This is a genomic window from Sphingomonas tagetis (assembly GCF_024211275.1).
Taxonomy (GTDB): Bacteria; Pseudomonadota; Alphaproteobacteria; order Sphingomonadales; family Sphingomonadaceae; genus Sphingomonas; species Sphingomonas tagetis.
Map to the genome: position 1 here is coordinate 56,936 of NZ_JAMLDX010000006.1, position 114,566 is coordinate 171,501.

Consider the following 114,566-nt stretch of genomic DNA (forward strand, 5'->3'; position numbering starts at 1 on the left):
GCGCAGCAATTGCTCGATACGGGCGACGACGGCGCGGACGAAGCGGTTTCGGTCGCCAAGGCGATGGCGGGGCTTGCCTCTTCGCTCGCGGTGCAGGAAGGCGTGCAGATGCATGGCGGCATCGGCATGACCGACGAATATGACATCGGCTTCTACATGAAGCGCGAGCGCGTGCTGGCGGAGCTGTTCGGCGACGCCAATTTCCACGCCGACCATCTGGCGCGTGCGAGCGGCTATTGATGCGCGGCGGCGACCAGAGCGACGCGGAGCTGATCGTCGAGCTGCTGACGCTGCTCGATGTCGAGGAACTCGACGCCGATCTCTATCGCGGCCACCGCCAGCCCGGCGGCGTCGGGCGCGTGTTCGGCGGGCAAGTGATCGCGCAGGGACTGCAGGCGGCGCAGCGTTCGGTCGAGGGCAAGATCGCGCATTCGCTCCACGCCTATTTCATGCGGCCGGGCAGCGAGGACCATCCGATCACCTACCGCGTGGTGCGCGACTTCGACGGTGGCAGCTTCGCGACGCGCCGCGTGATCGCGATGCAGCGCGGCACGCCGATCCTGAGCATGAGCGCCTCGTTCCAGCGCGAGGAAGGCGGCTTGCACCATCAGGATGTGATGCCCGAGGTGCCGCCGCCGGAAGACCTGCAGACCGAGCAGGCGCTGCGCCGCGAGGAGATCGAGCAGATTCCCGACCGGCTGCGCCAGCGTCTGCTGAGACGCCGCCCGATCGAACTGCGGCCGTGCAGGCCGCGCGACCGGCTGGCGCCGAGCGCCGAAGCGCCGGTCGCACATTGCTGGTTCCGCGCGATTGCGCCGCTGCCGGACGATCCCGCGCTGCACCGCGCGGTGCTGGCCTATGCGTCGGACATGGCGTTGCTGGGCACGTCGATGCTGCCGCACCCCGTCTCCTGGGCCACGCCGGGCATGCAGACTGCCAGCCTCGATCATGCCCTGTGGCTGCACGAGCCGTTCCGCGCCGACGACTGGCTGCTCTATGCCACCGACAGTCCCTGGGCGGGCCATGCGCGCGGCTTCAACCGCGGCCGCATCTTCACGCGCGATGGTCGGCTGGTCGCCAGCACGGCGCAGGAAGGACTGATCCGGCGACGCGACTAAGTCACTGAAATCACCATGGAACTATTCGCCCCGCCTGCGGTTCTAGCTGGACGGGGCGGCACCAGGCCGCGTCCGCCCAGGAGGGCCGTCGGGCAGCACATATGCCGCTATATTATTTCCATGCCCGCGACGCCGTCCCCTGCCCCGAGGACGTTAAATGCGAACTCGACAGCCTCGATGAAGCGCTCGCCGAGGCGAACCGGATCGCACGGCGCATGATTGCCCGCGCGACCGATCCGGCCGGTCTTGGGCGTGAAGCGCTCGACATCGAGAACGAGTCCCGCCGCATCGTGGCGCGGGTGATGTTCGCCGACGTGCTGCGCTCGACCGCGCTTCGCTAGACCAGGCGTTCAAACGGCGGTCAGTCCGTATTCCTGCCGCGTGACTGGATGGCTCGACGACAGGCCGCCATCGACCGTCAGCGCCTGCCCGTTGACATAGCTGGCATCGTCGGAGGCGAGGAACAGCGCCGCGCGGGCGAGTTCCTCGGGCTGTGCGCCGCGGCGCAGCGGGTTCAACCGGCCGACCTTGCCGATCTTTCCCGCCTCGCGTGCATAGTCGAACACGCCTTGGGTCATGCCGGTTTCGGTCAGCCCCGGGCAAAGCGCGTTGACGCGAACGTTGGAACCCGAAAGCTGCTGCGCGGCGACCGCGGCGAGGTTGATCACGCCGGCCTTCGACGCCGAATAGGCGGGACTGCCCGCGCCCGAGCGGATGCCGGCAACGCTGGCGGTGAGCACGATCGCGCCGCCCCTTCCCGTTTCCCTGGCGTGTTCGGCTATGCGCGGTGCGCCATGCTTGATCGCGAGGAACGGCCCGATCAGGTTGACGCGCAGCACCTCGGCCATCAGCTCGGGCGTGGTGTCGAAGATGTTGGCCATGCCGCCCGAAATGCCGGCATTGGCGAAGACGATGTCGAGGCCGCCATATTCGGCGACGGCCAGATCGACCGCAGCGATCACGTCCGGCTCGCTGCCCGCGTCGATGCGGATCGCCTTGGCCGTGCCGCCCGCCTCCCCGATCAGCCGTGCCGTCTCCTCGGCGCCCTCGGTAAGATCGGCGGCGATCACGTGCCCGCCCTCCGCGGCGAACAGCAGCGCGGCGGCGCGGCCGATGCCGCTGCCTGCGCCGGTGACGATGATCGATTTGCCGGTGAAGCGCGTCATGCCCCCGCCTCCTGTGCGAACCGCCACGCGTTCGCGGCGAGTTCCGGCACGCGCGCGGCATGCTCGGCCGCCTTGGCGTTGCTGGCATTGCCGTCGAGCATGCGCTTCTTGATGCCCTGGACGATGCTCATCAGCCGGAACTGGCCGAAGGCGAAATACCAGTTGAGGTCGGGGATGCCGTCGCGGCCCGTGACAGCGCAATAGCGCTCGACCATCTGTTCGACGGTCGGGATGCCGGACTCGGCGCCCGCCAGCCCCGCAATACCCGCCGTGCCGCTCGCCGGGGTGAACCAGTTCATCAGCAGATAGCTGAAATCCGCCATCGGATCGCCGAGCGTCGACAGCTCCCAGTCGAGCACCGCCTTCACCCGCGGCGTATCGGTGTCGAAGATCATGTTGTCGATGCGATAGTCGCCATGGACGATGCTCGTCCGCGTCTGCGGCGGCAAGGTGCGCGGGAGCCACTCGATCAGCTTCTCGGCTTCGGGCAGATCGTCGGTCTGGGCGAGGCGGTATTGTTTGGTCCATCGCCCGACCTGCCGCTCGAAATAGCTGCCGGGTTTGCCGTAATCGCTCAGCCCGGCGCCTTCGTAATCGGTCTGGTGCAGTTGAGCGAGGCGGTCGCAGATCTCGTGATAGATGGCGGTGCGCTGTGCCGGCGTCTTGTCGGGCAGCGCGCCGTCCCAATAGGTCACGCCCGCCACCAGCTCCATGACGTAGAAGGCCGAGCCGACGACCCCGTCATCCTCGCACAGCCCATAAGGCCGCGGCACGGGAAAGCCCGTGGGATGCAACCCCGCAATCAGCCGGTACTCGCGATCGACCGCATGCGCCGAGGGCAGCAGCGGCCCGAACGGCTTGCGGCGCAGCACATAGGCGCCGCTCGCCGCATCGATGCGGTAGGTCGGGTTGGACTGGCCACCGGGGAATTTGGCGTAAGTCAGCGGGCCTGCGAAGCCCGCGACATTCGCTTCCATCCACGCGGTGAGCTTCGCGGTGTCGAGGTCGCTGACGATCTCCATCACGAAAACTCGATCACCGATCGCACGGCGTCGCCTTTGCGCAGATTGTCGAAGGCGTGGTTGACGTCCTCCAGCCTGATCCGCTCGGCGACCATCGTGTCGAGGTCGAGCACGCCGTCGAGATACATCTGCACCAGCCGCGGCATGTCGATCGGGAATTGCATCGACCCCGCGAGCGAGCCCTGAAGCTTCTTGCCCGAGAGAAAGGTCGGGCCGGGGATGCTCACCGACTGGCCCGGCGCGATCATGCCGAGGATCGTCGCCGTGCCGCCGCGGCGCAGCACGTGCCACGCCATCTCGGCGCTGCTCGGCCGCCCGACCGCCTCGATCGCATAGTTGACGCCCCCATCGGTCAGCTTGAGCACTTGCTTGACGACATCGTCGGCCAGCGCGTCGAAATCATGCGTCGCACCAAGCTTGCGCGCGAGCAGCCGCTTCTCCGGCACCGGGTCGATCGCGACGATCTTGCTCGCGCCGGCGATTTTCGCCGCGTTGATCGCCGCGAGGCCGATCCCGCCACAGCCGATCACCGCCACCGTCTCGCCCGGCGTAACCTTGCTGTCGCGAAAGATCGATCCCGCCCCGGTCATCACCGCGCAGCCGAGCAGAGCGGCGCGGTCGAGCGGCATGTCTTTGCTGATCGCGACACAGGCATTTTCGTGGATCAGCATCTGCTCGGCAAAGGCCGACAGGTTCAGGAACGGCGCGAGCGGCGTGCCGTCCGTCAGGCTGAGGCGGGGCGCGGCATCCCTGGGGCGCCGCGTCGAATTATCGAGGCACAGCGACGGCCGGCCCGACACGCAATATTCGCAACTGCCGCAGAACACGGTGAAGAAGCTGATGACATGGTCGCCGGGCTTGAGCCGCGTGACCTCGCTCCCCACCGCCTCGACCACGCCGGCCGCTTCATGCCCGGGCACGGTCGGCATGACGTGCGGATAGGCGCCGTCGACGAAGTGCAGGTCGGAGCGGCACACGCCGCACGCCGCGGTGCGGATCAGCACCTCGCGCGGGCCGGGCTTCGAGATCACGACATCGTGAATCTCGAGCGGCCGCTTCGCCTCGAACAGAACCGCTGCCTTCACCGCCCGCTCCCTTAACGCGCCGCCGCCAGATCGCCGCTCGACGGGCGGTCGGCCTTATAATCCCCGTACTTGCCGAACTCGGCCCGCGCGATCGCGCGGTTGTGCACCTCGTCCGGCCCGTCGGCAAAGCGCAGCGTGCGCAGGCCCGCCCAGGCGCTGGCGAGGAAGGTGTCGCCCGACACGCCCATCCCGCCATGCGCCTGGATCGCGTCGTCGACGATCTGCAGCGCCATGCGCGGCCCCATCGCCTTGATCATCGCGATCTCGTTCTGCGCGGACTTGTTGCCGGCCTTGTCCATCATGTCGGCGGCCTTGAGGCACAACAGCCGCATCATCTCGAGGTTGGAGCGCGCCTCGGCGACGCGCTGCTCCCAGATCGAATGGTCGGCGATGCGCTTGCCGAACGCGACGCGGCTGACCAGCCGCTTGCACATCGCTTCCAGCGCCGCCTCGGCGGTGCCTATCGTGCGCATGCAATGATGGATGCGCCCCGGCCCCAGCCGCCCCTGCGCGATCTCGAACCCGCGCCCTTCGCCCAGCAGCAGATTGTCTACCGGCACGCGGACATCTTCCAGCACCACCTCGCCATGGCCGTGCGGCGCGTGATCATACCCGTAAACCGAAAGCATCCGCTCGATCCGCACGCCGGGCGTGTCGAGCGGGACCAGGATCTGGCTCTGCTGCGAATGGCGCGCGGCGTCGGGGTTGGTCTTGCCCATCACGATCGCGACCTTGCAGCGCGGATCGCCGACGCCGGACGACCACCATTTGCGGCCGTTGATGACATAGTGATCGCCGTCACGGACCATCGAGGTCTGGATGTTGGTCGCGTCGGACGAGGCCACGTCGGGCTCGGTCATCAGGAACGCCGAGCGGATCTCGCCATCCATCAGCGGCTTGAGCCAGCGCGCCTTGTGTTCGCGCGTGCCGTAGCGGTGCAGCACTTCCATATTGCCGGTGTCGGGCGCCGAGCAGTTGAACACCTCGCTAGCCCAATGGCTGCGCCCCATCTCCTCGGCGCACAGCGCATATTCGAGGTTGGTGAGTTGCGTCCCCTCGAACGCGAAACTGTCGTCGACATGGGCCTGGCCCGAATGCGGCGGCATGAAGAAATTCCACAACCCCTGAGCGCGCGCGACCGGCTTGAGTTCCTCGATCACCGGAACGATCTTCCAGCGCTCGCCTTTTTCCACCTGCTCGTGATATTCGGACGTGCGCGGGACGACATGCCGGTCGATGAACGCCTTCACCCGGTCGCGGAAATAGGTCTCGCGTTCGGTCAGCGTGAAGTCCATGCGCCCTCTCCAGATTCGCCGTTTCGAATTGACTACGCCATACCCGATTTTCGGTAAAGTGGGCGGATCGGCATATTTCACGGCCTGCCCGCCTCCCCAACAGACCTACCCGCTTTAGGACTGTTCCTTCGAATCAAATTTGCTAAGCTGCCGGGATGGAAGTCGACGAAGCGATCCCGGCCGAGGCACGGGGGGAGACGAAACGGTTCCGCGCCAAGCGCGACGCGATCCTCGCAGCGGCGGCGGACGTGATCAACGAACAGAGCGCGAAGGGCATGACCTTCGCCGATGTGGCGCAGCGCGTCGGGCTCAACACCACCAGCGTCACCTATTATTTCAAGCGCAAGGAAGACCTCGCCGCCGCCGCGTTCGAGGTGACCCTCGACCGGCTCGATGCGATGCTCGACGAGGCGCAGCGCGAGGGCACGCCAGAGGCGCGGGTCGCGCGCTATCTCGAGATCAACATGGCGCGGCTCGCCCGCATCCGGCGCGAGGAGGAAAAGGATTTCGCGATCCTCTCCGACCTGCGCGCGATGGAGGGCGAGGTGCGCCAGCGGCTGATGCTGCGCTGGCAGCAGGTGTTCCGCAAGGCGCGTTCGCTGTGGGGCAGCGACGGCAGCCGCGCGCAGACCGACCTGTGCGGCGCGCGCGCGCATGTGTTGCTGGAGAACACCTTCTGGCTGCCGGTGTGGCTGGCCCGCTACGAGCTCGACGAATATACGCGCGTCGGCGCTCGGCTGATGGACGTGTTCCGCAGCGGCATCGCCTCACCCGCCGACCGCTGGGCGCCGCAGCTGCTCGATCTCCAGCATGACGAGTCCGAGCCGGGGCGCGAGGCGTTCCTGCTCGCCGCGACGCGGCTAATCAACGAGCTCGGCTATCGCGGCGCCTCCGTGCAGAAGATCGCGAGCGAACTGAACGTCACCAAGGGCAGCTTCTACCACCATCTCGACGCCAAGGACGAGCTGGTGATCGAATGCTACAAGCGCAGCTTCGACATCATCGCCGACGCGCAGCGTTTGTCGGAGGACCTTTCCGGCAACCAGTGGCAGCGGCTGACGAGCGTGATCGCGACGCTGCTCGACTTCCAGTTCTCCGAAAAGGGGCCGTTGCTGCGCACCACCGCGCTGTCCGGGCTTCCGCCGCGCGTGCGCACGACGATGATCGACCGATCGAACCGCATCGCGCGGCGCTATGCCGGGATGCTCTCGGACGGGATCGCCGAAGGCTCGATCCGCGCGATCGACCCGCTGATCGCCAGCCAGACGATGATGGCGATGCAGAATGCCGCGTTCGACATGCGCAAATGGGCCAGCACGATGCCACGGGAGCGCGCGATCGCGCTGTACGCGTCGACGATCGTGTTCGGGCTGTTCGATGACCGGGTGCTGGAAGGATAGCAACCCGCATCCCCCGCGCGGGGGTTTCGCGCGTCCCGCCGCCGGCTATGCTCAGCGCATCGGGCCTTGGGGGACATGATGCGGCTGCTGCTGGTGCTGATCCTGCTGGCGTTCATCCCGCCCGCGCATGCCGGGTTCGTGCGCAAGGACTACAGGTACGAAGGCGGCGTCGCGCTCGACATCGCCGCACTGCCCAGGACCGGCGGGCGCAAGGCGTATTGGGCAGAGGTCGAGCGCCAGTCGCGCGCCTGCATCGCCGCCAAAAAGGGCAATGCCGTCCCCTGCTCGCTGCTAAGGGCTGACGCACTGCAAGATGACGCCACCAAGTACAGCATGGGACTTGCCGGCCTGCCCGATTTTCGCAAGTCCAAGACCAGCGACGAAATCCTGCCGCAGCATTTCTACGACGATGTCCTGCCCGCGATCCTCGATCATGTGCAGACCGCCTTCTATGCGAGCAATGCCTATCTCGATTCCTCGGCGACGATCACCGCCGTGCTCGTCCGCGCCGCCCGGCTCTGCGACACCGCGGCGCGCTGCCTGAAATATGAGGCGAAGTTGCAGTCCGTGCTGCAAACCATGCCGCCCGAGGCGACCACCTATCATCTCGACTCCCTGGAACTGCGGCAGCTGCTCGTCGCGCTTCAGTCGTGGCGCGCCCCCGACGCCGCGCTCGCGGCGAGCCTGAGCTATCTGCGCAGCCCCTATGCCGGCCGCTGCGACCTGTGCGTCGAGACGGTCGCGAGGGATTTCATCAAGCGCGGGCGCGCGGCGGACGCGCAGCGGCTGCTGCGCTATCGCGACGACATGCGCGTGACGCTGCCCAAGGCGGCCTCGTGGCTGGAGCAGCGGGTGCAGGAGGAAAATCTGCTGGAGGGCGAGCGGCTGTTTCTGCCCGCCAACCATGTGCGAATTTTCGAGCGGTCGCTCAGTCTGCTGGCGGCGCAATATGAGCTGAGCGGAGAACGGGCGCCGCTGACCGGGCGGATCCGCGAGCTCTGTCAGTCGGTCAGCGGCATCTATGCCGTCCCGCGAAGCTATCTCGACGAATTGGATGCCGCGCGAAAGCGATGCTACAAATATCTGGCATTCGCCCTGTACGATCGCGCGACCTATGCCGGCGACATGGCCGCGCGGCGCGAGGCGCATGCCATCGCGGCGACGATCGTCGGCCTGTCCGACGAAGAGCTCGAATCCACGACACTCGACCGCTGGACCTATGACGAGGGGGTCAAGCTGATCTTCATCGACGGCGTCACCTATCGCGATTTCGATCTGGGCTACAGGATCGCGCTTCGCGACACCTATAACTACCAGTTCCAGGCGAACCTTCGCTTTCGCAACGGCCGGATCGATGCCGAGACGCGCCGCCGGTATCTGTTCGACGCGATGTGCACGATGCAGCGCTACGAGTGCTTTTCGACCGGAATCCGCGCGAGGGATAGTTCGGGCGTCGCGGAGCAGGCGCTCCCCGAACCGGTGACGTTCGCGCCCTTCGCGATGGATCCGTCCTACGTCGCGCAGCGGGACCTGACGTTCAAGCGCTGGGTTTCGGTCAACTGGACGCTGGCGCAGCGCGGCGCTTCGGGACGCCGCGCTGCCAATTGAGCTACGCTGCTTGCCGCTTGAGGCACACGCCGGCGCGCCAGTAGTGGAACAGCGCACAGGGCGTCGCCGCGGCGAAGGTCAGCAACGCCCAGCGCAGTGCCTCCGCATCACCCAGCGAGGGTTTGAGCGCATCGCTGATCACACCGATCAGCGTCGGCCCCAGCCCCAGCCCGACGAGGTTGAGGACGAGCAGCGTCACCGCCGCCCACAAAGCGCGCAGCCGCAACGGCGCGAGGCCCTGAATCAGCGCGAATGACGGGCCGAGATACGAGCTGATCAGCACCACCGACAGCCAGTAGAGCGGCACGCCGATCCACGGGTCCGACGAGACGTAGAACAGGAACGACAGCGGCAGCCCGACCGACTTCATCGCCAGCACCAGCCAGCTCTGCGCGTACAGCCCCCAGCGCGCCGCCGCGCGGTTCGCCAGCCACCCGCCGCCCACCGCCGAGATCGTCCCGCATACCGCGCCGACCGGCGCGACGATCGATGCGATCTGCAGTTTGTCGAGCCGAGCGAGCGGATCATGAAGCTGGGTCCGAACGCGGTCTGGCCATAGCCGATCATCGCGGTGATCGTCGTGCCCATCACCAGATGCACCGCCGCGCGATTGGCGAAGAGCGAGCGGAAGCCCTCGCCGAATTTCGGCATGTCGGCCGCCGCCGCGGCGGCCGGGCGCGTGTCCGACAGGCCGCGGCGCGGTTCGACCACCAGCCACTTGATCACCAGCGCGAGCAGGATGCCGGGCACGCCGACCGCGAACATCGCCACGCGCCAGCCGAAGAAGTGCGCGAGGCTCCCGCCGATCATCGCCCCGCCCGCGGTGCCGAGCACCACGCCGAGCGAATAGATGCCCATCGCACCGGCGCGCTTTTCGGGCGGATAGAGATCGGCGATGATCGAATGGCTCGGCGGGCTCGACCCCGCCTCGCCGATGCCGACGCCGATTCGCGCGAGCAGCAACTGCACGAAATTCTGCGCCAGCCCGCACAGCCCGGTCATCGCGCTCCACAGCGCCAGCGCGATCGCGATGATGTTGACGCGGTTGCCGCGGTCGGCGAGCCGCGCCACCGGCAGGCCGAGCGTCGCGTAGAAGATCGCGAAGGCGAAGCCGGCGAGCAGCCCGAGCTGCGTGTCGCTGAGCAGCAGGTCGCGGCGGATATCCTCCTGCAGGATCGCGAGGATCTGCCGGTCCATATAGCTGAAGAAATAGGCCGCGGTGAGCAGCGCCAGCGTCAGCCCACGGCGGCGCATCGCGTGCGCGTCGGCATCGCGCTGGGCCTGGACGAGTTCGGTCATGCCGCTCCCTGCAAAAAAAGGGCGCGAACCACCGGTCCGCGCCCCTCGTTCCTGGTCACCGGCTCAGAATTTGAACCGGCCGGTGATCCCGTAGGTCCGCGGCTCGGCGAGGTAGCTCGAGAAGAGCTGGTTCGCGGTCAGGAAGCTCGGCGCGCCGAAGCCCGGTGCGGTGACCTGCGCGCGGCTGTTTGCGCCCTGAAACGCCGAATTGAACGCCACCTGCTGGTAATTCTGGTTGAGCAGATTCTGCGCCCAGAACTCGATCGCCCATTTCTCGTCGCGGCCGCGGATGCCGACCCGGGCGTTGACCACGGTATAGCCGTCCTGCTGCTTCTCGGGGAACAGGTCGGACCCGGTATTATAGTCGGAGGTGGTGCGCTGATCGACATAGATCAGGCCGCTCAGCCCGCTGCTGCCCAGGCTCGGCGTCCAGGCGAAGGACGTCGTGACGACATGCTCGGGCGCGTTCGACATCAGCTGACCCGGCAGCAGGAACAGTGCCGGATCGAGCGGCGAGCCGGTGTTGCGTCCGGCGAGATCGTCGGCATATTTGGTCTGCGCATAGGTATAGCCGGCCATCACCGCGATGTCGCTGGACGGGTAGAAGCTCGCCTCGAGTTCGAAGCCCTGCGAGCGCACGCCCGGCGAGATGTCGCCGGCCGGGCAGGCGCCGGTGGCGGCCGACGGGTCCTGATCGGTCAGGCCGAGATCGCTGTCGCAGCCGGTGATGTTCTGCACGAGGAAGACCGAGCCGTTGAAGGTGTTCAGCTGAAAATCGCTGAAATCCTGACGGAACGCCGCGACGTTCAGGTTGAAACGGCGGCCGTTGAACTTGAGGCCAAGCTCATAGGCATTGACCTTCTCGGCATCGAACTGGAGGTTCGCGGTGCCGAAGGCAGCGCCGCGGCCGCCGATGTTGCGCGGATCATTCTCGGCATATTGCGGCAGGCCCAATGCCGAACGGTCGAGGTTGAACCCACCCGCCTTGTAGCCCTTCGAATAGCTGGCGTAGATCATCAGCTGCTCGGTCGGCTTGAACGAGAGCACCGCGGTGCCGGTCCATTCGTCCTCGTCGCGCGAATCCGTCAGATTGAGACCGTTGAGGCTGCTCGACGAGTTGCCCTGACAGGTCGCGTTGACCAGTCCCGTGGCCAGCGGGAGGATCGAGGCGGGCAGCGGCGTGGCGCCGCCGGCGAGGAACGGCGAGAAGAAGGCGCGCTGCGTCGGACAGGCCGTGTTGGTGTTGTTGAACGTGGCGCTGAAATCCTTGCTCTCGCTCGTGTAACGCCCGCCCAGCGTCAGGCTGAGCTGATCGGTGAACTTGATGATGTTGTGCGTGAACACCGCGAAGTTCGAGCTGGTCTGGAAATAATTGGCGTTGTTGTCGCCGACATTACTGACCGTGCTCAGGCGGTCGAGCCCTGCGAGGAAGACCGGCGCGGCGGCGCCAAGACCCGCGGCGAACGCCTGCCGCCCGGTCGCCCCGCCGAGCAGCGGGTTCGGCGTCGTGGCGAGGCAGCCCGGGGCGGCCGGATTACGCAGCAGCGCGTTGGGGCTGACCGTTGCCACCAGCCGGCACGACAGAAACGCGCCATATTGCGCGCCGAACTTCAGATTGTCGCGCACGTCCAGCTTCTCTTTGGCGTAATAGCCGCCGATCAGCCAGTCGAGCCGCTCGTCGAAGGCCGCCCCCTGCAGGCGAAGCTCCTGCGTGAAGGTGCGGAACCGACGGAACGAGTTGCCATCCGCCGCGCGGTACAGAATATCGACATTGCCGTAATCGAGGTCGCCGCCGGCCGACGATTTGTAATCGCGATAGGCGGTGATCGAAGTGAGCTTCACGTCGCCGAAGCTGTAATCGAGCTGGCCCGACACGCCCCAGTCGGTGGTTTTGCCGTCATAAGGACGGTCGGCGTTGGTGGCGACGCGGCGGCTATAGGGATCGCCCGCACCGGGATTGCGCCAGCCAAGACTGGTCATCACATCGACGACGCGGTTCGACGCCGCGGTCGAATAGTCGCCGGGCACGCCGGGGGTCGGATCGAACGTCTCGGCAAGGCCGGTATAGACAGCCGCGCAGCAAGTCTCCTCGCGGCTGGTATAGTCGCCGATCAGGCGGACGCTCAGGTCCGAATTGGGTTCGAACAGGAGCTGGCCGCGGATGAAGTAGCGGTTGCGGTCGTTGATCCGGTCGATCACGTTGCCCGCTGCATCGACATTCCTGTAAAAGCCGTCGCGCTTGACATAGACGCCGTCGAGCCGCGCCGCGATCGTCTCGGTCAGCGGGCCGGTGATACCCAGCTGACCGCGCCAGTAATCGTAATTGCCATAGCTCGCCTCGGCCTTGCCGCCGAAGGTGAAGGAGGGCGACTTGCTGACAATGTTGATCAGCCCGGCCGAAGCGTTGCGCCCGAACAGCGTGCCTTGCGGCCCGCGCAGCACCTCGATCCGCTCGATATCGCCCAATTCGTTGAGGCCGATGCCCGAGCGTGAGCGATAGACGCCGTCGACAAAGGTCGCGACCGAGCTTTCGAGGCCGGGATTGTCGCCAACGGTGCCGATGCCGCGGATGCGGGCCGACCCGTTCGCTTCGCTACCGGTCGACGACACGAGCAGCGAGGGCGCCACCTGATTGAGCTGACGAATGTCCGATGCGCCGGTGCGCTCGAGCGCTTCGGCGTTCACCGCGGAGACCGCGATCGGCACGTCCGACAGCACCTCGGCGCGGCCCTGCGCCGTGACAACGATCTCGTCCTGCGCACTCGTATCGTCCTGCGCGAACGCGGGCGATGCCCCAACGATCATCAGTGCCGTGAGTCCGCATGCCCCCAAAAGCTGCTGCTTCATAGATCCACTCCCGTTCGGCCAGAACGTATCGATTGTTCCATACCGTAAACTCGAATAGATCGATATTCGGGCCAATGGTCAAGGGCTGAAAAGCGTTGCGAAACGCTACCTATATCACCGTGGATGCCCCTTGTCGCATTGGCAGCGCGGTTCGCCGATGTGCTGAACGCTTGTTCGAAAGTGCGGACGGACGCGGCTTTGCGATACCGCTGGATATCAAAAAAGGCGCCCCCGCTCGCACGGAGACGCCTTTTCGAAGCCACGTCCACCGGACGCGGCCCAGGGAGGGGTCAGAACCCGGAAAGGCGCGCGAATCGTTCGCGGTGATACGCGGCATTGCCCCACATCTGCTCGAGCACGCGCATGCGCTTGAGGTAGAATCCCGCATCATATTCGTCGGTCATGCCGATGCCGCCGTGCAGCTGGATCAATTCGCGGCTCATCAGATGGCCGACTTCGTTCGCTTTCGCCTTGGCCAGCGAGGCGGCGGCGCGCGTGTCGCCGCCGCGGTCGATCGCGGTGAGGCCGGCCTCGACCGCCGAGCGCATCAGCTCGATCTCGCTGAACAGGGTCGCCATTCGGTGTTGCAGCGCCTGGAACGTCGCCAGCACCTGCCCGAACTGCACGCGCTGCTTGAGATAGGCGAGCGTCGTGTCGAACGACTGCCCCGCCATGCCCAGCATCTCGGCGCTGGCGAGCACCGCCGCGCGGTCGAGCACCGCGTCGAGCAGGCCGGTCCCGCCCTCGGCGAGCTTCGCCGCGCGTGCACCGTCGAACACGATTTCGGCATGGCTGCGGAAGTCCACGGCGTGCCGCCGCGACACGCTGACGCCCTCGCCCGCCTCGACCAGATACAGGCCATCGGTGGCCGCGACCACGAACAGCCCGGCGCTATCGCCTTCGGCGACGAACGCCTTGGTGCCGCTGAGCTTGCCGTCCGACACGCTCGCCGCGGTGTTCGCCGGATCGTGGCGCGGACCTTCGTCGACCGCGAGCGTCGCGACCAGTTCGCCGCTGGCGATGCGCGGCAGATATGCCATCTTCTGTTCGTCACTGCCGCCGAGCAGGATCGCCGAGGCGGCGGCGGCCGACGCCGCCAGCGGGCTCGCGGTCATCGTCTTGCCCAGCTCTTCGATCACAAGGCCGAGGCTCAGCCAGCCGAAGTCGCTGCCGCCTTGCGCTTCGGGAATGATGATCCCGGTCCAGCCCATCTCGGCCATCGTGCCGAACGCCGCGGCATCGAACCCCGCCGCCTCGCCGGCGTCGCGCACCTTGCGCCACGCACCCACCGGGCTCTCATTGCCGGCCCATTCGCGCGCCATGTCGCGCAGCATCGTCTGTTCGTCGGTCAGCACGGCCATTGCCTTGTCCTCAATCCCTTAACCGTCACCCGGCTCACTGATGATCCAGCATCCCCAGGATGCGTTTCGCGATCACGTTGTTCTGCACTTCGGTCGATCCGCCATAGATCGTCGTCGCCTTGCCGAAGAGCCATGCGCGCACGCTGTGTAACTCGTCCTCGCCATAGCCCTCGCCTTCCCAGCCAAGCCCCTGCATGCCGCGGATCTCGATGATCAGCTCGGCGCGTTCCTGCCCCAGTTTCGTGCCCACCGTCTTGAGAATCGACGACACTTCCGACACGCCGCCCACCGCCTTGCTCTCGGCCAGCACGCGCAGCGCGGTCAGCTGGAATACGCGCCAGTCCATCTCCCATTTGGCGATGCGCGCACGCAGCTCGGCATCGGCGATGCGGCCCTCGCCATCCACGCCGGCATAGTGTTTGGCCATGTCGGCCAGTGACGGCCCGGCCATGCGGAACGCAGAACCGCCGCCCGACAAATTGGTGCGCTCGTGCTGGAGCAGCCGCTTGCCGATCGTCCAGCCCTGCCCCTCCTCGCCGACGCGGTTGGTCTTGGGCACCTTCACATCGGTGAAGAAGGTCTCGCAAAAGGGCGACATGCCGCTGATCATGCGGATCGGCTTCACCTCGACCCCGGGCGAGTCCATGTCGATCAGCAGGAAGGTGATCCCGCCCTGCTTCTGGTTCTTGTCGGTGCGGACCAGGCAAAAGCATTTGTCGGCCCATTGCCCGCCGCTGGTCCAAGTCTTTTGCCCGTTGACGACATAATGATCGCCGCGATCCTCGGCGAAGCATTGCAGATTGGCGAGGTCGCTCCCCGCGTTCGGCTCGGAATAGCCCTGGCACCAGCGCACCTCGCCGCGCGCGATCGCGGGGATGTGCTCGAGCTTCTGTTCCTCGCTGCCATATTCCAGCAGCGTCGGGCCGAACATCATCACGCCCATGCCGCCGATCGGGTTCCACGCGCCCGCACGCGCCATTTCCTCGGCGAGTATCTTCGCCTGCTCGCGGCTGAGCCCGCCGCCGCCATAGGCCGAGGGCCAGGTCGGCACGCCCCAGCCTTTCGCGCCCATCGCCTTGCGCCATGCGGCCTGCTCGGGCGTTTCCGCCGTCGGCCCCTCGACCGCCGACATCGCATTGTCCTTGCCCTTGAGCGAGGGCGGGAAGTTGGCGGCGAGGAACGCGCGCACCTCGTCACGGAACGCGTCCACCGCCGTTTCGGCCACCGGGTCTGCCAGAGTCGCCATTGCCGCTCCCATCAGCGCTGCCATGTTCAGATCTGTTTCGAAGATGCGGTATGGCGACACGCCCGTCAAGAGGGGGACGAGATCGCACGAGACGCGGCCGTTTCGGCGCGCTATTCAGGCGTGTGAAGGGGGCCGTCATGACATTCGCACACCGCGCCGTTCCGATCGCGCTGCTCGCGGTCCTGATCGACTCGATCGGCTTCGGCATCGTCCTGCCGGTGCTGCCGACGCTGATCGTCGAGCTGACCGGACAGAACCTCGCAGACGCGACGCGCACCGGCGGGATGCTGCTGATCGTGTTCGCGGTCGCACATTTCTTCGCCGGACCGATCCTCGGCAATCTCGGCGACCGCTATGGGCGGCGGCCGGTGCTGCTGGCGGCGATGCTGATCTTCGCGTGCGACTATGCGCTGATGGCATTCGCGCCGACCATCGCCTGGCTGTTCGCCGGGCGGCTGATCGCGGGCATCGCCGGTGCGGTGTACGGTCCGGCCAACGCCGTGCTCGCCGACGTCACCCCGCCGGAGAAGCGCGGCGCGACCTTCGGCCTGATGGGCGCGGCGTTCGGCATCGGCTTCATCATCGGCCCGGCGATCGGCGGCCTGCTCGGCGATCTCGGCCCGCGCGTGCCGTTCATGGCTGCAGCCGGCCTCGCGGCGTTCAACGCGACCTGGATCTTCTTCGCGCTGCCCGAGAGCCTCAAGCCCGAGAACCGCCGGGCGTTCGAATGGAAGCGTGCCAACCCGCTCGGCGCCTTCGCGCCGCTGTTCGGGCTCAAGGGCGCGCTGCCGCTGCTCGCGGTGGTGTTCATCTGGCAGCTCGCGCATCAGGTCTATCCCGCCACCTGGGCCTTTTACGCCGAGATCGCGCACAACTGGGGGCCGCGCGAGATCGGCTGGTCGCTGGCGGCGTCGGGCGTGACGATGGCGGTGGCGCAGATCTTCATCACCGGCCGCGCGATCGCCGCGCTGGGCGAGGTGCGCACGGTGATGATCGGGCTGTCGGTCGGCGCGCTGGTCTATGCCGGCTATGCCTTCGCCGACAAGGGCTGGCAGGTCTATGCGCTGATCGGGTTCGGTGCGTTGCAGGCGCTGGCCTATCCCTCGCTCAACGCGCTGCTCAGCCGCATGGTCGACGCGTCGAATCAGGGCGCGTTGCAGGGCGGGATGGCGAGCATCGCCAGCATCGCCGCGATCCTCGGGCCACTGAGCCTCACTCAGACGTTGGCGGCGGGCGCGGAGAATGGCTTCCCCGGGGCTGCCTTCCTGCTGGCGTCCGCGCTGACGCTCGTCGCGGTGGTGATCGTCGTCACGTTTCTCGCGCGGCATCATCCGCCCGCGCATGCGCCGGTTGCGGAACGGTCCGGCGATCCCATCTAGCGCGCTCCTGCTCTGGAGATGCGCGACGATGATCGACCTGCACTACTGGCCGACCCCCAATGGCCACAAGATCACGATGTTCCTGGAGGAAGCCGGTCTCCCCTACACCATCCATGCCGTGAACATCGGCCAGGGCGACCAGTTCAAACCCGACTTCCTCAAGATCGCGCCCAACAACCGCATGCCGGCGATTATCGACAATGAACCCGCGGATGGCGGCGAGCCGATCAGCGTGTTCGAGAGCGGCGCGATCCTGCTCTACCTCGCGGGCAAGACCGGCAAATTCTTCGGTCCTTCCGAGCGCGACCAGATCGTGCAGACGGAATGGCTGATGTGGCAGATGGGCGGGCTTGGCCCGATGGCGGGACAGAACCATCATTTCAACCGCTACGCGCCGGAGCAAATCCCCTACGCGCAGAAGCGCTACACCGACGAGACCAACCGGCTCTATGGCGTGCTCGACCGGCAGCTCGCGGGCAAGCCGTTCGTTGCGGGCGAAGCGTATTCGATCGCCGACATGGCGATCTATCCGTGGATCGTGCCGCACGAAGCGCAGGGCCAGAACCTCGCCGACTTTCCGCATGTCCAGCGCTGGTTCGAGGCGGTGAAGGCGCGGCCGGCGACGGTGCGCGCCTATGCCAGGGGCGAGGAAATCCGCCCGAGCAACGCGCAGATGACCGATGCGGACAAGAAGGTGCTGTTCGGGCAGACGGCGGCGAGCAGAGCTACCGGCTGAGACTGCTTTCGCGCACGGGCGGGCCCGATGACGGGTCCTGCCCGACCGCCGCTCCCGCATAGGGCTTGCCATCGACGGTCAGCGGCTGACACATCGACCGCTCCCTGACGTCGGCGACGACTTGTTCGCGCTTCGTCTTGTTGGTCCATGCCACAGAATAATCGTTGGCGATTCCGCTGTGCTGGACGGCTGCGAGGATCTGCGCGACCTTGATCCCGTTGAGCCGCGCGCGGTGGTCGAGCCGCTCGATATCGGTCGCGACCTGAGTCAGCATGTCTTCCGAAATCGGGCCGGGTGAGCGCTGGATCACGCGCAGCGACGCCCACAGCTCCTGCTCGTCGGCGACGCCCGACGTATATTCCTCGATCATCGGATAGGTCATCGTCAGCGTGGTGCGCAGCTTGGGATTGAGGTCGAGCATGACGTCGGTGCTCGACGCCAGCCGCCACGCGGCCAATTCGACCGTGCGGAACGGGGTCTGGCCGATCGCGCCGATCTCCGGCAGCTTGCGCGTGCGGCGCGCCTCGCGGATCAGCCCGGCGAGCGTTGCGATACGGCGCTCGACGCAGGGCTGCATCAGCTGCCGCTCGTCGAACACGCCGGCGTTGCGCGCGAGCTCGGCGTTGATCGCCTCGGTCGTCTCCGCCGCCCACAGCCGGGCGCGAACCCATTCCGCCGCCTCGCCGATGCCCAGCGCGATCAGCACGCCCAGCACGACGCTGCCCGCCTCGCGCACGAACTTGCCGAGGCGAGTCTCGCGGTCGAATTTCTCTTTCAGCCGGCGCGGTGTGCGGGCGGGCGGCGGATCGTTCGGCTCGTTCGGCCCGAAAACCACATCCACGCCGAATCCGCCCCCCGCTTGCATCACTTCGCCTCGAAGACTAAAGGGCCGCGACTTTCCCGCAACATCCAAATACAGGAGCCGCACGGCCATGGCCGCGAACCGGACCTTTTCGATCATCAAGCCCGACGCCACCCGCCGCAACCTGACCGGCGCGGTCACCAAGATGCTGGAGGAGGCCGGCCTGCGCGTCGTCGCTTCGAAGCGCATCCAGATGACCCGCGAGCAGGCCGAGGGCTTCTATGCGGTGCACAAGGAGCGCCCCTTCTTCGGCGAGCTGGTCGAGTTCATGATCTCCGGCCCGGTCGTGGTCCAGGTGCTCGAGGGCGAGAACGCCGTGCAGCGCAACCGTGACATCATGGGCGCGACCAACCCGGCGAACGCCGATGCCGGCACGATCCGCAAGGAACTGGCCGAATCGATCGAGGCGAACTCGGTCCACGGGTCGGACTCGGACGAGAATGCCGCGATCGAGATCGCGTTCTTCTTCAAGCCGGAAGAAATCGTTGGCTGAACTGGCCGCCGCGCCGAGCTGACAAAGGCCTCGCTCCGACCGGAGCGGGGCCTTTTCTTTTGCGGCGGAACTATCCGATGCAGCCAATGTTACAGCTCCGTTACATCAAGGAGCATATCATGGCTGACTATCGCACCACGGACACGGTCGTGGAAAAGAAGCGTGGCGCCGGGACGACCATTGCGATCGTACTGGTCGCGATCGCCGTCATCGTCGGCCTGTTGTTCGCGACCGGCTTCTGGAGCGCCGACGTGAAGGAAGAAGGCGCGTTGCCCGAAGTATCGGTCAAGGGTGGCGAATTGCCGTCGGTCGATCTCGACTCGAAGGAAGTCGTCGTCGGCACCACGAACGCGGAAATCGACGTTCCCAAGGTCAAGACCGAGAAAGAGACGGTCAAGGTCCCGACGGTCGGGGTGAAGGACAATGGCGAAGAATAACCCGGCAGGCTGAGATCACTGGATCCTCGCCTCGGCGGGGGTCCAGTGTGGCAAGCGGCCTACCGCCGCGGCAGCACGATCGTCGCGCTCAGGCCGCCGCCTTCACGGTTGGCTAGGCTGATATCCCCGCCCGCCTCACGCACGATGGCGCGCGCCAATGTCAGCCCCAGCCCGACGCCGCCGGTCGAACGGTTGCGTGAGGCATCGAGCCGCGTGAAGGGATCGAACACCGCGGCGATCTGATCGGGCGCGATGCCGGGGCCGCGGTCGGCGACCTCGATCCGCACGCTCGCACCGTCGGGCTTGAGCGTGACCTCCCCGCCGCCGCCATATTTGACGGCATTCTCGATCAAATTGCGCACAGCCCGCCGCATCAGCGCCGGCCGCAGCCGCATGATCAACCGCTGTCCATCCTCATAATCGACCGCATGGCCAAGCTCGCGAAAATCGTCGACCACCGCGTCGATCAGCGCCGACAGGTCGGTCTCGGTCGGCGGCTCGCTCGGACGGCCGAGCCGCGCCAGCGACAATATGTCGTCGAGCGTGCGGTTCATCTCGTCGATCGTGTCCGCCATGCGCGCGCGGTCCTCGTCATCCTCGACCGACTCGATCCGCACCCGCAACGCGGCGAGCGGCGTGCGCAGGTCGTGCCCGATCGCGCCGAGCATCTGGTCCTTTTCATCCAGCATCGCGGTGACGCGGCTGCTCATGAGGTTATAGGCGGCGATCACCGCGCGCACGTCGCCCGGACCGCGCTCCTCAATCGGCTCGCTCGGGGCGGACGGGTGGAATTCGCGCGCGGCGGTGGCGAGCTTGCGCAGCGGGCGGCCGACGCGGCTGCCGACCCACAGCACCGGGATCAGCACCGCGGCATAGAGGATCAGCGTCTGCGCGATCAGCCGCCAGATCAGGTCGCCATCGCCGCGCGGCCAGCCCGAGGTCATCACCAGCCAGCCGCGCCCGGGAATCTCGACCGCGACCTGTAATTCGGCGCCGAGCCGCTTCATGCGGTCGGCCCGCTGCGGATTCATCCTGGCGAAGCGCGGGTCGGTGGGCGAGATCGGCCTGACGCCGGTGACGATGCGGCCGACCGGCAGGTTCGCCTCGCGCATCGCCTGGCGAATGCCGTCCTCGACATCGACACGGTGCGGCAGACCGGGCGGCACCGGGTTGTTCGCTTCCAGCCGCAGCCGGCCTTTCCAGCGTTCGCGCCCGTCGCGTTCCTCCGGCGGATCGCGGAAGCGGCCGTCGCGCAGCCGCTCGGCACCATCGACGACGCGGGTGATCGCCGGGGCGGTGACCTGGGTGAACTGACCCTGGCGGCGCTCGCGCAAGATCAGCGCGAAGTTGATCGCCTGCGCCACGAACAGCGCCAGCGCCACGAGCAGCGCGATCTGGCCGGTGAGGCTCTTGGGAGCGAAGCGCGGGATCACAGCTTGGTGACGTCGCTCGCGAGCGTGTAGCCGCCGCCCCATACCGTCTTGATCAGCGTCGGATTCCTGGCGTCCGGCTCGATCTTCTTGCGCAGCCGGCTGACCTGGTTGTCGATCGCTCGGTCGAACGCCGCCGCCTCACGGCCCTGCGTCAGGTCGAGCAGTTGGTCGCGCGTCAGCACCGCGCGCGGGCGCATCACCAGCGCGAGCAGGAGGTTGTATTCGCCGGTCGAGAGCGGCACCGACACGCCGTCGCGATCGACCAGCGCGCGCTCGCCGGTCTTGAGCACCCAGCCCGAGAAGGCATAGCTGCCGCTCTCGGGCGCATGCTGGCGCGTGCCGCCGGCCTGCATCCGGCGCAGCACGACCTTGATACGGGCGGCGAGCTCGCGCGGACTGAACGGCTTCACGACATAATCGTCGGCACCCATTTCAAGGCCGATGATGCGGTCGGTCTCCTCGCTGCGCGCGGTGAGCAGGATGACGGGGGTCTCGCTGGTCGCACGGATGTGGCGGCACAGGCTCAGGCCATCCTCGCCCGGCATCATGATGTCGAGCACGATCAGGTCGATGGCATAGGCCGACAGCCGCGCACGCGCCGCCTCGGCATCGCCTACCTGCGTCACGCGGAACCCCTGTTTGGTGAGGTACTGCGCGAGCGGCTCGCGGATCGAGCGCTCGTCATCGACGAGCAGGAGGTGCGGCGTGTCGGTGGTCATGTCCATCGCGGTAGCAGATTCGGTTGAGGCGGAAAGTGCCGGGCGGGCACGGAGGAGGTCGGCCCGCCCGGCGGTTCCGCTTACTTGGCCCCGGGGGCGGGGGCCTGCGCAGGCGGAGCCATGCGCTGGGGACGATCGGCGCGGTCGAGCTTGCCGTCCTTGTTGGCGTCCATGCGAGCGAAGCGCTGCGCGGCGGCGGCGTCATATTCAGCACGGCTGATCGCGCCATCCTTGTTGACGTCGGCCATCATGGCGAGGCGCATGCCCTGCATGCCGCGTCCGCCGCGCATGCCGAAGCGTCCGCCGCCCCGGCCGCGGCCATCGCGAAAGCCACGGCCTTCACCGGCCTCGATCGCGCCGTCGCTGTCGGCATCGATGCGCGCGAAGCGGGCTTCAGCGGCAGCGCGGCTCTCGGCGCGGCTGATCAGGCCATCGCCATTGGTATCCACGCGGGCGAGCATCCGCTCACCCATGCCGGCGCCGCCGCCACGGCCACCGCGGCGGCCTTCGAAGCCGGCGCGCATCTTGTCGCGGCCAGCCTGGCGCTCGGTGGCGCTGAGCTGCCCGTCCTTGTTAGTGTCGGCAGCGTCGAAGCGGGCGTCAGCGCGCGCCAGCATCTCCGCCTTGGTCAGCGGCGCCTTGGGCGGCAATGCGGTTTCGGTCTGCATCGCGACGGCGACGCCTGCGGTCAGCATCGCGCCGATCGCGGTAGCGGTGAGGAATTTCTTCATGACGGGCTCCTGTCAGACAATAAGGTCAGTCGACGGGGGCCGTCGCTGCTGTGTGCCCTTCTGGCGGCCGCCTGTCGCGATGCTATGTCAATTCGCGGGAAAAGTGTCGCAAATTGTCGCGCCGCTTTTCGCGGAGCCGCTCAGCCAAAAATCGCGACGCGTTTTTGCGAGGCTCAGCCAAAAATCGCGACCCGTTTTTGCGAGGCTCAGCCAAAAATGGCGACGCTTTTTTGGAGGCTCAGCCAAAAATGGCGACGCTTTTTGGAGGCTCAGCCAAAAATGGCGACGCCTTGCATCCCCTCCGCCACCAGCACGCCGTCCGCGTCCCACATCCGCATCCGCTGGCTCGAATAGCCGTTCTGCGCCGTCTCGGTCGCGGCGTGGAGCAGCCACCAGCCGTCGCGCGTCACGGGGCGGGGCTTCAGCACGTTGACCTGCCAGGTCAGCGACGAGAGTGGCGTCATCTTCTCGAACAGCTTGAATGCGGCCGGCGGCAAGGCGTCGCCCATCGCCATCAGCTCGATCTCGGGGTCGAGCCCGGCAAGTTCGATCAGCCGCCCCCAGCGCAGCCACTCGCTCGGCCCCGCCGCATCCCTGAGGTCGAGGAAATTGAAGTTGCCGGTGAAAAACTCCGGCGGACCGGTATAGAGATTGGCATCAGCGGCGGGCGGCGCATGGTCCGCACGCGGCGCCGCGTCGAGCGCCACCTTCGACTCGAGCGCAGTCATGAACACGAAGATCGCGCGAAAGCCGAGCCCCGCGTCCGACACGATGTCCGCCTGCACGAACGCGGCATTGCGCCCGCGCCGCAAGCGCGTTGCGGTCACGCTCACCGCACCCGCCAGCGGGCCGATGAACGCGATCTGCGCCGAGCGCAGCGGCGGCAGGTCGGCCTCGACCTGCTTCGCCGCCGCCAGCGCCAGCGCCGAGGACAAGCCGCCATAGGCCGTGCGGCCCTGCAGCCAGTTGAGCGGGATTTGCGTGGTGAAGCCGGTGGCGGTGCGCGATGCCGTCGCCAGCAGGCCGGTCAGCGAGGTCATTCCACCATTCCCACTTCTCGATTCGAAGTGATTGCTAAGCGGATACGACCGGTTTCGCCATACGCAAAATTCTAAAGCGGATCAGGCAGCCTGTGACCAGCGGCCATTCTCGTCCTGCTTCCAGTAGCGCCGCTCGACGCCTTCGCGATCGGCCAGCGCCTTCCATGCCGCGCGCGCGTCGACGATCTTCTCGGCGTCGAAGAAGTGGAAGGCGCGGTCGAAACCCAGCGCCTCCTCGCGCCACACCCCGTCGATCAGCGCGACGAAGCGCGCGCCGTTAGCGGGCTCGACACCCTCGCCGATCAGCACCGGCTGGATCGCATCGTCCCCCGCACCGGCTTGCGCATGCGGCAGGAAGCTGTCGGCCTGCCAGGTCCATAGCGACGCGTCGATCTGGCGGCGCTGGCGCTCCTCGCCCGAGACGACGAGCAGCCGCCCGCCGCCGTCCACCACCTTCACCGCGATGCCGGGCAAGGCGCGCTCGACCGGCGTCACGGTGAGATGGTAGAAATCGACTTGCATTTATCCCCTCCCGCAAGCGGTCGGCGTGGCGACTTAACCTTCGAAATTGTCGCGGACGAAGCGGTCGAGCAGACGCACCCCATAGCCGGTCGCGCCCTTGTCATAGGTGCTGCCGGGCTTGTCCGCCCACACCATGCCGGCAATGTCGAGATGCGCCCAGCGCACGCCGGGCTCGACGAAGCGCTGGATGAACTGCGCCGCGGTGATAGATCCGGCGCCGCGCGGGCCGACATTCTTCATGTCGGCGATCGGGCTGTCGATCAGCTTGTTATAGGCGTCGCCGAGCGGGAAGCGCCACAGCAGGTCGCCGGTCGCGCGGCCCGCCGCAAGCAGCTCCTCGGCGAGGCCATCGTCATTGGCGAACAGCCCGCCATGCTCGCTGCCCAGGCTGATGATCATCGCGCCCGTCAGCGTCGCGAGATCGACGATCGTCTTGGGCGCGAAGGTCTTCTGCGTCCAGGTGATCGCGTCGCACAGCACCAGCCGCCCCTCGGCGTCGGTGTTGATCACCTCGATCGTCTGGCCCGACATCGAGGTGACGACGTCCCCGGGGCGCTGCGCATTGCCGTCGGGCATGTTCTCGACCAGCCCGCACACGCCGACGACATTGGCCTTGGCCTTGCGCGTGGCGAGCGCCTTCATCGCGCCGGCCACCGCGCCCGCGCCGCCCATGTCCCACTTCATGTCTTCCATCCCGGCGGCCGGCTTGATCGAGATGCCGCCGGTGTCGAAGGTCACGCCCTTGCCGACGAAGGCCACGTCGATGTCGCCCGCACCCTTGCCGTTCCAGCGCATCGCGAGGATGCGGCCTTCCTTGACCGAACCCTGCGCAACGCCGAGCAGCGCGCCCATGCCGAGCTTTTCCATCGCCGCGCGGTCGAGCACGGTGATCTCGACGCCGAGCTCGGCGAGGTGCCGGCAGCGCTCGACGAAGCTCTCGGGATAGATGACGTTGGGCGGCTCGCTGACGAGCGTGCGCGTCAGCTCAAGCCCGCCGGTGACCGCAAGCTGCGCGTCCCACGCCGCCTCGCTGCCATTGGGCGTGCTCACCAGAACGATCTCGTCGAGCGTCGGCTTCTGCTTGTCCGAAAGCTTGGTGCGATACTGGTCGAAGCGCCAGCCGCGCTGCGCCGCCGCGGCCGCGAAGCGCGACACCGCGCGGCTGCTGGGCTGGCCGCCGAGCGAGGCGAAATCGACCGCGATGCTGGTGACGCCCGAGGTCAGGAAGCGCGCCGCCAGCGCACCGCCGGCGCGCTCGTAATCGGCCTCGCTGCCCGAACCGACCCCCACCAGCACCAGCCGGTTGGCGTGCTCGCCGCCGGGCAGGAAAATCTCGGCGATCGATGCCGCCTCGCCGTCGAACCGCCCCGCCTTGGCCGCGCCGCGCGCCAGCGCCAGCGTCGCATCGTCGAGCGTGCCCGCGGGGATGCGGCCAATCCCGTCCTTCTCGACCGGCAGCGCGAGAACGGCGGCATCGGCGGGGCGGGCGGCGGCGAATGTTACGTGCATGAAACTTCCTGTTCCTGTGGATCGTTGTCGTTCTGGTTGTCGCCCATCTAGGCGCAAGCATCGCGATCGGCAAAGGGCAGCGATTGCGAAGCCGGGCGCGCGGTGCAATAGGGCGGGTAACGGCGCGTGACGCGCGGGTTGCCGGGTCGGCGTTAAAGGGGTTTGGTTCGGACGTGACGCGCAAGGCTCTGCTGCTCGCCGGGATGCTGTCGCTCGCGCTATGCCTCGCGCCGGGCGCGATTGCCGCCGGCGCCGCGCCGCAGGATCTTCAGGACCGCGCGATCGAACCGCCGCCGCCGTCCGAAACGCCGCTGCCCGACGATCCCGACCAGATCCAGTTCTCCGCCGATACCGCCGAATATGATTCGGACGGCGACGTCGTCACGGTGAAGGGCGATGTCCGCATGTTCCGCGACGGCAACCGCCTGCGCGCCGCCCAGGTGGTGTGGAACCGCAAGACCGGCGCGGTGGTCGCGACCGGCGACATCGCGGTGACCAATCCCGAGGGCGATACCGCCTATGGCGACCGCATCGAGCTGACCGATTCGCTCAAGGACGGCGTGATCGAGAATATGCTCGTAGTGCTGGAGCAGGGCGGCCGCATCGCCGCGCAGCGCGGCACGCGCAACGCCGCGGGGGTGATCAGCGTGGACCGCGCGGCCTACACGCCGTGCGCAGTGGTCGATTCAAACAATTGCCCGAAGGAACCGTCGTGGAAGATCACGGCGGTGCGCGTCGTCTATGACCCGGCCAAGCAACGCATCCGCTACACCGGCGCGCGCGTCTCTTTGTTCGGCTTCGCGACGCTGCCGCTGCCGGTCTTCTCGCACTCGGTCGGCGCCGGCAATGCGAGCGGCCTCCTGGCACCGGACATCCGCTATGACGCGGTCAACGGGTTCGAGGTCGCGCTGCCCTATTTTTTCGCGCTCGGTCCCAATCGCGACCTGACGATCAAGCCGCATATCTTCAGCGACACGCTGCCGATGCTGCAGGGCGAATATCGCCAGCTGCTGGGCAAGGGCGCGTTCCGCGTTACCGGATACGCCACATTCAGCAGCCGGGCCGACGACTTCATCTCGCCGCAGCCGGGCGTGCCGGACCGCAGCGAGTTCCGCGGCTATCTCGACGCGACCGGCCGCTTCCAGTTCGACCCGTATTGGCAGGCGAGCGCGTCGTTCCGCCTCGCCAGCGACCGCACCTTCCTGCGCCGCTACGACATTTCGACCGACGACCGGCTGCGTAACAACATCCGCGTCGAGCGGATCGACCGCGACAGCTATCTCGCGATCAATGGCTGGGCGGTGCAGACGCTGCGCCTGACCGAGAGCCAGGGGCTTCAGCCGATCGCGCTGCCCGAGGTCGATTACCGCCGCCGCTTCGGCCAGAACTTGTTGCCGGGCGGGCGGTTCGAGCTTCAGGTCAACAGCCTCGCGCTGACGCGCACCGCCGGGCAGGACACGCAACGCGCCTTCGCCTCGTTACGCTACGACCTGCGCAAGCTGACGTCCTGGGGGCAGGAGCTGACGCTGACCGCCTATGGCCGCGGCGACCTCTACAACACCAACGACACGCTGGCGACCAGCGTGCCGAGCTATCGCGGGCTCGAAGGGTTCCGCGCGCGGGCGATCGGCGCGGTCGCGCTCGACATCAAATGGCCGCTGATCGGCGAGGCGTTCGGTGGCATCCAGCGCATCACCCCGCGCTTCCAGATCGTCGCCGCGCCGCGCGTCGAGAATCTCGACGTGCCGAACGAGGATGCGCGGTCGGTCGATCTCGAGGATTCGAACCTCTTCGCGCTCAACCGCTTCCCCGGTTACGACCGGTTCGAGGATTCGACGCGCTTCACCTTCGGCCTCGATTATGCGCTGTACCTGCCCGGCTTCTCGGTCGAGGCCAATATCGGCCAGAGCTACCGCCTGTCCTCGCGCCCCTCGCTGCTGCCTGACGGCACCGGCCTCACCGACCGCGTCTCCGACGTGGTCGGGCGAACGGTGGTGCGGTATCGCGACTTCCTGACGTTCAACCACCGTTATCGGGTCGACAAGGACAATCTCGCGATCCGCCGCAACGAGCTCGACGCGACGATCGGCTCGCGCACCACCTATGCGACGATCGGCTATCTGCGGCTCAACCGGAACATCGCCTTCGCGCTGGAGGACCTGCAGGACCGCGAGGAAGCGCGTGTCGGCGGGCGGGTGCAGGTCGCGCGCTTCTGGTCGGTGTTCGGCTCGGCGGTGATCGACCTGACCGATCGCGAGGAGGACCCGGCGTCCCTGAACAGCGGGTTCGAGCCAGTCCGCCACCGCATCGGTGTCGAATATGAGGACGACTGCCTTCGCCTCGGCCTGACCTGGAAGCGCGATTACCAGACCGCGGGCGACGCGCGGCGCGGCAACAGCTATCTGTTGACGCTGGCGCTCAAGAATTTAGGGCGTTAGTTTGATACCGCACCGGTCCGCTCCCTCACCCGGCCACCCATAATATACAGGCGTTGGGTGGCCGGGTGGGGAGCGGGCCGGTGCGGCAACTAAAAACAAGTAAGCCCCAGTTCAGGCACAATTGGCGATTAGACGCCCACATCCCCTTGTCGGGACGAGGACTCAGGTACAGGTGAAGATGACTTCGAAAGTCGCACGTTTCTGCCGTTCGGCAGTCTTGATGATCGGTATTGCAGGCAGCGCCGCGCTCGCGGCACAGACGGTCGAGGATACGGCCGTCCCCGCCGCCGCCAATCTCGACCTGCCGCAGAATCTCCAGATCTTCGGCAAGGCCGATCCGAACGTGCGCAAGCCGACCGCGATCGTGAACGGCTATGTCATCACGCGCACCGATGTCGATCAGCGCTTCAATCTGGTCGTCGGGCTGCAGGGCTTCCAGCTCAACGAGCAGGAAGCCAACCAGCTGCGCTTGCAGATCCTGCGCCAGCTGACCGACGAGACGATCCAGATTCAGGAAGCCAAGTCGAACGACATCACGATCGGCGCCGACCAGATCGACCGCAGCTTCGTCGGCCTGTCGCAGCGCTTCAAGCGCACCCCCGACGACATGCGCAAATGGCTGCGCGAAATCGGCTCGTCGGAGCGCTCGCTGCGCCGCCAGATCGAGGGCGAACTGGCATGGCAGCGCGTGATCCAGCGCAAGGTGTCGGCCTTCACCAATGTCAGCGACGAAGAGGTCAACGGCATCATCGCGCGGCTCAAGGCGGCGCAGGGCACCGAGGAATTCAACCTTCGCGAAATCTACATCTCGGCGACGCCGGAGCGGTCGGGCGAGGTGTATCGCGGCATGCAGCAGATGATCCAGCAGATGCAGCAGGGCCGCCCGTTCGAATATTTCGCGCGCTTCTCCGAAGCGACGACGCGCGCGCAGGGTGGTGACTTGGGCTGGGTGCGTTCGGCGATGCTGCCCGCACCGCTCGCGACCGCGGTCGGCCAGATGCAGGTCGGCCAGGTCGCCGGCCCGATCGAGGTGCCCGGCGGCTTCTCGGTCCTCTATCTGGTCGACAAGCGCCAGGTGCTGACCGCCGACCAGCGCGACGCGCGCCTGAGCCTTCGCCAGATCACCGTCAAGTTCGAGAGCGGCACGACTCAGGCACAGGCACAGGCCAAGGCGGCCGAGTTTGCCAAGGTGCTGCAATCGACCAATGGCTGCGGCGCGGTGGGCAAGGCGGCCGAAGCGCTCGGCGCAGACGTGGTCGATAATGACGCGGTCCGCGTGCGCGACCTGCCGCCGCAGCTTCAGGACATCGTGCTCAACCTCCAGGTCGGTCAGGCGACGCCGCCCTTCGGTTCGCCGACCGATGGCATCCGTGCGCTGGTGCTGTGCGGCCGCGACGATCCCAAGACCGCAGGCCTGCCCTCGGCCGACCAGATCCGCGAGGGCATGGAGGAACAGCGCACCAACCTTCGCGCCCAGCGCCTGCTCCGCGACCTGCGCCGCGACGCGATCGTCGAGTATCGGTAAGATTATGATCGCGCCTATTCGCCCGCTTGCTGTGGCAATGGGCGACCCGGCGGGGATCGGGCCTGAGATCGTCGCGAAGGCGTGGCGCAGCCGCGACCTGCATTCGCTCGCCCCCTTCTTCGCGGTCGGCGATCCGCGCGCGATCGAGGCGGTGTGGGACGGACCGGTCGCGCGGATCAGCGATCCCGGCGCCACCGCGGCCGCCTTTGCCGATGCGCTGCCGGTGCTGACCGTGGCCGACGCCGGGACGATCGTGCCGGGCCAGCCCGATGTCGAAGGTGCGCGCTGTGCGCTCGACAGCATGGAATTCGCGACCGGCCTCACCCGCTCGGCGGCGGCGGGCGCGCTGGTGACGGGTCCGGTGTCGAAATCGCAGCTCTACCAGATCGGTTTCACCCATCCTGGGCAGACCGAGTTCATCGCCGAGCGTTGTGGCATCTCGAAGGAGAATGCGGTGATGATGCTCGCGGGACCGACGCTGCGCGTGGTGCCGGTGACAACGCATATCCCGCTCGCCGCGGTGTGCGACGCGCTGTCGATCGAGCTGATCGTCGCCAAGGCGCGCGTGACGGCGCGCAGCCTGACCCGCAATTTCGGGATCGAATCGCCGCGCCTCGCCTTTGCCGGGCTCAATCCGCACGCCGGCGAGAGCGGCGCGATCGGGCGCGAGGAGATCGAGATCGTCGAGCCAGCCATCCGCCAGCTCCGCGCTGAGGGAATCGACGCAGTCGGCCCGTTCGCCGCCGACACGATGTTCCATCCGCGCGCGCGCGCGCTGTATGACGTGGCGATCTGCCTCTATCACGATCAGGCGCTGGTGCCGCTCAAGACGCTGCATTTCGACGAGGGCGTCAACATGACGCTGGGGCTGCCGATCGTGCGCACCTCGCCCGATCACGGCACCGCCTTCGGCATCGCCGGACAGGACCAGGCCGAGCCGGGCGCGATGATCGCGGCGATCCGAATGGCGGCGCAGGCAGCCGAGCGCCGCGCGCTGGCCGATGCCGAGATGGCCGCGGGAGCCGCGTGAGCACCCTTCCCCCGCCCAGCCTGCCGCCCCTACGCGACGTCATCAACCGGCACGGGCTCTCCGCCAACAAGGCGCTGGGGCAGAATTTCCTGTTCGACCAGCAATTGCTCGACCGTATCGCACGCGTCCCCGGCGATCTCGCGGGACAGGAAGTGTTCGAGGTCGGTCCCGGCCCCGGCGGCCTCACCCGCGCCTTGCTCAGGGCCGGGGCAAAGGTCACCGCGGTCGAGCGCGATCGCCGCTGCATTCCCGCGCTCGCTGAGCTGGCCGAGGCGTTTCCGGGCATGCTGAGCGTGATCGAGGGTGATGCGCTCGAGGTGGACGCGCCCGCGCTGTTCGCGGGCAAGCCGCACATCGCCTCCAACTTGCCCTATAATGTCGGCACCGCACTGACCGTCGGCTGGCTGTCGGCAGCGTGGGAACCGTGGTGGGCCTCGCTCACCCTCATGTTCCAGAAGGAAGTCGCCGAGCGCATCGTCGCCGTCCCCGGCACCGATGCCTATGGCCGGCTCGCCGTGCTGGCGCAGTGGCGCAGCACCGCGCGCATCGCCATGCCGGTGCACCGCAGCGCCTTCACCCCGCCGCCCAAGGTAATGTCGGCGGTGGTGCACATCGTCCCCGCCGACGAGCCTCCAGGCGTGAAGTTCAAGGTTCTGGAAAAGCTCACCGCCGCCGCGTTCGGCCAGCGCCGCAAGATGTTGCGCCAGAGCTTGAAGGCCGTGCCCGGCGCGGTCGAGGCGGCGGAAGCAGTCGGGATCGACCCGACGCGGCGCGCCGAAACGGTCAGCGTCGATGAGTTCATCACGCTCGCCCGCAAACTCTCGGCTTAGTTCTTCTTCTCTTCCGCGGTCGGCGGCGGCACGACCTGCGCGGTCGCCGTCACCGGCGGACCCTTGGCGATCGCGGCGGCAAGCTGGGTCGCGTCGGCACAGCTGTTGCCGCACAGCGTCTTCACCCGCGCGAGATTCTCCTTGGCGCGCTCGATCGCGCCCTTCTGCACCATCGCCTCGCCCTGCCCGCGCAGCGCAGCAATGTCGTTGGGCTCGAGCGTCAGCGCCTCGCGGTAGAAGCGGATCGCCTTGCCCGTCAGCCCCTGCGAACGCGCGATTTCCGCGAGCGCGATATACGCCGCGCGATTGCGCGGATCGACCGCCAGTGCGCTCTCGATCAGCCCGTTGGCGCCGTCGAGGTCGCCCGCCGCCTTCGCCGCCTTGCCGCGTTCGAGCAAGGCGACCGAGCGCGCATCGATCTGGTCGTCCGCCCGCTGGCCGTAGAGCGACGTCGAAACGCTGAGCAATGCCAGCGCAGCAGCGGCGGAAACGAGGGTGAAACGCATGAACCTCTCCAGAGTGGATTTGCGCAGGGCTATCATGCGCGCACCAGCTTCGCGACAAAAAAGCCGTCGGTCGAGTGGGACAGCGGGGTGAGGCGCATCCCCGATCCATGCGGGGTTCCCGCGGGAAGCGCAAGCGGGGCGGCTGCCCAATGCGGATGCCGGGCGAGGAACGCCGCCGCCTGATCGGCCCCTTCGGCGTCGAGTAGCGAGCAGACGATGTGGATCAGCGTGCCGCCCGGCTTGACCAAAGTGGCCGCGACATCGAGCAAGCGGGCCTGCGTCTCCACCAGCTTCGCCAGCCGCGCCGGGGTGAGCCGCCAGCGCGCCTCGGGATTGCGCCGCCAGGTGCCCGTGCCCGAGCACGGCGCATCGACCAGCACGACGTCGGCGCTGTCCGTCCAGTCGGCGAGTGGCTCCAGTTCCCGGCCGGGATTGAGCAGCCGCGTCTCGACGATCGACACTCCGGCGCGTTGGGCGCGGGGCATCAGCCGCGAGAGGCGCGTCCGGTCGGTATCGGTGGCGAGCAGCGTGCCCTGATTGGCCATCGCCGCGGCTAGCGCCAGCGTCTTGCCGCCAGCGCCAGCGCAGAGATCGATCACGCGCATCCCCGGCGCAGCACCCCCCGCGAGCGTGACGATCTGGCTGCCCGCGTCCTGCACCTCTATTCCGCCGACGCCATATGCCTCGGTCGCCTCCACTTGCGTGTCGGCGGGCAGGCGCAGCGCGTCGGGCAGGCCGGGAATGTCAGCGGCTTCGGGCAGTTCGGCACGCACTTGTGCCGGATCGGCCTTGAGCCGATTGACGCGCAGGTCGAGCGGCGCGCGGTCGAGCAAGGCGGCGGCCTGCGCGGCGTCGATGCCCGACGATGCGAGCGCATCCATCAGCCACATCGGCGCAATGCCGGCCTGCGCCACCGGTTCGCCCTCGCGGATCGCCGCGGCGCCATAGCCCGAGCCATCGAACGTCGCCGCCAGCGCAGGATCTCGGGCCGCCAGCGCCAAAAGCGCGGCGCGTCCGCTCTCGGGCCGCTCGCCGCACAGCCGGATCGCGTCATAGATCAGTCCGCGGATCGCGCGGCGGTCCTTCGACCCCGCATAGCGCCGCGCCGCAAAGCCGCGCGCGATCAGCACGTCTGCCGAGGCGCCGCCGTCCCGCGCGGCCCCGATGATCGCATCGAGCAGGTCGATCGCGGCCTGCGTCCGTGCGGCCGGCGTCATGGCTGGACCAGCGGGGGTGTTGCCGTCAGGATTGGACTGGAGATCATCGCCAACCGGCAAAGCAGAAGGGCCGCCACTTTGAAAGCAGAAAGGCCGGAAGACATGCAAAGCACCGGCCCGATCCGCGCCAGCGACTCCGGCGTGCGGCTATGGCAGATCGCGGGGTTCAAATGGGTGCATTGCCCGCGCTGCGACGGGCCGGCGCGTAGCCACGCGGGGCGTCTGGTGTGCAAATCCTGCGCCTATGCCGAAGGCGGCCCCGCGCCGAACCGGCGGCGGTTGCGCGAAGTGGTGCTGGAAAAACATCACCCCAGATGCCCCGCCCGCCAGTGCGGCGCGCCCGTACCCGCCGTCGGCCGCGTCGTGCGCGGCGGTGGATCGGAGCAGCTGATGGCGGTGGTCAGATGTCCGACCTGCGGCCAGACCAGCCAGCATCCCGCGCTCGCGCTGACCCCCGCGGAGGTCGGCCGCGGCAATCGCCGGTTCTGGAACCGCTTCTACCGCCGTGGGCCGAGCCTCTACCTGACCCGCGGCATCGGCGCGCATACGCTGGCCGTGTACAACCGGACGCATCTCGAACTGCTGGCAGCATGGCTCGGCGCGGACTTGCGCGAGCGCGGACCGGAGGCGGGGCTCACGATGATGGCGCGGCTGCCGCGCTGGATGAAGGTGGCCGGCAGTCGCGATCGGGTGATCAAGGCGCTTACCGATATCCGCGAGCAGATGGATCGCGAGGGGCTGGCGGATTAGTCCGCCCGCACGCGCTCCGTTTCGTAGCTGATCCGGATCCGCACCCACTCGCCGACCTGCGGAACGCCGCCCTCGCGCGGCGGGCGGACGCGGAACTGCCATGCCATCGCCAGCACCGCGCGGCCGATATTCGACCCGTCGGGATATTCGTCAAGCAGCGCGCAGTTATCGACGCGGAAATCGGCGACCGTGCGGCACGCGATCATGCCCCAGCCCGGCCCGCGCGCGGTCGAGAGATAACCCCGCATTTCGCTGTCATAGGGTTCGCGATACCATGCGGCGGCATAGAGCGGCTCGCCGCGCGGCCCGCGCCCTTCGACGCGCGGCGTGTCGCCCGCCACGGCGCCGAGATTGGGCGGTCCGGCGGCGCGGCGCGGGGCGGCGGGCGCGGACGGACCGCGCGGCAGCGCGCCGATGTCGGGCATGCGGCCCAGCGGGATGTTGAGAAACGGCGGCGGGGTCGGCTGCGGGTCGCGTGGCAGCGGACGCGGCTGCGGCTCTGCAGAATCAGCCGGCTGCGGCTCGGGCCGCTCGGCGGGACGCGGCGCGGTGGCAGCCGCCTTGGCCTTGGCGGGCGCTTTCTCAGTCGAGTCCGGTTCGTTCTCCGGGCTGACCCCGAACACGGTCATCGGCACCGATTCCTCGGGCGCCAGGATCGCCGGCGCCAGCGTGAGCAGCAGCAACGCCAGCATCGCCTCGACCAGCAGCGCCAGCGCGATCGCGAGCGCACGCGGGCCGAAGCGCGCGCGCAGCCGGTCGGGGAACGACAAGGAAACGGATTGAGGCGGCTCTGCCAACGACGCTGAAAACCCTGATCGGAAAGCCGGACCTCGCCATCCGGGCGAGCGCGCAGATAGGCAGGCATTGCGACGAAAACATGTCCCGCCGCGCGGCCGTGTTCAGGACCGCTCCAGCACGGCCTCCGCCACGGCGCGCTGGAGCGCGGCCTGATTGAACGGCTTGTTGAGCCGCAGCACGCGCGCGGCGTCGTCGGCCGGCGTCTCACCATAGCCTGTGGCGAGGATGATCGGCAGGCCCGGCCGGCGCTCGCGCACCGCCTCGATCAGCTGGCTGCCAGTCATGCCGGGCATCGCCTGGTCGGTGATCAGCATGCCGATCTCGGGGCGCTCATCGAGCTGGGCCAGCGCCTGCACGCCCGATTCCGCCTCGATCACCGTGTGACCCAGATCTTCGAGCAGCGCGGCGGTGTTCATCAGCACCAGCGGATCGTCATCGACCGCCAGGATCAGCAAATAGTCGCCCGTGGCGGGCTCCACATCCTCGGCGGGCAACGTGGGCCATGCCGCCTCGCTGCCCGCGACGGGCAGCCAGATATGCGCGCTGGTGCCCTCGTTCTCGACGCTTTCCAGCTCGAGCGTGCCGCCGATCTGGCGCGCGAAGCCATGAATCATCGACAGGCCGAGTCCGGTGCCTTTGCCGATGCCCTTGGTGGTGAAGAACGGCTCGGTCGCGCGGGTCAGCGTATCGGCGCTCATCCCTGTCCCGTGATCGATCACGCTCAGGCGGACATAGCGCCCCGGCGGCAGCTCGCCCTGCTGTGCAACCACTTCGCATGCCTCGGCGCGGATGCAGACGTCGCCGCCGTCCGGCATGGCGTCGCGCGCATTCACGGCGAGGTTGAGCAACGCCATTTCGAGCTGGTTGACGTCCGCGGACACCTCGGCAAGGCCCGGCGGGAAGTCGATGTCGATCTGCCATTCCGGCCCGATCGCCCGCTGAATCAACTCGCGCATACCGGTGACCAGCTGCGCCACGTCGATCCGCTCGGCCTTCAGCTCCTGCCGCCGCGCAAAGGCGAGCATGCGCTGGGTCAGCGCCGCGCCGCGCTCTGCCGCCTGCACCGAATTGTCGATCAGGCGCATGATTTGCGGGTCGTCCGGCACCCGTTTGCGGAGCAGCGCCAGGCCGCTCATGATCGCCATTAGCAGATTGTTGAAGTCATGCGCGATGCCGCCGGTCAACTGCCCGATCGCCTCGATCTTCTGCGACTGGAACAGCGCCTCGCGCGCCAACTCCAGTTCGCGCTGCGCCTCCTCGCGCTCGGTGACGTCGCGCGTGATCTTGGCGAAGCCGATCAGCTTGCCGTCATCGTCATGGATCGCATCGATCACCACGCTTGCGCGAAAGCGGCTGCCGTCCTTGCGTATGCGCCAGCCTTCGGCGAGGAAGCGGCCATGCTCGCGCGCGGTTTCCAGCGCGCGCACCGGCTCGCCGCGCTCGCGGTCCTCGGGGGCGTAGAAGGCCGAGAAGTGCCGCCCGACGATCTCGTCGGGCGCATAGCCCTTGATCCGCTCGGCACCGGCATTCCAGCTCGATACGATGCCGGTCGGGTCGAGCATGTAGATCGCATAGTCGGTGACGCCCTGCACCAGCAGGCGGAACTGGATCAGGCTCTGCTCCAGCGCGGCGGTGCGCTCGACCGCGCGCGTCTCCAGCGCAACGTTGAGCTCGCGCAGCTGCTCGGCGGTGTGGCGCAGTTCGACCGCGGTCGCGGCGCGCTCGACATGTGCCCAGCTGCGGTCGGTCACCTCGTGGATCAGCGCGATCTCCTCGGGCGTCCAGGCGTGGGGCTGGTCGTGATGCGCGGCCATCAGCGCGGTCAGCCGCCCATCCTTGACCAGCGGCATGCACACCGTCGCGCGGATGCCGATCGCCGCGAACGTCGCGGCCTCGTGCGGCGGCAGCTCGGCTTCGTTGTCGCTGATCACCAGCGGCAGCCCGGCGCTCAACTTGCCAACCGCCAGTTCGCCGAAATCGGCCAGCTGATAGTGGCCGACGATCGACGGTATCCCTTTGCGCGCCCAGTCGCCGCGAATGGTGAAGCCGTCCTGGTCCTCGTCCATATCGGCATAGGCGCAGTTGGACGCGCCAAGCTCGGCCGCGAGCATTTCGGTGGTGGCGGCGAGGATCTCGGCGGGGTCGATGCTCGACGCGGTCGTCTTGCCCAGCGCATCGAGGAAGCGCAGCCGCGCCTCGCTCTGGCGCAGCGCCTGCTCGGCCTTCACCGCGTCTGTGATCTCGAACACGATCGCCAGCACGCCGGCCGGCCGGCCGTCATCACCATAGACCGGCGAGTAATCGAGATTGAGCCACACATCCTCGAACACGCCGGTACCGGTGCGGTCGAGGCTGAGCACATGGTTGCGATAGGCGAGCGTGCCGCCGGCCAGCCCGACCTTCATGACATTGTCGTTGAAATCGGCGACCTCGGGCCATCCCTCGCGCACCTTGCTGCCGAGCAGCTTCGGGTGTCGCTCGCCGGCGAATTCCGAATAGGCGTCGTTGTAGATCATCACGCCGTCCTCGCCCCACAGCATCACCAGCGGGACAGGACAATGGACGACATAGGCAGTGATGGTGCGAAGGCTGTTGGGCCAGTTTTCGATCGGTCCGGCGGAGGTCGCGGCCCAATCGAACGCGGCGATGCGGCCGCCCATTTCGCCGCCATCCGCGAGAAATTCGTAGGACGCGTCCGGCGCCGGACGCAACGATGTTACCACGCGTGATCTTTCTGCCTCGGCGGGACCACCCCTGGCAGAGGCCCCCGCAACCCAACGCAATATGCTACAGAAGGTTGCCGGGTGTCACAAACCTTGATCCGCCTCGCTTCTGGCCATCTCCAATCCGATCAGGAACCAGCCCAGGCTGATCACGAAGCTCGACGCGACGCCATGCCAGCGCCCCAGCGCTTCGACGCCGCTCAGACCCAGTCCGACCGCGATGCCGGCCAGCACCAGTCCGGCGCTCGCCCTGCAATATTGCCCCGCACCGAGCAGCGACAGCGCCAGCAGGATCCAGCCAAGGTAGAAGGCGCCGATCGCCAGCGCCGCCCCGGTGATGAGCGGGCCGAACGGCACCGCCATGATCATGTCGAGCAAGGCGGGCGCATGGAGCGCGACGTCGCGCACCGTGAACACCTGATTATATTCGATCGAGAACAGCCCGACCGCGCCGGTCAGCGCGAGGACGAAGGCGATCGTTCCGAACATGCCGACCCGTCCGAGCCGGCTGACATGGAGGCCGACAATCCCGAACACCAGCAACAACGCGATCACGCTCGCGCAGGACTGGCGCAGCAGATAGACGTCCGACGCCGCGATCGTGGCGAACGAGCCCTTGGGCAGCATCGGCGAGACGATCAGGTTGAGCGCGAACGTCGCCACCCCCGCGACGCACAGCGCCACCCCGCAGCCGCGTGTGAACGAACCGATCATATGCCCTCCTCATGCGGAGGGCGGCCGGTCACCGGGTCGGGTAGTTCGGCGCCTCGCGCGTGATCGTCACATCATGGACGTGGCTCTCGCGCAATCCGGCGTTGGTGATGCGCACAAAGCGGCTGCGTTGCTGCAAATCCTGGATCGTCGCCGAGCCGGTATAGCCCATCGCCGCCTTGATCCCGCCGACCAGCTGGTGGATCACGTCCTTGGCCGGCCCCTTGAACGCGACCTGCCCCTCGATCCCCTCGGGGACGAGCTTCAACTGGTCCTTGATGTCGCCCTGGAAATAGCGGTCGGCCGATCCGCGCCCCATCGCGCCGACGCTGCCCATGCCGCGATAGGATTTGTACGCCCGTCCCTGATAGAGGAAGGTCTCGCCCGGCGCTTCCTCGGTCCCGGCGAGCAGCGAGCCGACCATGCAGGTCGACGCGCCCGCCGCCAGCGCCTTGGCGAGATCGCCCGAGGTGCGCAGCCCGCCATCGGCGATCACCGGCACGCCCGACTTCTGCGCCTCGTTCGCGGCGTCCATCACCGCGGTCAGCTGCGGTACCCCGACGCCCGCGACGACGCGCGTGGTGCAGATCGACCCCGGGCCGATGCCGACCTTCACACCGTCCGCGCCTGCGCCGATCAGCGCCTTGGTCGCCTCGCCCGTCGCGACATTGCCCGCGACGACCTGCACGCGGTTGGACAGCTTCTTCACCCGCTCGACCGCGCGCGCGACATCCTTGTTGTGGCCGTGCGCGGTGTCGATCACGATCAGGTCGACCTCCGCATCGACCAGTGCCTCGGTGCGCGCGAAGCCCTTGTCGCCGACCGTGGTCGCCGCCGCGACGCACAGCCGCCCGGCGCCGTCCTTGGTCGCGTTGGGATAGGTCACCGCCTTTTCGATATCCTTGACCGTGATCAGCCCGACGCAGCGATAGGCGTCGTCGACCACCAGCAATTTCTCGATCCGCCGCGCATGCAGCAGCCGCCGCGCCTCTTCCTGCCCGACGCCGACCGACACCGTCGCCAAATTCTCGCGAGTCATCAGCTCGCTGACCGGCTGGTTCGGATTCTCGGCGAAGCGCACGTCGCGGTTGGTCAGGATGCCGACCAGCTTGTCGCAGTCCTCGGTCACCGGAATGCCGCTGATCTTGTGCCGCGCCATCAGCGCCTGCGCCTCGGCCAGCGTGCCGGTGGCGCGGATCGTGATCGGGTTGACCACCATCCCGCTCTCGAAGCGCTTGACCAGCCGCACCGCTTCGACCTGCTCGTCGATCTCGAGATTGCGGTGGAGCACGCCGATACCGCCCAGCTGCGCCATGACGATCGCCATGTCCGCCTCGGTCACCGTGTCCATCGCCGAGGAGATGATCGGGATGTTGAGCGCGAGCGACTTCGTCACGAAAGTCCGCGTGTCCGCCATGCTCGGCAGCACCTCGGACTCCCCCGGGATCAGCAGGACGTCGTCGAAGGTGAGACCGAGAGGGATATCCATGGGGCGCGCCAAGTCCTGAGTCGAGAGTTGGCGGCCCATGTAACCGCGCATTGTGACGGGCGCTAGTGGGCGGCTCGCGCAAGCAGCGCCTTCGCTTGCGCGACGTGCATGTCCTCGATCATGCGGTCCTTGTACCGCTCGGCCCCACCACTCGCCGCAGCGATCAGCTCGCGCGCTTCTTCCAGTTCCGCCTCGCTCGGATCGAACGCGGCGCGCGCGATGTCGATCTGGTTCGGGTGGATCAGCGTCTTGCCGTCAAAGCCGAGCAGTCGCCCTTCAGTGCACACCGCCGCCAGCCCCTCGGGATCGTCGAGCTTGTTGAACACCCCGTCCAGCGCCCACACCCCGTGCGCCCGCGCCGCCAGCACGATCAGTTGCAAGGCGGTCTGCATCTGCGCCCGGCCCGCCGAGGGCGGCAGCTTCAACGACGCCGCGAGGTCATTCGGGCCGACGATCAGCCCCTGCACATAAGGCAGCGCCGCGATTTCCGCCGCGGCGAGCACGCCGAGCGGCGTCTCGATCATCGCCAGCACCGGCTTCTGCACGATCGAATGGACGTCGGCGGCTTCCTTCGGCGTCTCGACCTTGGGCATCACGACGAAGTCCGCCGCGCTGTCGCGCGCCGCCACCATGTCCGCGCCATAGTCGCCGCTGTCGGCGCCGTTGATGCGGATCGCGGTCAGCTTGCCGCCCATCCCCGCCGCGACGGCCTCGACCGCCATCGCCCGCGCCGCTTCCTTGTCCGCTGCCTTCACCGCATCCTCGAGATCGAGGATGACCATGTCAGCTTTCAACCCTCGCGCCTTTTCGATCGCGCGCGCATTGGAAGCGGGCAGGAACAACGCGGTTCGCGGGGCGGCGTAAATGGCTTTGCTCATCCGCGCGCTATGCTAGGATTGAGCGGGCTTTGCGAGGGGTTATCCAATGGAATTGACGGTCGGCGCCTTCTTCATCGGCATGGTGCTGGTGCTGCTCTACCTGTTCGCCAGCATCAAGATCGTGCGGCAGGGCTATCACTACACGATCGAGCATTTCGGCCGCTTCACCACCGTCGCGCAGCCGGGGTTCAATCTCTACCCCGCCTTTTTCTACCGCGTCGGCCGCCGCGTGAACATGATGGAGCAGGTGATCGACATTCCGGGGCAGGAGATCATCACCAAGGACAACGCCATGATCTCGACCGACGGCGTGGTCTTCTTCCAGGTGCTCGACGCCGCCAAGGCCGCCTATGAGGTCAGCGACCTCTATGTCGCGCTCCTCCAGCTCACCACGACCAATTTGCGCACCGTGATGGGCTCGATGGACCTCGACGAGACGCTGTCGAAGCGCGACGAGATCAACGCGCGGCTGCTCTCGGTGGTCGATCACGCGACCACGCCGTGGGGCGTGAAGATCACCCGCGTCGAGATCAAGGACATCCGCCCGCCCGCCGACATCGTCAATGCGATGGGCCGCCAGATGAAGGCCGAGCGCGAGAAGCGCGCCAACATCCTCGAGGCCGAGGGCAGCCGCGCATCGGAGATCCTGCGCGCCGAGGGCCAGAAGCAGGCGCGCATCCTCGAGGCCGAGGGCCGCAAGGAATCCGCCTTCCGCGATTCCGAGGCCCGCGAGCGCGCCGCCGAGGCCGAGGCCAAGGCGACGCAGGTCGTCAGCCAGGCGATCGAGAATGGCGGCACCCAGTCGCTCAACTATTTCATCGCCCAGAAATATGTCGAGGCGATCGGCAAGTTCGCGACCTCGCCCAATGCCAAGACGATCCTGTTCCCGGTCGAGGCCACGCAGCTGATGGGCACGCTGGGCGGGATCGGCGAGCTGGCGAAAGAGGCGTTCGGCAAGCTCGACGCGCCCGCCCCCGCGCCCAAGGGGCAGAAACCGCGCTCGCTGCCGTTCGAGCAGGTGCAGAAGGCACCCGGGGAAGCCGAATGAACTGGCTGTCGCAGCAGGCCGGCTTCATCTGGCTGATCCTGGCGGCGCTGCTGGCGATCACCGAGCTGATGGTGCCGGGCGTCTATCTGACGTTCGTGGCGCTCGGCGCGGCGGCGACGGGCGTGCTGGCGCTGCTGTTCCCCGAGCTCGGCATGATCGGCCAGCTGATCAGCTTCGCCGCCTGGTCGACCGTCGCGGTGCTGCTCGGCAAGCGCTGGTACAACACCAATCCGATCCCGAGCAGCGACCCGGACTTGAACAACCGCGCCGCGCGGATGATCGGCCAGAGCGTAACGGTGGTCGAGCCGATCAGCGGCGGCTCGGGCCGCGTGCGCGTCGGCGACGGCGAATGGCCGGCGGAGGGACCGGACCTTGCCGCAGGCGAAAAAGCGCGCGTGGTCGAAGTGCGCGGCGGCGTGGTGGTGGTCGAGGCGGTGAAGGCGATCGGATCGGCCTGAACCGCTGTCGTAACGCGGTCTCCGATATGGTAAGCACTGCCGCAGCAATCGAGTTGTTGAGTCGCGTCCCTCGTTCACCGGAGGATCAGCATGACGGCACCGATCGACGAAGCGAAATTCCATGCCTTTATCGGCAAGATGCTCGGCGACCTCGGCGGAGCGATGAGCGTGCCGACCGTGCGTCTCGGCCTCCGGCTGGGACTGTTCGAGGCGCTGGCGCAATCGCCCGCCACTTCAACCGAGCTCGCCGAGCGCGCCGGTGGGCTGCACGAGCGCTATGTGCGCGAATGGGCGCTGGCGCAGGCCGCGAACGGCTATGTCGATTTCGATCCGGCGACGCAGCGCTTCAGCCTCTCGCCCGAACAGGCGATGGTGTTCGTCAACAAGGACAGCCCGGTCTATCTGGCCGGCGCGTTCGAGCTGATCGCCGCGATGGTCGAGGCGGAGCCCAAGGTCGAAGCCTGTTTCCGCCACGGCACCGGCGTGCGCTGGGGCGACCATGCCGGCTGCCTGTTCTGCGCGACCGGCGCGTTTTTCCGGCCCGGCTATGTCAATAATATCGTGCAGGCGTGGATACCGGCGCTCGACGGCGTCGAGGCCAAGCTGCGCGGCGGCGCGAAGGTCGCGGACGTCGGCTGCGGCGTCGGCTTTTCCACGCTGCTGATGGCGCAGGCTTACCCCGAGAGCGAATTCACCGGCTATGATTTTCACGAACCCTCGATCGAGGATGCACGGCGTCACGCGCAGGAACATGGCCTGAGCGACCGGGTGCGGTTCGAGGTCGCGGCGGCGAAGGACGTCGCGGAGAGCGGTTTCGATCTCGTCACCATGTATGACTGCCTGCACGATATGGGCGATCCGCGCGGGTGCGCCGCGCATATGCGGCGAATCCTGGCGCCGGGCGGCACCTGGATGATCGTCGAGCCGATTGCCGGCGACAGCCCCGAGCAGAATTTCAACCCGGTAGGCCGGCTCTATTACAACGCCTCGACGATGATCTGCGTGCCCACTTCGCTCGATCAGGAAGTCGGCGAGGGCCTTGGCGCGCAGGCCGGCGAGGCGCGGCTGTCTGAGATCATGCGGCAGGCCGGGTTCAACCGGGTGCGCCGCGCCACCGAAGGGCCGTTCAACATGGTGCTCGAAGCCGTCTGAATGTCCGCGCCCACTGGCGCTTCCGGCCCGCCCCGCTAAGGTCTCACCGGTAACCACCTCCCCGTTACCGGAGCCGCCATGCGTACCACTCGCCGCCAGTTTCTCGCCTCGACCGCCGCACTCACGGCGCTGCCCGCCCTCCCTGCCTGCGCGCGCGGGCAAGCCGCGGCGCCCGGCGATGCCGCGGCGGAGAAGCTGCTCGCGGCGACGGCGGAGCAATTGCTGGAGGACGACCCCGCCCAGGCGACTTCGCTCGGCATCGACAAGGCCGAGCGCACACATCTGCGCTCGATGCTGCAGGACCGCAGCGCTGCGGGCCTGAAAAAGGCCGCCGACGGCCTGCGCGCCCGCGTCGCGCAGCTCAAGGCGCTCGATCTCAATTCGCTCAGCCCGGTGATGCGCACCAATGTCGAGACGGTGCGTACCTCGCTCGAGATCGCGCTCGACGGCTTCGCCTTTCCCTATGGCGACGTCGCGGTCGGCGGCTGGCGCAACTCGCCCTATGTCGTGGTCCAGAATGTCGGCGCCTATCTCGACACGCCGCGCTTCCTCGACACCGATCACAAGGTGCAGAACGCCGAGGACGCCAGGAGCTGGCTCGCGCGGTTCGAACACTACGCCGCGCAGCTCGACGGCGAGACCGGGCGCTTGCAGACCGCCTATGACAAGGGCGTGATCGCGCCCGACTTCCTGCTCGACAAATGTCTCAAGCAGATCGCGCTGACCCGCGGCGGCGATGTCGCCAAATGGGATCTCGTCTCCGGCTATGCCGGCAAGCCCAACGTCACCGGCGATCAGGCGGCGGCGGCGGCAAAGATCGCAGCCGGCAAGATCGCCCCGGCGCTCGACCGCCAGATCGCGGAATTGAAGCGCCACCGCGCCAAGGCCACCCCGGACGCGGGCGTGTGGAAATTTCCCGATGGCGAGGCCTATTACGCCTGGGCGCTGCGCGCCGCGACCACCACGACGATGACCCCCGACGAGGTGCACCGCACCGGCCGCGAGGAGCTCAAGATGCTCCAGTCGGAAATGGACGGGATCCTGCGCAAGCAGGGCTTCACCAGGGGCACGGTCGGCGCGCGGATGACCGCGCTCGGCAAGGACCAGCGCTTCCTCTATCCCGACAATGACGAAGGCCGTCGCGAGATCCTCGCCTATATGACCAAGACCATTCAGGACATGCGCGCCAAGATGCCGCGCGCCTTCCACACTTTGGTCAAGGGCAATGTTGAGGTGAAGCGCCTGCCGCTCGCCGAGGAGCCCGGCGCACCGGGAGCCTATGGCGGCGCGGGTTCGATCGACGGGACGGTGCCGGGCCGGGTATGGCTCAACCTGCGCACCACGCATCTGCACACCCGCTACAGCCTCGCCACCCTCGCCTATCACGAGGGCATTCCCGGCCATGCCTGGCAGGGCGAATATACGTTCAAGCTGCCGCTGGTGCGCTCGCTGCTCGGCTTCAACGCCTATAGCGAGGGCTGGGCGCTCTACGCCGAACAACTCGGCGCGGAACTCGGCGCCTATGATTCCGACCCGATCGGACGGCTCGGCTATCTCCAGAGCCTCGCCTTCCGCGCCTGCCGCCTCGTCGTCGATACCGGGCTGCACGCCAAGCGCTGGACGCGCGCGCAAGCGATCGAGTGGTTCGCCACCACCAACGGCTCGTCGGTCGACGAGGTCAGCGGCGAGGTCGACCGCTATTGCTCCTGGCCGGGTCAGGCGTGCGGTTACAAGCTCGGTCACACGCACATCAACCAGCTGCGCCGGAAGACGCAAACCGCGCTCGGCAAGCGCTACGATTTCCGCGCGTTCAACGACGCGGTCGTGCTCGGCGGCAACGTCCCGTTGACCGTGCTCGACAGCGTGATCGACCGTCACATCGCGTCGCGGCGGGCCTAGGGCGTGACGACCAGCACCAGCACGAAAACGGCGATCAGGACGCAGCCAATCGCCCAGCCGAACCAGCGGTAGAAGCTGCCCTGCGCCACGCGCTCGAGCACCGCGAACTTCGGATTGGCCGGATCGTAATAGACCGGCACCTGCCCGCCCTCGGGCAGGCCCGCGATCACTTCGGACACCTGCTGATAGGTGCCCGACCAGTTGCCGAACGCATAGCGGGTCGCGGAAAGGCGCTGGCCGCCCACGTCATAGTCATAGCGGATGGCAGGGTAGTAGACCGAGTTGACGACGCGCGCGCCGCTGCGGGTGATCGTGCCGGGCACGCTCGGCCAGCGCTGGGACGCGGCCAGCTGCGCCTCGACGCGTTTGGCCATCCAGTTCATGAAGAAGATGAAGCCGACGCCGACGACCGGCATCAGATACAGCAATGGATGCATGATCTTTCCCCCGCAAATTCAACGCGATCATGCGGCGCAGACCAAATGGGTCAACTGACAATCCCGGTCAGCGCAACGGGGCGACCGGATAGGGCGCGAGGTCGGGGGGCACGAAGCCGCGCCGCGCCGCGACGCAAAACAGCGCCTCGCGGCTGTGGAAGCGCAACGGCCAGTCGCGGATGCCGACCTCGCTTGCCAGCAGCGCGTTGACGTCGCCGGTCAGGTCACCGGTCGCGCGCGTGCCGAGAAACCAGCGCACGCCCGCGACATAAGCGCGCGTGATCGTGTCGTGATAGCCGTTGTGATCGTCATTGACCCCGCCGACGCTCTCGTTGAAGCGCGAGATCAGCTCGGCGATCTCGCGGTCCAAGTCGATATCGGGATGGCGCGCGAGCAGATAGAGACATGCGGCGAGATGCGCCTCATGCGTCCAATCCTCGCGGCGCAGGGCGCAGGCGATCAGACCCTCGCCCAGATGGGCGATTGCCGCGTCGTCGGTGAAAAATCGGATAGAATGGCTGGTCATCGATCGGGCTCTCGATGGCCCGATCGATGACCGGGCCGGTTAGGCTGCTTCGGCGCTCGTTTGCGGCGCCGCCTGGCGGACGCCCTCGTCGACATGCTCGGCGAATTGCGCGAAGTTGGCGACGAACTCGTCGACCAGCTTGGCCGCGGTCGCGTCATAGTCGGCCTTGTTCGGCCAGGCCGCGCGCGGATCGAGCATGTTGGGGTCGATATCGCCGACCGCGACCGGCACCATGAAGCCGAAATTGGGGTCCTTGCGGAACTCGGCGTCGTTGAGGCTGCCGTCCAGCGCGGCGTTGAGCAGCGCGCGTGTCACCTTGATCGGCATGCGCTTGATGCCCGGCGTGGACGCCTTGCCGCCGCTCCAGCCGGTGTTGACCAGCCAGCAATCCACCCCGCCCTTGGCGATACGCGACTTGAGCAGATTGCCATAGACCGACGGGTGGCGCGGCATGAACGGCGCGCCGAAACAGGTCGAGAAGGTCGCCGACGGCTCGGTCACGCCGATCTCGGTCCCCGCGACGCGCGCGGTATAGCCCGAGAGGAAGTGATACATCGCCTGTTCCGGCGTCAGCTTCGCGATTGGCGGCAGCACGCCATAGGCGTCCGCGGTCAGGAAGATGATGTTGGTCGGCACCGGCCCCAGATTCTTCTCGCTCGTGTTCGGGATGAACTCGAGCGGATAGGAACCGCGGCTGTTCTCGGCGAGGCTGTTGTCGTCGAAGTCGAGCTCGCGCGTCTCGGGGTCCATCACGACATTCTCGAGCACCGTGCCGAAGCGCTTGGTGGTCGCGAAGATCTCCGGCTCGGCCTCGGCCGACAGGTTGATCATCTTGGCGTAGCAGCCGCCCTCGAAGTTGAAGACGGCGGTGTCCGACCAGCCATGCTCGTCATCGCCGATAAGCGTGCGCGAGGCGTCGGCCGACAGCGTGGTCTTGCCGGTGCCCGACAGGCCGAAGAACACTGCGGTGTCGCCGTTCGCGCCGATATTGGCCGAACAATGCATCGGCATGATGCCCTCTACCGGCAGCAGATAGTTGAGCAGGCCGAACACGCTCTTCTTCATCTCGCCGGCATAGCGCGTGCCGCCGATCAGGATCAGCTTCTCGGTGAAGTTGACCGCGATCACCGTCTCGGTGCGGCTGCCATGCTTCGCCGGGTCGGCCTGGAAGCTCGGCAGGTCGATGATCGTATATTCGGGCGCGAAGTCCTTGAGCTCGGCGGTCTCGGGACGGACTAGCAGCGTGCGGATGAACTGGCTGTGCCAGGCGAATTCGGTGACCACGCGCACCTTGACGCGATGCTCCGGCTGCGAGCCGCCGAACAGGTCCTGCACGAACAGCGTGTCCTTCGCGCCGAGATGCGCGAGGAAATCCGCCTTGAGGGCGGCGAAATGCTCGGGCGTCATGCCGCGGTTGGTGTCGCCCCACCAGACATTGTTCTCGGTCTCGGCGTCGCGGACGATGAACTTGTCCTTGGCGCTGCGGCCGGTGTGCTTGCCGGTCTCGACCACCAGCGGGCCGTCCTTGGCCAGTTTGCCCTCGCCGCGCTGCAGCGCATGCTCGACCAGCTGCGCGGTCTGCAGGTTCCAGTGGACAGTGGCTGCGGTCCCGACACCCAGGGTGTCGAGGCCGACGTTCGGCTTACGCTCGGTCAAGATCCGTCTCCCCGTCGCTGCGGCCCGACGGCCGCCGCGCTCTTCCATTCAAGATGCAACAGAGTCGCGCATAGGCAGCGGGCCGAATGAGGGTCAATGCCGGTAACCGGTGTCACGCGACCAAGCGACCAGAAGTTATACCAGACAACGTTGACATGAATCGGTGCAGGCGGCCACGCTAATCGGTCGCGGCACGGTTGAGCCGGGGTTAGCATTGGGCTAGGTCAGCGCCATGGCCGCTACGATTGCGCTGGTCGATGACGACCGCAACATCCTGACTTCGGTCTCGATCGCCTTGCAGACGGAGGGGTTCGTGACCCGCGTCTATTCGGACGGCGAGGCCGCATTGAAGGCACTCACCGAGAATCCGGCCGACCTCGCCGTGCTCGATATCAAGATGCCGAAAATGGACGGGCTCGAACTGCTGCGCCGCCTGCGCGAGAAGGTCGCGACGCCGGTCATCTTCCTGACCAGCAAGGACGACGAGCTCGACGAGGCGCTGGGCCTCGCCATGGGCGCCGACGATTATATCTCGAAACCGTTCAGCCAGCGGCTGCTGATTGCCCGCATCCGCGCGATCCTGCGCCGCACCGAAGCCGTCTCTGCGACCGCCGAAGCGGAGGGCGAGCAGGAACCGCAGCCGGTGCTCGACCGTGGCCGGCTGAGCATGGACCCGGCACGGCACAAGGTGACGTGGAAGGGCGACAACGTCACGCTCACCGTCACCGAATTCCTGATCCTCGAAACGCTCGCGCAGCGCCCCGGGATCGTCAAGACGCGCAACCAGCTGATGGACGCGGCCTATCAGGACGACATCTACGTCGACGACCGCACCATCGACAGCCACATCAAGCGCGTGCGCCGCAAGTTCCGGCAAGTCGATTCCGACTTCGACGCCATCGAGACTCTCTATGGCGCCGGTTACCGATTCTCCGACGAATAGCCCCGGCCGCGAGGGCGGCCTGCCGCCCCGCGAGGACCGCGACCTCGCCCTGCGCTGGTCGGCGCGGCTCAGCCTCACGCCGCGCATTCTCGCGGTCAACATCTTCGCGCTGGCGATGCTGGCGGGCGGCTTCTTCTATCTCGACAGCTATCGCGCGCGCATCGTCGACAGCCGCGTCGCGCAGGCGAGCCGCGAGGCCGGACTGATCGCGCAGGCGGTGGCGATGACCCCGCCGGCCGACCGAGCCGCGCTGATCCTGCGCGTGGCCGAGGCGGCGGGGCTGCGCATCCGGCTGTACGATCACAACGGCCGTGTGACGTTCGATACGCGCCGCCAGGGGTTGCGCAACTTCGTGCTGCGCGATCCCGACAAGGACCCGTGGAACCAGACCGCGGCGCGCTTCCTCGACGCGATCATCGACACCGTGGCGGGCGCAGACCGCGCGCCGCAGTTCCGCGAGCGTGGCCCAGACAAAGGGCTCGACTGGCCCGATGTGCTCGCCGCCTTCCAGAAGGGCGGACCGGCGGCGAGCGTGTGGCGCGCACCCGACCGCACCCCCGTGATCACCGCCGCGGCCCCTTACGGCCCGGAGGGCGCGGTGTTTACCACCGTCAATGCCCGCGACATCACCCAGTTCGTGCGAGTCGAGCGCTTTCGGCTCGGCGTCATCCTGGCCGCAACGCTGGCGCTGTCGGTCTTTCTCTCGCTGTTCCTCGCGCGCACGATTGTCCGCCCGCTGCGCCGCCTCGCCGCCGCGGCGGTGCGCGTGCGGCTGGGCCGCGCGCGCGAGGTGGTGGTGCCACGCCTGCCCGAGCGCCGCGACGAGATCGGCCACCTCGCCCGCTCGCTGTCCGACATGAGCCAGGCGCTGCGCGCGCGGATCGACGCGACCGAGGCGTTCGCCGCCGACCTCGCGCACGAGCTCAAGAACCCGCTCGCCTCGTTGCGCTCGGCGGTCGAGAGCCTGTCGAGTGTACGCGATCCCGAGCTTCAGCGGCAACTTCTCGAAGTGGTGCGCGACGACGTCCACCGGCTCGACCGGCTGATCAGCGACATTTCCGAGGCCTCCCGCCTCGACGCGCAGCTTTCGCGCGCCAAGTTCGAGTTCGTCGATCTCGCGGCGATGCTCGACGGGCTGGTCGCGCAACGCAGCCAGCGCGGCATCGCGCGCGACGTGCGGCTGCGCTTCGATCCGCCGTCAGGCCGCGTGCCGCACGTCATGGGCGAAGGCATGCGGCTCGAGCGCGTGTTCGAGAACCTCATCGACAACGCCATCTCCTTCTCACCCGACGAGGGACTGGTCGCGCTCTCGCTTGCCACCGACGAGGACATGGTCGAGGCGCGTGTCGAGGATGAAGGACCGGGCGTACCCGAGGAAGCGCGCGAGGCGATCTTCCGCCGCTTCCATTCGGTGCGCCCCGACAGCGAGGCGTTCGGCCAGCATTCGGGCTTGGGGCTTGCCATCGCCCGCACCATCGTCGAAGGCCATCAGGGGTCGATCGGGGTTGAGTCGCGGGAGGACCGGATGCGCGGCGCGCGCTTCGTGGTCCGGCTTCCGCTGGTCCAGCCCGGCTGACGGGGAGCAAAGGGCCGTGGCCGAACTTTCAACCGAAACGCTGCACGCATCCTGCGTCGCCATCGACGGCCGCGCGGTGCTGATCGAGGGCCGCTCGGGCGAGGGCAAGTCCGACCTCGCGCTGCGGCTGATCGACCGTGGCGCGGTGCTGGTGTCGGACGACTACACGATCTGCACGCGCACCGCCGGCAAGCTCTATGGCGCCGCGCCCGCGACGATCGCGGGCAAGATCGAGGTGCGCGGCATCGGCATCGTCGAACTGCCCCATGTCGAGCGCGCGCCGATCGCATTGGTGGTCACCATCCTCGACGCGCCGCCGCGCATTCCCGAAGGACCGCGCACGCACCGCATCGCCGGGGTCGAGATTCCACAGGTCGCGCTGCCCGCCCTCGAACCCTCGGCGCCGGTCAAGGTCGAACTGGCGCTGCGCCAGCTCGCGCCACCCACGAAATGAGCAAGCCCGCCCGATGACCCACGAGCGCGCCAAGCAGATCCTGCTCGTCACCGGCATGTCGGGCGCGGGCAAGTCGACCGTGCTGCGCACGCTCGAGGATCTCGGCTGGGAAGTCGCCGACAATCTGCCGTTGCTGCTGCTCAACCGCCTGCTCGACACCGATCCGCCCGAGGGTGCGGACGGCGACGACCGGCCGCTCGGGCTCGGCATCGGCACGCGCACGCGCGGGTTCGACGCCGAGAGCGTCGTGCGCCGCATCAAGAAATTGCGCGACGAGCGCGGCTACGACCTCGGCACGCTCTATCTCGACTGTTCGGGGGTCGAGCTCGAACGGCGCTACAACGAAACCCGCCGCCGCCATCCACTGGCGCAGGACCGCCCGGCCGGACAGGGTATCGCGCGCGAACGCGAATTGCTCGAACCGCTGCGGCGCTGGGCCAACCGGCTGATCGACACCACCAACCTTTCGGGCAACGAGCTGGCGCAGCAGATCCGCTCGACCTTTTCGGGCGAAGGGCATGGCGAGCCGACGCTATCGGTGATGTCGTTCGGCTTCGCGCGCGGCGTGCCGGCCAATGCCGATCTCGTCTTCGACATGCGCTTCCTGCGCAACCCGCACTGGGTCGAGTCGCTGCGCCCGGGCACCGGCCGCGATAAGGACGTCGCCGATTATGTCGCCGGCGACCCTACCTATGCCGAATCGATCTCGCGGATCGAGGACCTTCTGCTGCTGCTGCTCCCGCGCTATCGCGCCGAGGGGAAGTCCTATGTAACCATCGCCTTCGGCTGTACCGGCGGGAGACACCGTTCGGTCCATGTCACCGAGCGCGTCGCGGCACGGTTGCACGACGCGGGATTTTCCCCCACGGTGGCGCATCGTGACTTGCAGACCGCGCCGCAGGACTCGCTAGAAGGCCCGCCGGCTGCAAGATGAACCGCATGGGACGCATTTAGGAATGATCGGTCTGGTACTCGTGACGCACGGGCGGCTCGCGGAGGAGTTCGTCGTCGCGATGGAGCATGTGGTGGGCAAGCAGGAGCGAGTCGCGACCATCTCGATCGGCCCCGAGGACGATATGGAAAGCCGCCGCGCCGACATCGCGAAGGCGATCGGCGAGGTCGATGCCGGGCGCGGCGTGATCGTGCTCACCGACCTGTTCGGCGGCACCCCGTCCAACCTCGCCATCTCGCTGATGGACGCCGGGAAGGTCGAGGTGATCGCCGGCATCAACCTGCCGATGCTGATCCGCCTGGGCGGCGCGCGCAAGACGATGAAGGTTACCGAAGCCGTCGCCGCCGCGCGCGAGGCCGGCCGCAAATACATCACCGTCGCATCCGAAGTGCTGGGGGAGGCCGCCGCTTGAGTCGAATCGCCCGTTCCGTCCTGATCGGCAACCGCCGCGGCCTTCACGCCCGCGCCAGCGCCAAATTCGTCACCCTCGCCTCTTCGCAGCCGGTCGAACTGACTGTCGAGAAGGACGGCAATTCGGTCACCGGCACCTCGATCATGGGCCTCATGATGCTGGGCGCGGCGATGGGCGACACGATCACGATCAGCGCCCATGGTGACGGCGCGGAGGACGCGGTGCTCAGGCTGGTCGGACTGGTCGAGGACCGTTTCGGCGAGGATTGAGTCTGTGACCCTTTGTCATTATGTGTATCCTCAACCAAAAGGATACACATCATGCGCACCAATATTGTAATCGACGACAAGTTGATGGCTGACGCCATGCGCGCGAGCGGCGCAAAGACGAAGCGGGAAGCTGTCGAGGAAGCCCTTCGCACGATGATACGGCTTCGCGGGCAGCAGGAAATCCTGAAATTGCGCGGCAAGATCAATTGGGTCGGCGATCTGGATGCGATGCGGACCGATTGATGATCCTCGTCGATACGAGTGTCTGGATCGACTATTTCCGTGACAGACCCACTCGAGAGGTCGATCGCCTCGTTCAACTTCTGGTAGAAGGCACGCCGTTGCTCGGCGATCTGATCCTCGCCGAGCTGCTGCAAGGATGCGACGCCGATCGCGAGTTTGCACAGGTAAAATTCGCACTCGACAATCTTCAGTGGATCGAAATTTGTGGAGCTACCGTAGCGCTGCAAGCGGCGCAAAACTATCGCACGCTCCGCCGCCGCGGGATCACCGTCCGCAAGACCATCGACACGCTGATCGCCACCCGCTGCATCGTCGATAGCATTCCGCTCTTATATTCCGACCGCGACTTCGATCCCTTCGTCAAGCATCTTGGACTGATCCCTTGCCCCGCGAAATAACGGCCTTCTCCAACCCGCTGGTCAAGCGTGTCCGCAGCCTGCGCGACAAGAAGCATCGCCGTGACGAAGGGTTGTTCCTCGCGGAGGGGCTGCGCATCCTGACCGAAGCGCGCGAGGCCGGGCACCTGCCCGAATTTCTCTTCTTCGCGAAGGGAAACGACACCCACCCGCTCGCCGCCGAACTGATCGCCGCGACCGAGACTGCGGGCGGCGAGGTGATCCAGACCGACAGCGACATCCTCGCCAAGCTGTCGGGCAAGGACAATCCCGGCGCGGTGGTCGGCGTCTATCGTGAGCTTGCCACGGACCTCGCCCGGCTCGAGCGCAGCGCAGCGCCGCTGTGGCTGGTCGCCGAGCGGCTGCGCGATCCCGGCAATCTCGGCACGATCCTGCGCACCGCCGACGCGGTCGGCGCGGGCGGACTGATCCTGGTCGACGAGTGCGTCGATCCGTTCAGCGTCGAAGCGGTGCGCGCGAGTATGGGCGCGCTGTTCACGATTCCGATCGCGCGCGCGCCGTGGGACAAATTCCATGCATGGCTGCGGACCGGCCCCGGCCAGCTCGTCGGGCTCGCACTCGAAGGCGCGGTCGATTACCGCGCGCCGGACTTCGCCGCCCCCGTGTTCCTGCTCACCGGCAACGAGGCGCACGGCCTGCCGCCAGCCTATGCGCAGGCGTGCGATGTGCGCGTCAAAATCCCGATGCTGGGCAAGGCCGACAGCCTCAACGCCGCGGTCGCCACCGCGGTGATGGCCTATGCCGTAATCGACCGAATTCGTCCGTAGGGCCGCGCCCTGCGCCGTTGCATTTCTGCAACAACACCGTCCCGTTTCGAAACGCGAGGGGAACAAACCCCGATTCCGTGCGTCGAGCCGGTCATGGTTGGAGACGAAACGATGCATTACGACACGACACCGTTCACCGCCGCCAATAGTGGCTATCGCATTGCCTTTCACCCCGGCGAGCGCAACTTCTGCCCCGGCTGCGGCCAGTCGCACTGGTCGATCGGGCGGATGACCGCCGAATGCGCCTTCTGCGCCACCGCGCTGCCGATCAACAATGGCGGGACGTTCGGCCCCGGCCTGTTCAGCGTGACCCACAAGCCGCAACCGCTCGCGGCGTGATTTGATCAAGTCGCCGCGCCGCCTTATGGCGCGGCGATGACTGCCGCCCCTCTCGCGCTCTACAACAGCTTAACTCGCTCGCTCGAGCCGTTCGCGCCGATCGATCCGGCCAAGGGCGTGCGCGTCTACTCATGCGGCCCGACCGTCTATAGCGACCCGCATCTCGGCAATTTGCGCGCCTATGTCTTCACCGATACGCTCAGCCGCGTGCTGCGGTGGAAGGGCTATCCGCTCACCCATGTCGTCAACATCACCGATGTCGGCCATCTGACCTCCGACGCCGATGAGGGCGAGGACAAGATGGAGAAGGCGGCCAAGGCGCGCGGTCTTTCCGCCTGGGACATTTCGCGCCACTATGCCGATATATTCCGGCGCAACCTCGCCGACCTCAACATCCGCACCCCCGACCATATGCCGCTGGCGACGGAGTATGTGGCGAAGATGATCGACTTCGCGAAAGGCATCGCGGACCGGCATTGCTACCAGCTCGACTCCGGCCTCTATTTCGACAGCAGCACCGTGCCGGATTACGGCAGACTGTCCGGCGGGCAGGACGATGCCGGTGAAGGCCGCATCGAGAGCGTCGAGGGCAAGCGCCACCCGCAGGACTTCGCGATCTGGCGCGCGACGCCGCCGGGCGAAACCCGCCAGATGGAGTGGGATTCGCCCTGGGGCCGCGGCGCACCTGGCTGGCATCTCGAATGCTCGGTGATGAGCGCCGAGCTGCTCGGCCTGCCGTTCGACATCCACACCGGCGGCATCGACCATCGCGAGATCCACCACGTCAACGAGATCGCGCAGAACCAGGCGCATTGCCGCTGCGGCGATTCCGGTGCGCGGGTGTGGATGCACAACAACTTCCTCGTCGACCGCGGCGGCAAGATGTCCAAGTCGAAGGGCGGCATCGCCACGCTCGAGGCGCTGGTCGCCAAGGGCATCCACCCGCTCGCCTATCGCCTGATGTGCCTGTCGGCGCATTACCGGTCAGAGCTGGAGTTCAGCGGCGAGAATCTCCTCGCCGCGCTGGTCCGCCTGCGCCGTCTGGTCCTCGCCGCCGAGAAATTCCGCGACGCCGAGGGCAAGGGCGGCGGCGATGCCGGGAGCTATCTCGGCCGGCTCGACGCGGCCGTGGCCGACGATCTCAACACGCCCAGGGCGCTGCCGGTGCTTGAGGAATTGCTCGCCGACAAGCAGCTCGACAGCCAGGCGCGCCTGATGACGCTCGCCCAGTTCGATGCGGTGCTCGGGCTCGACCTGCTCGATCTCACCCGCGCCGACCTGCGCGTCCGCCCCGCTGACGCGATGGTCACCGAGGCCGAGATCGAAGCCCGCCTCGCCCAACGCAAGGAAGCCCGTGCGGCGAAGGACTTCGCCCGCGCCGACGCGATCCGCGACGAACTGCTCGGCGCCGGGGTCGAGGTGATGGACGGCGACCCGTTGGGGTGGGACTGGAAAGTTGAACTCTAACCGCAATCCTCCCCCGTCAGGGGGAGGATTTGAAGGTTAGACAAACCCCAGATTCGTCGTCGAGTAGTTCCCGATATTCGGCAACACTGTCGCCATGTCCGTGCCACTGACCCCGAACCAGCTCGCCAGCGTCGCGGCGTACTGATCGACCGACACGCTCGGCAACAGTCGCCCCTGCCCGACATCGTCCGGCGTGTTGTTGCCCACCGCCGGCGGCGTGCCATAGATGCGCCGGCCATTCACCGCGCCGCCCGCGACGAAGTGCATGCCGCCCCAGCCATGATCCGACCCGTCGTCATTCTGAGTCAGCGTCCGCCCGAAATCGGAGGCGGTGAAGGTGGTGACCTTATCCGCGATCCCGAGCGCGACGGTGGTGTCGTAAAAGGCGCGCATCGCGTCGGCCACGCGCCCGACCTGAGTCGGGTGATCGCGCAGCAGGAAGTCGTGCATGTCGAAGCCCCCCAATGACACGAAGAACACCTGCCGCCGCGCGCCCAGCTCCTGCGACACCGAGATCAGCCGCGCGACGATGCGCAGCTGATCGGCCAGTGTATTGCCTGCCGGAAATAGCGGGAAGTTTGCCGCAGGCGCACTGCCAAGCGCGCCATTGACCTGCGTATAGAGATCGAGCGCGCGCTTCGACACCGTCGCATGCTCGTTGGCGATCAAATGGGCCTGCGCCCCGCCCATGATCGATCGCAGCGCGCTCGCCGCCGCAGTCGAACCGTACAGGGTGGTCGCATTGTTGATCAGCGCGGTCGGGCCGGTCGTGCCGGTGACATATTGGATCGCGCTGCGCCCGGACAGATAGGTGGCATTGCCCGACGCGCTGATACAGGTCAGCGCCGAGGTGCCGTTGCCGCTCTGCAGCAGATCGCCGATCCGCCCGCCCCAACCCGACGTCGCACCCTCCGCGCTCGACGCCTGCCAATAGCTTTGCTGGTCGTTGTGGCTGAACAGCTTGGGCGGCAGCGCGACCGACGCCGCCTGATATTGCGCCTTGGTCGTCGGCCGCACCAACGTGCCGACATTGAGCACCACGGCGAGCTTGCCGGCGTCGAACATCGGCAGCAGCGAGGCCATGGTCGGCGCCAGCGCATATTGCCGGCCGCCGAGCGAATTGAGCGGATTGAGCGCGGTCGCGGTCAGCGTGTCGCGGGCATGGCCGATCGTCGGCCGCGCGGCGAGATATTGCGCGTGCGTCGCCGAGTCATAGGGCGGCAGCGTGTTGGCAAAATCATTGCCGCCATAGAGGAAGATGCAGACCAGCGCCTTGTAGTCGCTCGCCACCGCCGCCGAGGCTTCACCGATCGCGGCGAGCTGGGTGACGAACGGCGCCGCGCCGCCGGCAATGCCGAGTGCGGCCGAGCGCTTGAGGAAGGCGCGACGGGATTGGTTGTTGTCCATCGGTCCGCCCCTCACTTCAGCGTCAGATATTCGGGGGACGCCATCACCAGCAGGATGGCGATGTAGATCCGGTTGGTGGCGTTGGTCGTACTCTCGACCGCCGTCCTGATCTGCGTCAGCGTCGCGCTGCTCACCTGCCCCGCCGCCAGCAGCAGGTTCACGCGGTCGACCAGCGCCTGCGGATCGGTCAACGGCGTCAGCTCGGCATAGGTCGAGCGCAGGTCGGTCGAGTTCTGCACGACCGTCTGCAGATAGTTGATGTAGCCGACCGTGCTGATCTCGTTGGTGATCTGCAATTCCGGCGCGACCAGCCCGGCCGTGGCGAAGGCCGGATTCTGCGGCACATAGCCGGGGCGGAAGAAGTTGAAGACCGAGGGCGCCCGTCCCATCGACTGCGCCAGCCGGTTGAGCGAGCTACTGGTGTCGCCCGTGGTCCAGTTGCCCGAGTTCGACGCCGCGCCGAACGCGCGTGCCCAGCCGGTCAACCGCATCACCGGCTCGCGCAATTTGCCCGCGGTGGTGCCCGTGGGGTCGGCGCGCGCCTCGTCGTCGAGCAGGATCGCGCGGATCACCGCCTGCATGTCGCCGCGCACGCCCGAGCCATTGTCAGCGAACCGCGCCGCGACGCGCCCGACATAGGCGGGCGAGGGATTGCTCGTCACCAGCCGCTGGATCAGCTGCTTGGAGACGAAGGGCGGCACATTGGGATGCGCGAAGATCGTGTCGAGCGCGGTCTTGAGTGCGTCGGCCCCGGTCGCGCCCGCGGGCACCGTGACGCCGAGGAAGGTCGAGGCGCCGGTCTCATGCGTGCCGGCATTGATGATCAGCGGGCGGCGGTAGCGGTCGGGCGTGGTGCTGTCGCTCGAATCCACGGTGAAGCCGGTGAACAACCGCGCCAGCCCCGATACGTCCGCCGGAGCATAGGTCTCGACCGGCTGCCCGCCCGACAGCACGCGGCTGCCGTCCATGTTGAGCCGGTACAGCCCGATCGTGAACAGCTGCATCAGCTCACGCGCGTAATTCTCGTCGGGCACCGCGCCGGTCGTGGTGTTGGCGCGGCGGTTGTTGAGGAAGGTCAGGAACGAGGACATCGCCGCATTGGTCGTGATACGGTCGAGCAAGGTGCGGAAATTGCCGAAGGCATTGTCCATCAGCACATCGACATAGGCGGCCATCGCGAACTGCCGCCAGTTGAGGTTCACGCCCGAAATGCCGACCACCAGCATCTCGCTTAGCGCCATGCCGACGCGCTGGCGCAGCTGGTCGCCGGCGCCGACCAGCTGGCTCCACATCACGTTGTCGAACCCGGCTTCGCCATTGATGTTGGCGGCGTCGTTATAGCCCCGTGCCACCAGCCAGTCCCAATAGGTGGTGGCGCGCGGCTTGGCGAACTCGGCGGTGATCCAGCCGTCGAAGCGGCGCGACTGCACCTCGGCGATGTCAGCGCTGGTCGCGCCCATCGTCGCCTGGCTGAGGAAGCGGCTCGCCTGGGCCGAGGTGATCGCCGCCACGGTCGGCGTGGGCGTCGGCGCTGGTGCGACCACGCCGCCCCCGCCCCCACCACCGCCGGAATCGCACGCCGCCAGCGCCAGCCCGAGCGCGACCGCGCTGACGCCGCTGCCAGCGGCGCCAATCCCGCCAGTTGCGCCCGCCGCCGGCGCGCCATCCGGCAGATCCGCCGCCAAGTCCGCTTGCAGCGGAAGCGTCTCCAGTCTGTCCATCAGGTCCCCACCCCAAGCACGCCGCCGATCGGAACGATCGCGCGACTTGTCTTTTTCTCACCTTTTCGAGGAATCAGCCAGATCAAATTAGTCTCAACCTGCCGCAAACCATTTACTTTCCAGTGATTTGTCCAGGCGCGACAATCGCTTTAGTATCAGCGGCATGAAGGCTGTTCTTCCCGCGCTGGCGCGTCCGCTGATCGAGGCGCAGCTTCCCGCCGGCCTCGACCTCCACTGGTTCGCCAGTCATGAGGAGGCCGAAGCGATGATCGCCGACGCCGACCTCGCCTGGGTCGATATGCGCCGCCCCGAATGGACCGGCGCCACCGCCGCCAAAGGTGCAAAGCTCAAATGGCTCTCCACCATCTATGCCGGGATCGACGCGTTCGACACGGACCTGCTCCGCCAGCGCGGGACCATCCTGACCAACGGCGTCGGCATCAACGCGATTCCCGTGGCGGAATATGCCGTGCTCGGCATGCTCGCCGCCGCCAAGCGGTTCGACGCGGTGGTCCGCATGGCCGACCGCCACGAATGGCCCGCCGCAGCGCCGGGCGTGAGCGAACTCTACCAGAGCCGCGCGCTGATCGTCGGCTACGGCACCATTGGCCGCCTTATCGGCGAGCGCTTGCAGGCGTTCGGCGTCGAGGTCACCGGCGTGACCCGCTCGGGCCGCGACGGCACGCTCACCCCCGATCAGTGGCGCGCACGAGTCGGCGACCATGACTGGCTGATCCTCGCTGCGCCCTCGACCGCCGACACAAACGCGATGATCGGCGCGGCCGAGCTTTCGGCGATGAAGCTTGGCGCCTGGCTGATCAACATCGCGCGCGGCGACATGGTCGACCAGCCCGCGCTGATCGCAGCGCTCGAATCGCGGCGGATCGGCGGCGCGTTCCTCGACGTGACCGATCCCGAGCCGCTGCCGCCGGAGCATCCGCTGTGGGGCGCGCCCAATACCATCCACTCGATGCACCTGTCCGGCCGCTCGACCAGCCGCATGTTCACCCGCCCCACCGCCCTGTTTATCGAGAACGTCCATTTGTTCGTGGCGGGTAAACCCATGCGTAACATGGTCGATCTCGACGTGGGCTATTAGCAGCGCTAAGGCGTTGCTCGAGCGCGGCACCGGCCCGCTCCCCCACCCGGCCACCCAACGGCAATATCCTACGGGTCCGGGTGGGGGAGCGGGCCGGTGCGGCATTTCAGCGAAGCTGAAATCAAACTTGGACACCCCATGATCCTGGTCATCGACAATTACGACAGCTTCACCTGGAACCTCGTCCATTATCTGATGGAGCTGGGCGCCGAGGTGAAGGTGGTGCGCAACGACGCGCTCACCGCTGCCGAGGCGGTCGCCAGCAACGCGCAAGCCTTCCTGCTCTCGCCCGGTCCGTGCACCCCGAACGAGGCGGGGATCAGCCTCGATCTGGTCGCCGCCTGCGCCGACAAGGGCAAGCCGCTGCTCGGCGTGTGCCTCGGCCACCAGTCGATCGGCCAGCATTTCGGCGGCAAGGTGGTGCGCGGCGGGCTGATGCACGGCAAGACCTCGCCGGTCCGCCATGATGGCACGGGCCTGTTCGAAGGCCTGCCCTCGCCCTTCACCGCCACCCGCTACCACTCGCTGATCGTCACCGACATTCCCGACGCATTGGTCGTCAACGCCACCGCCGAGGACGGCAGCGTCATGGCCTTCCGCCACGCGGCGCTGCCGATCCACTCGGTCCAGTTCCACCCCGAGAGCATCGCCACCGAACACGGCCATGCGATGTTGGCCAACTTCCTGAAGATCGCCGGGATCGAGGCGAAAGCACTGGCGTGACCACCTTCTCGCTATTGCCCGACCCGTCGGCCCCGCTAGCGCGCGAGTCCGCCGCGCAGGCGTTTGCCGACATCCTCGACGGCGCCGCGCAGGACGACGAGATCGAGCGCTTCCTGATCGCGCTGTCCGACCGCGGCGAGACCAGCATCGAGATCGCCGAAGCGGCGCGCGCGATGCGCCAGCGCGTCATCCCGGTGACCGCGCCCGCCAATGCGATCGACGTGTGCGGCACCGGCGGCGATGGCCAGCATACGCTCAACGTCTCCACCGCCGTTGCCCTCGTCCTCGCCGCCGCCGGCGTGCCCGTCGCCAAGCATGGCAACCGCGCCGCATCCTCCAAGGCCGGCGCTGCCGACACGCTCGAAGCGCTGGGCCTCGACCTCGACCGTGCCACGCTCAATGCCGAGGCGCATCTGCGCGACATCGGCATCGCTTTCCTGTTTGCCGCGAAGCACCACCCGGCGCTCGGCCGCATCGCGCCGATCCGCAAGCGCATCGGCCGCCGCACCATCTTCAACCTGATGGGTCCGCTCGCCAGCCCGGCGCGAGTCACCCGCCAGCTGATCGGCATCGCCCGTCCCGATTACGCGCCGATCTATGCCGAGGCTCTCGACCAGCTCGGCGTCGCGGGCGCGGCGATCGTCGCGGGTGAGGAAGGGCTCGACGAACTTTCGCCCGAAGGCGCGAGCATCGCGGTCAGCATCGGCGACGTCCGCCTGCCCGCGCGAATCGTGCCCGAAGATGCCGGGTTGCAGCGCCACCCGCTCTCGGCGCTGCGCGGCGGCGATGCGGCCGAGAATGCCGCCGCGCTGCGCCGCCTGCTGCAGGGCGAGCGCGGCGCCTATCGCGACGCGGTGCTGCTCAACGCCGCCGCCGCGTTCGTCGTCGCGGGCGAAGCGATCGATCTGCGCGAAGGCGCCGAAGAAGCCGCCGAAACGATCGACAAGGGGCTTGCCAAGGCGCTGCTCGACTGCTGGATCGCGGCATGAGCAACGTCCTCGACCAGATCCTCGCGACCAAGGCGGAGGAAGTCGCCACCCGCAAGGCCGCGACGCCGCTGTTCGATCTCCGCGACCGCGCGCTCGCCCAGACCCCGCCGCGCGGCTTCCGCGCCGCGCTCGATGCCAGGGCCGCAACCGGTTACGGTCTGATCGCCGAGATTAAGAAGGCGAGCCCGTCAAAAGGCCTAATCCGCGCCGATTTCGATCCCCCCGCCCATGCCCGCGCCTATGCGGCCGGCGGCGCGGCGTGCCTGTCGGTGCTCACCGACGCGCCTTATTTTCAGGGCCATGAGGATTACCTCATCGCCGCCCGCGCCGCCTGCACCCTGCCGGTGATCCGCAAGGACTTCATGATCGACCCCTGGCAGGTGATCGAGGCGCGCAGCATCGGTGCCGACGCGATCCTGATCATCGTCGCCGCGCTCGAAGACGGTCAGATGGCCGAGATCGAGGACGCCGCGCTCGGCCTCGGCATGGACGTGCTGGTCGAAGTACATGACGAAGCCGAGTTCGACCGCGCGCTCGCGCTCAAATCGCGGCTGATCGGCGTCAACAACCGCAACCTAAAGGACTTCACCGTCTCGTTCGACCGCACCTACGAACTGGTCGGCCGTGCCCCCGAAGGCTGCACCTTCGTCGCCGAGAGCGGCCTCACCACCCGCGCCGATCTCGACGCGATGGCGGAACATGGCGTGCGTTGCTTCCTGATCGGGGAATCGCTGATGCGTCAGGACGATGTCGAGGCGGCGACCCGGGCGATGATCGGGTGACCAACAGCCGTCCGTCCCGACCGAAGTCGACGGACAATGTATCTCGACTTCGCTCGACACGAACGGTTAGGTCCAGTCGATGACCGACCTCACCCATCTCGACGACACCGGTGCCGCGCGCATGGTCGATGTCGGCGCCAAGGCCGAGACGCAGCGCGAAGCCACCGCCACCGGCCGGATCGACATGAGCGAAGCCGCCGCCGCCGCGATCCGCGACGGCCTCGTGAAGAAGGGGGACGTCCTCGCCGTCGCGCGCATCGCCGGGATCTTGGCGGCGAAGAAGACCAGCGACCTCATCCCGCTCTGCCACCCGCTCGCGATCAGTAAGGTCACGCTCGACCTCGTCCCCGACGAAACCGGCGTAACCGCCACCGCCACCGTCGCGCTCACGGGGCGCACCGGTGTCGAGATGGAAGCGCTCACCGCGGTCTCCGTCGCGCTGCTCACCGTCTATGACATGGCCAAGGCGATCGACAAGGACATGAGGATCGGCGGCATCCGCCTGCTCGCCAAGACCGGCGGCAAGTCCGGCGAGTGGACTGCGCAGACCGGCGGCTGACTGCGGCCGTTGAAGGTAAACGCGGCCTCCACCCTGAAAACTTAACGAATCTTGACGCCTTCGGCCCGATTCTTGCCGGACCATCTCGGGGGCAACATGACTATTCCGGCGCGTTCGGCGATCTTTTCGCTGTCCAATGAACTCGATTCCTCTCCGCCCGGCGCACCCGAGGACGCTGCTCCCGCCCTGTTGTCAGGCCCCGACGGCAAGCGCGACTGTTTCGTCCACCGCATCACCTCGGGCGGACTCAGCCTCACCGTCACCGGCCCGGTCAGCCATGGCGAGCGCGCCACGATCGAGCTGCCCTTCGGCCTCGCCGCCGAGGGCTGGATCGACGGCCACGACCCCGCCCGGCTCGCCTTTCGCTTCGATCAACCGCTGGACGTGGTCGGTGCGCTTGCGCGGTGCCTCGCCGCCTTGCCCGCCGAGCGCCGCCAGATGCCGCGCATCGAGCTGCGCCAGCGGCTATGCGTCCGCCATTCGGGCCAGGCCGATTTCGGCTGGACTCGCAACCTCTCGCCCGCTGGCATCGGCATCGAGACGCGCGCCCCGCTCGCCGTTGGCGAAGCGGTCGAACTGACGCTCGACGGCCTGCGCCCGCTGGTCGGCGAGGTGCGCTGGACCGAACGCGGCCAGGCCGGCGTCGCCTTTGCGGAGGAGCTTGGCTGGCAGACGCTGATGCCGTGGCTACGCAAGGTCGCCAACAGCACCCCGCGCGCCGCTACCCCCACCATCGATCTGCCCCCGTCCGCGCTCGGCGCGGTCAAGGACGCGCTGCGGCTCGACCTGCCGACGCACGTCCGTTCTGGCGTGAGCTGGTGGAACGCCCAGCTCTCCGCGCTCAGCAACGCGCTGGTCGAGTTCGAGAGCGCGACCGAATTCGCCCCGCTCTCGTCGCTGTGGATGTCGCTGCCCGAGATCGGCGGCTGGCCGATCCGCGTGATCGAATGCCATGGCGCCCGCCACATCGCCGAATTCCGCGTGCCGCTGCGCCCGCACGAGATGGCGAAACTGACCGAGGCCGTGCGCCCGCGCTGAGCGCTCGACCCGGTGCGGGCAGCGCGCTAACGCTTCCCGCCATGGCCGATCTCCTTCCCGTCGCCGAGGCGCAAACCCGCCTGCTCGCGCTCGCTCCTGCGCTGCCGGTCGAGCACGCGCCGCTGCGCGAGGCGGCCGGGCGCTGGGCCGCCGAGCCGGTCATCGCGCGCCGCACCCAGCCCGAGCTGCCGCTCTCGGCGATGGACGGCTATGCGATCCGTTTTGCTGACATGCCCGGCCCGTGGCAGATGATCGGCGAGAGCGCAGCCGGACGGCCCTTTGCCGGCGAGGCCGCCGCCGGGCAGGCCGTCCGCATCTTCACCGGGGCGGCGCTGCCGCCGGGCACGGACACGGTGCTGGTGCAGGAGGAAGCGGCGCGCGACGGCGCCGCGCTGATGCTCGATAGCGAAGGTCCGGCCTTTTTGGGCCGCAACGTCCGCGAGGCCGGTCTCGATTTCCGTGAGGGCGAGACGCTGATCGAGGCCGGTCAGCGCCTCACCCCGGCGCGCATCGCCATCGCTGCGACGGCGGGCCATGCCACCCTTCCCGTCCGCCGCCGCATCCGCATCGCCATCGCCGCGACCGGCGACGAGCTGCGCGCACCGGGCGAACCGCTCGCCCCCGGCCAGCTCCCCGAAAGCAACGGCACGATGCTCGCGGCACAGCTCGCCGACCTGCCGGTCGATCTCATCGATCTCGGCATCCTGCCCGACCGGCAGGACATACTCGAAGCCGCCTTCCGCGCGATCCGCGCCGACATCCTCGTCACCACCGGGGGTGCTTCGGTCGGCGATCACGACCTCGTCCGCCCGGCGCTCCAGGCAGCCGGGGCGGCAATCGATTTCTGGAAGGTCGCAATCCGCCCGGGCAAACCGCTGATGGCGGGACGGCTAGGCGACGCCATCGTGCTCGGCCTGCCCGGCAACCCGGTCTCCGCCTTCGTCACCGCGACCCTGTTCCTGCGCCCGCTGATCGCGCACCTCGCCGGCGCCGCCGAACCGCTGCCGCGCACCGTCCCCGCGATCCTCGGCGAGCCGCTCCCCGCCAACGGCCCACGTGCCGACTATATGCGCGCCGCGCACCGCGACGGACGGGTGGTCGCGGCGGCGATCCAGGACAGCTCGATGCTGCGCACGCTCGCCCGCGCCGACTGTCTGATCGTGCGCCAGCCGCACGCGCCGGCGGCACAACCGGGCAACACGGTGGAAATCCTACAGATCGCTTGACACATCTCGGGAACAAGGCGTAAACGTTCCGCGTCTGTTCTGGATGGAGGACGTCCGATGCTTACGAAGAAGCAGCATGAGCTGATCTGCTTCATTTCCGACCGGTTGAACGAGACCGGCGTGTCGCCTTCGTTCGAGGAGATGAAGGAGGCGCTCGACCTGAAGTCCAAGTCCGGCGTGCATCGGCTGATCTCGGCGCTCGAGGAGCGCGGCTTCCTGCGCCGTCTCGCCAATCGTGCGCGCGCGCTCGAAGTGATCAAGATGCCCGAGCGCGGCGAGACGAAGAAGCCCGCCGCCCCGGCCAAGGACAATGTGGTCACGCTGGCGCGCCCTGCGGCTCGGCCCGCCAACGACGTGATCGAAATCCCGCTGCACGGTCGCATCGCGGCCGGTGTGCCGATCGAGGCGCTCGAAGGTTCGACGATGCTGCCCGTCCCCGCTGCGCTGCTCGGCTCGGGCGAGCATTATGCGCTCGAAGTCGCCGGTGACTCGATGGTCGAGGCCGGTATCTTCGACGGCGATTATGCGCTGATCCGCCGCCAGGAAACGGCGCGCGATGGCGAGATCGTCGTGGCGCTGATCGAGGACGCCGAGGCGACACTCAAATATTTCCGCAACGAAGGCTCGATGGTCCGGCTCGACCCGGCCAACCGCGCCTATGACCCGCAGCGCTACCGCCCGGATCAGGTGCGCGTGCAGGGCAAGCTCGCGGGATTGCTGCGCCGCTACTAAGCGACATCGGGAGAGCCAGGATGACCCTGACCGGTGGCTGTCATTGCGGCGCGATCCGCTATTCGCTCGAAGGCGATCCGCTGCATGGCGGGCAGGCGCTGTGCCATTGCTCGGACTGCCGCCGCTCGGCCGGCGCGCCGATGGTCGGGTGGGCGATGTTCGCCACGAACGCGCTGAGTGTCACTCGGGGCGAGGCGCGCGAATATGCCTCGTCCGACCATGGCCGCCGCTGGTTCTGCGAAACCTGCGGCACCGGCCTGTTCTACCGCAACGCGCAGAACCTGCCCGGGCTGGTCGACATCCAGGCCGCGACGCTCGACGATCCCGACGCAATCCCCGCCGTCGCGCACATCCAGACCGCCGAGCGCATCGGCTGGATGAAGAACACGCATCAAGTGCCCGAATTCGAGCGCTTCCCGGGGCCGTGAGGCCGCGGCGCCATTACCTTCACGGGCGCGAGCCAGGGGTGCCGGTCGCCCGGTCGTCGCACCGTCCGCACCGTCCCGCCGGCAAAGGTGATCGTCAGCCCACCGCTCTTCGCCAGCGCTGCCCGGTCCAACTTCAGCCATTTGGGCTTGCAACCCGGTGGCAGCCGCCGGTCCGCCACCACGATATCGACCGAGCGGCACAGCGCGATCACTTCTTCCCACGGCAACATATAGTCGCTCCGCGTCGCCGCGATCCGCCACCGCCGCCCGCCGCGCTCGACCGCCACCACGCACACATCCGGCGAACAGCGCGCGCCATCCTGCTCGGCCAGCGCGGGTAGTTCGCTGTCGACCCCGCCATTCTCCGCCAGCATGTCGCGCACATAATCGCCCGCCCGGTCGCGCAGCAGCGCCATCGCTCCCGCGTCGGTGCGGATCGCCAGATGCCGCCCGTCGCCAGTGACCAGCAGGTCCGGCGTCGGCGTCGCCAGCGCCCACAGCGCGCCAATCGCGGCCGGCACCAGCCCGGCAAACCGCACGCGCGTCCGCCACAAAGCGAACCATAGCCCGCCCGCCACCATTGTCAGGAACGCGCCCGCCGTCACCACCCGCGCCGCGCGCCCGCCATCGCTCGCCGCCAGCCCCGCGACCGCCAGTGCCAGCGCACCCAGCACCGCCGCGCCCCAGCGCATCGCATCGGGCAGCGCGAACCATGCGGCGATCCCCGCCCCCAGCATCACGGGCACCCACAGGAACAGCTGCCCGCGCTCGGCCTCCAGCCAGGCCTCGATCCCCGCCCGGAATCGCAACCGCCCCGCGATTTGAAGCGGCCCGAACCCCGTGCTAGGGGCGCTCGGGGCTGTACTGGCCATCGATCACCAGCTTGGAAGGACGCGCGGTTGAGCGCAAGTTTTGAACCGGCCCACGGTGCCGCTATCGTCACGCGCTTCGCTCCGTCACCGACGGGCTTCCTGCACATCGGCGGCGCGCGCACCGCGTTGTTCAACTGGCTGTTCGCGCGCCATCATGGCGGCAAGTTCCTGCTGCGGATCGAGGATACCGACCGCGCCCGCTCGACCGAGCCTGCGATCGCGGCGATCCTCGACGGCATGCGCTGGCTTGGGCTCGATTGGGACGGCGACGAGGTTTATCAGTTCGCCCGCGCCGCGCGTCACGCTGAAGTCGCCCACGCCATGCTCGAATCCGGCCACGCTTACCGCTGCTGGATGAGCCAGGACGAGATCGCCGCGCAGCGCGAGGAAGCGCAGGCCGCCAAGAAGCCCTATCGCATCCGCAGCCCCTGGCGCAACCGCACCGACGGCCCGCTCGATCAGCCGCACGTCGTCCGCATCCGCGCCGAGCGTGACGGCGCGACCACGGTCCGCGACCTCGTCCAGGGCGAGGTGACCGTCCAGAATGCCGAACTGGACGACATGATCCTGCTGCGCTCTGACGGCACGCCGACCTATATGCTGGCGGTGGTGGTCGATGACCACGACATGGGCGTCACCCATGTCATCCGCGGCGACGATCACCTCAACAACGCCTTCCGCCAGCTGACCATCATCCGTGCGATGGGCTGGCCCGAGCCGACCTATGCGCACATCCCGCTGATCCACGGCGCGGACGGGGCGAAGCTCTCCAAGCGCCATGGTGCGCTCGGTGTCGAGGCGTATCGCGACGAACTGGGCGTCCTGCCCGAAGCGCTGTTCAACCACTTGCTCCGCCTCGGCTGGGGCCATGGCGACGCCGAGATCATCAACCGCGCACAGGCGATCGAATGGTTCACGCTCGACGGCGTCGGCAAGAGCCCGTCGCGCTTCGATCTCAAGAAGCTCGACAGCCTCAACGGCCATTACATCCGCGCCGCCGACGATGCGCGACTCGCCGAACTCTCGGCACCATTCCTACCCTTCGAATCGACGCTCGAGCAGCGTGAACTACTGCAACGCAGCATGCGCGCATTGAAGCCGCGCGCCGCGAATCTCCTTGAAATCGCAGACGGCGCGGCCTTTCTCTTTCGCACTCGCCCCCTTGAAATGGACGCAGATGCACAAGCTCTGCTAGGGGGCGATGCACAAAGCCTTTTGGGCCAGCTCCACGCCGCACTTGACGCGGTCGCAGACTGGAATACGGAAGCGCTCGAAACGGCGGTACGCCAGGTGGCGGAGTCGGCGGGGGTCAAATTGGGGGCGGTGGCACAGCCGCTCCGCGCGGCGCTCACAGGGCGGCGCACATCCCCCGGCATCTTCGACGTCCTCGTCCTTTTGGGGCGCGAGGAAAGCCTGGGCCGGATTGCCGATCAGGTTACGGCCTCCCCGGGCGAGTGAACCGAAGGCTGAAGAAAGGACGATGCCAATGACCGACTCCACCCTCAATTTCGCCGGCAAGGATTATCCGGTTCGACAGGGCAGCGTCGGTCCGGAGGTCGTCGATATCCGCAAGCTCTATGCCAATACGGGCATGTTCACCTATGACCCGGGCTTCACCTCGACCGCCTCGTGCGAATCGGGGCTGACCTATATCGATGGCGATGCGGGCGTGCTGCTTCATCGCGGCTACCCGATCGATCAGCTCGCCGAACAGTCGAGCTTCATGGAAGTCGCCTATCTGCTGCTCAACCACGAGCTGCCGAGCAAGGCCGAGCTCGAAAAGTTCACCTACACGATCAGCCGCCACACGATGCTGCACGAGCAGCTGGCTACCTTCTATCGCGGCTTCCGCCGCGACGCGCACCCGATGGCGATCATGTGCGGCGTGGTCGGCGCGCTCTCGGCCTTCTACCACGACTCGACCGACATTTCCGACCCGCACCAGCGCATGGTCGCGTCGCACCGGCTGATCGCGAAGATGCCGACGATCGCGGCGATGGCCTACAAATACTCGATCGGTCAGCCCTTCCTCTATCCGGACAATTCGCTGTCCTACACCGGCAACTTCCTGCGCATGACCTTCGGCGTCCCGGCCGAGGCGTATGAGGTCGATCCGGTGATCGAATCGGCGATGGACAAGATCTTCATCCTGCACGCCGATCACGAGCAGAACGCCTCGACCTCGACCGTGCGCCTTGCAGGGTCTTCGGGCGCCAATCCGTTCGCGTGCATCGCGGCGGGCATCGCCTGTCTCTGGGGTCCGGCACATGGCGGCGCAAACGAGGCCGCGCTCAACATGCTGCGCGAGATCGGCCGCCCCGAGCGAATTCCCGAATATATCGCCCGCGCCAAGGACAAGAACGATCCGTTCCGCCTGATGGGCTTCGGCCACCGCGTGTACAAGAATTTCGACCCGCGCGCGAAGGTGCTGTCCAAGGCCGCGACCGAAGTGCTCGACAAGCTCGGCATCAGCGATCCGGTGCTCGACACCGCGCGCGAGCTCGAGCAGATCGCGCTCAAGGACGACTATTTCGCCGAGAAGAAGCTCTACCCGAATGTCGATTTCTATTCGGGCGTGATCCTCTCGGCGATCGGCTTCCCGACGACGATGTTCACCGTGCTGTTCGCGCTCGCCCGCACCGTCGGCTGGGTCGCGCAGTGGAACGAGATGATCAGCGATCCCGACCAGAAGATCGGCCGCCCGCGCCAGCTCTACACCGGCCCGACGCAGCGCGATTATGTGGCGGTGGACAAGCGCTGAGCTTCACTGAAACCTAAATGCAAAAGGCCCGCCCGAGCGATCCGGCGGGCCTTTTTTGTTCACGAATCGCAGCGCCGGAAGCTGGTGGGAGGGTGTGGTTACGCTCCACTCCCCGAAGGACCGGTTTTACAGACCGGCTGCCGGAACTACCGGCTTTACCCTCCCGAAGAAGGGCGATGTTCGCGCGATTAGATGCTGGTGAAGTGGAAGCACCGCTTCCGCCGGTCTCGCCGTCCGCATCCGGGACGCACGCCATCGCCCCGTCAATCAGATGACGCGGTAATATCGATAGCTGTGGCGGACCTGCATGTTCATGGCGGCGCGTGTGTCACGGCTTCGCGGCACGGTCAACCGCCGTCCGAAACCGTCAGTCGCGCGCGTCGAGTTCCTTGACCAGCTTTTTCGGCGCCTGGGCGCGGTAACTTTCCTCGACCCATTCCCTGAGCTGCTTGAGGTCCGGGATCGACCTATCCTCCGGCTCGAATGTCACCCACCCGCTCTTGCCCAGGCCATAAGCCGTCGGCGTCGCGAACGGCAGATCCAGCGCGACTTCGCTGGTGAAGCGCAATTTCACCGACATGCGGAACGCGTCGCCGGTCGAAAGATAGGCGAAGGTCTTGTCGTTGACGGCGAGGTCAGAATGCTCGGGCCAAGGCGATTTGAGATGCGCGCCGGGCAGCGTCAGGCCCCACGCACGAACGTCATCGATGATCTTGTTGCTCATTTGCCGGAGCCTATCACCCCGACCAGCGGGCGTCAGCCCTCGCGGACCGGCAGTGTCAGCACGAAGCGCGCGCCCTGTCCCGGCGCGCTGTCGACGGTGATATCCCCACCCATCGCCCGCGCGAGCCGCCGCGCGATGTACAGGCCCAGCCCGCTGCCGCCCGGCTCGGTCGGATCGACCCGGCCGAACTTCTCGAAGATCCTGACCTGATCCTCCGACGCGATGCCCTTGCCCTGATCGGCGACGATGACACAGCCGAGCGCACCTTCGCGCTCCAGCCGCACCCACACCATCCCGCCCGGCGGCGAATAGCGGAGCGCGTTGCCGATCAAATTGACCAGGATCTGGAGCACGCGGCGGAATTCGCCGGTGACCGGCAGCGTCTCTTCGGTCTTCGGCTTGTCGATCCGCACTTCGGCCTCGCTCGCGCGCACCGCGAGCAGCCCGGCGGCGCGCCGGGCGAGATCGGCGAGGTCGAGCGGCTCGGGTTCGATCGCGAAATCCTCGCGCTCGACCGCGCTCAGATCGGCAAGGTCATCGACCAGCGACATGAGGTGCCGCCCCGCACTCGCGATGTCATTGGCATATTCGGCATAGTCCGCGCGCAACGGCCCGTCGACCTGCGCGCTGATGCTGTCGGCATTGGCGATGATCCGGCTCAGCGGCGACCGCAGCGCGCGGTCGAGCCGCTGGCCGAACGTGCCGCTGAAGCCGGCGTCGAGCGCCTCACCCGTCTCGGCCGGGTCGATCATCGCCGCCGCGCCGGTAAAGCCGGCGAACCGCCCCTGTGCGTCGATCCGCGGCGTGGCCGAGAGACGGACGCGCTTGCCGGTGCCGCGCAGCTCGGCGACCTGCCCCTCGAATCGAGTCTGCCCCGCCGCCGCGCTCAGGATCGGCAGCGCCCCCTCTTCATCCGCTTCCAGCGCGAACAGCAGGGTGATCGGCTGACCCAGCATCGCGCCGGCATCGAAACCGTGCTGCGCGCCCGCTTCGATCGACAGATGCGAGATCCGCATTGCGGCATCGGTCTCCCAGACCCAATCGGCCTCCACGCGCAGGAAATCGCTCTCGCGCGCCGCGTCCTCGATCGGGGCATGCCATGCCGCGCGCGGCCGCCAGCCGCTGACCTCGAGCAGCACGCCGTCCGCATCGGGCTCGGCGCGCACCCACAGGTCGATATCGTCCTCGCCATCGGCCGCGACGATGCCGCGCGACACGGCGATGCCCAGCCGCTGCGCGAGCCGTGCGATCGAGGCGATCTGCGGTACCGCCAGCGGCGCGCCAGCCTTGCCCCCGGCGCGCGCGTTGAGGTCCGCAAGCCGCGATTCGGCGTCCAACAGCCGCCCGTCGCGCCCGAGGCGGCCCATCGCCATCGGCTGACGGGGGTCGATCGCGTTCATCGCGCCCGCCTTTCCACATCCATGATCGCCGCGCGGAAATCGGCCGGCAGCCGCAGCATCGACAGCGCCTCGCGCGCCGCGCCCGCTTCGATCGCCATGATGACGTCGAGCAGGTCGGCAAAGCGCTCGACATCGCGGCGTGGGTCGGCCTCGCTCAACGCGACGCCGATCCGTGCGATCGCTTCGCGTCCAAACTCCAGCGCGCGAAGCGCGATCCATAGCCGGCTGCCATCGGCGTCCAGCGCGATGTCGCGCGCCAGCTCATATTCGGTGCCCAGCGCATGGGCGAGCAGCCCCGCGAACAGCGTTACGCGCCGGTCGCCCAAAGCCTCGATCATCAGCTCGACCAGCTCGTCGGCCTGTGCGTCGACCGCGACCGCCAGCCGCATCACCGCCGCTTCCAGCCGGTCGCCCTCGTCATGCGCGGCCAGGCTGCGCTGCGCCGACTCGGCCAGCGCGCGATCGAGCGCCGCTTGCGACCCTTCGGCCGTCAAGCACTCCTCGCGCAGCGCCGCCGCGACCCACCACACCAGCCGGTGATGCAGCTCGGCCGGCAGATCGGATTGCGCGAGCGGCCCCGCCTCGCGCACGACGCGGCGGCGACTCTCGGCAGTCAGTACGGCAAGAGCGGCTTGCGCCAGCACGCGGTCGCCATGCTGGACGAACCGGTTGATCAGGCTCGGCCGGTCGGGTTCGTCGGGCGCCTGCGCCGGCATGAAGCCGGCCAGGAGTTCCTGCCGCACGCGCCCGAGCAGCTCGGCGATCAGGGCACGGTCGCACAACACGCCCGGGCCACGCAGCCGATCGAGCAAGTCCACGCCGCCCAATGCCTCGGCCTTGGCAGCCTCGCCCTGCACGCGAAGCAGCCGCACGGCGTGCCCCACCACTTCGCCTCCGACGGTCTCGATCAGCGCGCGCAACAGGCGCGCGAGCGCCAGCCGGGTCCGCTCTTCGATCCGCCCGTCATCGGGCAGGAAAAAATCGTCGATCGCCACGTCCAGCCCGTGACGCGAGGCATGGTCCACCGCCGCGGCATGCGCGATCAGCGTCCAGGCGCCGTCTTGGGCGCCATCGCTCATGTCGACATTGGGGTCGGACATGCTCTCTCGACTAGCGGATGTTAAGTTACGTTGTGATTAAGGCTTTTCCCGCCGGCTCTCAACCGCCGCCGCCAGCGTGATGAAGGCATAGGCCGCCACCGCCGCCAGTCCCCAGCTCACCCGCCCGGCAATCGCGAACGGCACCACCAGCAGCAGATAGGCCGCCGGAGAACCCCACCAGCGCCGCACCCGCGCCTGCGTGCGCTCGCCGATCGCCGTCGCGGCGACCGTCACCAGCGCGAGAATCAACCCGTCCCACGTCGCGTCGGCACGCGATTCGGCAGCCCCCAGCGCCAGGAGCACGACGGCGGAAATCACCGCGATCAGCGTTTCCTGCGCGCTCGCCCGCTTGTCCTCGCCGCGCAGCGCCGACAGCGCCGCGCCGGTCGCCAGCGCCGCCACGCCGGGCAGCGCCACCGCCGCGCCCCATGGCCAGCCCGCCGCGACCAGCGCCACCGCGCCGCCGCCGAGCAGCACGCCGCCCGCAGTCAGCAGCCAGCCGGGCAGCGCCTTCTCGACCACCTTGGGCAGCACCAGCCGCGCGATCCGCGTGAACACATGCCGGTCGGCCCAACTCGTCCGCCGCTCGGTCAGCGCCGCCAGCACCGCATTGCTGCGCGAGGCGAGCGCCGCGCCCTCGCGCTCGACGCCATGCCCCGCCCGCACCGCGCTGGCGGGCAGCGGGATCTGCTCGGCCCCGGCCTGCACGATCGCGCGCAGCAGCGTCGACTGGAAGTCGTAATCGGCGGGGAACGCCGCGATATCGGCCAGCCGCTGCGCCGGCGCGCGCGCCACGCCGGCCCAGCAATAGCGCGCGTCGAGCCGTTCGAGCGAGGCCGACGGCTCCTGCGTCACCACCACCGCATCCTTGCCCTCGCCCGCGACGCGATCGACGACATCGTCCGTGGTGACGAGCCCGTCGGCGACCACCACCACGCTCGCCAGCGGGTGCACTTTGGCCGCCGCCTCCTCGGGCGAGCGCACGACATCGACCGGCACCCCGCGCTTCGCCGCGCGGCTCACCGCGCCGAGCAGCGCCGGGGTCATGCGCGTCACCGCGACCAGGATATGACCCGCCCCCGCTCCGACCAGCAGCCGCGCTTGATATTCGAGCAACGTCATGCCGCCAAAAGGCAGCGTCGCGGCCAGCACCCCCGGCCGGTCGCCCGCATCCTCGGTCGCGAAAATGAGCCCCGCCAACATCGGCAAATCGGTTAGGGCAAAGTCAGTAGCGAAGGAAGGGCCGTCGCACTTCTTCCCATGCGGTCTCGTCCGCCCCCGCCGCCGCATCGAGAACGCCCGGCGCCGCGCCGACATCGTCGACCCATAAGCGCAGCCCCGGCCCGCCGTTGATAACGTCGATCGCCAGCTTGTCGAACTCATATTCATACGGAAAATCGCGCCACAGATCATAGTCGGGATAGAGCGAGCGGATCGCCCTGAACCCCAGCGCCTGCACTCGCCACGGCCGGAACGCCGCATGGTCATATCCCGCCCCCTCGGCATGAATGAACACGCCGTGGCACAGCTGTCCGACATGCTTGTGAAAGGTCGGCTGGAACCAGAAATCGCGCAACGTGCAGCCCGCCAGCCATTCGGGCGCGATCCGCCGCATCTCGGCGATTACCGCCCTGGCGTCGATATCCGGCGCGCCGAACAGCTCAAGCGGCCGCGTCGTCCCGCGCCCTTCGGAAAGCGTCGTCCCCTCCAGCATCACCGTCCCGGCATAGCCGCGCGCCATGTTGACGTTCGCCGCGTTGGGGCTCGGGTTGATCCATACGCGATCCGTGGGCCAGCCAAAGCCCGGCGCGTCATCGGGCGACCAGCCTTCCATCTCGATCACGCGATAGTCGACGTCGAGCTTGAAATGATCGATGAACCAGTGCCCCATCTCGCCCAGCGTCATGCCATGCCGCATCGGCATCGGCCCCGCCCCGACAAAGCTCTCCCCGCCGGGCAGCAAGGTCAGTCCCTCGACCGGCCGCCCCGCCGGATTTGGCCGGTCGAGCACCCACACCGACTTGCCATGCGCCGCCGCCGCTTCGAGCACATAGAGCAGGGTCGTGACGAAGGTGTAGATACGGCACCCGACATCCTGCAGGTCGACCAGCATAACGTCGAACGTGTGCATCGACTGACCCGTAGGCCGCCGCACCTCGCCATAGAGGCTGAACACCGGCACCCCGTAAGTGGGGTCGGTATAGTCCGGCGACTCCATCATATTGTCCTGCAGGTCGCCGCGCACGCCATGCTGCGGCCCGAACACCGCCGAGACATTGACTCCCGCCGCGACCAGCGCGTCGAGCGAGTGGGTCAGATCCGCCGTCACCGAGGCAGGATGCGCGAGCAGCGCCACGCGACGCCCCTTGAGTTGATCGAGAAGCGCGGGGTCGGCGAGCAGCCGGTCGATACCGAAGTTCATGGGCGGACAGGTGCCGGGAGTTCGAGCGCAAAGCAATCCGGATGATGGAAGTCGGGCTTGCCCGGAGGGTGTTTCAGCGCCCAATAGGATTTGGTGCCGTTGGCTTCTTCGATCACCGCGGACAGGCCGATCGCATCTGGCCAGGCGGACAAGGCGCCCAGTTCGACATAAGCGGTCAGACCCAGCCTGCCATCGTCGCGCTCGACATGGATGTAAGGCGATGGGTAGGCGGGCTGCATTCCTTCGCGATAGCCATCGAACCGGTAGGCCGCCCAATTCTCAGACGGCGAATAGTTATGCTCGACATAACCGACACCCGGCACCCGGATGAACGCTTCGAAACATGTATGCTGCCACAGCCCATCCGCTCGGTCGCCAATCACGGACGGCGGGATCACGACACGATCGAGTTCGCCGGTCAGCGCGTACTCGATGCGCAACACGTCGCGGCTGAGCATCATCAGCTTGGTGCCGATCGATATCGGTGGCGCTTCGCTGCCTGGATGCGCCACCAGCCCGCGCTTCGCCAACACTCTCCCCAAAGCCGTTCCTCCATGCTAACCGCGCCGCCACCATGACCGAATACCAGTCCGATCTGCTCCGCCTTTTGTCCGACCGTGGGTACATCCACCAGGTCACCGATGCCACTGCGCTCGACGCGCTGGCGAGCAAACAGATCGTGCCCGGCTATATCGGCTTCGACCCGACCGCGCCCTCGCTGCATGTCGGCAGCCTCGTGCAGATCATGCTCCTGCGCCGCCTCCAGCAGAGCGGGCACAAGCCGATCGTGCTGATGGGCGGCGGCACCGGCAAGGTCGGCGACCCGAGCTTCAAGGACGAAGCGCGCAAGCTGATGACGGCCGAGACGATCGCGTCCAACATCGCCTCGATCAAGACCGTGTTCGAGCGGTTCCTCACATTCGGCGACGGTCCCACCGACGCGGTCATGCTCGACAATGCCGACTGGCTCGACGCGCTCGAGTATCTTCCCTTCCTGCGCGACTATGGCCAGCATTTCTCGGTCAACCGCATGCTCTCGTTCGACAGCGTCAAGCTGCGGCTCGACCGCGAGCAATCGCTGTCCTTCCTCGAATTCAACTACATGATCCTCCAGGCCTATGACTTCCTGGAATTGAACCGCCGCTACGCCTGCCGGCTGCAGATGGGCGGGTCGGACCAGTGGGGCAATATCGTCAACGGCATCGAGCTGTCGCGCCGCGCCGACGGGGCCGAAGTCTATGGCGTCACCACCCCGCTGATCACCACCGCGGACGGCGGCAAGATGGGCAAGACCATGTCGGGCGCGGTGTGGCTCAATGAGGATCAGCTGCCCGCCTTCGATTACTGGCAATTCTGGCGCAACACCGACGACCGCGATGTCGGCAAGTTCCTGCGGTTGTTCACCGACCTGCCGCTCGACGAGATCGCGCGTCTCGAAGCGCTCGAAGGCGCTGGGATCAACGAGGCCAAGAAGATCCTCGCCACCGAGGCGACCGCGATGTGCCGCGGGCGCGACGCAGCCGAAGCAGCGGCGGAGACCGCGCGCAAGACGTTCGAGGAAGGCAGCTCGGGCGACTCGCTCCCGACGCTCGACGTCGGTGGCGAGATCAGCGTGGTCGATGCGCTGGTAGGTCTAGGCTTCGCCGCGTCGAAGGGCGAGGCGCGGCGACTCATCAAGGGCGGCGGCGCGCGCATCGATGGCGAAAAGGTCAGTGACGAGGCCGCGACGGTTACGGTCGCCGCGCAGGTTCGCGTCTCGGCCGGCAAGAAGCATCACGGCCTGCTGAATCCTGTCTGATAGCCTTTCGGTAACCACGCCGGTTGCGGTGGCGTTTACATCCGGCGCTTACCACCTGCTTCCAATGGCTTGGGCCAAAGAGCTGGGGCGCTTGTGACGTACCATTTCTCGACCGTGACGGCTGACGAACGGCGTGTGGCGGACCGCGACGAGGTCCATTACCGCGCCCGCGCCTTCGGTCCGGACGCCCGGCCGCACACATTGCTCGTCGTCAACCTCTCCCCCCACGGCCTGATGGCACGCTGCGACGCCGATTTCGCCGAGGGTGACCGGTTGCGGATCATGCTCCCGGTGGTGGGCGTCGCCGTCGCCGAAATCCGCTGGTGCCTGGGCGGCCGGATGGGCGTCAATTTCGAGACAGCGATCGATCTCGCCAGCTATTACGAGCTGCTCGCCCAGCTAATGAAGAAATAGGGTTCAGACCGATAACCGGCAACGGCCGGGATCGCCCGGAGATGGGCGCTGGCAAGGAAGCTCGCGCAGCACGGGCTGGTGGCCCGTGCTGCGCGAGGTGACGCGGTCCAGCGTTCATCTCCGGGCGACCGAAGCGGCGGGCGCATTTTGGCGCTGGGCGGCGTCATTCGTCGGTCACGAGGCCGCCACCTCGCTCCCTCCTCATTTCTTGCCCAACGCCAAAATGCGCTCCGTCACGGCCATTGCCGGTTATCGGTCTGGACCCTAGTCAGCCGGCCCGCAACAGCCCGACCGCCGCATCGCGCTCGAACAGGTACAGCGCCACCCGCGCCGCCGCGCCGCGCTCGCCTTCCAGCCCGCCGTCACGGTCGACCAGCAGCCGCGCATCGGCATTGGCCGCGCCGATGAGCTCGGCGAACTTCTCCGGCGGCGCGAGCCTGAACGTCTGCTCGCCCGACTGCCGTGTGCCCAGCATCTCGCCCGCGCCGCGCAGCCGCAAATCCTCCTCGGCGATGCGAAAGCCGTCATTGGTCTCGCGCATCAGCGCCAGCCTCGCCCGCGCCGTCTCGCTCAGCGTGCCGCCGCGCAGCAGCACGCACACCGACCGGCCCCCGCCGCGCCCCACGCGCCCGCGCAGCTGGTGCAGTTGGGCAAGGCCGAAGCGGTCGGCATGCTCGATCACGATCAGCGTGGCGTTGGGCACGTCCACCCCTACCTCGATCACCGTCGTCGCCACCAGCACGCCGAGCTCGCCTGACGAGAAGCGCGCCATCACCGCGTCCTTCTCCGGCCCCTTCATCCGCCCATGCACCAGCCCGATGCGATCCCCGAACCGAGTCTGCAACGTCGCCGCGCGCGCCTCGGCGGCGGCGAGGTCGGTCTTCTCGCTCTCCTCGACCAGCGGGCACACCCAATAGGCCTGCCCGCCGCCCGACAGATGCCGCGCCAGCCCATTGACGATCTCGTCCAGCCGCTCCTCGCTGATCACGCTCGTCTCGATCGGCTCGCGCCCCGGCGGCATCTCGTCGAGCTTGCTCACATCCATCTCGCCATGCGTCGCGAGCTGGAGCGTGCGCGGGATCGGCGTCGCGGTCATCACCAGCAGATGCGGCGCGGTCTTCGCCTTGGCCTGAAGCATCATCCGCTCGGCCACGCCAAAGCGATGCTGCTCGTCGACTACCACCAGCCCCAGATCGCGATACTCGACCCCCTGCTGAAAGATCGCATGCGTCCCGATCAGGATATCGATCGACCCGTCCGCCAGCCCCATCAGCGTCGCTTCGCGCGCCCGCCCCTTGTCGCGCCCGGTCAGGATCGCAAGGTTCACCCCCAGCCCCGAAAACAGCCGCTGCAACGTCTCGAAATGCTGCCGCGCGAGGATTTCGGTGGGCGCCAGCATCGCCCCCTGCGCCCCGGCCTCGACCGCGATCAGCAGCGCCATCGCCGCGACCAATGTCTTGCCCGCGCCGACATCGCCCTGCAGCAACCGCAGCATCGGCCGCGACTGCGCCATGTCGCCCTCGATCTCGCCGATCGTCCGCGCCTGAGCTCCGGTCGGCGTGTACGGCAGACGTAACGCATCGCGCAGCCGCCCCGTGCCCGCCAGCGCCCGCCCCTTCTTCCCCCGCGCCGCGCCGCGCACCAGCATCAGCGCCAGCTGGTTGGCGAACACCTCGTCATAGGCCAGCCGGTCGCGCGCCTTCACGTCCGCCGGATCGGCGTGGATGCGCTCGAGCGCTTCGCGCCAGTCCGGCCAGCCATGTTTCGCCTTCAGGCTCGGCTCGATCCATTCGGGCAATTCCGGCGCGCGCTCGACAGCCTGCGCCGCCAGCGCCGCCAGCCGCTTCGAGGTCATTCCCTCCGACAGCGGATACACCGCCTCGCGCCCACCCGGTTGCGCATCCGCGGGCAGCACAACCTCGGGATGCACGATCTGCAATTCCTGACCGTACTGATCGAGCTTGCCCGACACCCAGCGCGGCTCGTTGAGCGGCAGTTGCTTCTTCGCCCAGCCCGAATTGCCGCCGAAGAAGACCAGCGTGACGTAATTGCCCTTGCCATCCACCGCCTCGACCCGCGCCGGCGCTCGCGCACTCCCGCTCATGCGGTAGTTCACCGGCGTCAGTGTGATCGCGATCGTCCGCCCGACATCGGCCTGATCCAGTTCCTCGCGCGGGAGCCGGTCGATCCACCCGCTCGGCAGGTGAAACGCCACGTCCACCGCGCGCGCCAGCCCCAGCCGCTCGAGCGGCTTGGCAAGCTGTGCCCCCACGCCTTTGAGCGCGGTGACTTCGGCAAACAATGGATTGAGGATTTCGGGCCGCATGACTATCTGCCGCTGCCTACACCCAGCCGAGGGCGCACGAAAGCGCCGTCGGCTATTTGCCGTTGAGGAATCATGGACCGCGAAACCCGCCTGAAACGCCTCCGCTTCCGCGCCTGGCACCGCGGCGTCAAGGAAGCCGACCTGATGATCGGCGGCTTCTTCGACGCGCATCACGCGGGTTGGAGCGATGCCGAGATCGAGCTGTTCGAGACGCTGCTCGAGGAACAGGATGTCGACATCATGGCCTGGGCGATGGGAACCCAGCCGGTACCCCCGGAGTATCACGGCACGATCATGTCCGCGCTCAAGACCCTGAACTACGTGCCTGTCAGCAGATAGTGCCCGATCTCGCCCGCATCCTCTCCGCCCGGACTCAGCTGACGCTCGCCGGCGTTCCGGCCGGCTTCCTCTCCTGGCTGCTGGCCGACCTCGCGCGCGCTTGCCCCGCGGGCGCCGTCTATATCGCCCCCGACGAAGCCGCGATGCGCGCCGTCGCCGCGACCGCGACCTTCTTCGCGCCCGAACTCGACATCGTGCAGTTCCCCGCCTGGGACTGCCTGCCCTATGACCGCGCCAGCCCGACCTTGCGCGTCATGGCCGAGCGCATGGCGGCGCTGTCCGCGCTTCAGGCCAGGCCACCCGGCCCGCGCCTGATCCTCACCACCGTCAACGCCGCCACCCAGCGCACGCTGACCCCGTTCCGCGTCCGCCAGATGACCGCGCGGCTCGCCCCCGGCGAGCGCATCGCACTCGACAAGCTCGCCGCCCTGCTCAGCGCCAATGGCTATGTCCGCACCGACACCGTCCATGATTCGGGCGAGTTCGCGGTGCGCGGCGGCCTCGTCGACCTGTTCCCGTCGGGCTCCGAACAGGGCCTGCGGCTCGACTTCTTCGGCGACGAGATCGAGAGCGTCCGCACGTTCGACCCCGCCGACCAGCGCACCACCGGCCGCATCGACGGCTTCACCCTGCTCCCCGCCTCCGAAGCGCTGCTCGACGAAGACACGATCAAGCGCTTCCGCACGCGCTATCGCGAGAAGTTCGGCGCGACCGCGACTGGCGACCCGCTCTATCAGGCGATCAGCGACGGCCGCCGCCTCGCCGGCATGGAGCACTGGCTGCCGCTGTTCGAGGAGCGGCTTGAAACGCTGTTCGACCATTTGCCCGAAAACGCCGTCGTCATTCGCGACTCGGGCGAGGCGAGCGCGGCGGAATCGCGCTTCGAGGCGATCGCCGACTATCAGTCCAACCGCGTTCGCGCCCAGTCGAGCGACGCCGGCAGCTACCGCCCGCTCGGTCCTGGCGAGCTCTACCTGACCTCGGGCGAATGGACCGAGCGCCTCAAGGCCGCCACCGCCCACCTCACCACGCCCTTCCACGAGCCGGAAAGCGCCACCGTCCTCGACTTCAACGTCGATGGCCCGCGTGACTTCGCGCCCGAGCGGGCTGCCGGCACCAACATCTACGACGCGGTCACCGAGCATCTCGCCAAGCTGCGCAAGGCGGGGAGGAAACCGATCCTCGCCAGCTACTCCACCGGTTCGCGCGAGCGCCTCTCGGGCTTGCTCAAGGACCATGGCCTGACCGCCATGCGCCTCGCCGAGACCTGGCAGGAAGCGCTCGGCGCGGCCAATCAGGGCGTCGGCCTGATCGTCTTGCCGCTCGACCACGGCTTCGCCGCGCCCGATGTCGCATTGTTGACCGAGCAGGACATGCTCGGCGACCGCCTCATCCGCCGCAACAAGCGCAAGAAGTCGACCGACGCCTTCCTCGCCGAACTCGCGACGCTCTCCCCCGGCGACCTCGTCGTGCATATCGAGCACGGCATCGGCCGCTATGAAGGGCTGACCCAGATCCCGGTGCAGAAGGCGCCGCACGATTGCGTCGCGCTGACCTATGCCGGCGGCGACAAGCTCTACGTCCCGGTCGAGAATCTCGAAGTCCTCTCCCGCTATGGCAGCAGCGAGGAAGGCGCCTCACTCGACAAACTCGGCGGCGAAGCGTGGCAGCGCCGCAAGTCGAAGATGAAGGAGCGCATCCGCGAGATTGCGGGCGAACTCATCGCCACCGCCGCCGCGCGCGCCGTCCGCCCGGGCGAAGTGCTCGAACCCGATCCCGGCGGCTATCCCGCATTCGTCGACCGCTTTCCGTTCAGCGAGACCGACGACCAGGACCGCGCGATTTCCGACGTGCTCGACGACCTGTCCGCAGGCCGCCCGATGGACCGGCTCGTCGTCGGCGATGTCGGCTTCGGCAAGACCGAGGTCGCATTGCGCGCCGCGTTCATCGCGGCGATGGCGGGACATCAGGTCGCCGTCGTCTGCCCCACGACCCTGCTCGCACGCCAGCACTTCAACAATTTCGTCGCCCGCTTCGAAGGCTTCCCGATCCGCATCGGCCGCCTGTCGCGCCTCGTCCCCGCCGCCGAGGCCAAGGCGACCCGCGAGGGCCTCGACTCCGGCCAGATCGACATCGTCGTCGGCACCCACGCCGTCCTCGCCAAGGGCATCGAGTTCAAGCGGCTCGGCCTCGTCATCGTCGACGAGGAGCAGCGTTTCGGCGTCACCCACAAGGAGCGGCTCAAGGGCCTCAAGGCCGACGTCCACGTCCTCACCCTCACCGCCACGCCGATCCCGCGCACGCTGCAGATGGCGATGTCCGGCCTGCGCGAGCTGTCGGTGATCCAGACCCCGCCGGTCGATCGCCTCGCCGTGCGCACCTATGTCATGCCATGGGACCCGGTCGTCCTGCGCGAAGCCCTGCTGCGCGAACATTATCGCGGCGGCCAGAGCTTCTTCGTCACCCCGCGCATCGCCGACCTGCCCGATATCGAGCAGTTCCTGCGCGAGGAGGTGCCCGAGATTCGCTACGTCGTCGCCCATGGCCAGATGGCCGCCAGCGAGGTCGAGGAGCGCATGTCCGCCTTCTACGATAAGAAATACGAAGTGCTGGTCTCGACCACGATCATCGAATCCGGCCTCGACATCCCGAGCGCCAACACGATGATCATCAACCGCGCCGACCGCTTCGGCCTGGCGCAACTCTACCAGCTGCGCGGCCGCGTCGGGCGCGCCAAGACGCGCGCCTATGCCTATCTCACCACCGCGCCGCAGCGGATGATGACCGAGGCGGCGGACAAAAGGCTCAAAGTGCTGTCCGACCTCGACTCGCTGGGCGCCGGCTTCCAGCTCGCCAGCCACGACCTCGACATTCGCGGCGCGGGCAATCTGCTCGGCGACGAGCAGTCCGGCCATATCAAGGAAGTCGGCTACGAGCTCTACCAGTCGATGCTGGAGGAGGCGATCATGGACGCCAAGGCCGGCGGCCTGCGCGACGCGCGCCCGCGCGACTTGAGTCCGCAGATCACCGTCGATGCACCGATCCTGATCCCCGAAGGCTTCGTGCCCGACCTCGACCTGCGCATGGGCCTCTACCGCCGCCTCAACGAGGTCGAGGACAAGTCCGGCATCGAGGAATTCGCCGCCGAACTGATCGACCGTTTCGGCAAGCTGCCCGAGGAGACCGAAAACCTCCTGCTGCTGATTGAAGCCAAACTGAACGCAAAAAAGGCATGCATCGCCAAGATCGATGTCGGGCCGAAGGGCGCACTGGTCAGCTTCCACGAGGACAAATTCCCCAGCGTCGACGGGCTGCTCGCTTATGTCGAACGCCTTGAAGGCACGGCGAAATTGCGTCCCGACATGAAGCTCGTCATCGCCCGCGCCTGGGCGACTCCGCGTGCGCGACTCAACGCCGCGGTGCAACTGTCCCGCGGACTTGCCAAGGCCGCGGGTTAACTATTCGTTTTCACAACGTTTTTTGATCCGCAACAATAGCGTGCTACACCTTGCCTTGAAGGGGGAATCGGGGTGCCGCAACGGGGCTTCCTCAATCGCAGGGTCAGGCTCGCACATACGCTCGGCCTGCTGAGCGCCGCTGCCGACGAGGCGGACGCGGTCACGATCCTGCGCGACCATGCCCGCGTCGTCGCCGCCTCGGACGGCATCACAGTGGTCCGCCGCGAGGGCGACCAGGTCCATTACGTCACCGAGGACGCGATCGGCGCGCTGTGGACCGGTCAGCGCTTTCCGATCTCGATGTGCATCTCGGGCCTCGCGATCATGGCCGGCGAGCCGATCCTGATCCCCGACATCCGCCTCGACCCGCGCGTGCCGTTGAACGCCTATCTCGCGACCTTCGTGCACAGCATGGCGATGTTCCCGATCGGCCGCACCGCTGCGGTGGGCGCCTATTGGCAGGCCGCCGGCCCGATCGACATGGAGACGGTCGAGCTGATGAGCGAACTCGCCGACGCTGCGGCGATGATCTTCGACCCCGCCGCCCCGCAGGTCCGCGCCGCGGGCTGAGTTCCTTGACTTTCGGCAGCATCGCTGCCATATCGCGCCCCATCGAGGCGTCATGCAGCGTGATCGGGCTCCGGGATACATCCGGACTCAGGCTCCGCTTCGGTTCATCTACCGGCTTCCCTAGTCACGCGGGTTGTCATTTTTGACACCGCTTCCGCGCGTGCATTCCGCATGCGCGTCGGCCGTATTTACGAAGAGATTCATTTGACTCAGTTCAACACGCTCGGCCTGTCCGAGATCACCCTCGCCGCGCTCGCTGCGAAGGGTTACACCGAAGCAACGCCGATCCAGGCGCAGTCGATCCCGGCCCTGCTCGAAGGCCGCGATCTGCTCGGCATCGCGCAGACCGGCACCGGCAAGACCGCCGCGTTCATGCTGCCCTCGATCGAGCGTCTCGTCGCCTCGAACAAGCGTCCCCAGCCGCGCGGCTGCCGCATGCTCGTCCTCGCCCCGACGCGTGAGCTGGCCAGCCAGATCGCCGAGAGCGCGCGCCAGTACAGCAAGGGTACGCGCCTGTCGGTCGCGACCGTGTTCGGCGGCACCTCGATCCACAAGAACAAGACCGACCTTGCGCGCGGCGTCGATATCGTCGTCGCCACCCCGGGCCGTCTCGTCGACCTGATCGACCAATGCTATGCGATCCTGCTCGGCATCGAAATCCTGGTGCTCGACGAAGCCGACCAGATGATGGACCTCGGCTTCATCCACGCGCTCAAGCGCATCGTCCGCGAGCTGCCGAGCAAGCGCCAGACTTTGTTCTTCTCGGCCACCATGCCCAAGACGATCCGCGACCTCGCCAACCAGTTCATCCATGAGCCGGTCGAAGTGAAGGTGACCCCGGTCGCCACCACTGCCGAGCGCGTCGAGCAGTTCGTCACGCACGTCAACCAGACCGAGAAGCAGTCGCTGCTGACGATCGCGCTGCGCGACGAGAGCGTCGAGCGCGCGCTGATCTTCACGCGCACCAAACATGGCGCCGACCGCGTCGTGAAGCTGCTCGCGGGCAACGGCATCGCCGCCAACGCGATCCACGGCAACAAGAGCCAGCCGCAGCGCGAGCGCGCGCTGGGTGAGTTCAAGTCGGGCAAGGTCAAGTTCCTGGTCGCGACCGACATCGCCGCACGCGGCATCGACGTGTCGGGCGTCAGCCACGTCTTCAACTTCGAGCTGCCCAACGTGCCGGACCAGTATGTCCACCGTATCGGCCGCACCGCGCGCGCCGGCGCGACCGGCATGGCGATCAGCTATTGCGCGGACGACGAGCGGACGTACCTGCGCGACATCGAGCGGCTGATCCGTCAGAAGATCACCGCCGTGCCGCTGCCCGAGGGCTTCCTCGCCGAGTCCGCCAAGATCAAGTCGACCCGCGCCCCGGTGGCGATGGGCCGCGACGAGCAGAACGGCCGCAACGGCCGCGCGATGCAGGATCGCGGCGGGCAGAACCGCAACGGCGCGGGCCGCAATGGCCAGCACGACCGCGGCCCGCGCGCCAACCCGCATGCCGCCAATTCAGGTGAGGGGCGCCGTCACGGCGAGCAGCCGCGCGGAGACCGTCCGCAGGGCGAGCGTCAGGCGCGTCCGGAAGGCCAGCGCCAGACGCTCGGCGCCAGCTTCGGCGGCGCGCGCGACGGTGCCGGCCAGCGGCCGCAGGGCGACCAGCCGCGCTTCTACGGCCCTCGCAAGAAGAAGTTCAGCGCACGTCCCGCCGGCAATGGCGGCCAGCGCGGCGGCGCCCAGCGCTAAGCGATCACCGGCGCGGGTGGCTTAGCGCCCCCGCGCCGCATCGTCCTCCTGCGCAGCGATCAGGCTCGCAACGCGGTCGGCGCCGATCGTCGCCTCATTGCTCCCCCGCGAGATCAGCGGCGCGGCACGGCGATACAGCTCGAGCGCAGCCGCATAGGCCCGCTCCGCCTCGGCACACAGGCCCAGGTCGAACACGACCGAGGGATGGTTCGTCGCCTGCCCGTCCATCGCGGTCCACGCGGTGCAAGCCGCTCGAAGATCGCGCTGAGTCTGCTTGACCGCTTCCTTGAACGGCCGCTCCAGCGCCTTGGGCAGCCCGCGCGTGCTCTCGCGGAAACGGATCGAATAATCCTCCACCCGCGGCGCGATGTCGCGGCGTACTTCGCCCGCCACATCCATCACCATCCCGCGCATCGCCTCCTCGACCGTGCCCGGCGGATTCTTGCCGCGGCACCAGCTGCTCTCGTCGCGCCGCGTCTTCTCGACCGAATAGACGATGCGCCCGTCCGACCGCCGCTCGAGCCGCAGGTCGGCGGACAGGTTCACCACGCGCCGGATGCAATCGGTTTCGACCTCCGCCTCGCGCAGGCACTTGTCGTCTGCGCCGCGCTCGACGCACTGCTTTTCCTTGCCCTTGTACTTGTTCTCCTGAACGCCGCTCGTCACCGCGCCGCCGAGCACGCCCTCCGGCCCCGGCCCCGCGCCGAACGCGCCGATCAGCTGGAAATGCGGCCGCCCGTCGATATCGGGCTGCGACAATGCGCGCTCGATCGCCATCTCCAGTGCTCGCCCGTCGCGCCCCGAAAACCGATCGATTCCCAGCGAGCGCAGCACCGCTGCCTCACGGTGCGCCGCGGCGAATTTGCCCGTCATCCGCACCGCTTCCGCCGACGCGCTCGCCGGCCAAAGCATCACAGCAAGCGCTGCCACCAAGCTGAATTTCATGGTGATCCCCCGATTCTCCCGCCGCCAGTCTCGCATCGTGATCGCGGCCAACGCAACCTTGCGCCTCGCGCGCAAGTCCGCTAAGGGCGCGCGCTTCCAGAGCATCAGCAATGGAAACCTGCGGGAGAGTGCTTCGGCGCTCGTCTGTACCGCTAAACTTGAACCGGTCCGTTCGCGGACCAGCTAGAGAGTGAAACATGGCTAAGAAAATCACGGGCTATATCAAGCTCCAGGTGCCCGCGGGCGCCGCCAATCCCTCGCCGCCGATCGGCCCTGCGCTGGGTCAGCGCGGCGTCAACATCATGGAATTCTGCAAGGCGTTCAACGCGGCGACCGACGGCCAGGAAAAGGGCACGCCCCTCCCCACCGTCATCACCGTCTATGCCGACCGCAGCTTCTCGTTCGAGACCAAGCAGCCGCCCGCGACGTACCTGATCAAGAAGGCCGCGAACCTCAAGTCGGGCTCGAAGGAGCCGGGCAAGATCTCGGCCGGCAAGATCAAGCGCTCGCAGCTCGCCGACATCGCGACCGCGAAGATGAAGGACCTGAACGCCAACGATCTCGACGCCGCGACGCGGATCATCGAAGGCTCCGCCCGCGCGATGGGCCTCGAAGTGGTGGAGGGCTGAGATCATGGCAAAGCTGACGAAGAAGGCGAAGGCCTTGGCCGGCACGGTCGACCGCGAGAAGCTGTACGGCGTCGACGAGGCGATCGCGCTCGCGCGCGCCAACGCCACCGCCAAGTTCGACGAGACGATCGAAGTCGCGCTGAACCTCGGCGTCGATCCGCGCCACGCCGACCAGATGGTCCGCGGCGTGGTGACGCTGCCTAAGGGCACCGGCAAGACCGTGCGCGTGGGCGTGTTCGCCAAGGGCGCCAAGGCTGACGAAGCCCGCGAGGCCGGTGCGGACGTGGTCGGCGCCGAAGACCTGCTCGAGATCGTGCAGGGCGGCAAGATCGAGTTCGACCGCTGCATCGCGACCCCTGACATGATGGGTCTGGTCGGCCGCCTCGGCAAGGTACTGGGTCCGAAGGGCCTGATGCCGAACCCGAAGCTCGGCACCGTCACCATGAACGTCGCCGAAGCGGTCAAGGCCGCCAAGGGCGGTCAGGTCGAGTATCGCGTCGAAAAGGCCGGCATCATCCATTCGGGCATCGGCAAGGCGTCGTTCCCGGCGGAAGACCTGCGCGCGAACTTCGACGCGCTGGTCGATGCGGTGGTCAAGGCCAAGCCGTCGGGCGCCAAGGGCAAGTATCTGCGCAAGGTCGCGGTCTCGTCCTCGATGGGCCCGGGCGTGAAGGTCGACGTCGCCGAGGTTTCGGCGATCTGATCCTTCGCTGCCAGCGAGACAAAAAGGGCCGGGGGAAACTCCGGCCCTTTTTTCTTGTCCGGAATGGCCGAAATCCGCCGCTTTCGCCGCGCCGGTGGCTGAATCTTAACGCTCGCCCGCTACCACTCCCCCATGGGCTTGGGGCAGGCATGAACGCATTCACCGCCATCGACACGGCAAGCGGCACTGCCGCTGCGCCGGCGCTGCATGCCGAGCCCGTGGCCCAATTCGTGCGCCTCGACGCGGCCACCCCCGTTTTCGCTGCCGAATGGGACGATCTCGCTGCCCATGCCGCCGAGCCCAATGCCTTTGTGGAACGCTGGTTCCTCACCGCCAGCGCGCCGCTCGCCGATACCAGCGTGCGCCTGCTTGCAATCCGCGACCGCGGCACGCTGATCGGCCTGCTTCCGCTCGCTCGCGGCAGCCATTATGGTCGCCTGCCCATCGCGCATGTCGAGAACTGGCTGCACTATCACGCCTTCCTCGGCGGCCCGCTGCTGCGCCGTGGCCATGAGCAAGCCGCCTGGACCGCGATCCTCGCCACGCTCGACGCCGACCCCGCCTCGACCGGCCTGCTTCATCTCACCAACCTGGTCGAGCATGGCCCGGTCCACACCGCCCTGCTCGCCACGGCAAACCGCCCGTGCGACACCGTCCACCGCATAGAGCGCGCGATGCTCGCCAGCGATCTCAATCCCGACGCCTATTACGCCGCCACCGTTCGCAAGAAGAAGCGCAAGGAAATCGGCCGCCTCCAGTCGCGCCTCGCCGAACTCGGCAGTGTCACCACGCGCCGCCTCCCCGAGACCGGCGAGCTCGACGAGTGGATCGACACCTTCCTCCATCTCGAAAAATCCGGCTGGAAAGGCCGCGCCGGTTCCGCGCTCGCCTGCCAGCCCGAAACCGCCCAATTCTTCCGCGACGCGCTCCACGGCGCGCATGCCGCCGGCAAGCTCGAAATGCTGCGGCTTCAGGTCGACGACCGCACCATCGGCATCCTTGTGAACTTCCTCGCCGCGCCCGGCAGCTTCTCGTTCAAGACCGCGTTCGACGAGGACTTCGCCCGCTACTCCCCCGGCGTCCTGATCCAGCTCGCCAATCTCGGCATCCTCGCCCGCAGCGACATCGCCTGGATGGACAGTTGCGCCGCCGAAAACCACCCGATGATCAACAGCCTGTGGGGCGAGCGCCGCAGCATCGTCCGCGTCACCTTGCCCCTCGCCGGCTGGCGCAGCCGCGCGCTGTTTCATGCCGCACGTACCGCGGAACGCGCCGCCGCCGCGCTGAAACGCAGTCCCGCCCCGGAGCCCGCAGCATGACCGCCCCGCTCGCCCGCCTGACCCAGGGCACCGTGTTCGACGCGCAAGCCCGCGCGCACTTCGCCGCCATCTATCCCGAGCGATCGGGCAAGCTCACCCACGGCCTTGCCGGCCACCCGCTGTTCGAGCTTGAAGCACTGGTCGAGCTCTCGCAGCGCATCCGCCCGGTCGATGTCGAACAGAACCTCGCCGACCTGCCGATCGAGGTCGATCCGTCGACCGTCCAGCATAACGGCCTCTCAGTCGCCGACTCGATCCGCTCGATCGAGGCGAACGGCTCGTGGATGGTCCTCAAATTCGTCGAGCAGGACCCGATCTACCGTGCGCTGCTCGATGACATCCTCGACGAGCTCGAACCCTTCGTCCGCCCGCGCACCGGCCGCATGTACAAGCGCGAGGCGTTCATCTTCGTCTCCTCGCCCAACGCGGTCACGCCATTCCACATGGACCCCGAGCACAACATCCTGATGCAACTGCGCGGCAGCAAGACGATGACGCTGTTCCCCGCCGCCGACCCCGAACTCACCCCCGGCGAGCTGCAGGAGGCGTTCCACCGCGGCAGCCATCGCAACCTGCCCTTTCACGATGCATTTGCACCCAAGGGCCAGCCGATCACGCTGACCCCCGGCGAAGGCCTCTACGTCCCGGTCAAGGCGCCGCACTGGGTGCAGAACGGCCCCGCCACCTCGGTCTCGCTGTCGGTCACCTGGCGCTCGGAATGGAGCTATCGCGAAATGGACGCGCACGCCTTCAACGCGATGCTGCGCAAGGCGGGCCTCAACCCCCGCCTCCCCGCGCGCCACCCCGGCCAGAATCTGCTCAAGGCCTATGCCTGGCGCGCGCTCAACAAGCTCAAGCGCACGACCGCAAGCAACGGCGCCGAATGACCGCGAATTTCCCCCGGATCGAGGCCGAAACCGACGCGCGAATCCTCGATTCGCTGCAATCGGTCGCGCTCGACGCGGGCGGCGCGCTCGACCGGCGCATCCAGCCGGGCCTGTACGACCGGCTCGACTGGCTCGACCTCACGCGCAGCCAGCTCTGGCCCGACACACCACTTGCCATCGCGGCGGTTCGGCAGGGCAGCGATGCGCTGTGGTTGCCGATCCGCGACGACGGCCATCGCCACGGCCGCGCGCTCGCCAGCTGGTACACGCTTGCCTTCGCCCCGCTATTCACCCCGCACACCGGTCCCGACACGCGCGCCGAGCTGCTCGGCGAGGCGGCCCGCCGCCTGCGCAAGCGCTTCGCCACGATCAACCTCTGGCCGCTCGAACCCGCGGACGCCGCCGCGCTACAACGCGCCTTCGCCGCCAATGGCTGGCTGGCTCGCGACCAGTTCGAGGCAGCGCACTGGGTCGCGCACACGCAAGGGCTCGACTTCGACGCCTATTGGGAACGCCGCGCGTCCAAGCTGCGCAACACGGTCCGCCGCCGCGCCAAAAAGTCGGCGGTCGAAACGCGCGTCCATGACCGCTTCGATGCCCAGGCATGGTCCGCCTATGAGGCGATCTACGCCGCCAGCTGGAAACCCGCCGAAGGCTCGATGGCCTTCCTCCGCGCGCTCGCCGAGCAGGAAAGCGCCGCCGGCACGCTTCGCCTCGGCCTCGCCTGGCGTGAGGGCCGCCCCGTCGCCGCACAGTTCTGGACGGTCGAGAACGGCACCGCCACGATCCACAAGCTCGCCCATCTCGAAAGCGAGCGCGAGCATTCGCCCGGCACCTTGCTGTCCGAAGCGATGTTCCGCCACGTCCTCGATCACGATCGACCGGACCTCATCTCCTATGGCAATGGCAACGAGCCCTACAAAGCCGAATGGATGGACGAACGCCGTGTCCGCCACCGCCTCCAGCTGTTCAACCTGCGCAGCCTGACCGGCCTTTCGCGCGCCGCCACCAAGGCATGGCGGTCAGCCCTCGCCAAGCGCCCGCTTTTCCGCTAAGGGCCACGCCAACCGCGCGCCGCGCCTTTCGCCTGCGCGCCACATTTGAGGCCCATGACCTTCCCGAACCTCCCCACCAGCCTCGCCGAGGCGCTGGCCGCACGCGGCTATACCGATCTCACTCCGGTGCAGGCCGCCGTCGTGCAGGACGACGCCAATGGCCGCGACCTGCTCGTCTCCGCGCAGACCGGCTCGGGCAAGACCGTCGCCTTCGGCCTCGCCATGGCCGACGATCTGCTGGCGGACGGCGTGCTGCCGCCGCCGGGCCTGCCGCTCGCGCTGGTCATCGCCCCGACGCGTGAGCTGGCGCTTCAGGTCGCCAAGGAACTGGCCTGGCTTTACGCCTCCGCCGGCGCGCGCATCTCGACCTGTGTCGGCGGCATGGACGCCTCGCGCGAACGCCGCGCGCTGTCGCACGGCACGCATATCGTGGTCGGCACGCCGGGCCGGCTGCGCGATCATCTGGAGCGCGGCGCGCTCGACTTGTCCAAGGTCCGTGTCGCCGTGCTCGATGAAGCCGACGAGATGCTCGACATGGGCTTTCGCGAGGAACTCGAAGCGCTGCTCGACGCGACGCCGGCCCAGCGCCGCACCTTCCTGTTCTCGGCCACCTTGCCCAAGCCGATCGTGGCGCTCGCCAAGCGCTATCAGCGCGACGCGCACCGTATCTCCACCGTCGGCGAGGATCGCGGTCATGGCGACATCGCCTATCAGGCGATCGCCGTCGCCCCGGCCGATATCGAACATGCCGTGATCAACCTGCTGCGCTTTCATGAGGCGGAGACGGCGATGCTGTTCTGCGCCACGCGCGACAATGTCCGTCACCTCCATGCCGGCCTGACCGAGCGCGGTTTCGCCGCCGTCGCCCTCTCCGGCGAGCACAGCCAGAACGAGCGCAACGCCGCGCTTCAGGCGCTGCGCGATCGCCGTGCAAGAGTGTGCGTCGCGACCGATGTCGCCGCGCGCGGCATCGATCTGCCGACGCTCAGCCTGGTCGTCCATGTCGAGCTGCCGCGCGACGCCGAGACGCTCCAGCACCGCTCAGGCCGCACCGGCCGCGCCGGCAAGAAGGGCACGGCGGTTCTGATCGTCCCCTATCCCCGCCGCCGCCGCGTCGAGATGACGCTCAAACAGGCCAAGATCGCGGCGGAATGGCTGCCGGTGCCAAGCATCGAGGACATCCGCGCCAAGGACCGCGACCGGCTGATGGAAAAGCTGATCGCCCCGGTCGAGATCGACGACGAGGACCGCAACCTTGCCGAGGCGTTGCTCGAGCAGAAGACCCCGATCGAAATCGCCGCCGCGCTGGTTCAGGCCCATCGCGCGTCGATGCCCGCGCCCGAGGAGCTGATCGACCGCGGGCCGGCCGACCAGCGCGCGCCGGTCCACCGCCCCGGCTTTGACGACACGGTGTGGTTCGCGATCAATATCGGCCGCCGCCAGAATGCCGATCCGCGCTGGATCCTGCCGCTGATCTGCCGCCGCGGCCATGTCACCAAGCAGGAGATCGGCGCGATCCGCATCGGCGCGGGCGAAACCCGCTTCCAGGTGCCGCGCGCCATCGCCGACCGTTTCGCCAAGGAAGTCGCCAAGTCGGCCGGTCCCGACGACGAGGATGTCCGCATCGCCGTCGCTGATGGCCCACCCCCGCCCGGCACGCGCGGCGACCACGAACCGCGCCGCGGCGGCCCACCGCGCAACCACGACCGCGCCGTACATCGCGCCCGACCCGCCAAGCCCCACCATCGGGGCAAGCCGCCGAAGAAGTGAGCGCCGTGCGCATCCTCGTCGATGCCGACGCCTGCCCGGTCAAGGATGAGGTGTACAAGGTCGCGTGGCGGCGCGCGGTGCCGGTGACGATCGTCGCCAACAGCTTCATCCGCATCCCCGATCACCCGCTGATCGACCGCGAGGTCGTCTCCGACGGCTTCGACGCGGCGGACGACTGGATCGCGGAACAGGCGGGGCCGAAGACGGTGGTGATCACCGCCGACATCCTGCTCGCCGACCGCTGCCTCAAGGCCGGCGCCACGGTCCTGTCGCCGACCGGCAAGCCGTTCACGCTCGCTTCGATCGGCGCCGCCATCGCCACCCGCGCGATCATGGCGGACCTGCGCGCGGGCGGCGACCAGCTCGGCGGCCCCGCCCCCTTCGCCAAGGCCGACCGTTCGCGCTTCCTCCAGTCGCTCGACGAAGCGCTCGTCCGTCTCGCTCGCGCATAAGCAATCCGCAATCGCACTCGTTGCGCAGGCGTGATAATCACGCCGCGTCCCCGGCTTGGAGGCGCGCATGAGCGAAGAACGGATCACGCATCCCGACGGCACCCAAATCAACTTGCACAGCTGGCCCGCAATCAGTCCGAAAGCGGTCGTCATCCTTCAGCACGGTTTCAACGCGCATGGGGGGCATCTCGCTTGGGCCGCCGGGCAACTGAATACCGCCGGCTATGCCGCCTACGCCGTCGATCTACGCGGCCGCGGCAAGTCGGACGGCGAACGTTTCTTCGTCGATGACTTCGGCAAATATCTGTCCGACCTCCAGCTCGCCTTCGACCGCGCCCGCACCGATTATCCCGGCCTGCCCGTCTTCCTGATGGGCCACAGCGCCGGCGGTGTCATCGCCACCAGCTATGCGCTGCGCCACCAGCGCGAGCTCAAGGGTCTGATCTGCCACAGCTTCGCCTTCCGCGTCCCTGCCCCGCGGCTCGTCCTCAACCTGCTGCAATTGCTCAGCGGCCCGTTCCCGCGGCTCAAGGTGCTCAAGCTCAAGAACGCCGATTTCTCTCGCGATCCTGCCTGGGTGGCGATGATGAACGCCGATCCGCTGATTCATGACGAGAACCAGCCCGCCAGGACCGTCGGCGAGATGTGGAAGGCCGACAAGCGTCTCGAAGTCTCGTTCCCGCAGCTGACCCTGCCCGTGCTGATCATCCATGGCACGAAGGATCACGCGACCCTGCCCGCCGGCAGCCAGTTCTTCTTCGACACCGCCGGCGCCACCGACAAGACGTTGAAGCTCTATGACGGCCATTTCCACGACCTGCTTGCCGATACCGGCAAGCAAGGCGTGATGGCCGACATCGTCGCCTGGCTGGACGCACGGATTTGAACGCATCCCGCCGCGCAAGCGGGTGACATTCGTCCCCGCCCCCCTTATCATCCCCAAACCGGTGCCAAAGCCGTTGACTGGGATGAAGCAATCGATGTTTGAACGAACCGGGCCGCGCGTGCTTGCGGCCCTGCTTGCAGCTGGCGTTTCCACCGCGGCGTTCGCGCAGCAGGCGGCCCAGCAGGTGACGGCGCCCCCGCCCGCGACCACCGCCATTCCCGCGCCGCAACCGGGTCAGACCCCCGTGCCGGTGCCGGTCGCGCCGGTTCAGGCGCCGCTGCCCGACCTCACCCCCGATCAGGCCGATCAGGTCCGCCGCCTGATCGTGCAGGGCCGCATCGCGCAGGGGCTGCGCTATTCGACCGCCGAGGCCGAAGTGCTGCCCGCCGACCCGCAGGGTCTCGTCCGTGCCGCGCTCGATTATGCCCGTGCGATCCATATCGGCCGGCTCGATACCGCGGATTTTCAGGAAGATTGGGCGCTGCGCCCCGCCGCCTGGGACCCGCTGCCCGGCTTTACGCAGGCCGTCGCCGGCAACCGCATCCCGGCTTGGTTCGCCGGCCTGACGCCGCAGTACGAAGGCTATGACAACCTCCGCAAGGGCCTCGCCCGCTACCGCCGGGTCGAGGCTGCCGGCGGCTGGAGCACGATTGCCGCCGGCCCCGACATGGCGCTGGGCGCCAGCGGCGCGCGCGTCGCCGCCTTGCGCGCCCGGCTCGCGGTCGAGGATGGCGAGGTCGTCGCCACCGGCGACAAGTTCGACGCCGCGCTCAAGGAAGCCGTGGTCCGCGCGCAACGCCGCTACGGCCTGCCGCCGACCGGCGTCGTCTCGACCGGCACGCTCGCCGCGCTCAATGTCCCCGTCTCCAGCCGCGTCCGCCAGATCATGGCCAACATGGAACGTTGGCGCTGGATGCCCAAGGAAATGCCGGTCGACCGCATCCAGGTGAATATCGCCGCCGCGCAAGTCGCGGTGTTCGAGGGCGACAAGCCGGTGATGTCGATGCGCGGCGCCACTGGCAAGCCGGGCGGCGGCGAGACGCCGATGCTCGCCTCGTCGATCCACTCGGTCGTGCTCAACCCGCCCTGGAACGTCCCCGCCGGCATCGCCCAGCGCGAGCTGTTCCCCAAGGGCTCGGCCTATCTCGCGCGCAACGGCTTCAAGGTGATCGGCACCGGCGCCGCGCGCCGCCTGCAGCAGCAGCCGTCGCACTCCGCGCTCGGCAAATACAAGTTCGACTTCGCCAACCCGTTCGCGGTCTATCTCCACGACACGCCGGGCAAGGGCATCTTCTCGAGCTACGATCGCCTCGCCTCGCACGGCTGCATCCGGCTCGAACGCCCCGGCGACCTCGCCCGCCTGCTGCTCGACGGCAGCACCGAATGGACCCCCGAAGCGATCGACGCCGCGCTCGCCAAGGGTGAGACCAAACGCGCCGACCTGCCCAAGGATGTCGCGGTCTATCTGCTCTACTGGACCGCCTATGCCAGCCAGAGCGGCACGATGAACTTCCGCGGCGACCCCTATGGCTGGGACAAGACGCTCGCCACCAAGATCGAATCGCGGTCCGCCGCCCAAGCGCTGGCCGCTCGTTGATGTTGCGTTTTTCGGCATTTGCCGCACCTCGAACAGGAGATCACATGACCCGTCGCCTGCCCCTCGCTGCCGCGCTCCTCGCCGCCGCCACGCTCGCCGCCTGCTCGGGCGGCTCGGACGCGCCGCCGCCGCCTGCCAACGAAGCCGATAATGTCGTCGTGGTCGACGAGACTCCGCCCGAGAATGTCGTCGAGCCGACGCCGAGCCCAACGCCGACGCCCAGCCCGACCCCGGTCGCGCAGGAGCAGCCGCACGCGCAGCAGGTGCAGGACGATGCCGACGCCGTCGGCATGACCGCGCGCCTGCCGCAGCAGGAGGGCGAGGAAAAGGCCCAGCCCGCCGAGCCGGTCCACTGATCCGATCCCGGCCGGGCGGGGAAGGCGACTTGACTTCCCCGCCCCGCCCTGTATTGGCGCGCCTTCGCTTCGCCGCGGGGAGACTCGTGGCGGGACGAAACCGTCCGAGACAGTTGGTGACCGGAATTTGCCGGTCTTAATTTCCAGCCAAGACGGGGACAGCGATATTTACCGGCGGACCCAAGCGATTGGCGTCTCCGGGTCAGCCAGCCGGAGCTCATCCGCGCCCTGACGATCATGCCCCTCGGACGAGGGGGTTGGGCATCCGCCCTTCCTCCGGCGTAACCGGCTCCAGTCCTTTGGGCTGGGGTATTTTGAGGAGACCGGCATGGATCGTGCTCAGAAGACCGAAGCCGTTGCCGAGCTGAACCGCACCTTCAACGAGGTCGGCGTGGTGGTCGTCACCCGCAACCTCGGGATGACCGTCAAGCAATCGACGGACCTCCGCAACAAGATGCGCGACGCCGGTGCGAGCTACAAGGTCGCGAAGAACCGCCTTGCCAAGATCGCGCTCGACGGCACCGATTATTCGGTGCTCTCGGACCTGCTGACGGGTCCGACTGCGCTCGCCACCTCGATCGATCCCGTTGCTGCTGCAAAGGTCGCGATCGAGTTCGCCAAGACCAACGACAAGCTCGAGATCGTTGGCGGCGCGATGGGTGCGCAGCTGTTGAACGCGGAAGGCGTGAAGGCGCTCGCATCGCTGCCTTCGCTCGACGAACTGCGCGGCAAGCTCGTCGGCCTGCTTCAGGCTCCGGCCTCGAAGCTCGCTGCGATCACCGCGGCGCCCGCCGGCCAGCTGGCGCGCGTGTTCAACGCCTATGCGGAGAAGGAAGCCGCCTGAGGCGTGCTTTCGCGACTATTTTCGAACCAATCTGATTGAAGGGAATATACCATGGCTGACCTGAACAAGCTCGTCGACGCTCTCTCGGAGCTGACCGTCCTCGAAGCCGCCGAGCTCTCGAAGCTCCTCGAAGAGAAGTGGGGCGTTTCGGCCGCCGCGCCTGTCGCCGTTGCCGCTGCCGGCGGTGGCGCCGCCGCTGCCCCGGCTGCTGAAGAGCAGACCGAGTTCGACGTGATCCTCACCGGCGACGGTGGCAAGAAGATCAACGTCATCAAGGAAGTCCGCGCGATCACCCAGCTCGGCCTGACCGAAGCGAAGGCTCTCGTCGAGGGCGCGCCGAAGGCCGTCAAGGAGGGCGTGTCGAAGGACGAGGCCGAGAAGATCAAGAAGCAGCTCGAGGAAGCCGGCGCGACCGTCGAGGTCAAGTAAGCTTCTTCTGCTTCACGGCAGACGAGATGAAGGGGCGGTCCGGTAACGGGCCGCCCCTTTTCTGTTGTGGGGGCGGTATCGACACGCGCCTCCATCCCCGTCCCTTTTCGTCGCGCAATACCTCACCTAAGGCTTTGCGCGGGGGCACATTTTGACCGGCACGCGATCGACTTCATCCACCCGCTATCTTCCGGCGATCGACGGGCTGCGCGCGGTCGCCGCGCTCTCGGTCATGCTGTTCCACATCTGGCCGCGGCTGCTGCCGGGCGGCTATACCGGCGTCGACATCTTCTTCGTCATCTCGGGCTTCGTCGTCACCCGCTCGCTCGCCGGCCGCGAGTTTGCGAGCCTCGGACAATTCGCTGCCTTCTTCTACGCGCGCCGCCTGCTGCGGATCATGCCGGCGCTGGTCGCGATGCTGCTCGTCACCCTGCTGGCCGCACAGCTGTTCATCCCCGACGCCTGGCTCAGCAACAGCCTGGCCCAGGTCGCGCGCTTCGCCTTTTTCGGCCTCAGCAACATCGTCCTCGCCACCGATACCGACAGCTATTTCGGCCCGCAGGCGACTCACAATCCCGTCACCCACACCTGGTCGCTGGGGGTCGAGGAGCAATTCTACCTGATCTTCCCGCTGATCCTGTGGTGGCACATGCGCAGCCACAGCCGTGCGCGCGCGGTGCGGTCGGTGGCATGGCTCTCCGCGACGTCGCTGATCCTGTGTGCGGTGCTGAGCTTCGCCGCGCCGAAATTCGCTTTCTACTTGATCGTCACGCGCTTCTGGGAGCTCGGCCTCGGCATGCTGCTATGTCTGACGCAGGACCGCTGGCGCGGCTGGGCGGCGCAGCAGCGCTGGCTCGTCCCGGCAGGCCTGCTGCTGATCGCGACCGGATTCGCCACGCCGGAGGGGCTGCCTTTCCCCTTCCCGTTCGCGCTGCCCGCCGTCCTCGGCACCGGCGTGCTGATCATGGCCGTCGCCGCGGAAACCTCGCCGCGCCTCCTGTCGAACCCGCCGATGGCCGGCATCGGGCGCGTCTCCTACTCGCTCTATCTGTGGCACTGGCCGGTGATCGTGCTGCTGCGCTGGACCACCGGCCTGCACACGCTGCCGCTCCAGCTGCTCGCGCTGGCGCTCGGCGTGACGCTCGCGGTCGCCTCCTATCTCCTGATCGAAAAGCCGCTGCGCCGCCACCCGCGCTTCACCGCGCAGCCGCCCGCGCGCACCGTGGGTCAAGCCGCCATCGCCGTGATCCTCTGCACGCTGGCGGGTCATGGCCTGATCGCGGCGCACGACCGCATCACGCTGAGCGTCACCGGCGACCGCCATGCCTGGTATGCCGAGCCGGAACGCGCGCTACCGGCGCCCGCGCGCTGCGCCGTGCGCTACGCCAAGCAACGGCTGGAGCGCGGCGAGCTGTCGAGCTGGACGCCCGGCTGCCCGCCTGCCTTCACGATCTTCGTCCCCGCGGACTCGCACGGCCTCGCTTATGCGCCGAACCTGCACCGGCTGGCGGCGGAGACCGGCGCGCAGGTGCGGCTCTATTTCCGCGCCGGCTGCCCCTATTTCAAGCTGATCGAGACTCACGCCTCGCGGCCCCGTTGCGCCGGCTGGTACCAAGCCGTGGCCGAGGACATTGCAGGGCGCTCGCGCCCCGGCGACGTCGTGTTCCTCCCCGGCCTGCGCCTCAAGCGCATCGCCAACCAGTTTCCCGGCGATCCCGACGCCGGCGCGGACCTCGACCGGGTTGTGCCCGCCGCGCTGGCGGAGGCGACCACGATCCTGGCCCGGCTCGGTGCAGGCGGCGCGGGGATCGTGCTCGAAGCGCCCAAGCCGCTCTTCCCCAGCCCGGTGTTCCGCTGCGCCGACTCGTTCAACCGCGCCAATCCGATCTGCCGCGGCCTCACCACCTCGCGCGCCCAGGTGATCGAGCGGCGGCGTCATGTCATGGCGGCGATGCAGTCGCTGGCAGCGAGCGTGCCCCGGACCTTGCTATGGGATCCGCTGCCGCTGCTCTGCCCCGGCGCAACCTGCGAGGCGCTGCCCGGCGGCCACCCATTGTTCCTCGACGGCGATCATCTGAGCGGCCTTGGCAACGACCGCGTCTATCCAGATCTCAAACGTGCGATCCTCAGCCGGGCGGCTTGGGGACGTAGCGCTTCGCCGCAAGCGGCCCGAACCCGCTAGCCGCCCGCTCGACCCAGAGCGGGCCGAGCTTGTCGCCGCCCGGCGCCGGCACCGTGCCCACCATGAACGCATCGCGGAGCGTCTTGATGCTCAAACCCGCATACCAGCGCAGCGCGACCGGCACGATCGGCACGAACATCGGCTTGCCCTGCACGTTCACCGCCGGCATCTGCCCGTCGGGCAAGCTCACCTGGCCGTTGAGCATGAACACGCCGCCCGGGGCGATGCTGAATGGTTCCGACCCCGTCGTCATCCGCGCCGAGGCGTGGAAGCCGGCGATATGCTCGTCCTGCTGGGCATTGGCGCCCATCAGCGCCATCACGGCGCGGATATTGTCGGCGCTCTCGGTCCCGCGATTCTGGATGAACAGCTCGAAATCGAGCGTCACCAGTCCGTCGCGGATTGCCGCGCGCAGCGGGCGCAGTTCGGTCACCAACATGCCCTCGGGCGGCGGTGCCGGCGCGGCGGCGGGCGGTGTCTGGACGCGGGCTGGCGGACTCGGTGTCGGCGGTGGCGGCGGCACCGCGACCGGCGCGCTCACCGGCTCGACCGCCTCGACCTCCTCCGCCGCCGCGCGGCGCCGGCGGCCGAGCAACCATCCCGCCGCCACGCCGAGTACCAGCAGCAAGCCGCCGCCCAGCGCCGCCCAGATCCACACCGGTACGGCCTCGCCCGCAGGTTCCGGCGCAGCCGCGATGTTGGTGCTGAGATCGCTTTCCACCGCTGGCGCCGGCTCGGACACCACTGCCGGCGTCGCACTCGCGGTCCGACTGGCAGACGGAGCCGGCACAGCCGCGGCTGCGTCCGGCGCGCGCGCGGCGGGCCGTGTCGCGGCTGGTCGCGCGACTGCGGGCGGCGATGCGGTCGCGGTCGGAAGCGGCTGGATCGTCAGCGGCGTCGGAGTTGGCGATGGCGCGGGTGTCGGCGGCGGCGCGGGGGTCTGGCCCGACGGCGGCAGATTGAAATCGCCGACCGGCGGCGTCACGATCACCGGCTGCCGGCTGTTCTGGCCAGCCGCAGGAAAAGCGAGAAGGAAAAGGGTCAGCGCACTCGTGGCGCGAAGCTTGAACACGGTCACCCGCCGCGCGTTAGCAGATGCGCGCGGCCCCGCGCACCAACAAAGTGCGCGGGGCCGGCTCGGATGGCGCCCGCCTCATTGCGGGCGGAGTTCACACCTTGGCGGGGACGCTGTGCAGCCGCGCCTCGATATCGGCGTACATTGCCGGCTCGTCCTCGAATGCGATCGGCACCAGCGCCTCGCCGCCATTGACGCGGCCGATGGTGAAGGCGGCCGCGGTGCGCCCCTCGCTGCCGTCCGGCAGGCGATAGCGCGCATCGGCGAGCACGACCGGCGTGAAGCCCTCATGGCCCTCGCCGTCATTCGCGACATGCAGGTCGTCGCGCGGCAGCGTCACTGCGCCGTCGACACGCGTGCCGTCGCCCGGTGCGATCGCATCGGCCTCGACCACGCCGTCCGCCGGCGGATCGATCAGCAGCTTTTCGATCGCGGCGGTCTCGCCGGGGCGGCCGCTCAGCATGAACGCGCCGATGCGGACATCCTCGGCCTGCACGCCGCCAGCGTTGGCGACGGTCAGCTCGAACTCGACCACGCCTTCGTCGCGATTGAGGCCGGCACGGATCGGCCGCATCGCCAGCTCGAGCTGCGGACGGTCACCATGCGGCGCGGCGCCACCCAATACCGCGTCGATGTCATCGGCGTCGGGGCGGCTCAGCGTGGCATTCTCGAGCGCGGCATGGACTTCAGGCTCATGCTGCGGCGGGGCGGCCGGACGGTCGATGAACATCGGTGCGGCCGCGATCGGCTCCGGCGCGATCGGCGCGCGGGATTCGACGAACGGCACGGTCTCGGCGACCGGCGCGGCGGCGACCGGCGCGGCCTCGTAATAGTCCTCATACACCTCGTCCTCGCGGCGGCGGCGCAGCAGCAGGAACGCGGCAATCGCGGCAGCGGCGACCCCGAGGCCGGCCAGCACCAGCCACAAGGTGCCGCCGTCCCCGGCGGGTTGCTCCGCCGGCGTTTCGACCGTCGTGGTTTCGACCGGCGCGGCGGTGGCCGGCGCGGTCTCGACCGGCGGCGTCACCGGTGCGGCGGCAACTAATGCTGCAGGTTGCACAGCAGGCACTGCCTGAGCCGGGGCGGGACGAACCGGCGCACGTTGCGCGACCGGCGCGTTGCGGGCCGCGGGCCGTTCGGCGCGCTGCGTGGCGGCGCGCTCACGCGCCTCCTGCTGCGCCTGCTCGGCGACGCCAGGGGCGATCGTCGTGCGCGACTCGCCGGACGGCGCCTGCGCCACTGGTGCCGGTGCGGGCGCCGGCGCGGCCGGCACCACGACCACCGGCGGGGTCACGATGTCCTGCGCGAAAGCGGTTGAAGGGATGGCGACGGCCGCAAGAAACAGGGCGGTCGCCGGGCGAAGCGCGTTGCGCGCAATGTTTGGGTTTGGGGTCATAACGGGGGGTCAATGAGTGGAACCTGCGATTCGTCGCCTGAGCGGCTCCAAATTGCGGCGAGCCGTTAACCAGCACCGGCGAGACGATGACTCCGTTCCGCCATGAAAACGAAACGGCGGCAACAATCGTTACCACCGTTTCTACTTCATGCCTTCGTCGAAACGACTATTCAGGGCACCGTCACCGTCCTGAACTCGATCCCCTTGAGTTCGGGCAATGCCTGAAGTTGCGGCGTGATGACCTTGAGATCGCCGACCACCACCAGCGTCATCTTTTCGAGCGGGAACGCCTTCGCCGCAGCGCTGATCTGCGCCGGCGTGACCGCCAGCGTCGCGGGCACATAGCGGTCCATCCAGTCGCGCGGCAGGCCCAGCATGTCGCGCGTCGCCAGCGTGTTGACCAGCGAGCCCGCGGTCGAGTTCTGGATCACGAACAGCCCGGCCATGTACTGCCGCATCCCCGCCGCTTCCGCGTCAGCCGGCGGCGTCGCCTGCAGCGTGCGGATCTCGTGGAACACCTCCTTGAGCGACGCCCCGGTCGAAGCCGTCGTCACGTCCGCATTGAACGTCCACAGCGTGTTGTGCGGGAAGAAGCCCAGCGCCGACCCCGGCGAATAGGTATAGCCCTTCGCCTCGCGGATGTTGCGCGTGATGCGCGAGCTGAACGCCCCGCCGAGCAGCGCGTTCGACACGCGCATCGGGATATCGCCCGCGCTCCCCGCCTTGGGCGCGGCGAAGGCCAGGTTGATCGTGCTCTGCGGCGAACCTGGCCGGTCGATCAGCAGCACTTGCGGCCCGGCCTTGGGGCTGGGCGGCAGCACCAGCCGGTCCGGTCCGGCGGTCCAGCCGCCGAACGCCTTGCTCACCGCCGCCTTGACCGCCGCCGCGTCGAACTTGCCGGCGACATAAAGGTGCGAGCGCTTCGCCCCGTAATTGGCGGCGTGCCACGCGCGCAGCTGCGCGGTCGTGTACGCCCCGAACTGCTGCGGCGTCGGCAGCACGCGGCCGTAGGGATGGCCGGTGCCGTAATAAGCCCGGTCGAGCGCCGCGTCCGCCAGCGTCCCCGGCTGAGTCAGCGCGACCGCCAGGCGGCGGTTCCAGTTCGCCTTGACCCGCGCCAGATCGGCATCGGGATAGGCCGGGCGCTGCGCGACATCGGCGACCAGCGCGATCGCATCGCCCGCGCGTTCGGACAGCACGTTCAGCGTGACCGACGAGTTTTCGAGCCCCGGATTGGTGCCGATCCCGCCGCCCATCTCCGCGGCCTTCTGCGCAATCTGCGCGCCGGTCATGCCGCCCGCACCCTCGCGCATCATGTCCACGGCAAGCAGCGAGAGCCAGGTGTCCTCGCCCTCATTGACCTGCCCGGCATAGGTGACGAGCGACACCACCGTCTTGGGCGCGACGCCATAGGGCACCAACGTCACTTTCATCCCGTTGGGCAGCGTATAGGTCTCGCTCGCCGGCACCTTAAACGCCTTGGGCGCGGGGATCGGCGGCGGGGTGGTCGGAAGCTCCTGCGCGGCGAGCGGGCCAGCGAACAGGGCGGCAGCCGTCAGGCTTGCGATCAGGCGGCACATCTTACTTGGCTCCCGCGGGCTTGGCGGCGGCAGGCGTTGCGCCGGGGTCGATGACATAGATCGAGCGGTTGGTCGGGCGCAGATATTCCTGCGCGGTCTTGCGGATCAGCGCCGGCGTCACCTTGGCGAAGCCATCCTCGATCTGGTTGACCTTCGCCGGATCATTGTCGAACAGCGCGTACACCGCGAGCAGATCGATCAGCCCGATCCGCCCCTGCCCGTCGATCGTCGAATAGAGCGACGATCGCATCTTGGTCCGCGCGCGGTTCAGCTCTTCGGGCGACACCGGCTTGCTGCGCAGATCCTCGATCACCGCATCCACCGCCGCCTTGATCTCGTCGCGGCTGCGGTTGGCGTCGTGCGTGAAGCTGAAGCTCCACAGCATCGGGCCCTGATAGTTGAACATCGTGCCGAGCGGGAAGTTGATCCCGCCGCCGACCTCGCCCGCGATACCGCTCTCCGCGACCAGCTTGCGGTAGAGCCGGCTGTCCTGCCCCTTGACCAGCATCTGGTCGATCAGCCCCATCGCATACCATTCGGGCGTGCCACGTGGCGGTACGTGATAGCCCGCCGCCCAGCCCGGCTTGGGCGCGAGCTTGTCGACGCGGCTGGCGAACTTCTCCTTCTCCTGCCGCGGCTCGCTGATGTCGGGCAGCTTGACCGGCGCCGACTTGGGCATCCAGCCATAATATTTCTGGATCATCGCGCGGGTCGCGGCATAGTCGATGTCGCCCGCGACCACGAGCACCGCGTTGGACGGCTTGTAGAAGGCGTCGTGGAACTGCGACGCGTCGGCCACCGTCGCGGCCTCGATCTCCTTCAGCTCGCCGTAGAAATTGTGGCTGTTGTACCAGTTGGTGTTGGCCAGCATCGGCAGGTCGATCCACGGCCATGTCGAATAGGGCTGGTTGAGGACGTTGACCTTGACCTCGTTGCCGACCACGCCCTGCTGGTTCTTGAGCACCTCGTCATTGATGATCGGGCTCGCCATGCGGTCGGCTTCGAGCCACAGCATCCGCTCGAGCGCGTTCGACGGCACGACCTCGAAATAGTTGGTGAAGTCATAGCGGGTCGATCCGTTGAGGATGCCGCCCGCGGTGTTGATCGTGTTGATGTGCACGCCCTTGGGCGCGTTCTTCGATCCCTGGAACAACAGATGCTCGAACAAATGCGCGAAGCCGGTGCGCTCCTTGGGTTCGATGCGGAAGCCGATGCCGTAATAGACCGCGACGGTCACCGTCGGCGCGATGCTGTCCCTAGCCAGCACGACGCGCAGGCCGTTGGGCAGCGTATAATATTGCGTCTCCACCGACAGCTTCTGCTTGGCGCCCTGCGCCGCGGCGGGCGTGGCGGACGTGGCGGCTAGGCCGAATGGCACGGCGCTGGCGAGCGCGAGCGCCGCGGCCCATCGCTTCATCTTCATGGCTATCCCCTAAACTCGACGACGTAACGAACTGTATTAGGCTAACGGCACAGTAGCTCGTGTCAAACGATACCGGGGCGGTTTGACACTTTCCAACATGGCTCCTATATCGCGCTCTCCCGACTGGCCGGGAAATGAGGCGCCGTCGCGCAGCGCTTTGTACGAATGGGCCGTCCGGGAGTTATAGACGCTTGAAAGGCTGAGGTTTTCCCCGATCGAATGGGTGAAGGCACTCGGCCCTTTGGCGTCTGTTTGCGTGCCTGCCCCGGCGGATACCGGGCGACATTCAGGCTGACAAAGGCAAATAGCTACATGGCAACCAAGGCGATCGAAGGCGGCACCGTTAAGCGCCGCATCCGCAAGGTGTTCGGCGACATCCACGAAGTGGTGCAGATGCCGAACCTGATCGAGGTTCAGCGCGAATCCTACGAACAGTTCCTCCGCAGCGATCCTTCGATCGGCTATGTCTCGGGTCTCGAAAAGACGCTGCGCAGCGTCTTCCCGATCCGCGACTTCGCCGGCACCGCCGAGCTCGATTTCGTAACCTATGAACTCGAATCGCCCAAGTTCGACGTCGAGGAATGCCGTCAGCGCGGCATCACCTATGCCGCCCCGATGCGCGTGACCTTGCGCCTGATCGTGTTCGAGGTGGATCCCGATACGGAAGCCCGTTCGGTGCTCGATATCAAGGAGCAGGACGTCTACATGGGCGACATGCCGCTCATGACGCAGAACGGCACCTTTTTCATCAACGGCACCGAGCGCGTCATCGTCAGCCAGATGCACCGTTCGCCGGGCGTGCTGTTCGACCATGACCGCGGCAAGACCCACGCCAGCGGCAAGTATCTGTTCGCCGCGCGCGTGATCCCCTACCGCGGCTCGTGGCTCGACTTCGAGTTCGACGCCAAGGACATCGTCAACGTCCGTATCGACCGCAAGCGCAAGCTGCCGGTGACCTCGCTGCTTTACGCGCTGGGTCTGAACTCGGAAGAGATCCTCAACCACTTCTACAACACCGTCACATTCGTGCGCGGTCCGGGTGGCTGGCAGATTCCGTTCGCGCCCGAGAGCTGGCGCGGCGCCAAGCCGGCGTTCGACATCGTCGACGCCAAGTCGGGCGAAGTGATCTTCCCCGCCGGCCAGAAAATCTCGCCGCGCGCCGCCAACAAGGCAGGCAAGGACGGGCTCGAGACGCTGCTGATCCCGACCGAGGAAATCTACGGCCGTTACAGCGCTTATGACCTGATCAACGAGTCGACCGGCGAGATCTACATCGAGGCCGGCGACGAGGTTTCGGCCGAGAATCTCGAATTGCTCGACAAGGCCGGCATCGACCGCATCGAGCTGCTCGACATCGACCATGTCTCGACCGGCCCGTGGATCCGCAACACGCTCAAGGCCGACAAGGCCGAGGAGCGCGAGCAGGCGCTGTCCGACATCTACCGCGTCATGCGCCCCGGCGAGCCGCCGACGCTGGAGACCGCGGAGTCGCTGTTCGGCGGCCTGTTCTTCGACCCCGAGCGCTACGACCTGTCGGCCGTGGGCCGCGTCAAGCTCAACATGCGCCTCGACCTCGACGCCGAGGACACCGTCACGACGCTCCGCACCGAGGATATCCTCGCGGTGGTCAAGACGCTGGTCGACCTCAAGGACGGCAAGGGCGAAGTCGACGACATCGACAATCTCGGCAACCGCCGCGTGCGTTCGGTGGGCGAGCTGCTCGAGAACCAGTATCGCGTCGGCCTGCTCCGCATGGAACGCGCCGTGAAGGAGCGCATGTCGTCGGTCGATGTCTCGACCGTCATGCCGAACGACCTGATCAACGCGAAGCCCGCGGTCGCCGCGGTGCGCGAATTCTTTGGTTCGTCGCAGCTCTCGCAGTTCATGGACCAGACCAACCCGCTCTCCGAAGTGACGCACAAGCGTCGCGTTTCGGCGCTCGGGCCGGGCGGTCTCACGCGTGAGCGCGCCGGCTTCGAAGTCCGCGACGTTCACCCGACGCATTATGGCCGCATCTGCCCGATCGAGACGCCGGAAGGCCCGAACATCGGCCTGATCAACAGCCTCGCCTCGTTCAGCCGCGTCAACAAATATGGCTTCATCGAGACGCCGTACCGCAAGGTGATCGACAACCGGGTGACCAACGAGGTCGTCTATCTCTCGGCGATGGAAGAGGCCAAGCACACCATCGCGCAGGCATCGGCCGAGGTCGATGGCGACAGCCGCTTCACCGAGGATCTGATCTCGGCGCGTCAGGCGGGCGAGTTCCTGATGGCGCTGCCCGAAACGATCACGCTGATGGACGTCAGCCCCAAGCAGCTCGTCTCGGTCGCCGCATCGCTCATTCCGTTCCTGGAAAACGATGACGCCAACCGCGCGCTGATGGGCTCGAACATGCAGCGTCAGGCCGTGCCGCTGGTGCGCGCCGAGGCGCCGTTCGTCGGCACCGGCATGGAAGAGACCGTCGCGCGTGACTCGGGCGCCGCGATCGGTGCCCGCCGCGGCGGCATCGTCGACCAGGTCGATGCCTCGCGCATCGTCATCCGCGCGACCGGCGACGTGTCGGCGGAAGAGTCGGGCGTCGACATCTACACGCTGATGAAGTTCGAGCGTTCGAACCAGTCGACCTGCATCAACCAGCGGCCGCTGGTGAAGGTGGGCGACGTCGTCAATGTCGGCGACGTGATCGCCGACGGCCCGTCGACCGAGTTCGGCGAGCTGGCGCTGGGCCGCAACGCGCTCGTCGCGTTCATGCCCTGGAACGGCTACAATTATGAGGACTCGATCCTCATCTCCGAGCGGATCGTGAAGGACGACGTGTTCACGTCGATCCATATCGACGAGTTCGAAGTGATGGCCCGCGACACCAAGCTCGGGCCGGAGGACATCACGCGCGACATCCCGAACGTCGGCGAGGAGGCGCTGCGCAACCTCGACGAGGCGGGCATCGTCTATGTCGGCGCCGAGGTCGAGCCGGGCGACATCCTGGTCGGCAAGATCACGCCGAAGGGCGAAAGCCCGATGACGCCGGAAGAGAAGCTGCTCCGCGCGATCTTCGGCGAAAAGGCCAGCGACGTGCGCGACACCTCGCTGCGTCTGCCGCCGGGCGTGTCGGGCACGATCGTCGATGTGCGCGTGTTCAACCGCCACGGCATCGACAAGGACGAGCGCGCGATGGCGATCGAGCGCGAGGAGATCGAGCGCCTCAAGAAGGACTCGGACGACGAGCGCAACATCCTCAACCGCGCCACCTGGTCGCGGCTCAAGGAAATGCTGCTCGGCCAGACCGCGACCGGCACGCCGAAGGGCCTCAAGAAGGGCTCGGTCATCGACGAGGATCTGCTCGACAGCGTCGACCGTCACGAATGGTGGAAGTTCGCCGTTCAGGACGACGCGATGCAGGGCAACCTGGAAGCGGTGAAGGGCCAGTATGACGAGGCCGTGAAGCGCATCAAGGACAAGTTCGAGGACCGCCGCGAGAAGCTCGAGCGCGGCGACGAGCTGCCGCCGGGCGTGCTCAAGATGGTCAAGGTCTTCGTCGCGGTGAAGCGCAAGCTGCAGCCGGGCGACAAGATGGCCGGCCGTCACGGCAACAAGGGCGTCATCTCGCGCATCCTGCCGGTCGAGGACATGCCGTTCCTCGAGGACGGTACGCCGGTCGATCTCGTGCTCAACCCGCTGGGCGTGCCGTCGCGCATGAACGTCGGGCAGATCTTCGAGACGCATCTGGGCTGGGCCGCGCGCAACCTCGGCATGCAGGTCGCCTCGGCGCTGGAGGACTGGCGTGAAGCCAATCCGGACGCGAAGGCGGGCGAGATGCCGGCCGCGGTTAAGGATCGTCTGGTCGAGATCTATGGCGACCATTACGCCGCCGAGATCGGGGCGCGCACCGGCGAGCAGGTGTCGGAGCTGATTCACAATGTCCGCACGGGCATTCCGATGGGCACCCCGGTGTTCGACGGCGCGCGCGAAAGCGACGTGACGGCGATGCTGGAACTGGCGGGTCTCGACACGTCGGGCCAGTCGGACCTGTTCGACGGGCGCACCGGCGACATGTTCGACCGCAAGGTGACCGTGGGCATCATCTACATGCTCAAGCTGCACCACCTTGTCGACGACAAGATCCACGCACGTTCGATCGGGCCGTACAGCCTCGTCACCCAGCAGCCGCTGGGCGGCAAGGCGCAGTTCGGCGGCCAGCGCTTCGGCGAGATGGAAGTGTGGGCGCTGCAGGCTTACGGCGCGGCGTACACGCTCCAGGAAATGCTGACGGTGAAGTCCGACGACGTGGTCGGCCGCACCAAGGTCTACGAAGCGATCGTCAAGGGCGACGATACGTTCGAGGCCGGCATCCCGGAGAGCTTCAACGTGCTCGTCAAGGAAATGCGCTCGCTCGGCCTCAACGTGGAACTCAAGACCAACGAGGATCTTGGCTTCGACGACGACGGCGTCGCGATCGCGGCGGAGTGATCGTCAGGCCCTCGCATTACGAATGCGAGGGCCTGACCTCCCGCCCAGAGATTTACCCTCCTGAGGGAAAACGACATGAATGAACTGACCAACTTCGCGAACCCGGTGGCAAAGCCGGAGACCTTCGACCAGATCCAGATCGGCATCGCGTCGCCTGACCGCATCCGCTCGTGGTCGTTCGGCGAGATCAAGAAGCCCGAGACGATCAACTATCGCACGTTCAAGCCCGAGCGTGACGGCCTGTTCTGCGCGCGCATCTTCGGTCCGATCAAGGATTACGAGTGCCTGTGCGGCAAGTACAAGCGCATGAAGTACAAGGGCATCGTCTGCGAGAAGTGCGGCGTCGAGGTCACCGTCTCGAAGGTCCGCCGCGAGCGCATGGGCCATATCGAGCTCGCCGCCCCGGTCGCGCACATCTGGTTCCTCAAGTCGCTGCCGTCGCGCATCGGCCTGCTGCTCGACATGCAGCTCAAGCAGCTCGAGCGCGTGCTGTACTTCGAGTCGTACATCGTCACCGAGCCGGGCCTGACCCCGCTCGAGAAGTTCCAGCTCCTCACGGAGGACGAACTGCTCGACGCGCAGGACGAATATGGCGAGGACGCCTTCTCCGCCGGCATCGGCGCCGAAGCGGTCAAGATCATGCTGATGGACCTCGACCTCGAGGGCGAGAAGCGTGACCTGCTCGAAGAGCTGGCGACCACCAAGTCGGAGCTGAAGCCCAAGAAGATCATCAAGCGGCTCAAGGTTGTCGAGAGCTTCATCGATTCGGGCAACCGCCCGGAGTGGATGATCCTCGACGTCGTGCCGGTCATCCCGCCCGAACTGCGCCCGCTTGTGCCGCTGGACGGCGGCCGCTTCGCGACGTCGGATCTGAACGACCTGTATCGCCGCGTGATCAACCGCAACAACCGCCTCAAGCGGCTGATGGAGCTGCGCGCGCCGGACATCATCGTCCGCAACGAAAAGCGCATGCTTCAGGAAGCGGTCGACGCCTTGTTCGACAACGGCCGCCGCGGTCGCACCATCACCGGTGCCAACAAGCGTCCGCTCAAGTCGCTGTCCGACATGCTCAAGGGCAAGCAGGGCCGCTTCCGCCAGAACCTGCTCGGCAAGCGCGTCGACTATTCGGGCCGCTCGGTCATCGTGACCGGCCCTGAGCTCAAGCTGCACCAGTGCGGCCTGCCCAAGAAGATGGCGCTCGAGCTGTTCAAGCCGTTCATCTATGCCCGCCTCGACGCCAAGGGTCTGTCGATGACCCTGAAGCAGGCGAAGAAGTGGGTCGAGAAGGAGCGCAAGGAAGTCTGGGACATCCTCGACGAAGTCATTCGCGAGCATCCGGTCCTGCTGAACCGCGCCCCGACGCTTCACCGCCTCGGCATTCAGGCATTCGAGCCGGTGCTGATCGAAGGCAAGGCGATCCAGCTTCACCCGCTGGTCTGCTCGGCGTTCAATGCCGACTTCGACGGTGACCAGATGGCCGTGCACGTTCCGCTGAGCCTAGAGGCCCAACTCGAAGCGCGCGTCCTGATGATGTCGACTAACAACATCCTCTCGCCCGCCAACGGCAAGCCGATCATTGTGCCGTCGCAGGACATGGTCCTCGGCCTCTATTACATCTCGATGGAGAAGCAGGGCGAGCCGGGCGAAGGCATGGTGCTGGGCGACATGTCCGAAGTGCACCAGGCGCTGTTCGCCGGCGCCGTGACGCTTCACTCGAAGATCACCAGCCGCGTTCCGCAGACCGACGAGGACGGCAACCAGTATCTCAAGCGCTTCGAGACCACCCCGGGCCGCATGCTGCTCGGCGAGTGCCTGCCGAAGTCGCACAAGGTGCCGTTCGACGTCGTCAACCGCCTGCTGACCAAGAAGGACGTCGGCGACGTGATCGACGAGGTCTATCGCCACACCGGCCAGAAGGAGACCGTGCTGTTCGCCGACGCGATCATGGCGCTCGGTTTCCGCAACGCGTTCAAGGCGGGCATCTCGTTCGGCAAGGACGACATGATCATCCCGGCGAGCAAGGAAGCGACGGTCGAAGAGACCCGCGGCCTCGTCAAGGACTTCGAGCAGCAATATCAGGACGGCCTGATCACGCAGCAGGAGAAGTACAACAAGGTGATCGACGCCTGGAGCCGTTGCGGCGACCAGGTCGCGGCCGCCATGATGGACGAGATCAAGTCGGTGAAGATCGACCCGGAAACGGGCCGCGAAAAGCCCGCCAACGCGATCTACATGATGGCGCATTCGGGCGCCCGCGGTTCGGCGGCGCAGATCAAGCAGCTCGCCGGGATGCGCGGCCTGATGGCCAAGCCGTCGGGCGAGATCATCGAAACGCCGATCATCTCGAACTTCAAGGAAGGCCTGACCGTCCTTGAATATTTCAACTCGACGCACGGCGCCCGCAAGGGTCTGGCCGACACCGCGCTCAAGACGGCGAACTCGGGTTACCTCACCCGCCGTCTGGTCGACGTGTCGCAGGATTGCGTCGTCATGGAGATCGACTGCGGCACCGAGCGCGCGCTGGAAATGCGGGCGATCGTGCAGGGCGGCAGCGTCATCGCGTCGCTGGGCGAGCGCATCCTGGGCCGCACGACGGCCGAGGACGTGGTCGATCCCAAGACCGGCGACGTCGCGATCGAGACCGGCACCCTCCTCGACGAGCCGATGATCGCACAGATCGAGGCGCTCGGCGTTCAGGGCATGAAGATCCGCAGCCCGCTGGTGTGCGAGGCCAAGATCGGCGTGTGCGCCAAGTGCTACGGGCGTGACCTCGCCCGCGGTACGCCAGTGAACATCGGCGAGGCGGTCGGCGTCATCGCGGCGCAGTCGATCGGTGAACCGGGCACGCAGCTCACCATGCGTACCTTCCACATCGGCGGCGCGGCGCAGCTCAACGAGCAGTCGAACCTCGAAGCCCCCGTGGACGGCACGATCGAGCATCGCGACCTGCGCCTGATCGTCGATCAGCGTGGCCGCCGCGTGGTTCTGTCACGCTCGGGCGAGATCGCGATCGTCGACATGGACGGCCGCGAACTCGCGGTGCATCGCATCCCTTATGGCGCCTATGTGCTGTTCGATGACGGCCATGTCGTGTCGAAGGGCGATCGCATGGCCGAATGGGATCCGTTCACCATGCCGGTGATCACGGAAACCGGCGGCACGGCCAAGTACCAGGACGTCATCGAAACCAAGACGATGACCGAACAGGTCGACGAGGCGACCGGTATCGCGCAGCGCGTGATCATCGAAAACCGCGGCGCCAACGCCAAGAAGGAGGATCTGCGTCCGCGGATCACCCTGCTCGACGATGCCTCGGGTGAAAGCGCGCGCTACATGCTGGCGCCGGGCGCGGTGCTGTCGGTCGATGACGGCGCGGAAGTGAAGGCGGGCGACGTCGTCGCCCGTGTCGCCCGCGAATCCGCCAAGACCCGCGACATCACCGGCGGTCTGCCGCGCGTCGCCGAGCTGTTCGAGGCGCGCATCCCCAAGGAGAATGCGATCATCGCGCGCGCTTCGGGCCGCGTCGTGTTCGGCAAGGACTATAAGGCGAAGCGCAAGATCGGTATCCAGCCCGAGGACGGCGGCGAACTGGCGGAATACCTCATCCCGAAGTCGAAGGTCATCGACGTTCAGGAAGGCGATTACGTCAAGCGTGGCGACAATCTGATCGGCGGTTCGCCGAACCCGCACGACATTCTCGAGGTGCTCGGCATCGAGCCGCTCGCGGAATATCTCGTCGCGGAAATCCAGGAGGTCTATCGACTCCAGGGCGTGAAGATCAACGACAAGCACATCGAGGTGATCGTTCGCCAGATGCTGCAAAAGGTCGAGATCACCGACGCCGGCGACACCACCCTGCTCCCCGGCGAGCAGGTCGATCGCGACGAGATGGAGGAGACCAACGCCCGCCTCGAGCCCGGCCAGCAGCCGGCTCAGGGCAAGCCGATCCTGCTCGGCATTACCAAGGCGTCGCTGCAGACCCGCAGCTTCATCTCGGCGGCATCGTTCCAGGAGACCACCCGCGTCCTCACCGAGGCGGCAGTTCAGGGCAAGCAGGACACGTTGATCGGCCTCAAGGAGAATGTGATCGTCGGCCGTCTCATCCCCGCCGGCACCGGCGCGGGCATGAACCGCATGCGCATCGCCGCCTCCAGCCGCGACGCTGCCCTCCGCGTCCAGCAGCGCCGCCTGCAGGAAGTCCTCATCGCGCCGAACTCGGCCGAAGAGGAGCGTGCGGCCGAACAGGCGCAGGACCCGGTCGAGGCGATGGCGACGCATGACGCGCTCGAGATCGTGCAGGTCTCCGGCGACGGGAGCGACGAGGCCGCGGGCGAGTATCTGAACGAGAGCGAGTGATCGCTTTCGTCAGCGGCAACGCCTGACAAGAAACAGCCGCCGTCCGGGATACCGGGCGGCGGCTTTTTCGTGGACGGTTGCTGACTGGGACTTTGGTGCCCCCTTCGTCCCGCCCCGCCGCATCCTGCCCTCCCTACACCCCAATTGCCACCTCGCCCCCACGCGCTACACTCACCACAGGGGGACTTCATCATGCGCAACTTTCGCCGCGCGCTCTTCGAGCAGCTCGATCCGCCGAAATGGCCGGGGCGCGGCCTGTCGCCGCTCAACGCCTTTTTGTGCGTCCTGATCCTGATCGCGACAGCGCTCGCCGTTCTCGAGACCGAACCGCTGGTGACGCGCGGCAACGAGGCGCTGTTCCACC

The 114,566-nt window shown here is 67.5% G+C and carries 104 protein-coding genes (2 of these 104 running past the window's edge); 63 read left to right on the forward strand and 41 right to left on the reverse strand.

Annotated features, from left to right (window positions below):
* The 3 genes from M9978_RS09570 to M9978_RS09580 all read left to right on the forward strand — a co-directional run.
* A protein-coding gene (locus M9978_RS09570; protein ID WP_254292801.1) for an acyl-CoA dehydrogenase family protein crosses the window boundary here: on the forward strand, positions 1-240 show its 3' portion. 894 nt of this gene lie to the left of the window's left edge; only the last 240 of its 1,134 coding nucleotides appear in the window; its start codon lies beyond the left edge, outside the window; its stop codon occupies positions 238-240.
* The gene (locus tag M9978_RS09575; protein WP_254292802.1) at positions 240-1,118 is read left to right on the forward strand and encodes an acyl-CoA thioesterase; all 879 of its coding nucleotides are present in this window, start codon (positions 240-242) and stop codon (positions 1,116-1,118) included. The genes M9978_RS09570 and M9978_RS09575 overlap by 1 nt, the downstream gene beginning before the upstream one ends.
* 101 nt (positions 1,119-1,219) lie before the next feature.
* A complete protein-coding gene (locus M9978_RS09580) occupies positions 1,220-1,459 on the forward strand; it encodes a DUF6894 family protein (protein ID WP_254292803.1) in 240 nt (79 codons plus the stop codon).
* Positions 1,460-1,468: 9 nt separating this feature from the next.
* Here M9978_RS09580 and M9978_RS09585 read toward each other — a convergent pair whose 3' ends face one another.
* Genes M9978_RS09585 through M9978_RS09600 form a run of 4 tightly spaced genes read right to left on the reverse strand, consistent with a single transcriptional unit; the run spans position 1,469 to position 5,686 of the window.
* Positions 1,469-2,284 carry an SDR family NAD(P)-dependent oxidoreductase gene (locus M9978_RS09585; protein WP_254292804.1) on the reverse strand — a complete coding sequence of 272 codons (816 nt, stop codon included), beginning with the start codon at positions 2,282-2,284 and terminating at the stop codon, positions 1,469-1,471.
* Positions 2,281-3,306, reverse strand: a complete 1,026-nt coding sequence (locus M9978_RS09590) for a phosphotransferase family protein (protein ID WP_254292805.1) — start codon at positions 3,304-3,306, stop codon at positions 2,281-2,283. The genes M9978_RS09585 and M9978_RS09590 overlap by 4 nt, the downstream gene beginning before the upstream one ends.
* Entirely contained in the window at positions 3,306-4,391 is a 1,086-nt protein-coding gene (locus M9978_RS09595) for a Zn-dependent alcohol dehydrogenase (protein WP_254292807.1), read from the reverse strand. Before M9978_RS09595 ends, M9978_RS09590 begins: the two co-directional genes overlap by 1 nt.
* Positions 4,392-4,402: 11 nt before the next feature.
* Positions 4,403-5,686 (reverse strand): acyl-CoA dehydrogenase family protein, encoded by a 1,284-nt coding sequence (locus tag M9978_RS09600; protein ID WP_254292808.1) that lies wholly within the window; start codon positions 5,684-5,686, stop codon positions 4,403-4,405.
* A gap of 155 nt (positions 5,687-5,841) precedes the next feature.
* On the opposite strand from M9978_RS09600, the gene M9978_RS09605 reads away from it, so the two are divergent.
* Positions 5,842-7,086 (forward strand): TetR/AcrR family transcriptional regulator, encoded by a 1,245-nt coding sequence (locus tag M9978_RS09605; RefSeq protein WP_254292809.1) that lies wholly within the window; start codon positions 5,842-5,844, stop codon positions 7,084-7,086.
* Positions 7,087-7,164: 78 nt separating this feature from the next.
* On the forward strand, positions 7,165-8,694 hold the full coding sequence (locus M9978_RS09610; protein ID WP_254292810.1) for a hypothetical protein: 1,530 nt from the start codon (positions 7,165-7,167) through the stop codon (positions 8,692-8,694).
* A 1-nt stretch (position 8,695) separates the two neighbouring features.
* Here the strand turns inward: M9978_RS09610 and M9978_RS09615 are convergent, their stop codons facing one another.
* The 5 genes from M9978_RS09615 to M9978_RS09635 all read right to left on the reverse strand — a co-directional run bounded on the left by M9978_RS09615 (position 8,696) and on the right by M9978_RS09635 (position 15,447).
* Positions 8,696-9,139: an MFS transporter gene (locus M9978_RS09615; RefSeq protein WP_254292811.1), complete on the reverse strand. Its 444-nt coding sequence runs from the start codon at positions 9,137-9,139 to the stop codon at positions 8,696-8,698.
* Positions 9,061-9,993, reverse strand: coding sequence for a spinster family MFS transporter (locus M9978_RS09620; protein WP_254292812.1), 933 nt, complete (start codon positions 9,991-9,993; stop codon positions 9,061-9,063). The genes M9978_RS09615 and M9978_RS09620 overlap by 79 nt, the downstream gene beginning before the upstream one ends.
* A 63-nt stretch (positions 9,994-10,056) precedes the next feature.
* Positions 10,057-12,840, reverse strand: coding sequence for a TonB-dependent receptor (locus M9978_RS09625; RefSeq protein WP_254292813.1), 2,784 nt, complete (start codon positions 12,838-12,840; stop codon positions 10,057-10,059).
* 290 nt (positions 12,841-13,130) lie between these two features.
* Positions 13,131-14,201 (reverse strand): acyl-CoA dehydrogenase family protein, encoded by a 1,071-nt coding sequence (locus M9978_RS09630; protein ID WP_254292814.1) that lies wholly within the window; start codon positions 14,199-14,201, stop codon positions 13,131-13,133.
* Between the two features lie 34 nt (positions 14,202-14,235).
* Complete coding sequence (locus M9978_RS09635) at positions 14,236-15,447, reverse strand: acyl-CoA dehydrogenase family protein (protein WP_254292815.1); 1,212 nt, start codon at positions 15,445-15,447, stop codon at positions 14,236-14,238.
* 137 nt (positions 15,448-15,584) lie between these two features.
* Here M9978_RS09635 and M9978_RS09640 point away from each other — a divergent pair, with 137 nt between their 5' ends.
* Both M9978_RS09640 and M9978_RS09645 read left to right on the forward strand, forming a co-directional pair.
* Positions 15,585-16,826, forward strand: coding sequence for a TCR/Tet family MFS transporter (locus tag M9978_RS09640; RefSeq protein WP_254292816.1), 1,242 nt, complete (start codon positions 15,585-15,587; stop codon positions 16,824-16,826).
* A 28-nt stretch (positions 16,827-16,854) separates the two neighbouring features.
* Positions 16,855-17,562 (forward strand): glutathione binding-like protein, encoded by a 708-nt coding sequence (locus M9978_RS09645; protein ID WP_254292817.1) that lies wholly within the window; start codon positions 16,855-16,857, stop codon positions 17,560-17,562.
* On the opposite strand, the gene M9978_RS09650 is transcribed toward M9978_RS09645, so the two are convergent.
* Positions 17,552-18,403 (reverse strand): hypothetical protein, encoded by an 852-nt coding sequence (locus M9978_RS09650; protein ID WP_254292818.1) that lies wholly within the window; start codon positions 18,401-18,403, stop codon positions 17,552-17,554. The genes M9978_RS09645 and M9978_RS09650 overlap by 11 nt on opposite strands.
* Before the next feature lie 91 nt (positions 18,404-18,494).
* Here M9978_RS09650 and ndk point away from each other — a divergent pair, with 91 nt between their 5' ends.
* Together ndk and M9978_RS09660 are read left to right on the forward strand one after the other, a co-directional pair.
* Positions 18,495-18,917, forward strand: coding sequence for a nucleoside-diphosphate kinase (gene ndk / locus M9978_RS09655; protein WP_254292819.1), 423 nt, complete (start codon positions 18,495-18,497; stop codon positions 18,915-18,917).
* Positions 18,918-19,036: 119 nt separating this feature from the next.
* Complete coding sequence (locus M9978_RS09660; RefSeq protein ID WP_254292820.1) at positions 19,037-19,354, forward strand: hypothetical protein; 318 nt, start codon at positions 19,037-19,039, stop codon at positions 19,352-19,354.
* Positions 19,355-19,413: 59 nt separating this feature from the next.
* Here the strand turns inward: M9978_RS09660 and M9978_RS09665 are convergent, their stop codons facing one another.
* From M9978_RS09665 to M9978_RS09690, 6 genes are all read right to left on the reverse strand, one after another.
* A complete protein-coding gene (locus M9978_RS09665; RefSeq protein ID WP_254292982.1) occupies positions 19,414-20,784 on the reverse strand; it encodes a sensor histidine kinase in 1,371 nt (456 codons plus the stop codon).
* Positions 20,784-21,506 carry a response regulator gene (locus M9978_RS09670; RefSeq protein ID WP_254292821.1) on the reverse strand — a complete coding sequence of 241 codons (723 nt, stop codon included), beginning with the start codon at positions 21,504-21,506 and terminating at the stop codon, positions 20,784-20,786. Before M9978_RS09670 ends, M9978_RS09665 begins: the two co-directional genes overlap by 1 nt.
* A gap of 80 nt (positions 21,507-21,586) precedes the next feature.
* Positions 21,587-22,237, reverse strand: coding sequence for an EF-hand domain-containing protein (locus M9978_RS09675; protein ID WP_254292822.1), 651 nt, complete (start codon positions 22,235-22,237; stop codon positions 21,587-21,589).
* Between the two features lie 269 nt (positions 22,238-22,506).
* Entirely contained in the window at positions 22,507-23,277 is a 771-nt protein-coding gene (locus M9978_RS09680) for a thioesterase family protein (protein ID WP_254292824.1), read from the reverse strand.
* An 81-nt stretch (positions 23,278-23,358) separates the two neighbouring features.
* On the reverse strand, positions 23,359-23,799 hold the full coding sequence (locus tag M9978_RS09685; RefSeq protein WP_254292825.1) for a DNA polymerase III subunit chi: 441 nt from the start codon (positions 23,797-23,799) through the stop codon (positions 23,359-23,361).
* A 33-nt stretch (positions 23,800-23,832) separates the two neighbouring features.
* Positions 23,833-25,308, reverse strand: a complete 1,476-nt coding sequence (locus M9978_RS09690; RefSeq protein WP_254292826.1) for a leucyl aminopeptidase — start codon at positions 25,306-25,308, stop codon at positions 23,833-23,835.
* 203 nt (positions 25,309-25,511) lie between these two features.
* On the opposite strand from M9978_RS09690, the gene M9978_RS09695 reads away from it, so the two are divergent.
* The 4 genes from M9978_RS09695 to rsmA all read left to right on the forward strand — a co-directional run bounded on the left by M9978_RS09695 (position 25,512) and on the right by rsmA (position 31,131).
* Positions 25,512-27,746, forward strand: coding sequence for an LPS-assembly protein LptD (locus M9978_RS09695; RefSeq protein WP_254292983.1), 2,235 nt, complete (start codon positions 25,512-25,514; stop codon positions 27,744-27,746).
* 220 nt (positions 27,747-27,966) lie between these two features.
* Complete coding sequence (locus M9978_RS09700; RefSeq protein WP_254292827.1) at positions 27,967-29,271, forward strand: peptidylprolyl isomerase; 1,305 nt, start codon at positions 27,967-27,969, stop codon at positions 29,269-29,271.
* A gap of 4 nt (positions 29,272-29,275) precedes the next feature.
* Positions 29,276-30,301, forward strand: coding sequence for a 4-hydroxythreonine-4-phosphate dehydrogenase PdxA (gene pdxA / locus M9978_RS09705; protein WP_302053908.1), 1,026 nt, complete (start codon positions 29,276-29,278; stop codon positions 30,299-30,301).
* Positions 30,298-31,131 (forward strand): 16S rRNA (adenine(1518)-N(6)/adenine(1519)-N(6))-dimethyltransferase RsmA, encoded by an 834-nt coding sequence (rsmA, locus tag M9978_RS09710; protein ID WP_254292833.1) that lies wholly within the window; start codon positions 30,298-30,300, stop codon positions 31,129-31,131. Before pdxA ends, rsmA begins: the two co-directional genes overlap by 4 nt.
* On the opposite strand, the gene M9978_RS09715 is transcribed toward rsmA, so the two are convergent.
* Both M9978_RS09715 and M9978_RS09720 read right to left on the reverse strand, forming a co-directional pair.
* Positions 31,128-31,637, reverse strand: coding sequence for a tetratricopeptide repeat protein (locus M9978_RS09715; protein ID WP_254292834.1), 510 nt, complete (start codon positions 31,635-31,637; stop codon positions 31,128-31,130). The genes rsmA and M9978_RS09715 overlap by 4 nt on opposite strands.
* 32 nt (positions 31,638-31,669) lie before the next feature.
* Positions 31,670-32,854: an RsmB/NOP family class I SAM-dependent RNA methyltransferase gene (locus tag M9978_RS09720; RefSeq protein WP_254292835.1), complete on the reverse strand. Its 1,185-nt coding sequence runs from the start codon at positions 32,852-32,854 to the stop codon at positions 31,670-31,672.
* A gap of 102 nt (positions 32,855-32,956) precedes the next feature.
* Here M9978_RS09720 and M9978_RS09725 point away from each other — a divergent pair, with 102 nt between their 5' ends.
* Positions 32,957-33,604 carry a hypothetical protein gene (locus tag M9978_RS09725; RefSeq protein ID WP_254292836.1) on the forward strand — a complete coding sequence of 216 codons (648 nt, stop codon included), beginning with the start codon at positions 32,957-32,959 and terminating at the stop codon, positions 33,602-33,604.
* Here M9978_RS09725 and M9978_RS09730 read toward each other — a convergent pair.
* From M9978_RS09730 to M9978_RS09750, 5 genes are all read right to left on the reverse strand, one after another.
* The gene (locus M9978_RS09730) at positions 33,601-34,374 is read right to left on the reverse strand and encodes a hypothetical protein (RefSeq protein ID WP_254292837.1); all 774 of its coding nucleotides are present in this window, start codon (positions 34,372-34,374) and stop codon (positions 33,601-33,603) included. The genes M9978_RS09725 and M9978_RS09730 overlap by 4 nt on opposite strands.
* Positions 34,375-34,503: 129 nt before the next feature.
* Positions 34,504-37,125, reverse strand: coding sequence for a PAS domain S-box protein (locus M9978_RS09735; protein ID WP_254292838.1), 2,622 nt, complete (start codon positions 37,123-37,125; stop codon positions 34,504-34,506).
* An 84-nt stretch (positions 37,126-37,209) separates the two neighbouring features.
* Entirely contained in the window at positions 37,210-37,839 is a 630-nt protein-coding gene (locus M9978_RS09740) for a hypothetical protein (RefSeq protein ID WP_254292839.1), read from the reverse strand.
* A 28-nt stretch (positions 37,840-37,867) separates the two neighbouring features.
* Positions 37,868-39,325, reverse strand: a complete 1,458-nt coding sequence (gene guaB / locus M9978_RS09745; protein ID WP_254292840.1) for an IMP dehydrogenase — start codon at positions 39,323-39,325, stop codon at positions 37,868-37,870.
* Positions 39,326-39,387: 62 nt separating this feature from the next.
* Positions 39,388-40,203 (reverse strand): HpcH/HpaI aldolase/citrate lyase family protein, encoded by an 816-nt coding sequence (locus tag M9978_RS09750; protein WP_254292841.1) that lies wholly within the window; start codon positions 40,201-40,203, stop codon positions 39,388-39,390.
* Between the two features lie 46 nt (positions 40,204-40,249).
* On the opposite strand from M9978_RS09750, the gene M9978_RS09755 reads away from it, so the two are divergent.
* From M9978_RS09755 to M9978_RS09770, 4 genes are all read left to right on the forward strand, one after another.
* Entirely contained in the window at positions 40,250-41,251 is a 1,002-nt protein-coding gene (locus tag M9978_RS09755) for an SPFH domain-containing protein (protein WP_254292842.1), read from the forward strand.
* Positions 41,248-41,709, forward strand: a complete 462-nt coding sequence (locus M9978_RS09760; protein ID WP_254292843.1) for an NfeD family protein — start codon at positions 41,248-41,250, stop codon at positions 41,707-41,709. Before M9978_RS09755 ends, M9978_RS09760 begins: the two co-directional genes overlap by 4 nt.
* A 90-nt stretch (positions 41,710-41,799) precedes the next feature.
* Entirely contained in the window at positions 41,800-42,861 is a 1,062-nt protein-coding gene (locus M9978_RS09765; RefSeq protein ID WP_254292844.1) for a class I SAM-dependent methyltransferase, read from the forward strand.
* A gap of 78 nt (positions 42,862-42,939) precedes the next feature.
* Positions 42,940-44,760 carry a DUF885 domain-containing protein gene (locus M9978_RS09770; RefSeq protein WP_254292845.1) on the forward strand — a complete coding sequence of 607 codons (1,821 nt, stop codon included), beginning with the start codon at positions 42,940-42,942 and terminating at the stop codon, positions 44,758-44,760.
* Here the strand turns inward: M9978_RS09770 and M9978_RS09775 are convergent.
* The 3 genes from M9978_RS09775 to M9978_RS09785 form a co-directional block, all read right to left on the reverse strand.
* A complete protein-coding gene (locus tag M9978_RS09775; RefSeq protein ID WP_254292846.1) occupies positions 44,757-45,197 on the reverse strand; it encodes a DUF3592 domain-containing protein in 441 nt (146 codons plus the stop codon). The two genes, M9978_RS09770 and M9978_RS09775, sit on opposite strands and share 4 nt — an antisense overlap.
* A 67-nt stretch (positions 45,198-45,264) precedes the next feature.
* Positions 45,265-45,723 carry a hypothetical protein gene (locus M9978_RS09780; RefSeq protein ID WP_254292847.1) on the reverse strand — a complete coding sequence of 153 codons (459 nt, stop codon included), beginning with the start codon at positions 45,721-45,723 and terminating at the stop codon, positions 45,265-45,267.
* Between the two features lie 39 nt (positions 45,724-45,762).
* Positions 45,763-47,427: a phosphoenolpyruvate carboxykinase gene (locus tag M9978_RS09785; protein ID WP_436977179.1), complete on the reverse strand. Its 1,665-nt coding sequence runs from the start codon at positions 47,425-47,427 to the stop codon at positions 45,763-45,765.
* Between the two features lie 184 nt (positions 47,428-47,611).
* Here M9978_RS09785 and M9978_RS09790 point away from each other — a divergent pair, with 184 nt between their 5' ends.
* The 11 genes from M9978_RS09790 to cysS all read left to right on the forward strand — a co-directional run bounded on the left by M9978_RS09790 (position 47,612) and on the right by cysS (position 55,217).
* The gene (locus M9978_RS09790; protein ID WP_254292849.1) at positions 47,612-48,322 is read left to right on the forward strand and encodes a response regulator transcription factor; all 711 of its coding nucleotides are present in this window, start codon (positions 47,612-47,614) and stop codon (positions 48,320-48,322) included.
* Positions 48,291-49,898, forward strand: coding sequence for a sensor histidine kinase (locus tag M9978_RS09795; protein ID WP_254292850.1), 1,608 nt, complete (start codon positions 48,291-48,293; stop codon positions 49,896-49,898). Before M9978_RS09790 ends, M9978_RS09795 begins: the two co-directional genes overlap by 32 nt.
* A 16-nt stretch (positions 49,899-49,914) precedes the next feature.
* Positions 49,915-50,352, forward strand: a complete 438-nt coding sequence (locus M9978_RS09800; protein WP_254292851.1) for an HPr kinase/phosphorylase — start codon at positions 49,915-49,917, stop codon at positions 50,350-50,352.
* A gap of 13 nt (positions 50,353-50,365) precedes the next feature.
* Positions 50,366-51,286: an RNase adapter RapZ gene (gene rapZ / locus M9978_RS09805; RefSeq protein WP_254292852.1), complete on the forward strand. Its 921-nt coding sequence runs from the start codon at positions 50,366-50,368 to the stop codon at positions 51,284-51,286.
* Between the two features lie 22 nt (positions 51,287-51,308).
* The gene (locus M9978_RS09810; protein WP_254292853.1) at positions 51,309-51,716 is read left to right on the forward strand and encodes a PTS sugar transporter subunit IIA; all 408 of its coding nucleotides are present in this window, start codon (positions 51,309-51,311) and stop codon (positions 51,714-51,716) included.
* A complete protein-coding gene (locus M9978_RS09815; RefSeq protein ID WP_254292854.1) occupies positions 51,713-51,985 on the forward strand; it encodes an HPr family phosphocarrier protein in 273 nt (90 codons plus the stop codon). The genes M9978_RS09810 and M9978_RS09815 overlap by 4 nt, the downstream gene beginning before the upstream one ends.
* A 51-nt stretch (positions 51,986-52,036) precedes the next feature.
* Entirely contained in the window at positions 52,037-52,228 is a 192-nt protein-coding gene (locus M9978_RS09820; protein WP_254292855.1) for a type II toxin-antitoxin system VapB family antitoxin, read from the forward strand.
* Positions 52,228-52,626 carry a type II toxin-antitoxin system VapC family toxin gene (vapC, locus tag M9978_RS09825; protein ID WP_254292856.1) on the forward strand — a complete coding sequence of 133 codons (399 nt, stop codon included), beginning with the start codon at positions 52,228-52,230 and terminating at the stop codon, positions 52,624-52,626. Before M9978_RS09820 ends, vapC begins: the two co-directional genes overlap by 1 nt.
* Positions 52,611-53,411, forward strand: a complete 801-nt coding sequence (locus M9978_RS09830) for a TrmH family RNA methyltransferase (protein ID WP_254292857.1) — start codon at positions 52,611-52,613, stop codon at positions 53,409-53,411. Before vapC ends, M9978_RS09830 begins: the two co-directional genes overlap by 16 nt.
* A gap of 93 nt (positions 53,412-53,504) precedes the next feature.
* Positions 53,505-53,750, forward strand: coding sequence for a hypothetical protein (locus M9978_RS09835; protein ID WP_254292858.1), 246 nt, complete (start codon positions 53,505-53,507; stop codon positions 53,748-53,750).
* Between the two features lie 36 nt (positions 53,751-53,786).
* Positions 53,787-55,217 carry a cysteine--tRNA ligase gene (gene cysS / locus M9978_RS09840; protein ID WP_254292859.1) on the forward strand — a complete coding sequence of 477 codons (1,431 nt, stop codon included), beginning with the start codon at positions 53,787-53,789 and terminating at the stop codon, positions 55,215-55,217.
* A gap of 36 nt (positions 55,218-55,253) precedes the next feature.
* Here the strand turns inward: cysS and M9978_RS09845 are convergent, their stop codons facing one another.
* Together M9978_RS09845 and M9978_RS09850 are read right to left on the reverse strand one after the other, a co-directional pair.
* Positions 55,254-56,624: a DUF1501 domain-containing protein gene (locus M9978_RS09845; RefSeq protein ID WP_254292860.1), complete on the reverse strand. Its 1,371-nt coding sequence runs from the start codon at positions 56,622-56,624 to the stop codon at positions 55,254-55,256.
* An 11-nt stretch (positions 56,625-56,635) separates the two neighbouring features.
* Positions 56,636-58,345 carry a DUF1800 domain-containing protein gene (locus M9978_RS09850; protein WP_254292861.1) on the reverse strand — a complete coding sequence of 570 codons (1,710 nt, stop codon included), beginning with the start codon at positions 58,343-58,345 and terminating at the stop codon, positions 56,636-56,638.
* Positions 58,346-58,508: 163 nt separating this feature from the next.
* On the opposite strand from M9978_RS09850, the gene M9978_RS09855 reads away from it, so the two are divergent.
* The 9 genes from M9978_RS09855 (at position 58,509) to M9978_RS09895 (ending at position 65,921) form a co-directional block, all read left to right on the forward strand.
* Positions 58,509-59,444, forward strand: a complete 936-nt coding sequence (locus M9978_RS09855; RefSeq protein WP_254292862.1) for an NAD(P)-dependent oxidoreductase — start codon at positions 58,509-58,511, stop codon at positions 59,442-59,444.
* 138 nt (positions 59,445-59,582) lie between these two features.
* Positions 59,583-60,167, forward strand: coding sequence for an anthranilate synthase component II (locus M9978_RS09860; protein ID WP_254292863.1), 585 nt, complete (start codon positions 59,583-59,585; stop codon positions 60,165-60,167).
* Positions 60,164-61,156, forward strand: a complete 993-nt coding sequence (trpD, locus tag M9978_RS09865; protein WP_254292864.1) for an anthranilate phosphoribosyltransferase — start codon at positions 60,164-60,166, stop codon at positions 61,154-61,156. The genes M9978_RS09860 and trpD overlap by 4 nt, the downstream gene beginning before the upstream one ends.
* Positions 61,153-61,938: an indole-3-glycerol phosphate synthase TrpC gene (gene trpC / locus M9978_RS09870; protein ID WP_254292865.1), complete on the forward strand. Its 786-nt coding sequence runs from the start codon at positions 61,153-61,155 to the stop codon at positions 61,936-61,938. Before trpD ends, trpC begins: the two co-directional genes overlap by 4 nt.
* Before the next feature lie 79 nt (positions 61,939-62,017).
* Positions 62,018-62,497, forward strand: coding sequence for a cyclic pyranopterin monophosphate synthase MoaC (gene moaC / locus M9978_RS09875; RefSeq protein ID WP_254292866.1), 480 nt, complete (start codon positions 62,018-62,020; stop codon positions 62,495-62,497).
* Between the two features lie 96 nt (positions 62,498-62,593).
* On the forward strand, positions 62,594-63,535 hold the full coding sequence (locus M9978_RS09880; protein WP_254292867.1) for a PilZ domain-containing protein: 942 nt from the start codon (positions 62,594-62,596) through the stop codon (positions 63,533-63,535).
* Positions 63,536-63,576: 41 nt separating this feature from the next.
* Positions 63,577-64,761 carry a molybdopterin molybdotransferase MoeA gene (locus M9978_RS09885; protein WP_254292868.1) on the forward strand — a complete coding sequence of 395 codons (1,185 nt, stop codon included), beginning with the start codon at positions 63,577-63,579 and terminating at the stop codon, positions 64,759-64,761.
* A gap of 57 nt (positions 64,762-64,818) precedes the next feature.
* On the forward strand, positions 64,819-65,493 hold the full coding sequence (gene lexA, locus M9978_RS09890; protein WP_254292869.1) for a transcriptional repressor LexA: 675 nt from the start codon (positions 64,819-64,821) through the stop codon (positions 65,491-65,493).
* A gap of 20 nt (positions 65,494-65,513) precedes the next feature.
* Positions 65,514-65,921, forward strand: a complete 408-nt coding sequence (locus tag M9978_RS09895) for a GFA family protein (RefSeq protein ID WP_254292870.1) — start codon at positions 65,514-65,516, stop codon at positions 65,919-65,921.
* Here M9978_RS09895 and M9978_RS09900 read toward each other — a convergent pair.
* Positions 65,885-66,793, reverse strand: a complete 909-nt coding sequence (locus M9978_RS09900; RefSeq protein ID WP_254292871.1) for a hypothetical protein — start codon at positions 66,791-66,793, stop codon at positions 65,885-65,887. The two genes, M9978_RS09895 and M9978_RS09900, sit on opposite strands and share 37 nt — an antisense overlap.
* A 27-nt stretch (positions 66,794-66,820) precedes the next feature.
* Between M9978_RS09900 and gltX the strand changes: the two genes are divergently transcribed.
* Both gltX and M9978_RS09910 read left to right on the forward strand, forming a co-directional pair.
* The gene (gltX, locus tag M9978_RS09905; RefSeq protein WP_254292872.1) at positions 66,821-68,251 is read left to right on the forward strand and encodes a glutamate--tRNA ligase; all 1,431 of its coding nucleotides are present in this window, start codon (positions 66,821-66,823) and stop codon (positions 68,249-68,251) included.
* Positions 68,252-68,279: 28 nt separating this feature from the next.
* Positions 68,280-69,554, forward strand: a complete 1,275-nt coding sequence (locus M9978_RS09910; protein ID WP_254292873.1) for a citrate synthase — start codon at positions 68,280-68,282, stop codon at positions 69,552-69,554.
* Between the two features lie 367 nt (positions 69,555-69,921).
* Here the strand turns inward: M9978_RS09910 and M9978_RS09915 are convergent, their stop codons facing one another.
* The 6 genes from M9978_RS09915 to M9978_RS09940 are packed head-to-tail and all read right to left on the reverse strand — an operon-like array spanning position 69,922 to position 75,730.
* Positions 69,922-70,278 (reverse strand): MmcQ/YjbR family DNA-binding protein, encoded by a 357-nt coding sequence (locus tag M9978_RS09915; protein ID WP_254292874.1) that lies wholly within the window; start codon positions 70,276-70,278, stop codon positions 69,922-69,924.
* Between the two features lie 32 nt (positions 70,279-70,310).
* Positions 70,311-71,678: a sensor histidine kinase gene (locus M9978_RS09920; protein WP_254292875.1), complete on the reverse strand. Its 1,368-nt coding sequence runs from the start codon at positions 71,676-71,678 to the stop codon at positions 70,311-70,313.
* Complete coding sequence (locus M9978_RS09925; RefSeq protein WP_254292876.1) at positions 71,675-72,778, reverse strand: DUF2336 domain-containing protein; 1,104 nt, start codon at positions 72,776-72,778, stop codon at positions 71,675-71,677. The genes M9978_RS09920 and M9978_RS09925 overlap by 4 nt, the downstream gene beginning before the upstream one ends.
* Before the next feature lie 36 nt (positions 72,779-72,814).
* Entirely contained in the window at positions 72,815-73,981 is a 1,167-nt protein-coding gene (locus M9978_RS09930; RefSeq protein WP_436977180.1) for a hypothetical protein, read from the reverse strand.
* A 22-nt stretch (positions 73,982-74,003) separates the two neighbouring features.
* Positions 74,004-75,200: an exo-beta-N-acetylmuramidase NamZ family protein gene (locus M9978_RS09935; RefSeq protein ID WP_254292878.1), complete on the reverse strand. Its 1,197-nt coding sequence runs from the start codon at positions 75,198-75,200 to the stop codon at positions 74,004-74,006.
* Positions 75,197-75,730: a DOMON-like domain-containing protein gene (locus M9978_RS09940; protein ID WP_254292879.1), complete on the reverse strand. Its 534-nt coding sequence runs from the start codon at positions 75,728-75,730 to the stop codon at positions 75,197-75,199. Before M9978_RS09940 ends, M9978_RS09935 begins: the two co-directional genes overlap by 4 nt.
* A gap of 44 nt (positions 75,731-75,774) precedes the next feature.
* Here M9978_RS09940 and tyrS point away from each other — a divergent pair, with 44 nt between their 5' ends.
* Positions 75,775-76,998 carry a tyrosine--tRNA ligase gene (gene tyrS / locus M9978_RS09945; RefSeq protein WP_254292880.1) on the forward strand — a complete coding sequence of 408 codons (1,224 nt, stop codon included), beginning with the start codon at positions 75,775-75,777 and terminating at the stop codon, positions 76,996-76,998.
* 93 nt (positions 76,999-77,091) lie between these two features.
* Entirely contained in the window at positions 77,092-77,412 is a 321-nt protein-coding gene (locus M9978_RS09950) for a PilZ domain-containing protein (RefSeq protein ID WP_254292881.1), read from the forward strand.
* Between the two features lie 268 nt (positions 77,413-77,680).
* Here M9978_RS09950 and recG read toward each other — a convergent pair whose 3' ends face one another.
* Positions 77,681-79,738 carry an ATP-dependent DNA helicase RecG gene (gene recG, locus M9978_RS09955; protein WP_254292882.1) on the reverse strand — a complete coding sequence of 686 codons (2,058 nt, stop codon included), beginning with the start codon at positions 79,736-79,738 and terminating at the stop codon, positions 77,681-77,683.
* A gap of 72 nt (positions 79,739-79,810) precedes the next feature.
* On the opposite strand from recG, the gene M9978_RS09960 reads away from it, so the two are divergent.
* The 4 genes from M9978_RS09960 to M9978_RS09975 all read left to right on the forward strand — a co-directional run bounded on the left by M9978_RS09960 (position 79,811) and on the right by M9978_RS09975 (position 85,848).
* On the forward strand, positions 79,811-80,077 hold the full coding sequence (locus M9978_RS09960; protein ID WP_254292883.1) for an FAD assembly factor SdhE: 267 nt from the start codon (positions 79,811-79,813) through the stop codon (positions 80,075-80,077).
* Positions 80,077-83,535, forward strand: coding sequence for a transcription-repair coupling factor (mfd, locus tag M9978_RS09965; RefSeq protein WP_254292884.1), 3,459 nt, complete (start codon positions 80,077-80,079; stop codon positions 83,533-83,535). The genes M9978_RS09960 and mfd overlap by 1 nt, the downstream gene beginning before the upstream one ends.
* 72 nt (positions 83,536-83,607) lie before the next feature.
* Positions 83,608-84,105, forward strand: a complete 498-nt coding sequence (locus M9978_RS09970; RefSeq protein WP_254292885.1) for a GAF domain-containing protein — start codon at positions 83,608-83,610, stop codon at positions 84,103-84,105.
* 171 nt (positions 84,106-84,276) lie between these two features.
* Positions 84,277-85,848 carry a DEAD/DEAH box helicase gene (locus M9978_RS09975; protein ID WP_254292886.1) on the forward strand — a complete coding sequence of 524 codons (1,572 nt, stop codon included), beginning with the start codon at positions 84,277-84,279 and terminating at the stop codon, positions 85,846-85,848.
* A 21-nt stretch (positions 85,849-85,869) separates the two neighbouring features.
* On the opposite strand, the gene M9978_RS09980 is transcribed toward M9978_RS09975, so the two are convergent.
* Positions 85,870-86,721 carry a hypothetical protein gene (locus tag M9978_RS09980; protein WP_254292887.1) on the reverse strand — a complete coding sequence of 284 codons (852 nt, stop codon included), beginning with the start codon at positions 86,719-86,721 and terminating at the stop codon, positions 85,870-85,872.
* Here M9978_RS09980 and M9978_RS09985 point away from each other — a divergent pair.
* From M9978_RS09985 to M9978_RS10050, 14 genes are all read left to right on the forward strand, one after another.
* The gene (locus tag M9978_RS09985; protein WP_254292888.1) at positions 86,711-86,980 is read left to right on the forward strand and encodes a hypothetical protein; all 270 of its coding nucleotides are present in this window, start codon (positions 86,711-86,713) and stop codon (positions 86,978-86,980) included. The two genes, M9978_RS09980 and M9978_RS09985, sit on opposite strands and share 11 nt — an antisense overlap.
* Before the next feature lie 10 nt (positions 86,981-86,990).
* Positions 86,991-87,422, forward strand: a complete 432-nt coding sequence (gene rplK / locus M9978_RS09990) for a 50S ribosomal protein L11 (protein ID WP_254292889.1) — start codon at positions 86,991-86,993, stop codon at positions 87,420-87,422.
* A gap of 4 nt (positions 87,423-87,426) precedes the next feature.
* Positions 87,427-88,125, forward strand: coding sequence for a 50S ribosomal protein L1 (gene rplA, locus M9978_RS09995; RefSeq protein ID WP_254292890.1), 699 nt, complete (start codon positions 87,427-87,429; stop codon positions 88,123-88,125).
* A gap of 149 nt (positions 88,126-88,274) precedes the next feature.
* A complete protein-coding gene (locus M9978_RS10000; RefSeq protein ID WP_254292891.1) occupies positions 88,275-89,444 on the forward strand; it encodes a GNAT family N-acetyltransferase in 1,170 nt (389 codons plus the stop codon).
* Positions 89,441-90,331, forward strand: a complete 891-nt coding sequence (locus tag M9978_RS10005) for a cupin-like domain-containing protein (protein WP_254292892.1) — start codon at positions 89,441-89,443, stop codon at positions 90,329-90,331. Before M9978_RS10000 ends, M9978_RS10005 begins: the two co-directional genes overlap by 4 nt.
* Positions 90,328-91,386 carry a GNAT family N-acetyltransferase gene (locus tag M9978_RS10010; protein WP_254292893.1) on the forward strand — a complete coding sequence of 353 codons (1,059 nt, stop codon included), beginning with the start codon at positions 90,328-90,330 and terminating at the stop codon, positions 91,384-91,386. Before M9978_RS10005 ends, M9978_RS10010 begins: the two co-directional genes overlap by 4 nt.
* A 54-nt stretch (positions 91,387-91,440) precedes the next feature.
* The gene (locus M9978_RS10015; RefSeq protein ID WP_254292894.1) at positions 91,441-93,156 is read left to right on the forward strand and encodes a DEAD/DEAH box helicase; all 1,716 of its coding nucleotides are present in this window, start codon (positions 91,441-91,443) and stop codon (positions 93,154-93,156) included.
* A 5-nt stretch (positions 93,157-93,161) separates the two neighbouring features.
* Positions 93,162-93,608 (forward strand): YaiI/YqxD family protein, encoded by a 447-nt coding sequence (locus tag M9978_RS10020; RefSeq protein ID WP_254292984.1) that lies wholly within the window; start codon positions 93,162-93,164, stop codon positions 93,606-93,608.
* Positions 93,609-93,675: 67 nt separating this feature from the next.
* Positions 93,676-94,494: an alpha/beta hydrolase gene (locus M9978_RS10025; RefSeq protein ID WP_254292895.1), complete on the forward strand. Its 819-nt coding sequence runs from the start codon at positions 93,676-93,678 to the stop codon at positions 94,492-94,494.
* Between the two features lie 94 nt (positions 94,495-94,588).
* On the forward strand, positions 94,589-96,091 hold the full coding sequence (locus M9978_RS10030; RefSeq protein ID WP_254292896.1) for a L,D-transpeptidase family protein: 1,503 nt from the start codon (positions 94,589-94,591) through the stop codon (positions 96,089-96,091).
* A gap of 44 nt (positions 96,092-96,135) precedes the next feature.
* Positions 96,136-96,447 (forward strand): hypothetical protein, encoded by a 312-nt coding sequence (locus M9978_RS10035; protein WP_254292897.1) that lies wholly within the window; start codon positions 96,136-96,138, stop codon positions 96,445-96,447.
* A gap of 328 nt (positions 96,448-96,775) precedes the next feature.
* Complete coding sequence (gene rplJ, locus M9978_RS10040) at positions 96,776-97,291, forward strand: 50S ribosomal protein L10 (protein ID WP_254292898.1); 516 nt, start codon at positions 96,776-96,778, stop codon at positions 97,289-97,291.
* A gap of 51 nt (positions 97,292-97,342) precedes the next feature.
* Positions 97,343-97,720, forward strand: coding sequence for a 50S ribosomal protein L7/L12 (gene rplL / locus M9978_RS10045; protein WP_254292899.1), 378 nt, complete (start codon positions 97,343-97,345; stop codon positions 97,718-97,720).
* A 151-nt stretch (positions 97,721-97,871) separates the two neighbouring features.
* Complete coding sequence (locus M9978_RS10050) at positions 97,872-99,902, forward strand: acyltransferase family protein (protein ID WP_254292900.1); 2,031 nt, start codon at positions 97,872-97,874, stop codon at positions 99,900-99,902.
* Here M9978_RS10050 and M9978_RS10055 read toward each other — a convergent pair.
* From M9978_RS10055 to M9978_RS10070, 4 genes are all read right to left on the reverse strand, one after another.
* Positions 99,847-100,980 (reverse strand): hypothetical protein, encoded by a 1,134-nt coding sequence (locus M9978_RS10055; protein WP_254292901.1) that lies wholly within the window; start codon positions 100,978-100,980, stop codon positions 99,847-99,849. The two genes, M9978_RS10050 and M9978_RS10055, sit on opposite strands and share 56 nt — an antisense overlap.
* A 91-nt stretch (positions 100,981-101,071) precedes the next feature.
* The gene (locus M9978_RS10060) at positions 101,072-102,373 is read right to left on the reverse strand and encodes an LPXTG cell wall anchor domain-containing protein (protein ID WP_254292902.1); all 1,302 of its coding nucleotides are present in this window, start codon (positions 102,371-102,373) and stop codon (positions 101,072-101,074) included.
* Between the two features lie 170 nt (positions 102,374-102,543).
* Positions 102,544-103,953, reverse strand: coding sequence for a M16 family metallopeptidase (locus M9978_RS10065; RefSeq protein WP_254292903.1), 1,410 nt, complete (start codon positions 103,951-103,953; stop codon positions 102,544-102,546).
* Between the two features lies 1 nt (position 103,954).
* Positions 103,955-105,376, reverse strand: coding sequence for a M16 family metallopeptidase (locus M9978_RS10070; RefSeq protein WP_254292904.1), 1,422 nt, complete (start codon positions 105,374-105,376; stop codon positions 103,955-103,957).
* A gap of 312 nt (positions 105,377-105,688) precedes the next feature.
* On the opposite strand from M9978_RS10070, the gene rpoB reads away from it, so the two are divergent.
* From rpoB to M9978_RS10085, 3 genes are all read left to right on the forward strand, one after another.
* Positions 105,689-109,846, forward strand: a complete 4,158-nt coding sequence (gene rpoB / locus M9978_RS10075) for a DNA-directed RNA polymerase subunit beta (protein WP_254292905.1) — start codon at positions 105,689-105,691, stop codon at positions 109,844-109,846.
* A gap of 75 nt (positions 109,847-109,921) precedes the next feature.
* On the forward strand, positions 109,922-114,202 hold the full coding sequence (rpoC, locus tag M9978_RS10080) for a DNA-directed RNA polymerase subunit beta' (RefSeq protein WP_254292906.1): 4,281 nt from the start codon (positions 109,922-109,924) through the stop codon (positions 114,200-114,202).
* 192 nt (positions 114,203-114,394) lie between these two features.
* Positions 114,395-114,566, forward strand: the 5' portion of a protein-coding gene (locus M9978_RS10085) for an ion transporter (protein WP_254292907.1). The gene runs 593 nt beyond the window's last position; 172 of the gene's 765 nt are visible here — the first part of the coding sequence; it begins with the start codon at positions 114,395-114,397; its stop codon lies off the right edge, out of view.

Excerpts from the sequence above, each read along its gene's own strand:
- M9978_RS10030 (WP_254292896.1), top strand. The coding sequence starts at position 94,589 with ATGTTTGAACGAACCGGGCCGCGCGTGCTTGCGGCCCTGCTTGCAGCT.
- M9978_RS09675 (WP_254292822.1), bottom strand. The coding sequence starts at position 22,237 with ATGAAGAAATTCCTCACCGCTACCGCGATCGGCGCGATGCTGACCGCA.
- M9978_RS10005 (WP_254292892.1), top strand. The coding sequence starts at position 89,441 with ATGACCGCCCCGCTCGCCCGCCTGACCCAGGGCACCGTGTTCGACGCG.
- M9978_RS09930 (WP_436977180.1), bottom strand. The coding sequence starts at position 73,981 with ATGTTGGCGGGGCTCATTTTCGCGACCGAGGATGCGGGCGACCGGCCG.
- M9978_RS09600 (WP_254292808.1), bottom strand. The coding sequence starts at position 5,686 with ATGGACTTCACGCTGACCGAACGCGAGACCTATTTCCGCGACCGGGTG.
- tyrS (WP_254292880.1), top strand. The coding sequence starts at position 75,775 with ATGACCGAATACCAGTCCGATCTGCTCCGCCTTTTGTCCGACCGTGGG.
- M9978_RS09715 (WP_254292834.1), bottom strand. The coding sequence starts at position 31,637 with ATGCGTTTCACCCTCGTTTCCGCCGCTGCTGCGCTGGCATTGCTCAGC.
- vapC (WP_254292856.1), top strand. The coding sequence starts at position 52,228 with ATGATCCTCGTCGATACGAGTGTCTGGATCGACTATTTCCGTGACAGA.
- M9978_RS09785 (WP_436977179.1), bottom strand. The coding sequence starts at position 47,427 with ATGGAAGAGCGCGGCGGCCGTCGGGCCGCAGCGACGGGGAGACGGATC.
- M9978_RS10060 (WP_254292902.1), bottom strand. The coding sequence starts at position 102,373 with ATGACCCCAAACCCAAACATTGCGCGCAACGCGCTTCGCCCGGCGACC.
- cysS (WP_254292859.1), top strand. The coding sequence starts at position 53,787 with ATGACTGCCGCCCCTCTCGCGCTCTACAACAGCTTAACTCGCTCGCTC.
- M9978_RS09690 (WP_254292826.1), bottom strand. The coding sequence starts at position 25,308 with ATGCACGTAACATTCGCCGCCGCCCGCCCCGCCGATGCCGCCGTTCTC.
- rpoB (WP_254292905.1), top strand. The coding sequence starts at position 105,689 with ATGGCAACCAAGGCGATCGAAGGCGGCACCGTTAAGCGCCGCATCCGC.
- M9978_RS09780 (WP_254292847.1), bottom strand. The coding sequence starts at position 45,723 with ATGACCAGCCATTCTATCCGATTTTTCACCGACGACGCGGCAATCGCC.
- M9978_RS10035 (WP_254292897.1), top strand. The coding sequence starts at position 96,136 with ATGACCCGTCGCCTGCCCCTCGCTGCCGCGCTCCTCGCCGCCGCCACG.
- rplA (WP_254292890.1), top strand. The coding sequence starts at position 87,427 with ATGGCAAAGCTGACGAAGAAGGCGAAGGCCTTGGCCGGCACGGTCGAC.
- M9978_RS09810 (WP_254292853.1), top strand. The coding sequence starts at position 51,309 with ATGATCGGTCTGGTACTCGTGACGCACGGGCGGCTCGCGGAGGAGTTC.
- pdxA (WP_302053908.1), top strand. The coding sequence starts at position 29,276 with ATGATCGCGCCTATTCGCCCGCTTGCTGTGGCAATGGGCGACCCGGCG.
- trpC (WP_254292865.1), top strand. The coding sequence starts at position 61,153 with ATGAGCAACGTCCTCGACCAGATCCTCGCGACCAAGGCGGAGGAAGTC.
- M9978_RS09670 (WP_254292821.1), bottom strand. The coding sequence starts at position 21,506 with ATGACCACCGACACGCCGCACCTCCTGCTCGTCGATGACGAGCGCTCG.
- M9978_RS09770 (WP_254292845.1), top strand. The coding sequence starts at position 42,940 with ATGCGTACCACTCGCCGCCAGTTTCTCGCCTCGACCGCCGCACTCACG.
- M9978_RS09625 (WP_254292813.1), bottom strand. The coding sequence starts at position 12,840 with ATGAAGCAGCAGCTTTTGGGGGCATGCGGACTCACGGCACTGATGATC.
- M9978_RS09850 (WP_254292861.1), bottom strand. The coding sequence starts at position 58,345 with ATGGACAGACTGGAGACGCTTCCGCTGCAAGCGGACTTGGCGGCGGAT.
- moaC (WP_254292866.1), top strand. The coding sequence starts at position 62,018 with ATGACCGACCTCACCCATCTCGACGACACCGGTGCCGCGCGCATGGTC.
- M9978_RS09695 (WP_254292983.1), top strand. The coding sequence starts at position 25,512 with ATGCTGTCGCTCGCGCTATGCCTCGCGCCGGGCGCGATTGCCGCCGGC.
- M9978_RS09635 (WP_254292815.1), bottom strand. The coding sequence starts at position 15,447 with ATGGCGACTCTGGCAGACCCGGTGGCCGAAACGGCGGTGGACGCGTTC.
- M9978_RS09790 (WP_254292849.1), top strand. The coding sequence starts at position 47,612 with ATGGCCGCTACGATTGCGCTGGTCGATGACGACCGCAACATCCTGACT.
- M9978_RS09660 (WP_254292820.1), top strand. The coding sequence starts at position 19,037 with ATGGCTGACTATCGCACCACGGACACGGTCGTGGAAAAGAAGCGTGGC.
- guaB (WP_254292840.1), bottom strand. The coding sequence starts at position 39,325 with ATGGATATCCCTCTCGGTCTCACCTTCGACGACGTCCTGCTGATCCCG.
- M9978_RS09680 (WP_254292824.1), bottom strand. The coding sequence starts at position 23,277 with ATGACCTCGCTGACCGGCCTGCTGGCGACGGCATCGCGCACCGCCACC.
- lexA (WP_254292869.1), top strand. The coding sequence starts at position 64,819 with ATGCTTACGAAGAAGCAGCATGAGCTGATCTGCTTCATTTCCGACCGG.
- M9978_RS09720 (WP_254292835.1), bottom strand. The coding sequence starts at position 32,854 with ATGACGCCGGCCGCACGGACGCAGGCCGCGATCGACCTGCTCGATGCG.
- rapZ (WP_254292852.1), top strand. The coding sequence starts at position 50,366 with ATGACCCACGAGCGCGCCAAGCAGATCCTGCTCGTCACCGGCATGTCG.
- M9978_RS09885 (WP_254292868.1), top strand. The coding sequence starts at position 63,577 with ATGGCCGATCTCCTTCCCGTCGCCGAGGCGCAAACCCGCCTGCTCGCG.
- M9978_RS09750 (WP_254292841.1), bottom strand. The coding sequence starts at position 40,203 with ATGAGCAAAGCCATTTACGCCGCCCCGCGAACCGCGTTGTTCCTGCCC.
- M9978_RS09725 (WP_254292836.1), top strand. The coding sequence starts at position 32,957 with ATGCAAAGCACCGGCCCGATCCGCGCCAGCGACTCCGGCGTGCGGCTA.
- M9978_RS09895 (WP_254292870.1), top strand. The coding sequence starts at position 65,514 with ATGACCCTGACCGGTGGCTGTCATTGCGGCGCGATCCGCTATTCGCTC.
- M9978_RS09975 (WP_254292886.1), top strand. The coding sequence starts at position 84,277 with ATGCGCGTCGGCCGTATTTACGAAGAGATTCATTTGACTCAGTTCAAC.
- M9978_RS09960 (WP_254292883.1), top strand. The coding sequence starts at position 79,811 with ATGGACCGCGAAACCCGCCTGAAACGCCTCCGCTTCCGCGCCTGGCAC.
- M9978_RS10070 (WP_254292904.1), bottom strand. The coding sequence starts at position 105,376 with ATGAAGATGAAGCGATGGGCCGCGGCGCTCGCGCTCGCCAGCGCCGTG.
- M9978_RS09820 (WP_254292855.1), top strand. The coding sequence starts at position 52,037 with ATGCGCACCAATATTGTAATCGACGACAAGTTGATGGCTGACGCCATG.
- M9978_RS09920 (WP_254292875.1), bottom strand. The coding sequence starts at position 71,678 with ATGAACGCGATCGACCCCCGTCAGCCGATGGCGATGGGCCGCCTCGGG.
- M9978_RS09910 (WP_254292873.1), top strand. The coding sequence starts at position 68,280 with ATGACCGACTCCACCCTCAATTTCGCCGGCAAGGATTATCCGGTTCGA.
- rplK (WP_254292889.1), top strand. The coding sequence starts at position 86,991 with ATGGCTAAGAAAATCACGGGCTATATCAAGCTCCAGGTGCCCGCGGGC.
- M9978_RS10065 (WP_254292903.1), bottom strand. The coding sequence starts at position 103,953 with ATGTGCCGCCTGATCGCAAGCCTGACGGCTGCCGCCCTGTTCGCTGGC.
- M9978_RS09935 (WP_254292878.1), bottom strand. The coding sequence starts at position 75,200 with ATGAACTTCGGTATCGACCGGCTGCTCGCCGACCCCGCGCTTCTCGAT.
- M9978_RS10000 (WP_254292891.1), top strand. The coding sequence starts at position 88,275 with ATGAACGCATTCACCGCCATCGACACGGCAAGCGGCACTGCCGCTGCG.
- M9978_RS09855 (WP_254292862.1), top strand. The coding sequence starts at position 58,509 with ATGAAGGCTGTTCTTCCCGCGCTGGCGCGTCCGCTGATCGAGGCGCAG.
- M9978_RS10015 (WP_254292894.1), top strand. The coding sequence starts at position 91,441 with ATGACCTTCCCGAACCTCCCCACCAGCCTCGCCGAGGCGCTGGCCGCA.
- M9978_RS09765 (WP_254292844.1), top strand. The coding sequence starts at position 41,800 with ATGACGGCACCGATCGACGAAGCGAAATTCCATGCCTTTATCGGCAAG.
- M9978_RS10025 (WP_254292895.1), top strand. The coding sequence starts at position 93,676 with ATGAGCGAAGAACGGATCACGCATCCCGACGGCACCCAAATCAACTTG.
- M9978_RS09925 (WP_254292876.1), bottom strand. The coding sequence starts at position 72,778 with ATGTCCGACCCCAATGTCGACATGAGCGATGGCGCCCAAGACGGCGCC.
- M9978_RS09915 (WP_254292874.1), bottom strand. The coding sequence starts at position 70,278 with ATGAGCAACAAGATCATCGATGACGTTCGTGCGTGGGGCCTGACGCTG.
- M9978_RS09630 (WP_254292814.1), bottom strand. The coding sequence starts at position 14,201 with ATGGCCGTGCTGACCGACGAACAGACGATGCTGCGCGACATGGCGCGC.
- rpoC (WP_254292906.1), top strand. The coding sequence starts at position 109,922 with ATGAATGAACTGACCAACTTCGCGAACCCGGTGGCAAAGCCGGAGACC.
- recG (WP_254292882.1), bottom strand. The coding sequence starts at position 79,738 with ATGCGGCCCGAAATCCTCAATCCATTGTTTGCCGAAGTCACCGCGCTC.
- M9978_RS09610 (WP_254292810.1), top strand. The coding sequence starts at position 7,165 with ATGCGGCTGCTGCTGGTGCTGATCCTGCTGGCGTTCATCCCGCCCGCG.
- M9978_RS09835 (WP_254292858.1), top strand. The coding sequence starts at position 53,505 with ATGGTTGGAGACGAAACGATGCATTACGACACGACACCGTTCACCGCC.
- M9978_RS09860 (WP_254292863.1), top strand. The coding sequence starts at position 59,583 with ATGATCCTGGTCATCGACAATTACGACAGCTTCACCTGGAACCTCGTC.
- M9978_RS09640 (WP_254292816.1), top strand. The coding sequence starts at position 15,585 with ATGACATTCGCACACCGCGCCGTTCCGATCGCGCTGCTCGCGGTCCTG.
- M9978_RS09580 (WP_254292803.1), top strand. The coding sequence starts at position 1,220 with ATGCCGCTATATTATTTCCATGCCCGCGACGCCGTCCCCTGCCCCGAG.
- M9978_RS09795 (WP_254292850.1), top strand. The coding sequence starts at position 48,291 with ATGGCGCCGGTTACCGATTCTCCGACGAATAGCCCCGGCCGCGAGGGC.
- rplJ (WP_254292898.1), top strand. The coding sequence starts at position 96,776 with ATGGATCGTGCTCAGAAGACCGAAGCCGTTGCCGAGCTGAACCGCACC.
- M9978_RS09700 (WP_254292827.1), top strand. The coding sequence starts at position 27,967 with ATGATCGGTATTGCAGGCAGCGCCGCGCTCGCGGCACAGACGGTCGAG.
- M9978_RS09900 (WP_254292871.1), bottom strand. The coding sequence starts at position 66,793 with ATGGCCAGTACAGCCCCGAGCGCCCCTAGCACGGGGTTCGGGCCGCTT.
- M9978_RS09775 (WP_254292846.1), bottom strand. The coding sequence starts at position 45,197 with ATGCATCCATTGCTGTATCTGATGCCGGTCGTCGGCGTCGGCTTCATC.
- M9978_RS09845 (WP_254292860.1), bottom strand. The coding sequence starts at position 56,624 with ATGGACAACAACCAATCCCGTCGCGCCTTCCTCAAGCGCTCGGCCGCA.
- rplL (WP_254292899.1), top strand. The coding sequence starts at position 97,343 with ATGGCTGACCTGAACAAGCTCGTCGACGCTCTCTCGGAGCTGACCGTC.
- M9978_RS10010 (WP_254292893.1), top strand. The coding sequence starts at position 90,328 with ATGACCGCGAATTTCCCCCGGATCGAGGCCGAAACCGACGCGCGAATC.
- ndk (WP_254292819.1), top strand. The coding sequence starts at position 18,495 with ATGGCCGCGAACCGGACCTTTTCGATCATCAAGCCCGACGCCACCCGC.
- M9978_RS09645 (WP_254292817.1), top strand. The coding sequence starts at position 16,855 with ATGATCGACCTGCACTACTGGCCGACCCCCAATGGCCACAAGATCACG.
- M9978_RS09685 (WP_254292825.1), bottom strand. The coding sequence starts at position 23,799 with ATGCAAGTCGATTTCTACCATCTCACCGTGACGCCGGTCGAGCGCGCC.
- M9978_RS09755 (WP_254292842.1), top strand. The coding sequence starts at position 40,250 with ATGGAATTGACGGTCGGCGCCTTCTTCATCGGCATGGTGCTGGTGCTG.
- M9978_RS09740 (WP_254292839.1), bottom strand. The coding sequence starts at position 37,839 with ATGATCGGTTCGTTCACACGCGGCTGCGGGGTGGCGCTGTGCGTCGCG.
- M9978_RS09620 (WP_254292812.1), bottom strand. The coding sequence starts at position 9,993 with ATGACCGAACTCGTCCAGGCCCAGCGCGATGCCGACGCGCACGCGATG.
- M9978_RS09980 (WP_254292887.1), bottom strand. The coding sequence starts at position 86,721 with ATGACGGGCAAATTCGCCGCGGCGCACCGTGAGGCAGCGGTGCTGCGC.
- M9978_RS09605 (WP_254292809.1), top strand. The coding sequence starts at position 5,842 with ATGGAAGTCGACGAAGCGATCCCGGCCGAGGCACGGGGGGAGACGAAA.
- M9978_RS09585 (WP_254292804.1), bottom strand. The coding sequence starts at position 2,284 with ATGACGCGCTTCACCGGCAAATCGATCATCGTCACCGGCGCAGGCAGC.
- M9978_RS09880 (WP_254292867.1), top strand. The coding sequence starts at position 62,594 with ATGACTATTCCGGCGCGTTCGGCGATCTTTTCGCTGTCCAATGAACTC.
- M9978_RS09590 (WP_254292805.1), bottom strand. The coding sequence starts at position 3,306 with ATGGAGATCGTCAGCGACCTCGACACCGCGAAGCTCACCGCGTGGATG.
- M9978_RS09575 (WP_254292802.1), top strand. The coding sequence starts at position 240 with ATGCGCGGCGGCGACCAGAGCGACGCGGAGCTGATCGTCGAGCTGCTG.
- M9978_RS09760 (WP_254292843.1), top strand. The coding sequence starts at position 41,248 with ATGAACTGGCTGTCGCAGCAGGCCGGCTTCATCTGGCTGATCCTGGCG.